This window comes from Photorhabdus namnaonensis, from assembly GCF_001684335.1.
Classification (GTDB): Bacteria; Pseudomonadota; Gammaproteobacteria; order Enterobacterales; family Enterobacteriaceae; genus Photorhabdus; species Photorhabdus namnaonensis.
The window spans coordinates 824-116,166 of the sequence record NZ_LOIC01000063.1; the positions used below are offsets into that span (position 1 = coordinate 824).

Sequence of the window (115,343 nt, forward strand, 5' to 3'; positions counted from 1 at the left end):
GCGCCAGTTGCCCGGGATAGCCAGTGTGCCTTCATTCATTTGATAAGTTGTGTTTTCCATGCTTTTTCCGTTGTTGATTGAAACAGGTTGTCATGCTCCGGTGAACTCACCTGGCGTGGTCAGATAACAACAAGATGAGCGGTTAACTGAACGCATTATCAGGTCAGGGAAGCGGCTCATAAGTTACCCGGGAAGTAAAGAACCCAAGGCAAGTTACGTCATAACTCTCTCTAAAGCGATAAAAACACCAACAGTTTGTCGCTGAGAGTCTTATTGATAACCTGTATGAACAGGCAACGTCGGGGATAGGCTATTGCGGTTTAAGCGTCTGGTTAAGATAACGCATCAGTCGTTTTATGTGTTTAATATCCAATCAGGAACATATAATAAAAACTGCCTGTTGTCCCGTTTGTTTGGGGGATGAACATTTGATGAGTTTAATAAATGTGACATAAATCCCAGATTTTTTACGCCGCTATGTTCACCAAAGATTCGATTTAAGTAAACCTCAGATTAATTAATACTCATCATATTCTTCAATGGTCACTTGCAGCGATAATATTTTCCCATTGCGCAATAAAGTGACAGGAACAACGCTGCCGGGGCGTATTTCAGCCACTTGATCCATTGTTTCAACCGCAGAAATAGCGGGTTTATTATTGACGCTAGTAACGATATCGCCCACTTTAATACCGGCTTTTTGCGCTGGTCCGTTTGCAGTCACCTGAAATACTCGTAACCCCTGAATCTGGTTAATATTGCCGTTAGAAGAGCGAATATGTGGCAGCTCTTGTGACGTTATGCCGATAAAACCTCGGATAACTCGTCCATCACGGATAAGTTTCTGCATAATCTTAGTGGCGAGCTCAGTCGGAATAGCAAACCCTAACCCTTCTGGCGTTTCACCATTTTCACTTTTATCGAATGATAATGTATTGATACCCACTAGTTCGCCAAGGGTGTTAATCAGTGCGCCGCCGGAGTTACCTTGATTAATGGAAGCATCGGTCTGGAGAAAGTTTTGACGGCGGGTAGGGCTTAATCCAACGCGACCGGTAGCGCTGATAATCCCTTGAGTAATGGTTTGCCCCAAATTATAAGGGTTACCAATGGCGAGAACGACATCTCCCACATGGGCTACTCTATTTGGATTTATCGTTATGACAGGTAGGTTTTCGGCATCAATTTTCAGGACGGCAAGATCCGTTAAGCTGTCAGAGCCTATGACCAGAGCTTCATAAAAATGACCGTCTTGCAGTGCGACAATAATTTGTCCCGCATTATTAATGACGTGTTTATTGGTAAGGATATAGCCCTTATCACTCATGATGACGCCAGAGCCAAGGGTATGGTTTTCCCGGCCTTGATGGGAAAAACTCCCCATGTTGCTGCTGTAAACATTAACCACGGCAGGCGCCGCCCTACGGACACCTTTATTAAAGCTGAATGGAACTTCGTCATTACTGTTGCTGGTTATTGCAGACATCAGCCCGCCAGGGCGCAGTGATGGAATGGTAATCAGTAAAATTACAGCTACAAGTAATCCTAAAAAAGCAGAGCGCAGCAACTTGGCAATCATGGGTATTATTCGGTGTGAGTTAATGAGTCATGGCAGGATAACATAGAAATTAACAGATACTGCATTATGCTGTATTTACTTTTAGAGCTTCGATTATCATGGTTGAGTTTTCATTAATAATAAAACGAAAAAATTTGTACTGACGGTTCGCGTGGGTATTAAACTCTTTTTTATCGTATTTTGCACAACCAGAGGGGGTTTTAACGCTGTTTTTACTGTCTTTAATTTTTCGTTTTTACGTTTTTTATTTACTTCGTAACGTTGATATTCGCTCAGATTAAATCATGTGGAGTACCGTTTTTCATATCGTTTGAAAACCAGGGGGGGCAGAAGTTTTCACTCATTCAGGTAAGATGAGATACGCTTTATCTGCATATGATAAAACAGTCGTTAAAAAGCCTTTATAGTCTGTTAGTGTCGTTTTAAAATCGGGAAAAAATAGTCAGTGTGTTATGAAAAAACAGGTAAAAATTTTAACTATTAAAGGTGAAAATAAGTGATTAAGGTTTTAAAAAAAATGGGTAAAAATTCGATGCTTTATTGACATTGGAAGAGAAAGCATTCGGAAAAACCGGCCTTGAATTGATTAACACAGTGACCGCGTTAATCCAGTAATAAGAGTAAAAATATTTAACAGGATTAACCGAATTAAGCTAATGTGCTTAAATAAGCGGTTTTGCATGGGTTGTAAGGCGTTTGCGAAAAACAGAGATAATGATTAAAGAAAATCGATAAACCTTTAGATTGACTAGGTTAGCCGTATTAAAAATGACGAAATCATCAGGCATTGAGTTTAAATATTATTAGCATCTCGGTTATCTGCTCTGGTTTTAACGTTGAAAAGTTAGATGCAGGGAAAAAAGAAAACTTAAACATCAGTTTAGTTAACATAGGGCAATTAAATGCGTATCAGGAGATGAAAAAACATGAGGTTGATAAAAACTACGCAATGAAGCTCCTCTTTTGCTTAAAAAAACAAAAAAACAAAAAAACAAAAAAACGGAATGATAATTGTTTTACCGATTCCATCTCTTTTAACATGGTTAACTTTCTCTTTTTACTTGTATTTCCCGCTTTTAGCGATCGTAAGCGCTTTTTTATCGGTAATTAATTCATCTGAGGATTAAAAAAGCAGGTATCCCATTAATGCCAGATTTTTAAAAGGGACGGCGTAAATAAAAAAGGTTTATTCCTTGCTATAATGATTTAAAAGTGAGTATACAGAGAGATTAAAGATTTATATAAGGATTTAACTCAATAGATACCTTCTTTATAAGGACAGTTAATTGCTTTTAATAAAAATCCATTAACCATTAACAGAGAGTTGAAAAGAAATCAGCAGGTAAAATAATGTTATTCGGCATGTTGATATTAAAATATTTTTTCACCATTATTTTACTAAGCAAGTTATAAACATGACGCAATAAAAAGAGGGATAAAACGGTTAATGTGGTAGGATTTAACTTCTAAACAGAGAGTTGATTATCCGAGAAAGTATAAGATAGTATCTTTAATCTCATCAGGCTATTTACTGGCATAATTTATCCGAAAAATAAAGAGTGGCAGCCTATAAAAATCTCTCAGGATTGAGAGTAAACAGCCTCAGCAAAGATAAAAAGCGGGTAAATTAACGTTGGTTAAATGTAAAATACGGTATGCCATGATGATTAAATTGAATAAAAATCAGGTATTAAAAGTGGTAAAAACAACGGTTAAAACCTGATGCCAATTAAAATCAGAGGTTAAAACAATGGCTTATATTTTTTCATAACTTAACGCGTCCTTTTTCCACAATATCCAGCCGTTCGGTTAAAAAGTTAGAGTTAGCTTTTTCTTGTTGCGAAAAGGAATTCCAACTGGGTTTAACCGGCCGCAGAATAATGATATCGCCTTCACGAATAATCTCCAATTCGTTCACTCCCTCGAAATCGAGGTCATGAGGTAAACATACAGCTCGGTTATTGCCGTTTTTAAATACGACTACGGTTCTCATATTGAGTCCTCCAGAAAAACTATTTACAAGTTCACCCGTCGTGAGGGATATCAACGACTTTGAGATACAGCGTTACGCTGTATCTCAAATGGAATTAGATCGGTTTTTACTAAAATTATTAATTTCTCAGTAACAAATAGATACTCTCTTCACCGCGAAGAATGTTCAGCGCTATGACTGGCGGTTTAGAATCAATGACTTTGCGCAGTTCATTAATATTCTGTATCCGTTCATTATTGATCCCAACAATCAGGTCATTTTTCTGTAAGCCAGATAACGCCGCCGGTGAGTTTTGAGCGACATTATCTATTTTCACACCGTAAGTTCCTTTCACCTCACCATTGCTCAGGGTTGCACCTTGCAGGGCAAGGGTTAGATTTCCGGCTTTGGTTGTTTGACCTTCACTGTTTTCCAGCGTAACAGAAACCTCCATTGGCTTACCTTTACGCAATAAGCCAATTTTAATTTCTTTGCCTGGTATCGTTGTGCCGATTTTTGCTTTCAGCTCAGCAAAGCTACTAATCTTCTTGCCATCAACGGAAACAAGAATGTCGCCGGATTTAATACCTGCTTTCGCTGCTGCGGATTTTGGTAATACTTCACTGACAAATGCCCCGCGCTGAGCATCGATATTGAATGCTTTGGCGATATCGGAATTCATTTCCATGCCTTTAATACCAAGAATACCGCGCTTGACTTCACCATGAGCGATAAGCTGCTCACTCAAGGTTTTTGCCATATTACTTGGGATTGCGAAGCCGATACCGATGTTACCGCCACCCGGGGCCAGAATAGCGGTATTGATACCAATTAATTCACCATTTAAATTAACTAGTGCGCCGCCGGAGTTGCCACGGTTAATAGAAGCATCCGTTTGGATGAAATTTTCTAACCCTTCCAGGTTCAGACCGCTACGTCCTAACGCAGAGATAATGCCGGAAGTTGCAGTTTGACCAAGGCCGAACGGATTACCAACCGCGACAGCAAAATCACCAACTCGGAGCTTATCGGAATCGGCCATCGTAATTGCAGTTAAATTCTTAGCATCTTTCAGTTGCAGCAGGGCAATATCAGTCTGAGGATCGCGGCCTAACAATCTGGCCTCATATTCACGTCCATCATTCAATTGGACGCGGATTTTATCTGCGTTCTCGATAACGTGATTGTTGGTTAATATATAACCTTTCGCGGCGTCAATGATGACGCCTGAGCCAAGCCCTTGGAATGGGCGGGTGCTTTCGCGGCCCATTGGTAGATTTGGACCAAAGAAGAATCTGAATTCTTCGGGTATACTCTGTTCCTGTTGTACCTGCGTACCGGAAACATGCACGCTGACAACGGCTGGCAGGACTTTTTCAAGCATCGGTGCAAGGCTTGGTAACGCCTGACCGGCAATAGCAGCAGGTAAAGCAGCGCTACTGATAGTCGGGACCGAAATTGTAGACAGTCCGATACTGATTGCTAACGCACTAAGGAATAAGTGTTTTCTTTTCATCTAATTTTGTTCTCTTGTATACCTAAGCCAGAAGGCCAATGAAGTTAATTCCGGCAAGCAGCCATGATTATTCTATGACTGTTAATTATTAAATAAAGTTCATCGGGCAAACAGATTTAGCATGATTCTTTACAGGTATTTACATGATTGAGAAACAAAAAGACAAAACTTGCAGCTAGATAATAGATTTTACATTTGAATTAGTGCTGTGGCACAAAACATGCCACAGCAAAAATTTTTACTGGTTTTTTTCGTTCATCGGACGAAACAGGCCGGAAGCGCCGTCGGAATAATCCTTTGGCGGCATCTTAACCGGAGCTTGATCATTATCCGCTTCTGATTCAGTCAATCGATAATTAAATGGATTGTCTTGTACTGGCATATTCGGCATCAGTTCATGAGAGCTTTTAGCCATATGCTGATATAACTGACGATAATCGCGAGCCATATTGTCGAGTAATTCTGCACTGCGGGCAAAATGACCAACTAATTCTTTACGGTACTCTTCCAGTTCTGATTTATTATTCTCCAGTTCGGTTTGTAAGGCTTTCTGCTGGCGCAGCTTAGCGTTACCAAAACGCATAACTAGCGCCCCGATAACAAAACCAACTGCCAATCCAATCAGTGCATACTCCCAAGTCATAGCTACTCCTTCATCAACATCGTTGTTCCGCAGAATGTTTCACTTAATTATCGTCACTATAACCGTTAATCTAGTTAGAGTGGAATATTGATCATGATTTACATTTGTTTGTAGACCTTATTCTGAACCTTATTGTAGACAATTGATCCGGTAATAAGGTCAATCTGAATCATAAAAACGATAAAAAATGGGCGATTATTTTAAGGATTGTTATTGTCATGCCATCATTGATTACCCCTTCATCATACTATCAAAAAGCCCTTTCCGAGGGTAAATACCAACCAGATGAGGTTCAGCGTCAAGTCGTTGCTCAATTGGATACCATTCATCATGCTCTGATTAATGCTTCTGCCGGCTGTCCCGTGAAACGCCAAAGCTTGAAAGGTCGTCTGAGTAAACTGTTAGGCAAGCCGACTTCAATGAGTTGTTCACCTGTTCAAGGGCTTTATATGTGGGGAGGTGTTGGTAGAGGGAAAACTTGGTTAATGGATATGTTTTACCAAAATTTACCCGGTGAAAGAAAATTACGTTTGCATTTCCATCGTTTTATGCTGCGAGTGCATGAAGAGTTAAAGGCATTGCAAGGGCATGAAAATCCTCTGGATATTGTGGCGGATGGTTTTAAAGCGGAAACCGATGTGCTTTGCTTTGATGAGTTTTTCGTTTCCGATATTACCGATGCCATGATTCTCGGTACATTGTTGGAGGCGCTGTTTGTCAGGGGAATTACCTTGATTGCAACGTCCAATATTCCTCCAGATGAACTCTATCGCAATGGCTTACAGCGAGCTCGTTTTTTGCCTGCTATTGAGCAGATCAAAAAATATTGTGATGTTATGAATGTGGATTCGGGTATTGACTATCGGTTGCGCACATTGACACAAGCTCATCTCTATTTTGCACCGCTGAATGAAGATAATGAACGAGAGATGGATCGAATGTTTATGCTTTTGGCCGGTAACAGCGGTGAACAAGCTTCGGTGTTGGAAATTAACCATCGGCAGATGCCGGCGATTCGTAACGCTGATGGTGTATTGGCAATTGGATTTAAAGTTTTGTGTGAAGATGCGCGTAGTCAGATGGATTATATTGTTTTAGCAAAACTTTATCACACTGTTTTGTTATATCAGGTTCCAGCGATAATGCCGGGTAATGAAAATGCCGCTCGTCGTTTTCTGGCTCTGGTTGATGAGTTTTACGAACGCCGGGTAAAGCTGATCATTAATGCGGCGGTGCCGATGGAGCAAATTTACCAAGGGGTGTTGTTGACTTTTGAATACCAGCGTTGCTTATCTCGTTTGCAAGAGATGCAAAGTGAAGAGTATCTGAAATTACCTCATTTACCTTAATTTTATGTTTACCCGTATATTTCAGATTCAAAACTGATTTTAAATATTCAAATTGGGGTCGATTTTTATTTTTGACTTCTCTATAATCTCGCGACCCCACGTTACAGCAATGTTTTTTTCCCAAAAACTTGCAATAGTGCCGGCATAGGCTATTCGAAGGGGTAGGTTTGCTGGACAAGAGTCGTGTGAACCTCAGCAAGTTTCTGAACCTTGAGTGTTCACCAACGTGTAACTTATTATTGGGTAAGCTTTAATGAAAACTTTTACAGCTAAACCAGAAACCGTAAAACGCGACTGGTATGTTGTTGACGCAAATGGCAAAACTTTGGGCCGTCTTGCAACTGAAGTGGCTCGTCGCCTGCGCGGCAAGCATAAAGCGGAATACACTCCGCATGTTGATACTGGTGATTACATCATCATCGTTAATGCAGAAAAAGTTGCAGTCACCGGCAACAAGCGTTCTGATAAAATCTACTATCACCACACCGGTCATATCGGTGGTATCAAGCAAGCGACCTTTGAAGAGATGATTGCTCGCCGTCCTGAGCGTGTAATTGAAATCGCGGTTAAAGGCATGCTGCCAAAAGGGCCACTGGGCCGTGCAATGTACCGTAAACTGAAAGTTTACGCCGGTAGCGAGCACAACCATGCGGCACAGCAACCGCAAGTTCTGGACATTTAATCGGGATTATAGGCAATGGCTGAAAATCAATACTACGGCACTGGTCGCCGCAAAAGCTCTTCCGCACGTGTCTTTATTAAGCCAGGTAGCGGTAATATCGTCATCAACAAACGCAGCCTTGAAGTTTACTTTGGCCGTGAAACAGCGCGCATGGTTGTTCGTCAGCCGCTGGAGTTGGTTGATATGTTGGGTAAACTGGATCTGTACATCACTGTTAAAGGTGGTGGTATTTCCGGTCAAGCAGGTGCAATCCGTCACGGTATCACCCGCGCACTGATGGCGTATGACGAAACTCTGCGTTCTGATCTTCGTAAAGCTGGCTTCGTTACCCGCGATGCTCGTGAAGTTGAACGTAAGAAAGTTGGTCTGCGTAAAGCACGTCGTCGTCCACAGTTCTCCAAGCGTTAATTTTTTGTCTTTATGGCAATTATTTAATGTGCAAACCCGTCTTTGTGGCGGGTTTTTTACTTAATTATCCATACACTTCCCCCAAAATGTACAAAATCTGGTAAACTAGTGCCAATTTTTGCCTCATCCATTTGTCTGCCTATTATCTGAACGATGGTAATTGTTTTGGATAGTAATTGTGTTGGATAATAATTGCGTTGAATAGCGCATTCCGTATTCACCGTTGCGGCGCAGAAACATAAAGGGTGAGAATGAATGAGTAAGAATAGTCGTGGTCGTGTGGGGCTATTCATTCCTTTTTTAGATAAACTTGGAGGTTTTCATGGCTGTCGCTGCCAACAAACGTTCGGTAATGACTCTGTTTTCAGGCCCGGCCGACATTTTTAGCCATCAAGTGCGAATTGTATTGGCGGAAAAAGGTGTCAGCGTTGAAGTTGAACAGGTTGAGGCAGGTAACCTGCCACAGGACCTCATCGATCTGAACCCTTATCAGACAGTTCCGACTTTGGTTGATCGTGAGCTGGCGCTATATGATTCCCGCATCATTATGGAATATCTGGATGAACGTTTTCCTCATCCACCATTAATGCCAGTGTATCCAGTTGCCCGTGGTTCCAGCCGTTTGATGATGCACCGCATCCAAAAAGACTGGTACTCCCTGATGCATACGATTGAAGAAGGTAATTCTCAAGAAGCCAATACTGCCCGTAAACGATTAGCAGAAGAGTTGCTAGCAGTGGCGCCAATATTTAAAGAGATGCCATTCTTTATGAGCGAAGAATTCAGTTTGGTTGATTGTTATCTTGCTCCTTTACTATGGCGTTTACCGGTATTGGGTATAGAGTTACCGAGTTCTGGCACTAAAGATTTACAAATTTACATGCAGCGTGTCTTTGAACGTGATGCATTCTTGGCTTCGTTAACCGAAGCTGAACGTGAAATGCGCTTGCAATCCAGGAGCTGATTTATGGAGCTGTCTCAAATGTCTCCCCGTCGTCCTTATTTGTTGCGTGCTCACTACGAGTGGTTGCTCGATAATAATATGACTCCGCATCTGGTTATAGACGTGACTTTACGTGGAGTTAATGTACCAATGGAATATGCCCGCGATGGGCAAATTGTGTTGAATATAGCGCCGAGAGCTGTTGGTAATCTTGAGTTAACCAATGATGAAGTACGCTTCAATGCCCGTTTTGGTGGTGTTCCCCGTCGGGTTAATGTACCGATGGCGGCGGTTATAGCGATTTATGGCCGTGAAAACGGGGCGGGAATGATGTTTGAGCCTGAAGCAGCTTATAAAGATGAATATCTTTTTAAATCCGCTTCAGATCAGGATAAAGCGGGTACCTCTGCATCTGCGACAGATAATCTGGTATTAATTACGGATACATTGCCCGATGCCGAAGATAATAGTGGAACTTCACCTGATGATGAGCCACCAAAACCGACGAGAGGGCGCCCTGCTTTACGGGTAGTGAAATAAGCGTTAAAAGAGGGGGCGGCTTGCCTCCTTATTTTTTTCAAATTTATTGACTAGAATTCTGTATTGTAGGCTTTTTCTAACTCCCAGAAACAATCTTCAGATTTATCTTTAGCTTCTCTATCTGTAATGGCGCCTAAGCTCTTTTTAACCTTATCGACAAACTCTATTTTATTCTCTCTGGTTCCCAGTTCTGGTGGGATTGTGCAGATATCAGCCAGTGATAGATTGTTTTCTTTATCTGCGTTAGCAAGGACCTCGACAGGATTATTAATTAATGCCAGGGATAATGCGTAGCGTATCTCTTTGGCAAAATCTTGGTGCGTGCTTTGCGTTAATTTAAAAGCTAGTTTTATCCAGTTGTGGTCACCAGTGGAGATTTTGTGAACGATTTCTTGTCTGACCCCCATTTCACCTAATTCTGCCGCCACAGAGTTGGTACCTCTGTTTATAATTTCTTTAGTAATATCTTCGGGTGTCAAGGGTTGTGATAAAGCAAATGCCGTTTGATTTATAAGCAGCATTGACGAAAACAAAATTAGGGATTTCATTAATTTCATTAATGTTTCCAGTGTTTGTAGTTAAGTAAATATCATAGTGTTTGATTCTATTGATTAGAATATATTATTTAAATTCAACATTAATAAAAAATAATATTCTAAAACATTATATATGACAGTAACAAACCTGAAATGTTCATTAAGTTTACTTACTTTTTTGTGTAAGGGTAATTAGATTAATATAATTTATCAAATTGATCATAAAAAAAGAGACGGGAGCTGAAAAGCTCCCTTGGTTGATTAGATGTTTAGATAATCAAGAATGCCTTGCGCGGCTTTGCGCCCCTCGGCAATTGCGGTTACAACGAGATCTGAGCCGCGAACAGCATCTCCACCAGCAAATATTTGCGGATTGCTGGTTTGAAAGGGAATGTCTGAACTCTCTGGTGCGACAATGCGTCCCTGTTTATCCAAGGTTACTTGATGATCACTTAGCCAGTTCATGGTATGTGGTTTAAAGCCAAATGCCATGATCACTGCATCGGCCTTAAGCAGGTGTTCTGAACCTGCGATAATTTCAGCTTGGCGGCGTCCATTCTCATCAGGTTGACCTAGTTGAGTCCGTACCATTTTTATGCCACAGGCTTGACCTGAATGGTTGATTTCAATACTGACCGGTTGCAGATTAAACAGAAACTCTACGCCTTCTTCCTTGGCATTTTTGACTTCACGCTGGGAGCCTGGCATGTTGATTTCGTCACGACGATAAGCACAAGTAACTGAAGCCGCTTTTTGGCGAATCGAGGTTCTGACACAATCCATTGCCGTATCACCGCCGCCAAGCACCACGACCCGCTTACCTTGCATATTGATGAAAGGTTGCGATTGTAGGGCGGGATAACCCATCAAACGCCGGGTGTTGGCAGTCAGAAATGGTAGGGCCTCATAAACACCATCAGCATCTTCATTTGCCAGTCCCCCACGCATTGACTGATAGGTTCCTACACCAAGGAATACCGCATCAAACTGTTCAGTCAGCTCAGATAAGGCAATATCTTTGCCTATTTCAGTATTGAGCCGGAATTCAATGCCCATCTCAGAGAAAATTTCACGGCGGCGTATCATGACCTCTTTTTCCAGTTTAAACGCCGGTATGCCAAAGGTAAGTAATCCACCGATTTCCGGGTGACGATCAAAAACAACAGCTTGTACGCCATTACGGGTTAATACATCAGCACAAGCTAGCCCCGCAGGGCCTGCGCCAATAATCGCAACCTGTTTGCCCGTTGGCTGAACTTGTGACATATCGGGCTTCCAGCCCATAGCAATCGCTTTGTCATTGATGTAGCGCTCAATATTACCAATCGTCACGGCGCCGAACTCATCATTCAGAGTACAAGCGCCTTCACAAAGGCGATCCTGTGGGCAAACACGACCACAAACTTCCGGCAGGCTGTTTGTTTGGTGGGATAAATCAGCCGCTTCCATAATACGTCCTTCATTGGCAAGTTTAAGCCAATTGGGAATGTAGTTATGAACGGGGCATTTCCATTCGCAATAAGGGTTACCGCAAGAAAGGCAGCGATCGGCCTGTGTCTGTGCCTGAATTGCTGAAAATGGCTCATAGATCTCCACAAATTCTATTTTGCGGATTTTCAGCGGCTTTTTAGGCGGATCGACGCGTTGTAAGTCGATAAACTGATATACATTCTGGCTCATCTTGGCTCCTTATTGCGCTTGAATTCGCAATTCTGCGGAAGAACGACTGCGATGTCCCAGCAGGGCTTTCACATCACTGGATTTTGGTTTCACAAGCGCGAATTTACTCAGCCACTGTTGCCAGTTAGCAAGAATATCTTCACCGCGCAGGGAACCGGTCAGGAGGACGTGCTCAGTGATAAGCCCTCTCAAGTGTTCTTCGTGGATAGCTAAGGTAGCTACTGCCAGTACTTCGACTAACTCTGGGTTAACCCGTTTGCGGAAATCATCATTTTCATCCAGGACATAAGCAAAGCCGCCGGTCATTCCCGCACCAAAATTTATGCCAGTACGGCCGAGAATACAGACGATACCTCCTGTCATATATTCACAGCCATTATCTCCGATGCCTTCTACAACCGTAATCGCCCCTGAATTACGAACGGCGAAGCGTTCTCCAGCTCGCCCGGCAGCAAACAGTTTGCCCCCGGTTGCGCCATAGAGACATGTGTTGCCGATGATGGTCGCTTGATGACTTTTGAAGGCGGAACCTACCGGAGGGTGTATGACGATGCGACCGCCAGCCATGCCTTTGCCGACATAATCATTGGCATCACCGATAAGTGTCAGCTCCAGACCGCCGGCATTCCAGACACCAAAACTTTGACCGGCAGTACCGTTGAAATGGATTTTTATTGGCGCTGCGGCGATCCCCTGATTACCATGTCGAGCAGCAATAAAACCGGAAAGGGAAGCGCCCACTGAACGATCAGTATTACGGATATCAAAATAGAAAGTTTTACTTTGCTGGTTCTCAATATAGCTGGAAGCTTGAGCCAGTAAATTTTTATTCAGAGTCCCATTATCGAATGGTGGATTGTTTTCGGTGCAATATAATGTTTTGCCTTGATGGGGTTCCGCGGTTGCCAGGAGCGGATTAAGATTGAGTTTGCTCTGTTTTGCTGAAATACCTTCCAGTGCTTCAAGCAGGTCAGTTCGGCCGATTAAATCAGTGAGTTTTTTGACGCCCAACGCAGCCATAATCTCTCTGGTTTCACGGGCGATAAAGCGGAAATAGTTCATTACCCGCTCAGGTAAGCCGTGGTAGTGGTCGCGACGTAATTTCTCATCCTGAGTGGCAACCCCGGTCGCACAATTATTGAGATGGCAAATACGCAGATATTTGCACCCAAGGGCAACCATCGGTCCGGTACCGAAACCGAAACTTTCAGCGCCAAGAATGGCCGCTTTAATAATATCTACGCCGGTTTTCAACCCGCCGTCGACTTGTAAGCGGATCTTATGGCGTAATCCGTTAGCAACTAGCGCTTGTTGGGTTTCCACCAGCCCCAATTCCCAAGGGCATCCGGCATACTTCACCGATGACAATGGACTGGCGCCGGTACCGCCGTCGTAACCTGCGATAGTAATTAAATCGGCATAAGCTTTGGCAACGCCAGTGGCAACAGTACCAACGCCGGGTTCTGAAACCAGTTTTACTGAGATCAGCGCATTGGGGTTGATCTGTTTTAGATCGAAAATCAACTGAGCCAAATCTTCAATAGAGTAAATATCGTGATGTGGTGGTGGAGAAATAAGTGTTACGCCGGGCACGGAATAACGCAGTTTTGCAATATACGGTGTTACCTTATCGCCCGGTAATTGCCCACCTTCTCCAGGTTTAGCACCTTGCGCGACTTTAATCTGAATCACATCAGCGTTGACCAGATAAGCTGGTGTTACGCCAAACCGACCGGAAGCAACTTGTTTGATACGGGAAACCTTTTTTGTTCCGTAACGTGCGGGATCTTCTCCACCTTCGCCGGAGTTGGAAAAACCACCTAGCGTATTCATGGCTTCGGCCAGAGCTTCGTGTGCTTCGGGGCTTAATGCTCCAATCGACATCGCTGCGGTATCAAAGCGTTTAAACAGCTCTTCGGCAGGCTCTACTTCTTCAATAGGCAGAGGTTCAGCTTTTGTTTTTATCGTCAGTAAATCACGGATAGTGGTAATTGGGCGCTGATTAACCAGACGAGAATATTTTAAGTAATCGCTATATTCGCTACTATGAACCGCAGATTGTAAAGTGCTTACAACATCGGGGTTATAAGCGTGGTATTCGCCGTTATGAACATATTTCAGCAATCCGCCCTGATCGAGTGGTTGACGCGCGAGCCATGCACGTTTGGATAAGTTTCGCAGATCCTGCTCAAAATCGCTGAAATTAGCACCGCCAATTCGACTGACGACGCCATTGAAGCAAAATTCAGTTAATTCGGAATGTAAGCCGACAGCTTCAAATAGTTTAGAACAGCGATAGGAGGCGATAGTCGAAATGCCCATTTTCGACATGATTTTATATAACCCTTTATTGATACCATTGCGGTAGTTAAGCATGACATCAGCATAGGGTTTATTAATTGTGCCATTATCGACCATTTTGGCCAGTGATTCATAAGCCAGGTAGGGATAAATCGCTGTTGCGCCAAATCCCAGTAGTACGGTGAAATGGTGTGGATCACGGGCACTCGCTGTTTCTACTATCAGGTTGGTATCACAGCGTAGGTTTTTTTCTACCAAGCGATGTTGAATAGCGCCAACAGCCATAGGTGCTGGTATGGGTAACTTCTCCGGCGTAATGTTGCGGTCAGATAACACCAACAATACGGCTCCATCTCTGGCGAGTTGTTCAGCCTGATCACACAATGCGAACAGGGCATTTTGCAGATTGGTTTCTTGTGGATTGAAAGTTAAGTCTAATCGTTCTGCGCGGTAGTGTGGACTTTGCTGCGTTATTAATTGATGAAAATCAGAGTAGAGCAGAATAGGGGATTTAAAGCTTAATCGGTGTGCCTGTCCCTCTGCTTCGCAAAATACGTTCATCTCCCGCCCAATGCAGGTGGTGAGAGACATAACATGAGCTTCGCGTAGTGGGTCGATTGGCGGATTAGTAACTTGAGCAAACTGCTGGCGGAAATAGTCATAAATAATCCGTGGGCGGCTGGAAAGGACGGCAAACGGTGTATCATCCCCCATTGAACCGGTTGCTTCCTGACCATTCTCTCCCAGGACACGGATGATTTGATCTAGCTCTTCGTTGCTGTAGGCAAATTGTTTGTGATAGACCGCTAAGGATTGATCGTTCAGATCCCGGCGACCCGCTTGATCTTCCAGCAATTCTTCAAATGGAGTCAGGCGCTTGACGTTTTTATCCATCCATTCTTTATAGGGATGGCGGCTTTTCAAGTCATTGTCTGTTTCTTCTGCATGAAGGATGCGGCCTTGGCGGGTATCAATCACGATGAGTTCACCGGGACCAACGCGCCCTTTTTCCACCACTTCGTCCGGTTGATAATCCCAGATGCCGACTTCGGAAGCACAGGTGATCAGCTTATCTTTGGTGATGACATAGCGGGCCGGGCGCAAGCCATTGCGATCCAGATTACAGGCAGCATAGCGTCCATCTGACATAACGATACCCGCCGGGCCATCCCACGGCTCCATGTGCATGGAGTTGAAATCAAAAAAAGCTCGCAGATCTTCATCCATATCAGGGTTGTTTTGCCATGCGGGAGGAACTAGCAATCGCATAGCACGGATTAAATCCATGCCGCCGTTGAGAAACAGTTCCAGCATGTTATCCAGCGAGCTGGAATCTGACCCGGTTTCGTTGACAAAAGGGGCAGCCGTTTGCAGATCGGGAATCAGCGGCGTCTTGAATTTATAGGCTCTTGCTCGTGCCCACTGGCGGTTACCGGTGATGGTGTTTATTTCACCGTTATGGGCGAGATAGCGAAAAGGTTGTGCCAGTGGCCAGCGTGGGACGGTATTGGTTGAGAAGCGCTGGTGGAATAGGCAAATTGCCGATTCCAAACGTAAATCAGCCAGATCGGGATAGAAGCGGGGCAGATCTGCCGCCATGCACAGCCCTTTATAGATAGTCACCAGATTGGACAAGCTGCAAACATAAAAATCGCTGTCGTTGATGCGTTTTTCTATTCGGCGGCGAGCGACGAACAAACGGCGTTCTAAATCACGTGCACGCCAGCCTGATGGAGCATTAACAAAAATCTGTTCGATACGGGGGAGGCTTGAAAGGGCTATTTCGCCCAGAATATCACTGTTGATGGGGACTTCACGCCAGCCAACGACTGACAGAGTTTCATTTTGTAGCTCCTGTTCGACGATTTCCCGGCAGTTTTGCGCGATCTGAGGATCTTGACTGAGAAAGAGCATACCGACGGCGTAATTGCGGGCTAAATGCCACTCTTGCTCTTGTGCGACCATCCGAAAAAAACGGTCAGGTTTTTGCAACAATAAACCACAACCATCACCGGTTTTGCCATCTGACAGGATTGCCCCACGATGTTGCATTCTTGCCAGGGCATGGATAGCGGTACGTACTACTTTGTGGCTTGGCTCCCCTTCAATATGGGCTATCAATCCAAAGCCACAGTTATCCTTTTCTTGAGATTTGTTATACAGCATAGTTGAACCTCCCGAGGTTCTGTCCGACTCTCACAGAAACTCACAGACATTTGTGAGATTAATACTTTTACTGGCGTCTGAATTGCGCCCTCAATCAACCACCACTTGTTTATTTGTAATAAACAGGTGGTGACTTAAATGATATTGTGCCACTGCATAATTATGGTTCAGATGAGAATCTGACAGATGATTTCCAGTGACTTTCCAAGTTAACTAGAAATATAAATCAGGTCAAATATAGCAGGGATAAGATAAGGATAGGTGATAACTAAGGTTAACCTTATAATTTTTAAGTAAAAAATTTAATATTGGAGTTGTGTGATATAGATCATGTTAGGATTTTAATATGATTTATATCACTAATATTAGTGTAATATCTGTTTTATATATGCTGTTAAACTTTTATTTATTAGATTTAAAGTCTAACCAATATGAACTTTAAAGAATTAATATGTATTTTTGTTTCTTTATAAGAATAAAGTTTTATATTTTTGCGGGTATTAAAGGAGTAAAAAGAATTTTATGCTTATTTTATCAATGTATTTGATTATTTATTCATGTTTGGATTGTGCGAAAAGACCGGCAAGAGTAAAAAGCCAGAATAATGTTTGGTAAGTCGTAACTAAAACTATTAAATAATACTATTGTTTTACCAGGTCAACAATTTCTGTTATTCCTTCAACGAAGTGGCTGGTCTTTTACGGTATGATCTGGAATGGTCATATTTAACGGGAGTTTTTATGAAATGAAGCTGCTCAGGGGCCTGGCCCAATATTATGTTGATTTAATGATGAAATTGGGGTTAGTGCGCTTTTCATTACTGCTTGCATCCGCATTGGTTGTTCTTGCAATGGGTGTACAGATGGTAGTCACTTTTTTGCTTCAAGGAGGAGTGCAAAGTATTGATCTAGTTCGCTCAATCTTTTTTGGCTTGTTGATTACGCCTTGGGCTGTCTATTTTCTTTCGGTTGTTGTTGAACAGCTTGAAGAGTCGCGCCAACGATTATCCAAATTAGTTGAAAAGTTGGAAGTTATGCGCCAGCGTGATCGGGAACTTAATCAGCAATTAAAAGACAACATTATTAAGCTTAATCAGGAGATCTCTGTAAGGGAAAAAGCTGAACAGGCGCATCTGATATTGTTGGATAAACTCAAAGAAGAAATGAAACACCGTGAGCAGACGCAGATTGAATTGGAACAGCAATCGGTATTGTTGAAATCTTTTCTCGATGCCTCTCCTGATTTGGTTTACTACCGTAATGAAAATAATGAGTTTTCTGGTTGTAACCGGGCGATGGAGTTGCTGACGGGGAAAAGCCAGAAACAACTTGTCGGGCTGACGCCAAACGATGTTTATGACAAAGAAGTTGCTCGTAAAGTGATGAAAACCGATGAAAAAGTGTTCCGTCATAATGTTGCTCTCACTTATGAACAGTGGTTGGTTTATCCCGATGGCCGGAAAGCCTGTTTTGAGCTTCGGAAAGTCCCTTTTTATGATCGGGTGGGAAAAAGACACGGGCTTATGGGATTTGGGCGCGATATAACGGAGCGTAAGCGCTATCAGGACGCTTTGGAGAATGCAAGTAGGGATAAGACTACTTTTATCTCAACGATTAGCCATGAGCTTCGTACTCCTTTAAATGGCATTGTTGGTTTGAGCCGTATTCTGCTGGATACTGAGTTGACGTCTGAACAAAATAACTATCTGAAAACGATTCATGTCAGTGCGATCACGCTTGGTAATATTTTCAATGACATTATTGAAATGGATAAAATTGAACGGCGTAAAGTACAGATTGATAATCAGCCAATTGATTTTACCGGTTTTATATCCGATCTAGAAAACCTCGCTGGGCTGCTGGTGCAGCCGAAAGATATTAAATTTGTAATGAGTCCAGAACTGCCGTTGCCTGCCAGAATCATGACGGATGGTACTCGCTTGCGCCAAATTCTGTGGAACTTGATTGGCAATGCGGTGAAATTTACGCAAAAAGGGGAGATTAATGTTCGGATTTGGTACGAAGAGGGGGAACGCCTGCTGTTTGAAGTCGCAGATACGGGGATTGGTATCCCATATGATGAGCAAGAGAAGATTTTTGCGATGTATTATCAAGTGAAAGGCAGTCATGGTGGTTGTCCGGCAACGGGAACGGGTATTGGATTGGCGGTATCCAAGCGTTTAGCTCAAAGTATGGGAGGGGATATTGTGGTGGAAAGTGAGCCGGGACAGGGTTCTCGATTTACACTGTCTATCATTGCGCCTGCTATGGAGGAGTGTCTTCTATCCAAGGAAGATACAGAAGATTGCCCACTTCCGGCTTTGCATATCTTATTGGTAGAAGATATTGAGCTGAATGTGATTGTTGCTCGCTCTGTACTGGAGAAATTGGGTAACAGCGTAGAAGTCGCCATGAATGGTAAAGACGCGTTAGAAATGTTTGAGCCAGAAGAGTTCGATCTGGTATTGCTGGATATCCAGTTACCCGATATGACTGGATTAGATATTGCCCGCGAATTACGTCGGCGATATGCCAAAAAAGATCTGCCCCCACTGATTGCACTGACGGCAAATGTCTTAAAAGACAAAAAAGAGTATCTGGACGCGGGTATGAATGGTGTGTTGAGCAAGCCCCTCTCTGTGAATGCGTTAACCGCCATTATTGAACAATATTGGGGGGAACAGTCTGTGCATCATATGCAGCCGGAAGAAGAGGAGTCAGGATTGGTGAAAAAAAATGAAGATTTACTTGATACAGAAATGCTTAACCAATACATCGAACTCGTTGGACCTCAGTTGATTAGCGATAGTCTGAGTGTGTTTGAAAAGATGATGCCGGGTTACTTGTCTGTTCTTGACTCGAACATGACAGCTAAAGACCAGAAAGGCATTACGGAGGAAGCGCATAAGATAAAAGGTGCCGTGGGATCGGTTGGGTTACGTCATTTACAGCAACTGGCTCAACAAATTCAATCACCTGATTTACCTGCATGGTGGGACAATGTTCAGGAATGGGTTGATGAGTTAAAGCAAGAATGGAGAAACGATACGGAAATTTTGAGAGAATGGTTGGCGGAAGCTGAAAAAAAATAACCCCAACCGAGGTTGGGGTGCGCGAATACTGCGCCAACACCAGGGAAAACTTTTTACACGCCTATTTAATAGATCTTTGGTTGCGGCGAGTAAATGGGGAATTCTCCGTACATCATACAAGTACCAACATAGCAAAGATAAGATTTTTTGTTACAAGATTCATTAAAATCTGTGATGAAGATTGGTGTTTAACCCCCTAAAGGGTTAAGCAATAATCTACTACAAATGGAGTGAGGTATGAAATCAGTTGCGGTTGTCTTAAGTGGATGTGGTGTCTTCGATGGTAGCGAAATTCATGAGTCAGTATTAACTATGCTTTCTTTAGACCGTTTAGGTGTTAAAACGAGCTTTTTTGCACCTGATGCACCACAACTTCATGTTATTAATCATATTAACGGCGAAGAAATAGGGGAAGAACGTAACATCCTACAGGAATCTGCCCGTATTTCGAGGGGAAAAATTAAGCCTTTATCACAAGCAAATGCAGATGAATTTGATGCCCTGATAATTCCTGGGGGATTTGGTGTTGCGAAGAATTTATGTGACTTTGCTGTTAAGACAGTTGATTGCGAAATAAATAAGGATTTATTAAGTTTGGTAAGGGCTATGCATAATCAATATAAACCGATGGGATTTATGTGCATTGCGCCTGTTATGTTGCCAAAATTACTTAATAAACCGGTGAAACTAACGGTCGGCAATGATCCTGAAACAGTTGCTCAAGTAGAAGCAATGGGGGGAGTCCATATAGTTTGTGAGGTAAATGATGTTGTTGTTGATTTAGAAAACAAAATTGTGACAACACCAGCCTACATGCTTGCTGAATCTATTTCTCAGGCAGAAGTGGGAATTGATAAACTTGTCAGAAAAGTATTGGAAATGACTGAGTAACTGGATGCGAAATCCTTTTCAATTTTTATGGTACTGGCTTAGAAAAATCGTAATCTCAGTTACTATCTTATGGATAGTTTCTGTTGTTGCATTTTCATTTTTGCCAGTGCCTTTTTCTATGGTTATGGTTGAGCGCCAGATTAGCGCCTGGGTATCGGTTAATTTTTCTTATGTATCTCATTCTGACTGGGTAGGGCAAGGACAAATATCGCCAAATATCGCATTGGCTGTTATTGCTGCGGAAGATCAAAAATTTCCACAGCATTGGGGATTTGACTTTGATGCTATCGAAAGTGTGCTTGCACGTAACCAAAATAATTCTGGAAGACTCAGAGGAGCTTCAACGATTTCTCAGCAAACGGCCAAAAATTTATTTTTGTGGGATGGGCGTAGCTGGTTAAGAAAAGGGTTGGAAGCCGGGATGACCTTTGTCATAGAACTGGGATGGTCAAAAAGCAGGATTCTAACTGTTTACCTTAACATAGCAGAATTTGGTGATGGAATTTTTGGTGTTGAAGAGGCATCCAGACACTATTTTCATAAATCAGCCAGTAAATTGACGGCATCAGAAGCGGCTTTACTTGCTGCTGTATTGCCTAATCCACACCGTTATAAAGTTAACGCGCCTTCGGCTTATGTTTTACAGCGTCAACAATGGATTTTGCGGCAAATGCGGTTATTAGGTGGGGTAAGTTATCTTGAGAAAAATGGGTTGATGAAAAACGATTGAGGGAAGAATCGAGAGGTTATTTGGTCTGACGTTGAATGATGAAAAGAGGTAAAACGCCGGCGCCAAAAAATGACGCGGCCTAATACCCGGATGTTTGACCGATTTATCGTGTCATCATCTTCAATCAATGTGGTTAATTCAGATAAGTGAAGGCGGTTGTTACCCGCTTAACTCCGTTAGTTTCACTGGCAATTTTCGCTGCGGCGTTACCTTCCTGTTTGGTCAGAATGCCCAATAAAAAGACTTCGCCGTTTTCCGTAACGACTTTTATGTTGGAAGACTTAACCGAGTCACTAGCCAAGATTTTTGAGCGTACTTTAGTTGTAATCCAGGTATCTTTGGACGCTGTACTTAATGCAACGGGTTTCCCCTGACGAATTTCATTGTAAACAGTGTGTGCTCCATCAACCCGCGATGCTATTTGTTTAGCTCGGTCTGAAAGGTTTGAATCTGGGCTTTGACCTGTCAGTAAAACTTTTCCTTGATAGGCGGTGGTAATAATGCGGGTTTGCTCTTTGAGCTGCTTATCTTTGTTAAGAGCATTACTGACACGGGCTTCGAGGGTACTATCATCAACCTGTTGACCAACTGTTCGGGGATCGGTTGCTGTTTTAGTCGCTACGGCGGCAGAGCCTACCACGACGGCGCCAATACACCCCTGTAACATCACAGCAGTGCAAATTGTAGCTAATAGGGAGAAAAATCGCATTATTGGCTCCTTAGTCATCCTGATGGGGAAAGAGTGTATTATCGATTAAGTCACATAAGCAGTTCACTGTTAGCATATGAACTTCTTGAATTCTGGCACTGCGATGAGATGGAATACGAATCTCTACATCTTGTGGCCCGAGTAAGCCGGCAAGCTCGCCGCCATCGTAGCCAGTAAGGGCGACAATCGTCATATCGCGGGTTACAGCGGCTTCAACGGCTTTAACAATATCACGGCTATTACCATGCGTGGAAATCGCTAATAACACATCGCCAGGCTGACCTAATGCCCGTACTTGTTTAGCATAAATTTCATCATGCTGTTTATTGCTTGAAATTGCAGTAATAACCACATTGTCTGCGTTAAGCGACAATGCAGGCAGGCTTGGACGTTCAGTCTCAAACCGGTTGATCATATTGGCGGCAAACCGTTGGGCGGTTGCGGCTGAGCCGCCATTGCCACAGCAAAGAATTTTATTACCATTCAGTAATGACTGAACCATCATCATTGCCGCTCGCGAAATAGCATCAGGTAATGCTTCTGCGGCTGCAATCTGAGTTTGAATACTTTCTGTAAAACAGACTTTAATTCTATCCAGCACCTTTATAACCTACTCAGTATCATTTTAACGAGAGAACTCATTTTGATTGAAGGCATTTTGCAACCATTCAAATTGTTGACCAGTAATAGCACAAATATCAAAGCGACAAGAAGAGGTTTCAAAACATTCGCCCCGTTGCAACAGCCATATTGCGGCCGCGTGTAATAATTTTTTACGCTTGCTATGGGTGACCGTCGCAAGTGCATCTCCATGTTGTCCCGATTTGCGGAAACGGACCTCAATAAAAACCCAAGTTTGCTTGTCTTTCATAATCAGGTCAATTTCACCACCGCGAACTTTCACATTTGCGGCGATAAAAGATAATCCTTGTTTTTGTAAAAACAACTTTGCCTGCGCTTCATGGTGGCGTCCTAGCAAATAACTTGTCGGCTTTTTTATTTTCATTCTGCTTTTTTATTTTCATTCTGAAATGCGTCATTTGAATTGAAAGGCCGCTTGGTAACAAGCGGCCAATGACTTAATCAAATAGCCGTGATTTGGCCTTGATGATATTTCATCCATGAGAGCTGTCGGAAAATGGTGCAGTTTTCCTGAACGGACAGTACCCCGGATGCACCATTGAGATGGAAATTACTTTGAAGTTGAACCTGGCTGAATTGATTTGCTAATGACCAGGCATCAATGCCCATAGCGTAAAGGCGCATCAAAGAGTAATCATTTGCAAATTTACTCGCTGCTTGCTGCATCAGCGGCAAGTTAGCACCGGCGATTAAGGGAATGTCGCTGAATTGCATTCCTTCCATCTCCAGACGGAAATCGGGACCGACGCCGGCCTGATTACTACGGGAACTTGCATAAAGGGCGGGCTTATCACGGGAACTGATCGCCATATCAATCATTGTCTTAATCAGCGTCAGTTCATCCAGAGTAGAAACAATATAAACTGCATCCACTGAGCCGCCGGTAGAGGTAGGAATGACATCGGTGTTTATCTGAGGGATTTCCAGATCACCAATGGCGATTGATGTAGGTTGATTGCTTGTGACATTGACGGCTGTTCCGGTTAGGCGGATACCCGTACCTCTATTAATTAATTGTTTCAGTTCGGCGGAAGAGCCAAAGGTTTGTTGCAGAACAGTATGCCCCCCTTGTTTTTGCCATTCCTGTGCAAAGGCGTTGGCAATGCGGTCGCCAAAAGTCCCTCTGGGGACCAAAATAAGAGGATTCTGTTTCTGTTGCTGCCAAATGTGTTCCGCAGCATTTTTCGCTTCATCTTCTGGTGATAAAGAAAAATAGCAGATATTGGACTGTGGTTGAGCATTATCTAACTCATTGAGTACTAACATATTTAATGAAGTATTTATCTGAGCGAGTTTAACCACATCGGGTTTAAGTAACGGTCCGACAACTAAACTCACGCCGTCCTGCTTAGCCTGAATGAATAAATTTTCCAATGGCTGACTGGCGGTGTCATAGATTTTAACCTGTTGTGTATTAATCGGCGCATTGGCTATGACAGGGGTTGTCTGAATAGTTGGTGTTGCTGATTCTACGGGCGCCGCTTCACTGGGGGAGATACCGGCAGAAACCACGTCATTTGACGCACTATCGTTGTCTGCTATAGATAAATTTTCCGGGTTTTCTGTTGGCAGTGATGGACTTGGTAAACCGGCCTGAGCATCAAGAAAACCTTGGCGAATGGCTTCACCGAATACTTTTGCTTGACCACTTAATGGCAGGAACAGAGCTAGATGGATATTTGTATCTTGCTGTTGGATGGCTGCCTGTTGTAACTGAGTTGGGAGTGACAATGCGGCAGGGTTTTGTGGATAACGAATTTTCCAGTCATGGATAGCCGCCTGTAGTTTGTCAGAGTCCTGTTTGTTATCCTGATAGGCGCTGAGTAAGTCCAGCCAGCCTTGCAGAACATTTTCATCAGCGTTGATGACTAACCCTCGGCGCTCTTGTGGTGAAAGACGGGTCAACATTTGCCAGGTGTCATCAATATTTTTTTGATGAGCCGCACTCTCTTTCAGAAGTGGTTCCTGAGCGATATAAGCACGGATGACATCAAGAGAAGGTTCGCCATGAGCGGCATCAATGATGGATTGATAACGGGCGATTTCTGTACTGATTTTGTCCTGAATTTGCGAAGGTTGCTGTCCCTGTTGGTCAGGTACGGTACATCCTGCGATGATCATAACTGCCAGCATGGCTGAACAGACTAAACCAGTTTTGATACGCACAAAAATTGAGGAAAGCATACTGTATCCAGCGATGTTTTTTTCAAAGATGCTCAATTTTAAATCGGCCATTCGGATGAAACAATGAATCAACCTAATCGAGCAGTGGTTACGACATCCACGCTATATGTTGTGCCAACCCCCATTGGAAACCTGGGTGATATCACTCAGCGTGCGCTTGAAGTTCTTGAGCATGTCGATCTGATTGCTGCCGAAGATACGCGACATACTGGCTTGTTGCTTCAACATTTTGCCATTAATGCGCGCATGTTCGCACTTCATGATCATAATGAACAGCAGAAAGCAGATCAATTAATTACAAAGCTCCAACAAGGGCAAAGTATTGCATTAGTCTCTGATGCAGGAACGCCTCTGATTAATGATCCTGGTTATCATGTGGTTCGCCGTTGTCGTGAAGCCGGTATTCGTGTTGTCCCACTTCCGGGGCCTTGTGCGGCGATAACCGCCTTGTCTGCTGCGGGTCTGCCATCAGATCGTTTCTGTTACGAAGGATTTTTGCCCGCAAAACGTAAAAGCCGGAGTGATACGTTGCGGGCTTTGGAACAGGAGTCGCGCACATTAATTTTTTATGAATCTACTCATCGTCTGATCGATAGTTTGGAAGATATGGTTGAAGTGTGGGGAGCTGAACGTTACGTCGTGCTGGCGCGAGAATTGACAAAAACTTGGGAATCTATTCAGGGGATGCCAGTAGGTGAACTGTTGGCGTGGGTTAAGGAAGATGAAACCCGTCGCCGTGGTGAAATGGTATTGATCGTTGAAAGCTATAAAAAACTGGATGACGATGTTTTGCCTCCAGAGGCATTAAGAACACTGTCGCTTCTTCAACAAGAATTACCGTTGAAAAAAGCGGCTGCATTGGCGGCAGAGATTCATGGTGTGAAGAAAAATGCGCTTTATCGTCATGGGTTGGGACAGAGTGAAGAATAATGGTAATTGCTGATATACCGGGCAGATAATCAGTAAATGCCTATACCCGTCATCTTTCAAGTTGCCTCTTTGTTGGCTGCACTCGCTCACCCCGGTCACATAGTTTGCTATGCTCCCGGGGATTCACTCCCTTGCCGTCGCGATGCATCTTGAAATCCATAGGGTATATACATCGTCAGGCAAACCCCTTATAATCCGCCGCGGAGTTGACTAGACAGTCGCTGCTTTACCATTAATCCTTTGGACGATGGGTAGAGGAGAGGAAAGTCCGGGCTCCACAGGGCAGGGTGCCAGATAACGTCTGGGGGGTGAAAGCCCACGACCAGTGCAACAGAGAGCAAACCGCCGATGGCCTATTTAATGTAGGATCAGGTAAGGGTGAAAGGGTGCGGTAAGAGCGCACCGCACGGCTGGTAACAGTCCGTGGCACGGTAAACTCCACCCGGAGCAAGGCCAAATAGGGGTTCATTAGGTACGGCCCGTATCGAACCCGGGTAGGCTGCTTGAGCCAGTGCGTAAGTGCTGGCCTAGATGAATGGCTGTCCACGACAGAACCCGGCTTATCGGTCAACTTCAAAAATTTAGCCCCATTAGATTAATCTGATGGGGCTTTCACTTTTCTAAGCAGCCAGATCAATTAACAGCCCTTGAAATTCAGTATCTGCTTTTAAAACCAAACGATTTTCTTCATGAATAAAAGCGCCATCTCCGCATTTAATCAAAATGTTGTCTTTGGAATTGCCTCTTATTTTTATATTTCCGTTTAGGGATTGCAGGTAGGCATGTTTTCCCTTCAATTGCAGATGATGAGATTGATTTTTAGTAAGGAAAATATGATTTACCCACACTTGCTGACGTAATTGCATACTGCCATCTTCTGCGGTTGGAGAAGCTAGCATAGCCAATGGTTGTTCTGGTAGCTCCATCCTTTGCAATGGTAAGCTTTCCTGCTGAGGAAAGGCATTCAGCCAAAGCTGCAAGCGCGTCAGTGGTTTGTTAGTACTGGCATTATATTCACTGTAGCTGATGCCTTGGCGGGTAGAAAATAGCAAACATTCTCCCTTGCGGGCTCTGATGTAGTTGCCTTCGCTGTCACGGTATTCTGCTTCACCTTGTAGAATAATATTCAATATATCCACATGTGGATAGGATTTAGGTTGGAAAGCGGCTTTGGGGGCGATGACTTCTTGATTGAGTACACGTAGTGCGCCATAACCTAAAAACTTTGGGTCAAAATAGTGACCAAATGAAAATGTATAACGAGCCTGTAGCCAACCATAGTCAGCTTTCCCACATTGTTTTGCTGTTCTATTTATAATCATGATGGCGGTTACCTTGAAAAAAACACACACTAAGAATAGTAATTATCTGGACGGCGAAATGTTAGCCAGTTAATCTGGTCGCCATATTCAAATTTCCTGATTGAGAAAAATATGAGCAAAGAACGAGCGCTTACACTGGAATCTCTCCGGGTCATGGATGCGATTGACCGGCGGGGAAGTTTTGCTGCGGCTGCTGATGAGCTTGGCCGTGTTCCTTCTGCACTTAGCTATACGATGCAAAAATTAGAAGAAGAGTTGGATGTGGTGCTGTTTGACCGTTCAGGTCACAGAACTAAATTCACCAATGTTGGTCGCATGTTGCTTGAGCGTGGACGTCAATTGCTTGAAGCTGCTGATAAATTAACTGCTGATGCAGAAGCGTTAGCGAGAGGCTGGGAAACTCACATGACAATTGTTTGTGAAGCGTTGGTTCCTGCTTCTTCATTATTCCCGTTAGTGGGTAAGCTTGCTCAAAAATCGAACACTCAGCTCTCTTTATTGACGGAGGTTTTGGCTGGTGCATGGGAGAGGTTGGAAACAGGTCGGGCGGATATTGTTATTGCACCAGATATGCATTTTCGCGCATCGGCAGAAATTAATTCGCGTCAGCTTTACAGTATTACCAATGTTTATGTCGCTAGCCCTGATCATCCTATACATCAGGAGCCTGAGCCTTTGTCCGATGTCACGAGGGTGAAGTATCGTGGTATTGCCGTGGCGGATACAGCGAGGGAGCGACCGGTATTGACGGTTCAATTGTTAGATAAACAACAGCGTTTGACAGTAAGTTCTCTGGAAGATAAACGCCGTGCTCTCTTAGCTGGATTGGGCGTTGCTACCATGCCTTATCCTATGGTGGAACAAGATATTGCAGAGGGTCGTTTGCGGGTGATTAGTTCTGAATACAGCCATGACACAAATGTCATTATGGCATGGCGACGAGACAGCATGGGGGAAGCTAAGTCTTGGTGTTTACGGGAAATCCCTAAATTGTTTGTTAGTCGGTAAGTGGAAGCGATGTGAGCAATCAAAATTAGAAGACAGGCTGAAAAAAACATGATTCGATGATTGCTTAACTTGTGTTTTCCTGCGCCCTTAATCTGATTGCCGAAAGAGCTTGGCGGTTTTGCTACCAAGCTCTTTTTTGAGCAGAGTTGTCATCACTGGTAGGTGTAAATTTTGTGATCTCTATTCGCTGAGTATTGATGGTTCTATTTTTTTGTGCCAGACAGTGATAAAAACAGGGAGACTTTCGTATTTATTAATAACACCAGAGCGGTTTTCCCCTAGGTCAGAATGGTTACCCTGATGTCAATATATTCTTATAGGGTTGTTGGCTCTATTATTGTGTATCTTTTCTTTAATCAATGGCAACAAATAGGACAGATCATAGTGCATTTTTCTTTGGCAAGAAAGATGCTACTATAACAACTACCTGACTTTCTGAAAAATTGTACTTATTAGCCTAATTCGTCTCAATTTATTATTTTTAGCCAAAATGATCTTTTGCCATATGATATTGTTTGAGAAGATCATCAGTATTATCGTATGTGACAGACCAGCTACTTAGGTTAATTGTTGTGTTATGTTCAGCACTGTCTTTGTTCTTCTTTTTATAATCTTTTATTTGTAGTCTCCAACGTATTCCTAATACCCCGATTCCATCGCCTGTGTTTTTTTCTTTATCGAAATTATCTATTAGTAAGAGGAGTTTTATTCTCCACCCAGAATCATAGTCTTGGATATTGTCATCGTTAATTGAGCTTAGGAGATTTGTTAGCGCAGATTCCATATCTGTTTTGTCCAGAGGTTCTACTAGAGTCTCAGAAGATCCCCTAGCAATTTGGATAAAGGCGCTTTTCACTGCCTCTACGTTATCATATTTATCTGTTGATTCTGGTGGGTTATCCTCATTTCCCGCAAATGTACTACAATTTTCCTCTAGCCATTTAAAATGTTCCGGTACACCAATATAAATTAGTTTCGTTTTGTATCCGAGGGCATCATCCTCTGGTGACCAGTTAGCTTTGGATGTATGTACGAAATTATCAGCGATATACTCCCCAATTCCAAATGACTGTGTACTTCCTGTAATTAGTTGTTTTCTTACGTCCTCAATATATTCTGAGAGTAAACTTTCATCCGTAAGATCACATGTTAATCCAAGAGCAGTCAATTGTGCCTTTAAGTCACTTGCGGATAGTTGGTCTGGTGTGTCTTTTCTTAATTTCACATTTATTTTTTTACCATGAATAGTCATAAATTCTCCGTTATTATTCTATACCCGTCATCTTTCAAGTTGCCTCTTTGTTGGCTGCACTCACTCACCCCGGTCACATAGTTATCTATGCTCCCGGGGATTCGCTCCCTTGCCGTCGCGATGCATCTCGAAATCCATAGGGTATATGGGGATTAAATGTTGATTTAACAATGCATTATAGGTACATTGATTAATATTAGCTCTATTTTTCTAGCTTAGAATTTTATGGTCTATAAATTAATTCAATGCCTCTTAAATTGCCAAGTCTTACGCAAATATTAACTTCTAATGCATTGAGATAAGCATTATTACTCATATCATAGAGCCCATAAACACCGTTACCCTCTGTAATACCGGGGGTTAGATATGTATCGTACCATTTCCCTTCTACTAATACATTCATAGCAGGTCCATTTCCATTTTGGTTGCTTGTAATATTTATACTACTTATAGATGTATTAGTAATTAATTTACCGTCGCAAACATCATTTAATTTCCCTGCTCCGGCAGCATAAAATGGCATTAAACAAATAATGGTATAAGCAATTGAACTATATTTCATTTGTCTTCCCTATTCGTTTATTGTATGAAGGATTCTGTGAATTATCTGGTACAGGTATTTTGGTGAAATTAAGACACGATTATTTAAATTTAAATACTAACTATTAACCTGAGTTACTATCAATATTTTTAGTGGATTTCATATTGCTTAAATGATTTTCTAATGTATGTAGTTATGTGTCAAGTTGTTTTTTTAGTTTTTTGTGTCAATTGGGAGTATTATTGATTTATCTCTTTAAACTCGGATTTTTATTTCTTTTATTCAATTGTTATGGTTTTTTTAATTTCACACTGCAATTTAAAAAGCAATCGGTTGTTAAAAAAACGATTTTATTAATATTGTTTTGCGATAAAGGTGGTTGTAATATAATAAGTGTGGCTATTGTTGAAAAGGTTTTTAATTTAATGTGATAATGTTGGTTTTTTATTATTTTATTGTCTGGAATGTAATGAGTGATAATTATGTGAGGAAAATATGTTAATCGTGAAGTTAAATAATGAAAATGTGTGAGTTTTAATTTAAATTCCTATATAAATAATTATTAGACGTTTTAATAGTAATGGTTTATTGTGAAATAATAAAGTAATTTAATTATAATAAGAGATCAAAGATTATTTTTTAAATATGATAATGACTGATTCATGCTTGAAATATATTATTTTCTATTTTTGAATATAATATCATTAATATAGAGTAATTTTTTCATTTTACTGGAGTAAATGAAATGAATTTAAATAATTATATTGTGATTAAAAAATTTAATTTGATTAAATAATCTTTAAATATATTTAAGTTAATTGTTGTTTATTTAAATTAGCGGTGTGGATGTTAATGTAATTTACACTGAAAACTCTATGCTCTTTATATTAAATTATTAATGGTTATCTTAATATGTTAATTTATCATCGAACATGGATTTAATTATTTCCTGCCGAGAAGTGAGATGATTATTTATTTTGATAAAATAACTATTTTATCAGAGTCACTGTGATTCAATCGAAGTTTAGCTTATTGATTAAAGTTAAAGTGAGCCGAAAGATCTTTGGGATCTTTCGGCTTGCTATTTACCTTTAGGCTGAATATTGGATATCTGGCTGATAAAATCCTTGAGCGAGAGTGAGATTTTGAGCGTTTCACCTTCTGCCTGGAAACTGTTATTTTTCAGATTCAGGACGAGTCACAGGCAGGATATTACCAGTTTCTCTTCATCAGGCGGTCAATACTGAATTTACCTGGGCCTGTGATAGCCAGTAACAGATAACCTCCACCTATGGTCAGGTTTTTGAGAAACATAGTCTGGTTCATGCCTTCAGCAAAATTGCTGTGGAAGAGTATCGCAGTCAACACACAGAAACCAAAGGTAAATAACGCGGTGGTGCGAGTTAAGAAACCAAATAGAACTGCCAGACCACCACCCAATTCAAGTAAGATCGTCAGTGGTAATAGAAAGCCAGGGACGCCCATAGCGTTCATATATTGCTGAGTGCCTGCGTAGGAATCACCTAATTTTCCATAACCTGCAACGATAAACAGAATCGGCATTAAAATGCGAGCCAGTAACAAGGCACTATCTTCAAATTTTTTCATTAACAACTCCTGAGACACTGAAAAATAATAATAATTTGTTTGATGATTAACTTGTACCAACTCGAAATAGCACAATTTGTTAATCATTAACGGATGGAATGTATACTAAAGAGAGACGAGCTTAGTTGTAAGCAAGGATTATTAACAATTTTATACAAAGTTTTTGAATATAAGCAACGAGAGTAATCATCAACGAAGGATATTATGAAGAATTATTACCATTTTCATTTCAATAGTCGAATGATATAGCGTGACAAATGATAGAACTTCACCGGATGGCGGAGGCTATATAAAGAGATAGCGTGGATTGCAGGTCGCAGATAGGGTTTTAATGACAAAAGCTTCTGCCAGCTTTTGTCATAAGGTTCAATGAAGTTCTTCCAGAGCTGTGTACTGTTGGAAAGTTCAAGTCGTTGTAGCTGGATATTTCTGAGTAACTGCTGTTTTCTCAGCTTTTTTTCCTGACGTTGTTTACTCATTACTGTAATCTTCCAGCATTTCTCGGTCGATCTTGAGTTGCTCGCGAGTCGCGCTAAGTAATGTTGAACTTTTCGCTTTCCTAATGGTCCATATAAGGCCAATAAGCGCCAGAACGAGTAGTGTGCCAGTGGTACTCGCTAATACGGTAAAACGCCAGTTGGGATCGATAGCCCAAAAAATCATAACAAGTAAACACATGAGGCCGAAAGCGGTGAGCAGTAATGTCAGGCTGGCTATGACTATCAGTTGTATCAAAGTGGCTTTTTCTTTTTCCAACTCTACAACAATGAGTTGTAAACGAGTTTCTACTATCTCGACAGCAACAGTGGCAATACGTTGGAGAATATCAAGGACCCCTTTACCGGGGCCTTGAGATTTGGATGAGTTACTCATATTAGCGTTTAGCTAATAATACACCTAATACGGCACCAACCACAGTACCTATACCGATGCTTGTCCACGGTTTATCATGAACGTAGAGATCGGCACGGCCCGCCATATCTTTTGTTTTCTTAACAACCATATCGCTGGCATTACCGAGTTTAAAACGAGTCTCTTTGATGACTTCCTCTACTTTGTCGCGAAGTTCTTCCAACTCAACTTTGGATTTATCACCAGAGCTTTTGATCACTTCTTCCAGTGTCTCTGCAAGTGATTTTAGTTCAATGCGTAGATCTTCAGTATTTTTCATCTGTGACATGTAGATTACTCCTCATTTAAGGTGTGTATGTTTGACTTAGTTAGTCGCTTTTCCTGATGCCGGAAAAGACTATCCTTAAATATAGCTTATATTTTGAAAGGTGAATGAAAAACATTAGAGTTATTTCACTATTCTGCTGCAAACAATACTTCTATCTACAGCAGGGAGGAATATTAGGCTTTATTGGAATTAATCACTTTTTTTGAGGGGATTGGCAGGTTTTTTTACGCCACACAACTAACAAACTGCCGCTAAAACCAATAATGAGTAAAGCAAGTGGCAGTAATATCAGGAAATTCATTACCAAGTCTTCATACTGACGGAAAATAGGGGTCTTACCAAGCGCATAACCCAAAGAAGTGAGGATAATGACCCACAGGAAGCCACTGAGCCAGTTAAAAAACTGGAAACGGCTGTTTTGTAGACCTGTCAATCCTGCAAGTGTTGGGAGAAGCGTTCTGACAAATGCGAGGAAGCGGCCGAGAAGTAAAGCAGATAGGCCGTGGCGGTGAAAAAGACTGTAAGCTCTTTGGTGGTAGTAGGCTGGAAGGTGAGAGAGCCAGCCTTGCACTATCTTGGTATTTCCTAGCCATTTCCCCTGGAGGTAACCGACCCAACAACCTAAGCTTGCTCCGGCGGTTAATATTACAATCGTCAGAGGGAAACTCATTGCTCCTTTGGCAATTAATACGCCAACCAGTATAAGCAGGCTATCTCCTGGTAAGAACGCGGCAGGAAGGAGGCCATTTTCAAGGAAGAGGATCAAGAATAGCATGATATAAATGGCCCATAATAGGGATGGATTGGCCAGAGTTTCATAATCTTGGTACCAAAGTGCATATATAAGTTCTTTTACTATTTCCATCAGGTGTTCCTAAAATGCCTTTGTTCGTTCATCCTGAAAGCATGAGGCTAAACTGATTAAATTACATCCTATTTTACGTTATTTGGCTGGTTTTAATGCCTTTTTACTCCGTTGAAAAAGGCAAATAATGCAGCCTGCGTCACTGTAACAAAATCAGGGGTGACTAAACAGAAAATTTTGGTGATCAATTGAACGTTCATTAAAATAGAATAGGAAATGGTTCTATGAGGTGGCCTGTCAGGTTTCTTAATTTAGTGTTTTTGTTGCTATTTTATTATTTTTTCAGTGATAGATTGATTCTTGTATAAATTTGATTTATTTTCCACCCTAGCAAAGGGGAGTAACTTCCTTGCCGGTTTATCGTCATTACGATGCAACAGCATCCGGTAGCCGGGCAACCCTGAACTTAATACCTTATGGTACATTTTCTGTGTTGTAAGTGAGACCTTGCCAGAAGGCGAGGGTTGCTTGCAATACATCCATCTCCACGATGTGGGGAAGAAATATAGCAGCGGCTGGCGTCTTCTGAGACTTCAGCCGTTTTTGTTTGTGAGAGAAAGAAAATGAACTCTGTGGGTAGCCCTCTTTTATGGGGAAGTTTCGCTGTCTTAATTACGATTATGTTGTTGCTGGATCTATCCTTACAGGGGCGTAAGAAAGAGCAAGCAATGTCATTTTGCCAAGCCGCTGTCTGGAGTGTAATCTGGGTAAGTTTGTCGCTCTTATTTGCATTAGGATTATGGTGGTATTGCAGAGAAACCGCAGGGGAAGCGGTTGCTAATAGTCAGACAATGGCTTTTCTTACCGGGTATTTACTTGAGAAAGCACTCGCTGTTGATAATGTGTTTGTTTGGCTGATGTTATTTAGCTATTTTGCTATTCCGGCAAATTTGCAACGTCGGGTGCTCATTTACGGTGTCTTAGGCGCAATTGTGTTGCGTACCGTGATGATCTTTGCAGGGAGTTGGTTGGTTTCTCAATTCAGTTGGATACTCTATCTGTTCGGCATCTTTCTGTTGGTTACCGGTGTTAAGATGGCGTTGGCGAAAGAGGATGACTCCCCGATAGGCGATAAACCCTTTGTCCGTTGGTTAAAAGCGCATATTCGCATCACTGATAATCTTCACGGAGAACGTTTCTTTGTGGAAGAAAAGGGTTTGTTATATGCGACTCCACTAATCCTGGTTCTGATTTTGGTTGAAATTAGTGACGTTATTTTTGCTGTAGACAGTATTCCTGCTATTTTTGCTGTGACGACAGATCCTTTTATTGTTTTGACCTCTAATCTTTTCGCTATTTTAGGATTACGTGCAATGTATTTTTTACTGGCAGGTGTGGCAGAGAAATTTACAATGCTGAAATATGGTTTATCAGTCATTCTGGTATTTATCGGTATTAAGATGCTAATAATGGATTTTTATCATATTCCTATGGGGATTTCTCTGGGAACTGTAGCGAGTATTTTGACAATAACAATGATTATTAATATTTGGGTAAATAAACGCAAAACTAAAGAGATTCAGTAATTAGATAACTATTTTTTAACAGATAACCATATCTTTCTTGAACGGGAGGATATGGTTTCTTATTGTCTTAAATTGCTGCGAAATGGTTAAACATAAAAACAAATAATTGTGTTTTGTAAATGTGTAAATTGCCGTTTTGATCACACAAATGTGAATGTATTGTTAATAAGTGCTGGCGAGGTTGTATATTTTAACTATCGCGGCTTTTCACTACTCTTGGTTTCCTTATACTGAGGAAACAAACACAAAAATATAGGCTTAACAGAACTGTTAATAAAATGGATCAGCTATGGAAAAACAAAAACGTGGCTTCGTGTATTACATTGTACAAGGGAGCCTGGTTAAACAAATTTTGGTAGGTTTAATTGCAGGGATACTGTTAGCGTGGTTGGCGCCTTCGGTTGCCAAATCAGTCAGTTTGCTTGGGACGCTGTTCGTTAGTGCCCTGAAAGCAGTAGCCCCGGTATTAGTATGGATTTTGGTTATGTCTTCTATTGCTAACCATAAAGAAGGCCAGAAAACCAATATTCGTCCAATCCTTATCCTCTATGTCTTGGGTACTTTTTTTGCTGCGCTAGTTGCCGTGGCCGGTAGCTTTATATTTCCGTTACAACTGGTGCTAGCTGTTAATGATGCTCAGATGTCGCCTCCTGAAAACATTATAGAGGTGATTAAAGGGTTACTGGTTAATGTTGTCGCTAATCCAGTAAACGCGTTACTGAACGGTAATTATATCGGTATTCTTGCTTGGGCTATTGGTCTTGGTATCGCACTGCGTCATGCGACGGATTCAACTAAATCTCTAATTCATGATATGTCTGAGGCGGTTACTCAGATTGTTCGGGTGGTCATTCGTCTTGCACCGATTGGTATTTTTGGTCTGGTGTCTTCAACCATTGCAGAAACGGGATTTGGTGCCTTACTGGGATATGTCCAATTGCTGGTTGTATTACTGGGTTGTATGTTGGTTATGGCACTTATTGTAAACCCATTGATTGTTTACTGGAAAATTCGTCGTAATCCTTATCCACTAGTATTTGCTTGCCTGCGTGAAAGTGGCGTAACTGCATTTTTCACCCGCAGTTCGGCGGCAAATATCCCGGTAAATATGGCGATGTGCCGCCGTATGAATTTGCATGAAGATACTTATTCAGTTTCTATCCCGTTGGGAGCAACCATCAATATGGAAGGCGCTGCGGTGACTATTACGGTATTGACTCTGGCTGCGGTTAATACGCTAGGTATATCGGTTGATCTGCCTACAGCATTTCTACTGAGTGTGGTTGCTGCTATTTGTGCCTGTGGTGCTTCTGGTGTGGCAGGGGGATCATTATTGTTGATCCCTTTAGCGTGTAGCATGTTTGGGATTTCCAATGAGATGGCTATGCAGGTTGTCGCAGTCGGTTTGATCATTGGTGTATTACAAGATTCCGCGGAAACGAGTCTGAACTCTTCTACCGATGTATTGTTCACTGCTGCTGTTTGTCAGGCTGAGGATGACCGTCTGTCATCGGATCAGCTAACTCAACGTAATTAATTGATTAAAGTATTTCGGTTTAAAAAAGTTAGGTAAGAAAGAGTAAAATGTCCGCGCCAGGAATGGCGCGGCTTGAGGATTTACGTTGTTTTTACGACTTGTCTGTGACAGCTATTATTTATCATCAAATTTTAAGGCCCAACCGAGTACCTTGATCGATAGCCCGTCGAGCATCCAATTCGGCAGCAACATCTGCCCCGCCAATAAGATGCACAGTTTTTCCTGCTTGCTGTAACGGTTGATACAATTCTCTCAGTGGCTCTTGTCCTGCACAAATGATGATGTTATCTACGGCAAGACAGCTCTGTTCCCCATTGCAACTAATATGTAGCCCTTGATCATCTATTTTTAAATATTGCATGTTGTTTAGCATTTTTACACCGCGCAGGTGTAGATTGGTTCTGTGTATCCAACCTGTTGTTTTACCTAGTCCTTCACCAACCTTTGTCGGCTTACGTTGCAATAAATAAATTTTCCGGGGAGAAGCTTCTGGTTTGGGGCCTTGAGGGGATAAACCACCACGATGTGTCAGATTATAGTCGATACCCCATTCTTCACTGAAAGCGGTACTATCAAGGCTAGAACTTTTTCCTGGTTGACTCAAATATTCTGCGGTATCAAAGCCGATGCCGCCTGCGCCAATGATAGCTACACGTTGACCGACATTTTTCTTATCCCTTAATACATCTAGGTAGCTCAGTACCTTTTCGTGATGGATACCCTCGATCGTGAGTTGGCGAGGCGCAATGCCGCTGGCGATAATCACCTCATCAAAATCAGAAAGCGCTTCTGTTGTTGCGGTCTGGTTCAACCGTACATCAACATGATGGATTGCCAACTGACGTTGAAAATAACGCAGTGTTTCATGAAATTCTTCTTTACCAGGGATCTGTTTGGCAATATTAAATTGTCCGCCAACCTGTCCATCACGTTCAAACAGAGTGACATGATGACCACGACTGGCAGCGGTCACGGCGAATGACAATCCGGCAGGTCCGGCACCGACAACCGCCAATTTTTTAGGCATAGTAACAGGTTCGGCGGCCATTTCTGTTTCGTGGCAGGCGCGAGGATTAACTAAACAAGAGGCTATTTCACCGACAAAAATCTGATCCAGACAGGCCTGATTACAACCAATACAAGTGTTAATTTCATCGGCCCGTCCCTGTTGGGCCTTCATAACAAATTCAGCATCGGCCAGAAAAGGTCGCGCCATAGAAACCATATCGGCACAACCTTGTGCTAGCACTTGCTCTGCAATGTTGGGATCATTAATTCTATTTGTTGTGATCAATGGGATAGAAACTTTGCCCATTAGCTTTTGCGTTACCCAACTGAATCCGGCACGGGGAACCATAGTGGCAATTGTTGGAATCCGAGCCTCATGCCAGCCGATACCGGTATTGATAATAGATGCTCCCGCTTGTTCAATAGCAACAGCGAGTTGCTCGATTTCCTGCCAATTAGATCCCTCTTCTACTAAATCCAGCATTGAAAGCCGGTAGATTAGAATAAATTCTCGTCCAGTTGCTTGGCGGACAGCTTTAACAACCTCCACGGCAAAGCGCATTCGATTTTCAAAACTTCCGCCCCATTTATCTTGGCGGTGGTTGGTACGGGTAGTCAGAAACTGGTTAATCAGATAACCTTCAGAACCCATGATTTCTACGCCATCATAACCTGATTGTTGTGCCAGTTGTGCGCAGTGAGCGAAATCAGCAATGGTTTGCTGGATGTCCTCTTCTGTCATCTCACGGGGCATGAATGGATTAATCGGTGCTTGAATAGCTGTGGGGGCGACAAGGTGTGGTTGATAGCTGTAACGGCCGGTATGTAAGATTTGCATGGCAATTTTTCCACCGGCCTGATGAACTGCATCTGTAATAATTTTGTGGTGAATAAGATCTTTTTCATCTACCAGAAATGCAGTGCCTTTTCCTATAACACCTTGTTTATTTGGTGAAATTCCGCCTGTGACAATCAATGCCACTCCTCCGGCTGCCCGTTCAGCGTAAAAGCGGGCAAGTCTCTGGGCGCGATCAGGATGTTCTTCTAGTCCAGTGTGCATTGATCCCATCAAAATGCGGTTTTTCAGTGTGGTGAACCCTAGATCTAGAGGGGCGAACAGGTGAGGATAATGGCTCATTGCAATCTCCGTCGGGTGTTTGTCAATCATAACCAGATTATTATTATGTCCTAAACCACGGGACAAAACTCCAGGTGGTCGGATGAGTAATGGTTCAAATTTAGATGGAATAAGGTTAATTGGGAAAAAAATGTTAAATGAATGTGATGAAGGTCATGAAATCAGGTTCTTTCATGGAGTTAGTTAAATGCTTAAAATCGGTTCTATAACCTGTTTTTCTCGGGTTTGACCTACAACGCGCCGAGACATAACGCGCTGTAAATCAGGAGAACACTAGACTAGTCATCAAACAGAAAGTGAAAAAACAGACGATGAAATGGCTCAAATGTTAATTCGTCATTCTGATTTTTATCTATTGATTATGCTCGGTTGAGCAGAATATTTAACATGCGGCGCAACGGTTCGGCTGCACCCCACAGTAGTTGATCGCCGACAGTGAGGACCGAATAAATCGGCTCATCGTTAAGTGACATTTTCTTATAGCGACCGACACCTACACGTAAAGAACCACTGATAGAGGCTGGGGTCAGTTTGCTTATGCTCTCTTCTTTGTTATTTGGCACGTAGCTCACCCACGGATGCGCATTTTGCACGAGTTCAACAAATTCGGTCTCGCTGACATCGCGTTTCAGCTTCATGGTGATAGCTGCGCTATGGCAGCGAATTACACCGACGCGAACACACAGACCGTTGACTTTAATAGTGCCGGGCTGGAGTCCTAGGATCTTATTGGTTTCTACTTCTCCTTTCCATTCTTCACGGCTATTGCCGTCACCGAGGTCGCTGTCAATCCAAGGAATGATGTTACCTATCAACGGCACACCGAAAGCTTGTGTTGGTAATTCTGGGCTGCTGATTAAATTGGTAACTTTTTTTACCAGAGGTAATATTGAGCCTTTATCGGCTAGATCGTCTGTGCTCAAGTATTGGCTGATGTATGAGTTTTGTGCTATCAGTTCACGTACATACTTGGCCCCCGCGCCAGAAGCGGATTGGTAGGTCATCAAGCTCATCCATTCAATTAGGCCAGCTTTCACAAGGCCAGCCAGCCCTATAAGGCTTAGCGTAATAGAACAGTTTCCGCCGACGAAAAGTTTGGTGCCTTTGCTAACTTCATAATCAATTTGGCTACGGTTGACCGGATCGAGAATGATGCAGGAGTCTTTATCCATACGTAGTGCAGAGGCAGCATCAATCCAATAGCCTTGCCAGCCACTGGCCTTGAGAGCAGGATAAATTGCCTTAGTATAATCGCCGCCTTGACAGGTAATAATTATGTCCATTTCCGTCAATGAGTTGATTGCATTGGCGTCTTTGAGTTGATAAGTAATGCCATCAATGGCGGGGCCGGAGGAGCCAGCATTCGATGTACTATAAAAGTGAGGAACAATGCCTTGAAAATCGTTTTCTTCCAGCATGCGTTGTAACAAAACAGAGCCCACCATTCCCCGCCAGCCAATTAAACCGACTTTTTTTGTCATATCTTACCTGTATTAAGTTGTAGCATTGTTAATCGTTTGTTATACATCGGCGATGAGGTAATGTCATTAAAGATTACCGCGCATTTGATAATTTGTGGATAAATTTTCTCAACAATAATATGGGCCATAATCGATTTCAGTCGCTCACTTTACCGGATAATCCGTGGCATGGCTTTTATGCTCTTACCAGAGGAGAATATAATTGATTTGGCAAGGCGATTTGTTTACCTAGTTTTAGTATTTTTTTCTGAATAATGTGAAAGCTACCTGAGATGTTAAAAGTGCGGGTTTTGCTTTAATGGGGAATTGATTTTCCATATATTAGCTTAATTCCGGTTTTGACGCCGGAATGGGGTGAACTCTTTTATTCTGACTTAATTTATAACTTAGTGGTTATTATGAAAAAACAGATGACTGTATGGGTAACTTTGGCAGGAAAGGGGGTGACTTTAGAACCTCTGACACACCAACGGTATGATGAGTTTTTACAGGCAATTGAAGAGGGTGAATTGCATAAATTGTGGTACACCCGTATTCCTTCTCCGGCTGAGTTGAGTAACGAGATTGAACGCCGTTTATTGCTACATGAAAAAGGTACTATGCTGCCTTTTGCTATTGTTGATCATCGAACAGGTAAAGCGGTTGGAATGACCACGTATATGAATATTGATTCTGGCGCCCGTCGGTTGGAAATCGGTTATACTTGGTACGCGCGCTCTGTTCAGCGGACACATATTAATACGGAAGCAAAATATCTCTTATTGAAATACGCTTTTGAGGAATTGGAATGTATCGCAGTGGAGTTTCGCACTCATTTTTTTAATCATCAGAGTCGGAAGGCGATAGAGCGACTGGGCGCAAAACTTGATGGGATTTTGCGTAGTCATGCTGTATCTAAAGATGGCAGTATCAGGGATACTTGTGTTTACAGTATTATCAGTTGTGAATGGCCTGCGGTTAAAATGCATCTTGAATGGCAGATGGTTAAACCGAGGTAAGAGTCATCGCAAAATTAGGCCGTCCTGTGAAAGGTAGCGGCCTGATATCTGATTTAATTTGAAGGTAGTAGGGAATGTTGCATGCCATTGTCCAGTTCATCTAGTAATTGATAACGGCGGCGATATTCCGCCCGCTTCTTACTGGCTATATCTTCAAGAGGTTTTCTTTCAATAGATAATGGCAGATGGAAATCTTTATTTTTTTCCTTTGTTCCACCTAATGATTCCCAGAAAGAATCGTAATCGGCGACTAATTTATCTTTCTTTTTATGCCAATAGCGTAGGCTTTTATAGATATGGGTATCGTTGCTGGCTGCCAGAATTTGTTGACATTTAAAGTGGGCAGCAAAGCGGCAAATAGATTCAATCAGTAAGCGTTTTGGAAATAATCCATAACAATCTTTCGTTGCATCGCGGATAATGTCAAGGGTTGCATCGCCTTTGGAGCCTTGTAGCCCACCGATGAACAGTGTTTTTTTACCGGCAATAGTGAGTAATGTGAAAGCACATCTCGCCAAAGTTTTATTATCTTCTGTTGCAATAAATAGAGTAAGCTCACCTTCTTTATTAAAACAGTCCATAGAATCTAAAAAAATAGTATAAGTTCCGTTCTTACCATTGATAACCGCTAATGGATATGCATTGGAACGAAATATTTTATTAACAATAGACTGATTTAGCCCAGTAAATAACAGTTGGTAATGTTCATTTATTGCGCGTAATGTCTGCCCTCTGTTGAAGTTAATGCTCAGATAGGGGCGATGTAGTTTAGAAGGTAAACAAGGTTGTTTCTTCAAAATATCCAGATAAAACGGTGTATTAACTATCTGGTTTAATAGTTTTAACGTCGATATTGGCATCAGGGCGCTGCGTAAAGCAAATTTAGTGCGATTCTGTGCAGAATACCAATGGGGACTCGGGCTGATTTTTTTTCCGACTAAATCTGTGAACAGTCGGATTCCTGAACTGGCAGGTTGATACATATATTCCATTGCTTTATCTAGTTCTAAAAATTACGGGGAGGAAAGATGAATTGTAAGTCCTGAGTATACTCCTCTGGTATTAAACAAAACTTCAACGGATGTTTATTTTTGTTTTTTTAAGATAAAAAATCAACAGTTGTTTAATGAATGTTTAGTTATTGAGGGGGTTTTTTCTTGTTTGTTTATTATTCGTTGAGTTTTCTGTGATGTTTTCTGTTGTAAAAGCACCTCTAAAAAAATGAGAGAAACGGCTATGACTTTGGTGTGATACCGAAGGTCATGAGCTGTAACAAATTTAGCAGGTGAGTATTGATGGTAAATGATTAATATTGAATATATTGTTTTTTAAATCCATTTAATTAAAATATTAATGATTATTATATTAATCTGCTTTTTCATTAATATCAAAATGGAATGGATGAGATATTTTTATTTTATGATGTGCGTCATATTTTTATGATGAATTTCTTATTCTTATAAAGTTAATTTGGCACTTGCAGAATATGGATTATGTTTTATTGTTAATTAAAGTTTGTGATTCTATGTTATTCAATACACACAAAGGCTATTAATAATGGATGAAATACTTGTTCTTGTTGATAAATATGACAATCCCATTGGTTCAGCGGGAAAAGCTGATATTCACCAGAAGGGGATATTACATCGTGCCTTTTCTATCTTTATCTTTGATAATAAAGGAAATTTACTCCTACAGAAGCGAGCGGCAACCAAATATCATTCAGCCGGACTTTGGACTAATAGCTGCTGTGGTCATCCTAGGGTTGGTGAGGCTCTGGAAGTTGCTGCGCGCCGGCGTCTTGGCGAAGAGATGGGTTTTGACTGTCCATTGAAAAAGGTTTCGTCATTTATTTATCACGCGATACTGCCTAATGATTTGATTGAGTATGAATATGATCATGTTTTTATTGGGCGTTTTGATAAAGAACCGATAATTAATCCTGATGAGGTGTCCGATTACAAATGGATTAATCCACTGAAATTGAGGGGGCTAATTAATAATGCTCCTGATGTATATACGGTGTGGTTTAAAAAAATCATTGATGGCCTTTCGTATCAAGATATTGAGGAGTGGCAAAGACTGATCTGATAGTAATGTAATTTATCGGTAATTATGACATTGAATTAATTAGATATGAATATCTCATTAAAATTTACCAATACGCCGCAAATCCTGACAAATTAAGGGTGCGACGTTTTTAAAAACCTTTAATAAGGAAAAGCTCATGAGTAGCTTTAATAATGTATTTTACACTGATGTTGAGTCTGCTCCACCTTATCACATCATTCGGGGGGAAAACATCAACGACTACGAAAACAAAGTGGTACAGGCTTATTGCGAAGATCCTGAACGTTGGCGTAAAGCGATTGGTGATACGCTGTTATTCCAGTCTGGTGTTTACGATGATCCTGCCTCAAGGCCACCTATTTCGTTGGGTGAAGCAGGTATTCGTTATTTTGATCGTCAACTGCTGTTAGCTGGTTTAGAGGCAAGGATCAAGAGGCCAGCGGTTCGGCGAATACTGGATATCGGTTGTGGCTGGGGTTATATCTTGAAATATTTGGCTGAATATTTTCCTGAATGCGCGTGCTTGGACGGAGTGAATATCAGCGATCAACAGTTGAGGTATTGTGCCAAGTTTCATGCAGAACATGGATTGGCTGAACGTATTAATCTGTACCTGTGTAATGCGCAGGATATTGATCTGTTGCCTGATCCACAGGAACTTTATGACCTGGTGATTATCCGTGGTGTTATTTCACATTTTCCTAACTCATTGTATGAGAAAGCCATGAACGCGCTGTTCAAACGTGTGCGGGTTGGTGGTCGGGTAATTATTTCTGACAACCTCTATAATGTGGAACTGGATAGCTATAAATCGGCTATTCCCGACATCATCGATCGCCTTGCCTGTCGTAATCGTAAAACACCTGCCTATTTCAGACAAGTGCTGGAGAGAAGTGGTTTCCTTATCAAGGATATGAGGGTGTTGCCGTCCAATATTGATACAGCGCATTGGTTTCTGGATATCAAGGCTAACATCGAACGGAACTTTCCTGAAGGTGTGAGTGGTACTTTGGAGGAGCTGTGTGTGATGGCTGAAAATTTTTCGATCGCGCTGGTGAAAAACTATGTGTCGGTTTATAGCGTTATCGCACAAAAACCATAGCAAGTAGCTTTGTTTTCTTAGTTGAAGAGTGGGGCTGCTAAAACCTTTGTTGCTGTTTTGTTGTCACTGACTGTTAGAAATAAATCTATGGCCCCTTTTTTACGGAGTAGCTTGATTTGATCGCGCCAGCATTGATGGCGCGATAGAAATCTCCAACTGAAAAGTTTCCAATAAATTTCGGTTTTTGGGCCTTATACACCTGTGTTTTGGGGGAAGCCAGCAAATCAATGTCATGACCTTGATGTTAGAGACGCAGGTTGTGGTCAAAGAGTTGGCTGAACTGACAGCCGCGCATACGTACCACAGTACAGGCATACCGGAGAACGCCAGCGCCATCAGGAACACGGCCTATAAACCGGATGAGCTGAAACAGAAGTATTCTCCTGTGATTGGGTAAATATCATTCCATTTATGTGAGGTTTTTTTACTCTGCACCCTAGGTTGATATTTTATGCTATAGGCATTAGACTAGTTATGTCAGTTAAGGAATATCGCGCTAGGACTGAGGCTACCAATCTCGGTAATAGCACAAAAGATGCCCGTTCCCTGTATGGGTAAAACAAAAAAGCCAACCTCACCAGTTGGTTTTTTTGTTTTTACCAAGAATGAATTAACTCGTGAAGAAATGATTAGTCTGATATGAGCAATAAATATTATCAAGGCAACGAGTGTATTATTACCCAATAATTTATCGTTGCCGAACTAAATAAAAATAACTACCGTTCTAATTTTAATGGCGCTAACACGTCAGGGATTTTTATTACCAAAAACAAGGAAATTAATAAATGCAAGCTACAGGTATTGAGTAGTTAATAAAAAAGGTGCGGGAGGATGAACGTAAACATTATGCAGATTTATTTTCATTCCGTTTAGCAAAACTGTCCGTTCATGTTTTGAAAAATAAAATGGATCATGCGGCCAGTGCAGCGCTTTTGCAAAGTGAATCTGAGAACGTCGAGCGTCAGGCCCAGGAGTGGCACTATGTCTGATGTTATCGACCAAGCTTGTCAACATGCAGAGGAAACACTGGAACGCAGAATATTAAGGCATATAAATCGCCCTGTTAGTGTTTCTGCGTTTGAATGTGAAGATTGTGGAGAATTAATTTCATCAGAGCGACGGATGAAAGTCATGGGTGTTACCCGTTGTGTTTCCTGTCAGGAAGTTTTTGAGATGGAACAGAAACATTATAGGAGTGTATGGGATGACTAGATATCATGATCTAACAACTAAAAATTTTGATTGCATTGTGTCAGATAGTCAGCTTTGCATTGATGTATCGGTATTTATGCCCGTGATTGAGGAAAACGATATTGTTATTTTGCGTGAGTATAAAGGCGTTAGGGTTAAAACCTTTATTGTCAATTCTGTCATAAGAGATGATGTTAGCTGTGATTATTCATATGGCAATATCAGATATGAACTTACATCGCTATCACCGAATTTTTTCTTTCGTGAGGGTGAATAATCATGAAAGTGAAAAACAAAACTCATCATTAAAAAATAGTTTTTTTATAGCCATTGATAACGGAAAGAAAAAATCAAAATTTAGAGTAAATGATCAAGAATATAAAACAGGTGATTTTCTTGCATTGAATAAAATTGGTGACAATGGAAATTTCATAGGAAGATTGATTTCAGGAAAAATAACAAATGTAACGGTAATTAATAAAGATTTGTATCCGCAGATAGCGGAAGAATTTGTTTTGCTTTTATTTTAATTAATTCCCGTTAATTGTTTGTCACATGAATATTGAAAGAAAAGAAGAAAATAACGGCGATGCACTGCGTTCAATGTATCGCCAGAGTATAGAATTTCAGCCAGGGTTGCCGAATGATGCAACTCTGGCTGAACGTATTATGTGGGAGGCGAACCCTAACGATTATGCATGGCGGCATCAATATCTTGAGAATGTGCCGCATTCACTGGCGATCTATCTTGCAACGCGTTACGCCAACATTTTCAATCAATCTGGTCGCCGCCGGGCTAATACGTTTTTACGTCAATTCTGCGAGAACGTATTACCACGGTTAAAATTGGTCAGTGAACAATACGAGTTCCGGCATATTGTATCTGGTGTTATGCCGTTCCCGTTTATCGAATCACTGGAACAATTGCCAACATTAGGACGTAAAGAAATAAAACAGCTTGCGCATGAGATTGCGCGGTTTATGGCTGAGAGTTATGACCAATATGTTGAACAGGCACTACAGAATGAGCAGGACGCTTGCCGTAGATTAATTCACGTCTATACCCGTTTGGCTAAATTGACACAGCAAGCGGGAACGATAGCCCCATATTGGCAGCAATTTGTAAAAGGTCGAATTAAACCCACAGAAGACCAACTATGTGCCGGATTGCTGCGCATGATGTCAGATCCATGATGTCAGATCAATGGTGGTACATCCGTTTAAAGCGGATACGTGATATTCGTGCCGAACATATTGCAATTGCTGTCGGACAGGTACAAAAAGCGGTTTCATCCTATGTTTCACGTCAGACTTTACATGAATGGACGGAGCAGAAGCGGCTAAATTGGGAGTTTCTGCAATCGTTCGATTTAGAGAATGAAGAGGGGGAGCGAGTTTCGTTAAGTGATAAGGTCTTGGGCAGCATTGCAAACCCTGCCGTTCGCCGTTGTGAACTCATGATCCGTATGCGCGGATTTGAGGACTTGGCTAACGAAATGGGCTGTGTGGGAGATTTTTATACTATTACAGCCCCTTCTAAATATCACTCTGTACATAGTGGTGGCGGTTTTGTGAAAAACTGGAACGGTGCGACCCCAAAGGATACACAAAAGTATTTGTGTAAGGTCTGGGCAAAAATCCGGGCGGCTTATTCCCGTGCGGGGATCAGCATATTCGGTTTTCGTGTGGTAGAGCCACATCATGACGGTACACCGCATTGGCATATGTTGCTATTTATGCGCCCTGAGCATGTCGATGAAATGCGCGACATTATGTGTTATTACGCCCGGTTGGAGGATTCAGAGGAATTACAGGGACAAAAGGCACTCAAGGCGCGTTTCCATGTCAAGCCTATCGATAAGGCAAAAGGTTCGGCCACAGGCTATATCGCCAAGTACATCTCCAAGAATATTGATGGTTACGCGCTGGATGGCGAAAAGGATGGGGAAACAGGCCAACTCCTTAAGGATATGTCCCGTTCGGTTTCTGCCTGGGCGAGTCGTTGGCGTATTCGTCAGTTTCAGCAGATTGGCGGTGCTCCAGTTTCTGTCTGGCGTGAACTGCGACGCTTATCTGGTGATGAACAAATTTTACCTGATGCGGATATGGATAATGTTCGATTTGCTGCGGATATTGGGAATTGGTTCGCTTATACCGAATTCCAGGGGGGCCGCTGGTTGCACGGAAAGATTTAACCGTGCGGCTGTCCTATGAAATCACCGAACAAGGCAACGCCTACGGTGAGGATGTCCAGCGTATTTCCGGTATTTACTCGCCCCGTCTGGGCGAGTCCTCTTCTTTTGTTACCCGTACTGTGAAGTGGAAGATTGTTCCTAAATCCAGCCCGGTATCTGCGGGTGAGGGTGTGGTTTTTTCTTCCTCTTGGAGTTCTGTCAATAACTGTACGGAGGCACGAAATACGGTTAGTCAAGGAAGTGATCTGTATTTAGATGAATTCTATTACGGTTGGCATCAAATGAGTGAGAAGGAAAAAATACAGCGAGTTCATGAATCGGCAAAATTACAGAGTTTGGAGATGAGTGATGTGTTGGCTCGTTCGTTACTGGAGGAGGGAAGCATGACCATAGATGGACAGCGTTATTGTTTATCTATGTTCGGTCATCTACATAAAGTTAAAAAAACGCATACTGAAACAACAAAAATGATAATGAGTAGGTTAAGTGAAAAATTGGGGGTTGATATTTCCGGGATATTCCGTGATCCAAAAGGTCATTATTTGACTATGTTGCGAAAAATTAACCAAGAGCCGATTGAGGTCACATAACTAATTATTTCTCAATGAAATTGATGCATTTGTTAATTGTATTAAATTAAACTGTATATAAATACAGTAAATGGAACGGTAAAAATATGATGTCAGATTATCTGGATAAGTTGGCCGTATTGGAACGGATTGAATTGATTGCTAAAGTTGGTAATTCAGGTATTTGCACTAGTCGAGAACGGCAAATCGCATTTGATTGGATTGCAGAACTGGCTGAGCAGGTCAGAAAAGAAATAATCTCAAATGTAAAAACTAAAAGGCCACTAAGTAGTGGCTCAGAATTACGCAGTAGGGCAAACTTTTAATAAATCCAATGCCATTTGACGCTGTTGCGGGTTGAGGTTGTTAATCACGGTCTGCAACAGTTTATCACCTGTTTTTGCGCTGGGACTTAGCGTGTGCGAAAACGTCAAATTCATAACAAATGTATAACCACATTCAACACTGGAACACGCGCAGTACAGATCAGCAATTTCACGGTGCTTCCGATTCGTCTTGCGAATAACCGCCTTAGCGCCACACTCAGGACAGATAATTTTTAATACGCGCATATTCCTCATTCCCAAAGTATCCATTTTCGGTAATTTTACCGATTTTTTGCGCATTTTGCACCCAAACTTACGCGATCTTGTTTAAAATGGATATGTAATATTTCAGGCACATCATGCGTGTTTATCGCATTTATGAACATATTTTGAACGGGGATAACTTCATCCTGACGATAGACCTCACGGGCTTTTTCCGGATCACCTAAACCGCCGATATTGGTCGGGATAATGCCAGCCAATCCCGCCGGGAATCGGTGAGCGGTCAACACATCTTGTGAACTGATACTTTTCACATTGACAAATTCATCATTGGCTGAAATATCACCCACCGGAATGAATTTAATGCCGTCAGGGTCGCCGTTGGGAATGTTGACAAACATAGTGTCGAAATTCCCGATCCCTTTACTGAGTTGTAATTTTTGGATAATTTCCTCTTCGGTTTCATCAGAGATATTCGGGTCATTGGTGTAAATGATACCGCCAGTGTGGGCGCCATTGTGGTAATAACGACGGCGGAAAATGGTGGCCTCCGAGTTGAGCAGTGCCGCATGAATACCGCCGATATAATCCGGCAATCCGTAAACTTGCTGTTGCGGATCATACTGCTTAATGAAAATCACTTCTTCCGGTGAGTAAACCAACGGTTCTCCCTCCTGTAATACCACAAAATCCCTATTCTTACGGCGGCGTAGGTATAGGGAGGGCAAGACCTCCAGTGCGACCACATCACCCCAGAAGTTACGGACTTTCAGAATGGTGACATCACCGAAAATCAGGAAATTAATCACGGCTGACTTGAATTGTTCATGGGACAGTCCGCCACCGACATAATCCGAAGCAATCATATTGTGACGGGCATAGAGTACACCGCCGTGTTGACCGTTCATGTTGGTCAGTTGTGCCAGGGCTAAACGGTCAATCGGTAGTGTGTAATGGTCATAGTCATTGTCATACCAGATATTTTGATAATCCGTCCTGGTGGTGAGTATCGGTTCAGGTTTGCCCAACGTGATTACGCTCATTTGCCGTTGACGGTCGTTTGTACGTGGGGAATGTGCGCGGGTTTTCCTTAACTTTTTCTTCATTATGCAGCCTTTGCAAATGTGTATTTAGAGGTGCGTTTCTTGTCGTAATTTAACGGCTCATTCATCAGGGCATGAGCGATTGCCCAGAAGACGTCAGCGTGTCCGGTTTCCCGCGAACGGTCAGCGACAAAGGTCATGCTGCCGCCTTTTTTCGTCGTGGTGTGTCGAATAGCCAGAAATGAGGCCAGAATTTCTTTTTGTTCCACATCCCATTCGATACGCTCCTCACTGACCACATCAATCATTTTCATGACCAGTTGGTTTTTGCTTTGCGGGTTGTAGTGGATAGCGTGGGCTTGTCGGGGGGCGAAGTCCTGCACCATTTCATAGACACCGTGACCAATCCCCGTGGTATCAATGCCGATATGGGTAAATTTGTAGCGCTTGAAGAGATCTTCAATCAGTTTCGCCTGATGTTTCCAGTTCATGCCTTGCCAGTAGAACGTTGCCAACACCCGAAAAACTTCGGGCGCCATCATGGGCGGGGCAATAATCACAAAGGTTGAAGTATCGCCAGAACGTGCCGGGTCGAAGCCGCCCCAGACTTCGCGATCTCCAAAAGGACGCGGGGCATTGGGATCATGGTCTCCCCAGAGATGGATATCCGCGCCGCATTTTTCCAGTTGATGATATTTGAAAACAGATGCGCCACTATCAACAAATACACACAGATACAACATGTTAAATGTGTCTGGGTTATAGCGGTTCCGCAGTTTTTCAATGGATGCCAGGTTGAATCCACCCTTAATGGCATCTTCCAGCGTAATGACGTAACGCCATTGACCATCCGGGCAATCACGGCCACCATCACGCAATTCATCAAATGAGGGGAATTCAACATGTTTGCGTTTTGGATCATTGCCGCGCCATTCATCACCTATCCAGAACGGGTAGGCGGGATGGGTTTTGGCGCTGGGGGTTGAAAAGTACGTGGTGCGCCATTTATCATGTGTCGCCATTGCCGACGCCACTTCATTGAGGCGTTTAAAATCAGGTACCCAAAAATATTCGTCACAATACAAATGGCCGGAATAGGATTGTGCCGTGTTTTTATTGGTTGACAAAAAACGCAGTTCGGCACCGTTGCTGAGTCGAATAGGATTGCCGGTCAGCGTCACACCGAAGAAGTGTTCGGCGATATTGACGATATACGAGCGGAAAACTTCTGCCTGTGGTTTTGAGGCTGATAAGAATATTTGAGGAGCGCCGGTTAACACGGCATTTTCGAATGCCTCAAAGGCGAAATACCAGGTTGCACCGATTTGCCGACTTTTGAGGATATTTCTGATCTGTTTTGCCAGATTATTGCGCAAATGTTTTTGATAGCCGAAAAGCGTCTTATCGACAAACTGCTGAAAATCTTCTTTAGTCAGTGTCGAAATATCATTTTTACGATAGCGTTTCTTTTTCTTGGGTTCATCCTCACTGGATGGGATATAATCACCGCCTGATTTTTCTTGCACCTTAATTTCGGCCAGCTTTTCTTGATGCTTATTTGCTTGTGCCATCAGTTTTATATGATGTGCAATCAATCGGTCGAGTTCGTCTAATTCCAGCGAGGTTTTATTGTTGCGTTCACTGAGCACGGCAATTCGGCGGTTAATGGCCTCGATAACACTTTCATGGTTGAGCATATCTGCCCAATGCCATTTTTCCGCCCAATAGTAAATGATCCGCCGATTCGGCAGATTTAATTCACGGGCAATTTCTGCCGGAGTATATCGCCGTAGGTATAAAGAACGGGCGACATTGATTAGTTCATCAGAGTATTTAGCCATAGCAATCATATTATGCAGGGCTAAATGTATCCTGGCGCTCATTCAATTTCGGCCTGAATGGGTTATGGCGTTATATCCGAACTCATCAGAATTAAACCATTCGCAGCATTTTATTGAATCCGCAATACTGTATTTGATTCAAATGGAAGGAATTAAATATGTCTCAGTTAATGACTAACTGGATATGTATTGCCACGGAGGGCGACACGGTTGATGGCCGAGTAATGGAACCTCAATGGATTTTAGAGGCTGCCGAACTCTATAACCCAGAGTTGTACACCGCCCGCATTTGGCCGGAACATGAGCGTGGGTTTGGTGCAATGGGCGAAGTGTTAGCCGTCAAAGCAGCGCGAGATGATGACGGGGTTTTACGCTTATATGCGCAACTGCGACCCAATCATCATTTGTTACAGGCCAATCGAGAGGGACAATTACTGTTTACCTCTGTTGAACTGACGCCTGATGGTAATTTTCGCGGAACCGGCAAAACATATCTGGAAGGACTGGCAGTGACTGACTCACCCGCCAGCGTGGGCACAACGCGTTTGCAATTTAAAGAAAGGAACAAACATCGTCGATTCGGTGCGTATAAGCCACTGGTGATTGATGAGATTAAACACATGGAGGGTAACGGCATGGCAAAGGCCAAAAAGGGATGGAAAAGCTTTTTTAACATTGAAGAACCCGAAGAAACTGAGCCAGCACCATCAAGTGATGATGCATTGCAGGCGCTGGCCCAAGCTGTAGCCGATTTGGAAGCGCGAATTACCGCGCTTGAGGGTAAGCAGGAATTGACCGAGCAAGAAGTTGCAGACGTTCAGGAAGATGTCGAGACAATGAAAGCGGTTGTCGATACCGAAGCATTTGCGCGTTTACGTGACAGTTTGCCCGATATTCTAAAAAAGTTTAACAAATTGGACGGTATTGCTACCCGCTTGCCATCGTGTAACCCAAAAGGCGACAAAAACGCGCCTTTTAAATTTCTGTAATTCCATGATGGAAAAAGGCAAAGGGAAGAGCTATGCAATTGAATCATCGGGCACGGACATTTTTACAGAAATATGCGGTGGGGTTAGCTGAATCTTATGGGATTGAAGACACATCACGTTACTTTGCGCTAACTGACCCAAAAGAAACCGCCTTGCGCAGCGCGTTGTTGGAATCCGTGGAATTTCTCAGCATGATCACCTGTGCGGATGTGGATCACCTTTCCGGCCAGGTTGTATCAGTCGGCAACCCAGGGTTATTCACCGGGCGCAAAAAAGATGGCCGCTTTATGCGTAAAACGGGGATTGATGGCAATAAATACAGCTTAGTTGAAACCGATTCCGGCGCCGCCTTGCCCTGGGATTTATTATCTGTCTGGGCGAACTCAGGTTCAGAAAATGAGTTTTTCCAACGTATGCAGGAATTCACACATGAATCTTTTGCACTGGACATGATCCGGGTGGGTTTTAACGGCCAGCGCGTGGCGGAGACCACCGACCCAGAAGCCAATCCGAATGGTGAAGATGTGAACAGGGGTTGGCATCAAATTGCCAAAGAATGGAATGACGGCAAGAAGGTGATTACTGCCCCGGTGAAACTGGATGAGCACGGTGATTTTACTTCACTGGATGCGATGGCGTCAGACCTGATTAACGCCTGTATTCCGCAGCAATTCAGGCATGATCCACGTTTGGTGGTACTGGTCGGTGCTGATTTAGTGGCGGCTGAACAATATCGATTATATCAGGCGGCAAATAAACCGACTGAAAAAATCGCGGCGCAAATGTTAGGGAGTTCCATTGCTGGACGTCCGGCCATTATCCCGCCATTTATGCCGGGTAAACGTATGTCAGTCACCATGCTGCCTAACTTGCAAATTCTGACACAGCGTAATACACGCCAGCGTAAGGCGGAATTTGTGGATGACCGTAAACAATTTGAAAATAAATACCTGCGCAATGAGGGCTACGCGATTGAAACACCGGAATTGTACGCTGCCTATGATGAGAATGCCGTAACGATTGGCACAGTTGCTGAACCTGCTGAAAAACTGGATACAGAATAGTGCTGTCGCCTGCTCAACTACACCGGGCCGCGGTTGAACTTCGCCAGAAACTGGCGCGGCAACAAGCGGTTGTGATTGCAGAGGGGGCGAGTATGCACCTGCAAGCCCGCGCCATTGAGCAGGATATTAAGCGGTTACGCCAGTTGGCGTTAACGGCGGAACGGGTAGAGATGAAAAAGCGGGAATTGTTGCCTAATTATCTGCCCACGGCGGAACGCTACATCACCGAGGGGGAAATTTACCGAAACCCGATTTTTGCTTACTGCGTGATCTGGTTATTTGATATTGGGGATTTTGCCAAAGGATTGGATTGGGCCGATATCGCCATTGAGCAAGGGCAGCTCACCCCCGACAATTTTCGCAGTAGCTTTCCGGCCTTTGTTGCCGACACGGTTTTACTCTGGGCACAGGTGGAAGCCGACGCCGGGAATAGTGTTGACCCCTATTTTTCAAGGACATTTCAGAATGTCACGGACAAATGGAAAGTACACGAAAAAATTAAGGCCAAATACTACAAATTTGCTGCCTTGAACCTGTTGAAAGGGGATAACACTGAAATTAAGGCGAGTGCGGTTGATAGGTGGGATGTGCTGGAGCAGGCGGATATCTGGTTATCAAAAGCGCATCAGTGCAACCCGAAATCAGGCGTAAAAACTTATCGGCAACGGATTGCCGCCCGTTTACGGGCACTGACAACAGAATGAAAAATGACTACCGCAAGCCAGAGCGGGCGCGGTGGAGGCATGGCAAGGATTGCTCATGGCCGTGGAAACCGGACTGCCCGCTTTTTTATAGATGAGAGAGGCGAGATGTTTAGTGGCAACACCCTCGATTATCGGGATGAACCGTTGACCAATGACGGTTTTTGGCCGGATTTGAATCTGCGCGAATTTCAGGTGAACCGCAATATTCCGGCTGACTTAGATAATGGCCTGTTATCTCATGCACTGCTGGCAAGTGCCGCTGAAATCAATCTTGACTTACAGCGTCTGAAAGTCCGATTGCAGGCAAAAGGCTATCAGAAAGCGGCCAATGTGCAAGGCATTGCTATCAATGGCGTTAATGCATTAGTCGGTCAGTATAAAAAGGCTGTTTATGCCAGGGCAAAAGCGGATCTGTTGGGGGAATACACGGCTATTGTCAGTCGTGCCCCTCATCCGCCGCAAGAAAGTCCTGAACTACGTCCCCGTTTATTAGCGGAAGCGGCTTTTGTTATCCGCAATATGAAGGGGTACGGGCGCACAACGGTACGCATGATATGAGCAAGTTACATCATTTAACGGCATTTTTGCGGGAAAACCTGCCAGAACGTCTCTGTAAGATAGAATTTACCAGTGAAATGGATGAAATTCGTTTTATTCCTGCGCAACGCGATTTAGGTCTGGGGCAATACCAGATGTTTATCCAGCAGTATGAGGCGGTGATTGCCTGGGGACGTTTCCCATACCGAGAGTTTGATCCGCGCTATGTCCCGTTGTTAATAGATGTGTGGCTGACTGAGCAGGGCAATGAGTTAGGGGATGCCAATCTGGAGCCGGAACGGCCCGCTATGACCGTTGAAGTGGATGAGGAAACCGCTGTAGTTGTGGTGTCGTTGTCACTGTCAGAGCCTGTTGTCATGCGTGAAGATAAAAACGGCATTGTCCCCTTTGAGGGTAAGCGCTGGATGCTGGCTGATACTGAAATCTGGTTTGCTGAAAAGGGGGTTTTGCATTGTGTGAATGAGTCAGGCGCACCCGTTGGACAAAGCCAATAATGATAACTGGGCAGTTAAACCGAAATCAGCTTAAGGCACTGCAAAACGCACTGAGTGACCTTGAACTCCCCCCGAAAAAGCGCCAGCGCCTGTTATGGCGGATTGCGAAATACGGGGTGATCCAGGCGGCAAAACGCAATGTGCGCAATCAGCAATCACCGGATGGCGGGCGATGGACTGCCAGAAAAAGCCCGTGGCGCAAGAAGATGCTCAGGAACATGCCGAAGCTCTTGCATATTCGGGAAATGCCGGAAAATAACGCCGTGCGCATTTACCTGCAAGGCGGGCATTACCGGAATGGAAAACAACAGGTTCCTGCGGGTGTTGTGGGATATGCACAGCAAAGTGGGATGCGTGTTCAGGTCAGTCGGCGGCAAGTGCAAAAGAACATTGATCGCGAGCGCATGGCAACTATTAAGCAGGCGAAAAAACTGCGGGATTTGGGTTATCAGGTTAAGAAGGGCAAACGCTGGCGGAAGCCCCCGATAAAGGAAATTACCGCTAATATAAAATTTATTCAGGCAGGGGTATTGATCCGCGAACTGAGCGGCGGGACGGTTAAACGTTCATGGACGATTGAAGTTCCTGCCCGTCAGTTCTTAGGTATCAATGATGAAGAATTCAGTCAAGCGCTGGCTCGCCAGTTGCAGGGCATTGGATACGGTGTGGGTTAAGCGCATTGATAAGGGATTAAATTATGTGGCCACATGTTCAGGTTAGCCAGGTTAATCAACTGCAAGGTGAAACCCGGGAAATTGAGCGAGTCTTGCTTTTCGTTGGGACGGGAAAAACCAACGTAGGTAAAACCATTGCGGTTAATACCCAGACGGACTTTGATTCTGTACTGGGAACGGCACAAACCGCCCTGAAACGTCACGTACTGGCCGCAATGGCAAATGCGGGGCAAAACTGGTCTGGCTATGTTCATGTGTTGCCGGAATCGGCGGATGAATTGGCGTTTGTTGAGGCGGTGACGTCGGCGCAGCGTATAGCCAGTATTGAGGGCTATGCGCTGACGGTCGGTGCAACCAAAGCCATCATTAAAGCCGCGCAAACCTTGCGAGCCAACACGATGGCTAAATTTGGTCGCTGGCAGTGGGCCATTCTGGCGGTTGATGGCACACAGGCAAAAGAGACTTGGGCGGATTATGTCACTCGCCTGGCAGAGCTACAAAAGGGTGAAGCTGTGGCATCGGTGCAACTGGTGCCGTGTCTGTGGGGCAATGAGGCGGGCGTATTGGCAGGGCGTTTATGTAACCACACTGTCACCGTGGCGGACAGTCCCGCACGGGTACAAACCGGGGCGTTGATGGAGTTGGGTTCAACCGATTTTCCAAAAGATGGCACAGGTCAGCCGATTGATCTGGCAACCTTGCAGGCACTGGAAAAACTGCGTTTCAGTGTGCCGATGTGGTATCCCGATTATGATGGCATGTATTGGTCAGAGGGTCGCACATTGGACGTAGAAGGCGGAGACTACCAGAGTATCGAAAACTTGCGGGTTGTCGATAAAGTAGCGCGTCGGGTGCGCTTGCAGGCTATCGCTAAAATTGCCGACCGTAGCTTAAACAGCACGCCGGGCAGTGTCGCAACGCATCAGGCATACTTCGCCCGTACCTTGCGTGAAATGTCGCGCAGTACTGAAATTAACGGCGTGACTTTTCCGGGGGAAGTGAAATCCCCAAAAGATGAAGACGTGGTGATTACATGGCGTAATAAAAACACGGTGGAAATTTATATCACTGTTCGCACTTACGAATGTCCGAAAGGGATCTCGGTGAGTCTGTTGCTGGATAGCAGTCTGGAGAAAACCGCATGAGCAAACGTATTTCAGGCCAGTCGGTTGATTTTAATATGGACGGGGATCTGGTTCATGCGGAAAAGGTCAATCTGTCCATTACGGACAACACCGCCGCCGCCCAAACACAGGGCGTACCGGATGGCTATATTTCCGGTGATGTGGCGGCAGAGGGGGAGATTGAACTCAGTACCAAATATCTGGAGATTGTGACCGCTAAAGCGCGCACGGTGGGTTCATGGCGGGGTATTCAGCCCGTCGATTTGATGTGGTATGCCAAGGCCGGTAACGAAGAAATCAAAGTTGAGGCTTACGGCTGCAAGCTGATTGTCAGCGACATTCTGGACGTTGATCCGAAAGGCGGCAGTGTCATGACGCATAAAGTGAAATTTGTGGTGACCAGTCCCGATTTTGTGCGCATTAATGGCATTCCCTATCTGGAAGCAGAACTGACACAAAGCCTGATAGGGTAAAGAGGGGTGTTCATGGAAGAACATGAGAAAACCTTTGTGACGCTGGTGCTATTGGGGGCACTGATTGCGTTAGGAAAGATGCTAACAGGTGATGAGCCGATCACTCTGCGGCTTTTCATTGGCCGGATTATTTTAGGGTCGGCTGTGTCAGTGATGGCGGGGGTATTACTGATTTGGTGGCCGGGCATCAGCCCGATAGCGGGACAGGGATAGGCAGCGCATTAGGGATTGCTGGCTATCAGTTAATTGAAGTTTGGCTACGCAAGCGCGGCAGCGCTTTGTTAACAGGGAAGTTGAAGAAATGACACTGAGTGAAAAACAGCAATTATTTGCGGTACTGGTCGCGCAATTGATCTTATGGGCGGACGAACACGGTTATCGCCTGACTTTAGGCGAGGCTTATCGTACACCAGAACAAGCGAAGTTAAACGCTCAGACAGGGAAAGGCATTGCCAATAGCCTGCATATTCAGCGGCTGGCGATAGATCTGAATTTATTTATCCGGGGCGAGTACCAGACAAACAGTCATGCTTATTTACCGTTAGGGGAATATTGGGAATCTCTTGGCGGAACGTGGGGCGGGCGATTTTCTCGACCGGACGGCAATCATTTCTCACTGGCGCATAATGGGGTGAAATGATGTTCAATGCCCGGATGCTGTATTTGACTTTCCTTGCATTGGCATTCTGTGCAGGCTGGCGAGTAAACCATTATTACCGTGACAGTCTGGAGTTGAATGTCACACGGGCAGCGGATGCTACAGGGGAAAAAATCAGGCAGGAACTGCAACACATTTCCAGTGTATCCGCCCGACAATTGGAAAATAAATTAGAAGGGATAGCCCATGCCGCCCCACGAGAGATTCATACTGAAATGGTTCGGCCTGTTTTTACTCATGTGTGCGTTAGCCCTGAATTTGTCAGGATGTACAACGATACAGCCGAAAGTATTGAACGAACACTATCAGGAAAACTTACTGACAAAATGTCAGGGCAGATTACCCCGGCTGACGGGAACAACCGGAAATAATCTGGCAAATGTTATAATGGATTACTCCAAATTATATGGTAATTGCGCCGCACGGCATAATCAATTAGTGGATGAAATTAATAAAAGAAAGGAATTAACCTATGAGTAAAGAAAATAAAGTCATTACTTTAATTGTCGGTGAAAATGAAATTACATTCGAGCCGAATATTGTTGCTTATAATAGCATGATTAACGATATGGCAATGGATAATAAGGTTGTCCCCATTGTTACCTATTTGCGCCGTATTGTTCAGCCTGCGTCTAAATCAATTTTAGATGAATGGTTAAAAATACCCGGTGCCGCGATGCAAATCGTTGAAAAGGTCAATGCCGAATATGCGCCCAAATTGGAAATTGAAATAAAAAACTAAATACGCGGGTTAAATCCATTGATAACAGCCTGTTTGAACAAGCGTTAATATTGCGCCGTCATTATTTACCGAATGAGAACGATAATACGGACAATTTAGCCCGTGCAATTTGGTTGGATAATCGTTATTGGGAAAATATGCGAATCGCCACCGCGAATGGTATTGCATTGGCATTAAAGGGTGAACCATGAGGCAATTAGATTTTACATTAAGCCTAATTGATAAACTGACACAACCGCTTGCCAGTGCAAAAGCGGCTGTTTCTGGGTTTGCCAAAGCATCACAAACGGCGTTTGAAAAAATTGCAATCGGCGGCGCAGGGTTAGCGGGGACATTTTGGTCAATTAAGGGGTTTCTTGATCCGGCTATTCAATGGGATGATGCGATGACAGAGGCATCACTCCAGGGGGTTGATAGTGGCGTGATGGAGAAAGTGGCGGCGGATGCCATGAAGTTCAGTTCATTGTATGGCAAGTCATCGATTGAATTTGTGCAATCAACGGCGGAAATTAGTAAGAAGATTAGCGAACTGTCACAAAATGACTTACCGCAGATAACTAACATCACCCATATCACCGCCGCCGCCCTGAAATCCAGCGCGGCAGATACAACTAAATATATGGGGCAGATGTTTTCGAATTTTTCCAGCCATGCTAAAGCCGTAGGGAATATTCAGTTTGCTGAGGAACTGGCGGGAAAAGCCATCATCATGTCGAAAACATTTGGCGCCAGTATGGAGGACATCGCGGATTTGATGGAGGGGACCCGCGCAGCAGGAACGCATTTCGGGGTAGGTATTGATGAACAATTGGCGGTATTGGGGGAATTGCACCGTTCATTGGGTACAGAGGCCAGTAGTGTTTATGAATCGTTTTTGACCGATGCCGCTGAGGGTGCGAAAAAACTTAGCATCAGCTTTGTTAATGCCTCTGGTCATATGCTAACCCTGCCGGAAATGTTGGAAAAGCTACAGACCAAATATGGCAAAAGTATTGAGGGCAACCTTAAGGCACAAAAAGAAATTGAGGAGGCGTTTGGCGATTCCGCCATTGTCGTAAAACAATTGTATGGCAATGTGGATATGCTGCGTAAGAATATTTCGGCATTAGGGGCCAATGATGGCCTGAAACGTGCTCGCGAAATGGCTGAGCGGATGGCGAACCCGTGGGCGCGGTTACACGCTATTTGGCAGAATATCCGTATTGCCGTAGGTTCAACATTGCTCCCGGTTATTTCTTCACTGGTCAATAAGCTTGCTAATGCCGGTCAATTACTGGTGCGCTGGCTGAAACTGTTTTCGAATATCGCCCGCTGGGTCGGTTATATCACTCTCAGTATTCTGAGTTTTGCCGCTGCGGGGGCTGCCGCCAATCTCGTCATGGGCGTATCTAAATTTATCTGGATTGGCCTTAAGGGGATTTGGGCGGCCTGTACGCTTGTCATGAAACTGGGAGCGGCGGCGGTGTGGCTCTATAACGCGGCTATTATTGCATGGAACACCACATTACGCGTGTTACATGGGGTATTGCGGGCTGTCAGGATTGCAGCCTTTTTAGCGGGTATTTCATTCAGCTTCATGACCTGGCCGATCTTGCTGATTATTGCTGCTATTGCGTTGCTGGCTGTTGGCATTTATCTGCTTATCAGGCATTGGGATGCCATCAAAGCGGCCCTGATGAACACAACCGCCTTTAGGATGGTGGCGGCGTATGTGAAATGGGTTGGCGGGATATTCAGTGCGGTTTGGGGCGGGATCGCCGAGGGCTGGAATAACCTGTGTAACGGGTTTAGCCGTTTTTCACTGGCGGATACCTTTGCGGGCATTGTGGAGAATATCGGCAATATTTTCGGCGGCTTATGGGATTGGCTGATGAACTCCTTTTCCGACAGCTACCATTGGATTATCGATAAATTAAATAATATTCCCGGTATCAATATTGAAACCCAAGCTATTGAGAAAACCGTCATCGAACCTGTGGGAAAAGTGAAGATCCCTGAAATGGGTATTGATGGAAATAACCCGAAAATTATTTCTCAACCCAGTGAGATATTACAGAGACTGCCTCAAAGGATTTCGCCAAGTAAATGGGTTAACCCCCCTGAAACGCAGGAGATACTCACAGGCGGGAGAAAACAGGGCATGACTAAAAATGGTCTGCTCAAGGAAATAACAACCCATTCACAGACCATCAATGATAACAGTCGCCGAATTGAAAATGTGACGTTGAATATTTCCAACGGCATGACACCGGAGCAATTAACGGAATGGGAACAAGTGGCATATGGATGAGCCGAAATATATTGATTTATTCATTAGTGAGCGCAATTTCACACTCAATTCAGGGAATGAGCCACGTTTCTGTCATAACCGTATTTCCATCGGTCAGGATTGTGTACATGCCATTCTTGAAAGTGGCTTGGCAACGAAACTTATCGCCGAACGCAGCCCAACACTACGGGCAGACATTCACACACAGATAGGCATACTGGTCGAAGACGATGAGCGGATTATTCCGGGAACCGTCATCATTAATGAAGAATCACCCATTAAGTTATGGATAACTGCTGAAACTTATGATTTTGGCCGTATTAACGTGAGTGTGAGCAGTGGAAACGAAACCGACGATTGATTATGAAAAGGTCTTACGTGATAGCGGGATGCCAACCACGGAAACCGACATCAGCATGGCATTCGCTAAAGTGGTCGATGAAGCTGGGTTGGTGACCAACACCTCGCGGATGTCCCCGTTTTGGCGGCTGATTAACACCATAGTAACGCGCCCTGTGTTATGGCTGAAAGCGGCGTTAATCAATGTCACCTTAAAAAATATGTACTTGGCGACTGCATCCGGCACATGGTTGGATATGTTTGCGTGGGGCGTCAACCTGAAACGTAAACCCGCATCCGCTGCGCAGGGTGTGCTCCGCTTCTATAAAACCGCAGGCGCATCAACGGTGACCGTGCCCGCCGGAACGGTGATCCAGACTGAACGCATTAATGGCGAAATCTATCGCGTCAGCACCACGGAAAGCGTAGTGATGGCCGACAATGTGTCCAGTGCCTTATTGCCTGTCAAAGCAGAAGCCGCAGGCGGTGCTTTCAACCTTGCCCCCGGTTATTTTCGTCTCCTGCCCGTGGCAGTGTCGGGCATTGAGCGAGTACAGAATGAAGAGGGTTGGCTATTGACGCCCGGTGCAGATGCCGAATCCGATGATGATTTGCGCGACCGTTGCCGCAACCAATATAACTGGGTGGGCAACTACCATACAGATGCAGTTTACTGCGGTATGATTGCCGCTGTGGCAGGTTTGAGCATTGATCGCATTTTTTTCCTGCATGATGCGCCTCGTGGTGCCGGAACGGCAAATGCCTATTTGTTGCTGGATTCTGGGATCATCAGCCAGCCCTTTATTGAGGCAGTGAACGATTACATCACCCATCAGGGGCATCATGGGCATGGGGATGATATGCAGTGTCTGCCGATGCCCGAAACGCACCATGAATTATTGGTCACGCTGTTTGTGGCAAATTTGGCGAACTACAGCCAGGAACAGGTAACAACATTAAAAACGGATGTTGAAAACCTGATCCGCTGCGCCTTTCGGGAAAATAGGGAATACCACGTGAAAAAAACCTGGCCGTATGCCCGATTTTCCTTTTCCAACCTGGGACAAGAAATACACCGTGAATTTGCCGAGATTGAATCACTGACCTTTTCATTGGGTGACATTCTGAGTGATTTAAGTGTGCCCAGGCTGCAATCACTGATAATTGAGGTGAGGAATGTCTGAATTCAGGGAACGACTCAGGCGGCTGGCCTTGCCGTCATGGATGGATAAGGGAGAACCCGCCAAACTGCTTTGGGCCGCGCGTGAATTCTGGTTAATGATTTATCGCTGGTTGACATGGCCGTTAGCCCAATTGGACGCAGAAACTTGTTCGGCGGAATTACTGCCGATATTGGCCTATCAGCGGGATATCCAGCGCTTTAACGGTGAACCACTGACATTATTTCGTAAACGGGTGAAATACGCGTTTATTAATACCAGAGAGGCGGGCAGTGTTGCGGGATTTATCGCTATCTTTGAACGTTTAGGTGTCGGCCATGTTGAAGTACGGGAACGACAACCGGCAATAGAGTGGGATGTGATTATTTTGCGTGTCAGTGACGGGCAAGTCGCTGAAAACCCTGATTTGCTGATGAGCATCATTCGTCAGTATGGCCGCACTTGCCGCCGCTACCGTTTTGAAGTGATGACGAATAACAAACTGTTTATGCGTGTGGGCAGTTTAGGCGTGGAATATTGCTGTTATTACGCGGCCATGTCCTCGCCGCTCCTGCGATTAAAAGTGGGTTACATGTCAGGTGAGTCCGTTTTTGATAGCGCCAGTTTAAAGGCGATTACCGCACCTAATATGACTTACGGTGCATCATTATAAGGAAATAATATGGCATCAGTAATTACAGTAGACTTTGAAAAATGGAAAGCGCAGCAGGCCGCGGCGGGAAAGCCCGTGGTTTTGGATGAGTTTGTTTTTGCTTATGTGCCGGATTTAGATCCCGCTCTTGCCATTAATCGTGATGAGAAATTACCCGCAGAAAGTCATATTGTGCATCGCCAGGCTGTGAACAAAACAGGGTTAGCTAGCGAAAATGCGGTAGCCTACAGTGTCACATTGGGAACGGAAGTCGGTCATTTTGATTTTAACTGGATTGGCCTGATAAATAAGGCTTCTGGCATTATTGGCATGATTACCCATGCCCCAACGCAGAAAAAAATTAAGACCGCGAACGGACTACAGGGAAATGTACTGACTCGCTCTTTTTTACTGGAGTTTGAAGGGGGCAGCCAAAGAGACCGCTATTACGACGACGGCGGAAACCTGGCAGATTGATTTTACCGCCCGTTTATCTGGCATCGATGAAATGCAGCGCCTGATGAATACTGACAGTTACGGTGAGGCGGCTTTTTTCGGTGATGGGTTTTCCGTGGTTCGTCGTGATGACCGGTACACGGTCAAAAAGGGGCTGGCTTATATCGGCGGGTTGCGGGGTGAGTTGGCGTTTGACCAAACACTTAACCGCCTGCGCGATACCCGAGTTTATGCGGATTTTAGCTATCAAGGTAATGTGGTCAGCCAGTGGAAAACCGTCGTTCATATCACCGCCGCCAATGATCTTAAAAACTACATCGATGCGGCAGGGTATCCGCATTATGTCTTTGCGGTTGCGGGTGTTGATGGTCACGGTGATGTGATGGATTTGCGCATTAAGGGGTCATTAAATGACCGTGATATTTCCGCCATTCATCAAGAGATTGATAGCGTGAAACGGGAATATGCGACCCAGCAGGCATTGGAAAGCGGTCTGCATGGGAAACAGCCGAAAGGGGACTATGCCACTCATGCAGCATTAACCGTTGTTAGTGAAAACGCCGATAGTCGCCTGGCTAAAAACCAGAACGGCGCAGATATTCCCAATAAAAATGAATTTGTCAAAAACATCGGCTTAGTGGAAACCGTCGAACGGGCAATGAATGCTGTACCGAATGACAGGAGAATTAACGGGAAATCTCTATCGTCTGATATCAATTTGATGGCGGGTGATGTTGGTGCCTATCACCAGACTACCTATATGACTGAGCTACCCGGCAGGCATTATTCAGGGCCATTTTCTTGTGGTCGGGAAAAGGGATGGGCCAAAGGGGTGAGTATTGGTGTAGGGGGTGACACGGGGCAAATTTGGATTGATGCCGATGCACAGTTGCACACCAGATTTCTCAATGCTAACGGTGCTGTAGAGCAAAAAATTACGGTTGGTGTCCCTATTGGCGCCACTATCGAATGGCATTCGACTGCGCCGATACCCGCCGGATATGAACCCAATGAGGGACGCGCATTCCGTGCGGCAGATTACCCTGAACTCGCCAAAATTTTTCCCGACCTGAAATTACCCGATGACAGAGGATTATTTAAGCGTGGTCTGGATAGAGGACGTGGTTTAGATTCTGGTCGTTCGCTAGGGAGTGTTCAAGGGGATGCTATCAGAAATATCACGGGATCATTAGGTAAGCCCACTATTGAAAGCGGGAGCAACGCCTCTGGTGCATTCAGCTATCAGTATAAGGCTGGCGGTCGGGCAGCCGGTGCCGGTGGTGGGGTGATTTCATGGACATTTGACGCGTCGAGAGTGGTCCCGACCGCAAATGAAAACCGACCTGTCAACAAATCAGTGATTTATATTACGAGGGTAAAGTAATGACTAAATATAGTGCAGATATTCAAATAGCCCAGTTTGATGAGGATGGGTTAGCCATTGTTAGCGGATGGGTTGCGGTTTATCGTTGTCATCCTGAAACACGGGAATATATTGGGGCCGATATGGATTTGGTGCCACGGGGATTTTCTGTTGCGGCTAATGCGTATCTGGACGCGCCAGAATTACCTGACACGCATGACGTTGCGATTTGTCGTCGTGTAGATGAAAAATCCTGGCGACATGTGCCTGACTATCGGGGTAAAACGGCGTATGCAACCGATACAGGCCAGCCGATCAATATTACCGCTATCGGCGTGTTGCCAGATAATCTCACCCTGCAATCACCCCAAACCCCCTTTGATAAGTGGGAGAATAAGCAATGGGTCACAGATAAATCAGCCCTAAAATCTCATCAAATTGAACAGGCTGAACAGCAAAAAATCGCTCTACAGCAGCAGGCCGATGCGGCAATTAAACCTTTACAGGATGCCATTGATCTGGATATCGCCACTGATGCCGAAAAATCAGCGCTCGTGGAATGGAAAAAATATCGTGTGCGGGTGAACAGAGTAGATCTTTCAACTGCCCCCGATATCAACTGGCCTGAGCAACCTGCGTGATGAATTGGCAACGGAAATTGATGCGCATCTCCCCGAATATGACGGGGATGCATTGCTCGATGTTGTCCGTTCATCCGTTGGTATACGGTATCGGGCAGAAAGCGGACAGCGGTCACTACCTGAGTCCGGCAAACGCCATCAATTATCTGGCAAATAAAATCCGGGGAACGGGAAACATGAGCGCCGTGGTACTCATGATCTGCGCGAAGACGCATAATGAATTTATCCAGCATTTAACCCAATTTTCAGCGGTGCTGCCGTTGCCTGTATTTTCTCAGGTTACCCGTATGGCAAAGACAGCGGAACGTCTGGCGAGTACTAAAATGCAATTGCCTGGGAAACCGGGCAGCGGTTTGCCTCCGTTGCAACCATTTTCAACATCAGCCAGCCGCATGGCCGTGAATGCGCAATTGATTGAGCAGGCTAAAACACAGGTTAGCGCCGGCAGCAGCATTGCGGGATTGAAATCACAATTAACAAACTTCACCACGGTAAGACAGAACGCCTTACAACAAGTTACAGTCGCTTTGAATGACGTCAGGAGCAAATCGGCCCGTGTCTGGACATTCTCAGGGAAAGGGAATGGCGCATTATTGGCCGAAAAACTGCGTCAGGATATCCCCGAACAGGACACCGTTTACACGCTGGCGACATTATTTGCCGGGGACGATATTCGCGCATTAGAAAGGATGCTACACAATGAGCCAAATTATCACACTGGCCCTTGATGGCGAGGCCATCCCATTAAAAAGTCTGACCGTAACCCCATCGGTGATGTTTCAGGACACAGACCAAAGCGGCCAGTCATCCAGTACCGCCGTAGCGGAGCAAGGCATTAAGCCCAAGGAGTTACGTGTTACGGGGATCATTCCTTTTACTGAGCAAAAAACGCTGTCACGCCTGTTTGCACTGGCGGAGGCCAAAGATAAGGGAAATCTGAAACGCTACCGTGTCGCCAACCTCACCGCGCAGGCTATCAATTTTCGTATCGGGACATTCACCCATACCATTGATGCCAGCAAAATCGACGGTAAACAGGCATGGCAGGTCACATTTACTTTGCGTGAACATTTATCCGTTGCCGAAAAACGGGACGCCCGCGTTGCCGACAAGGTACAGACTAAGAAACAGACACAGACAACGCAAAGAAGTGCTACCGCCAAGGAAGCACCGGAAAAATTGAGCTGGTTTGAAAGCAAAGTATTGAAACCGATTAATGACAAAATAGGCCCCGCTAAATAATGACACCGATTAACCGGCTCTATCTTTCCGGTGATGAAATTCACCTGGTTGACGCCAATATTATGCTGGAACTGGCATCCTGTGGCCGTGGCTTTATCACGGCGGAAACGACATCCGATTACACCGGAAAACTGGTGCGGCTGGACGTGGGTTACACGGATTTGGTATTACGCTGGTTTACGGGCTATGTGGAACGCTCACAGCCAGCCCAAAACGGTTATCAGCGTTTGTTTGTGCGTGAGCTGGTCGGCGTGTTTGACCGATTATGGCCGTGTTCATTTCAGCATCCAACACTGAGCCAGATTGTGGACTGGTTGCAGGAGCACAGCGGACTGACCTTCACATTGCCGGATGCCCCTTATACGGAGACACCCATCCCGCATTTTACCCATCATGGTACCGGCTATCAGTTGCTGGCTAATCTTGGGCAGGTTTTTTCGATTGAGGATTATCTCTGGCATCAATTGCCGGATGGTTCGGTTTATGTGGGCAGCGGGGCGCATTCGATGTTTGCGGGGAAACCGGTAGAGATCCCCAATGAATTTAGCCAGCGCCAGTCCGCAGGCAATGCGATGACCATTCCCATGATCCCATCGTTGCGCCCTGGCGTGGTGATCAACCAGTACCGGCTGAACAAAGTCAATCTGAGCAATGCAAACATGGTCATTACATGGGAAGCCGCCAACAAACTGACCGGTCAGTCGCAGACCAGAACACCAATGCAGTGTCAGATTGATGCCGCCTATCCCGAATTATCGGCAGGGCTGCATTTACCCAAATTTGCCCGCATTGAGGCACATACCGAAAGCACGGCTAGCGGTGATATTTCCGATCCATTCCGGCCACGCTATGCGGTTGATGTGCAATTATTGGCTGGTGACGGTCAGGATGCCGTTGTCCCTGTTTACCACGCGGTCCCGCTGCCTTTGCCGATGGCGGGCAGTGAATCCGGTATGTTTCAATATCCGCCAGTCGGAACGGTGGTTGAAATCGCTTTTGAGGCAGGCAGGCCGGATAAGCCCTTTATCCGGCAGACATTAAGCCAGGGCAATACCTTGCCCGATATCAAGCCAGGCGAACAATTACAGCAACAGCGGGCGGAAGTTTCGCAGAGGGTAACTCAGGAAGGGAACTGGATTCGTCAGACTGACCAGACCATTAGTGAATCGTCCATGCACCGTGAAGTCAGGGCAGACACGGAAACGCGTACCGTAGTCGCACGGGAAACCACGATACAGGCCACGGATAAAACCACGGTTTTGGGCACGTCTACGCTATTGGCGGGCGCTGTCCAGCAAATCGCAGACGGTGACTATAGTATGGCGACCTCATCAAATTTCGTTGCCAGCGTAGGGAAAGAGGCCAATATCGAGGTCGGGCAAAAGCTGATAGAGAAGATTGGTCTGCTTAAGCAGAGTATCGCCGGAGCTAGGCAAGAAATCGTCGCGCCCGTGGTTTGGGTGGGCAGCCAGCAAATCAATGTCATGACCTTGATGTTAGAGACGTTGGATGTGGTTAAAGCACTGGCGGAACAGACTGCCGCCCATACGCACCACAATACAGGTACGCCGGAGAACGCCAGCGTGATAAGGAACACGGCCTATAAATCCGATGGATTGAAACAGAAGTATTCGCCTGTGATTGGCTAGATTGATTGGCCTCTCTTCGGTAGGGTTTATTTTTACCTTTTCTATGTGGTAAACAAAAGTGTTGACATGGTAAGCATAAATGTTTACTGTGTTTGTGTGTTCAACAGAATGGAGGAGTGGTGAAGCAAAGCGAGTTTAGACGGTGGCTGGAAGCTCAAGGCGTCGAAGTTTCAAATGGGACAAACCATCTGAAACTGAGATACCAGGGGAAACGAAGCATTATGCCGAGACACCCTAGCCAAGAGATCAAAGAGCCGCTGAGGAAAGCAATCATTAAGCAATTAGGATTGTGATAAAAACCCGCCTCGCAAGGGGCGGGTTCTCGCACAGGTTCATCATTAAAAATATGCGATATCCAGTCACACTAGAGCCAGTAGAAGAGGGCGGTTATTTCGTCTCATTCCCGGATATCCCCGAAGCTTTAACCCAGGGGGATACACGGGAAGAGGCGCTAGAGATGGCACTCGATGCGCTAATAACCGCTTTTGAATTTTACTTCGAAGATAATGAAAAAATCCCGCTTCCTGGCCCCGTAGGGCAGGATTATGTTGATGTGCCCTTAAGCGTGGCCTCTAAGGTGCTTATGCTCAATGCGTTTCTTGATTCCAAGTTAACGCAAATTGAATTAGCCAACCGTATGGGGGTGAAAAAGCAGGAAGTGACCCGTATCTTTGATTTACGGCACTCAACTAAAATTGATACGGTGGGTAAGGTCGCATCGGCTATCGGACATCAGTTAACTTTGTCCATTGAATGAAAATCACCATTAATTAACAGGCTGCGTTAATACGTGGCCTTTTTTATATCCTGATAAACTGCAACCAGATGCACACAGCACTGTTATCAATCAAACCAATACGTACCAGGTTAATAATGCGCGTACTAGGTTAATAATGCGGTATCAATCAACGCTACGGGTTCGTGTTCTGATAGTTTGAAACACATTATTGATTAATTATCTCGCCCGCAAAATATGCGGGCTGTTTTACATCTTCATAGAGCTATGAATACAATTCTGATATTAAAAGAATGGGCAATAAGTGTAATAAAAAACTGATAATTCAGCGTGTTATATTAGCTTAGTGATTTAAAAGTTGTCGTTACTTTTTCGGATATAGAAATAACTTATGTGATATCAGAATTGTTTGGTAAATCATTTCGGATGATTCGTTTGATAGGCTGCTTATTTTCGTCAAAATACCGACTGGGCCATATCTCAGCAGGTGTAACACCAATTTCCTGAGCAATCAGTAATTCCCCTTTAGGCCAGGGGCGCGTTAAAGCATTTGCTAATGTTGAAGAACTTAAACCGTGCTCTCTGGATAATGATGCCAGCGTTTTATTCTTCTTACGTATCGCAGCGATAATATCGGCGGTATGCCAGTCTTTTTTCATATTCCTGCTTACCTCTTTCCTCTTTGGTGGTGGCGATTCAAACAGGGTTCGCAGTACTGGGATTCATCAACCAGCGAGACGTTAGTCTCCCCTGCCTGAACCGCCATATAAGGTGCGATAGCAGGCACACTGGTAAACAATCTTTACCAGTGTTGATGAATCTCAAGGCTGCGACCCCTTGGCCATCGGATTTTGCCGATGGCGATACTACTTTAACCGATTGTATTATCTGACTCAAGAATCAAATAAATACCTTAGTGACGGTTTGTCTCACTGCGCTTATGACGAAATAAATGAACTTATGGCGAAAACGGCACTACACCGCACCCGCCTGCACGTTTTGGATCAAAAAAATTTTTCAGTTTTAAAATCCTACAAGGCAAACAGCCAGACTGCGCCAGCATTGGCAGTGCGAGAGAAGCCGTAAACTGAAATGATTGAAAAGATTTTCAGGAAATTTCAGTTTGTAGATCCAGGAAGGATCACGGCAGAAAGGTTAACACAATGATAGTAAGGAAATATTTCTATTTTACGTAAGAAGTAAGATCACGAAGATAAGCCGAAGGAAATTTCAAAACACAGTACTAGCGCGGTCTCGTGGCTATTAGAAAATTGAAATCGACTAAGTTAAGTAAATATATTTTCATTGGCAGAAAATTTTTTTCGCGTTTGGTTCGTTCGGTCAAAAAATAATCTTCCTTGTGTATGAATAATGGCACAACAGAGACATAAAAATTTTCTCAGGGGACAAAAAGGGGACACTGGTTAAAAGACATAAAAAAACCACTCTGGCTTGAGTGGTCTATCTATCTGTTTTTACAGAGAAAATCTGGTGGCCCCTACTGGACTTGAACCAGTGACCAAGCGATTATGAGTCGCCTGCTCTGACCAACTGAGCTAAGGGGCCGTTGGATGGAAAGGATTATACGTACAGTTTTGCTCGCGGTCTAGCTTTGTAAATTCGTATGATCGTTTTATGTTCAAAATTGCGTTTTTAGTAAGTAGTGAAAACGGGGAGTGATATATGTTAGTTGTTTTTATAGCCTATTTAACGTTTTTATCCGTCACTGAATTAATTTTTCAGAAGCGATTTTGAGTCATCTGGTTATATTAATTATTCCGATGAAAAGATATTTTATACATGATTATTTGAATGATAACTATATCCCTTTCATCCCTCTTTAATCACCAAATGGAAAACGACTTTTTTATCTATCGGCTGGAGAGAGTGTTAGTTGAGTGATATCAGAGAACCTGTGATGATATTTCTGCGTAAACACCACATTGTCATAGGATTTAAAAAGTATCTCCAATATAAAAGACAAAAGCGTCTACCGAAGCAGACGCTTTTTAGTCAGAATGAATAAAATTTCCAATTATTCATCAAGGAAGCTGCGTAGAACTTCAGAACGGCTTGGGTGACGTAGTTTACGTAGTGCTTTCGCCTCGATCTGGCGGATACGTTCACGGGTAACGTCAAACTGTTTACCAACTTCTTCCAACGTATGGTCAGTATTCATATCAATACCAAAACGCATACGCAGTACTTTTGCTTCACGCGCGGTCAGACCCGCTAAAACATCGTGGGTAGCTGAACGCAGGCTCTCTGAGGTTGCAGAATCCAGCGGCAGTTCCAGCGTTGTATCTTCAATAAAATCACCTAAATGTGAATCTTCATCATCACCAATTGGCGTTTCCATTGAGATAGGTTCTTTGGCTATTTTTAGTACCTTACGGATCTTGTCTTCCGGCATCAACATTCGTTCTGCCAGCTCTTCCGGCGTTGGTTCACGTCCCATCTCCTGCAACATTTGACGGGAAATTCGATTGAGTTTGTTGATTGTCTCAATCATATGAACGGGTATACGAATGGTACGAGCCTGGTCGGCAATCGAACGTGTAATTGCCTGACGTATCCACCATGTGGCGTAAGTTGAAAACTTGTAACCACGACGATATTCAAATTTATCAACCGCTTTCATCAGGCCAATGTTGCCTTCTTGAATTAGATCCAAGAATTGCAGGCCACGGTTGGTGTATTTTTTGGCAATTGAAATAACCAAACGTAAGTTGGCTTCAACCATCTCTTTTTTCGCTCGGCGAGCTTTTGCTTCACCGATGGACATACGACGGTTGATATCTTTTACCTGTTCAATGGTTAAACCAGTTTCTTCTTCAATCTGACGAAGTTTTTGCAGGCTGCGCTGTACTTCTTCTTCCACTTCAAGTAGTTTTTCAGACCACGGTTTGTTCATTGCTTTTGCAGCAGTAAACCAAATGTCGCTGGTTTCATTACCGGAGAACAGCGTGATGAAGTTCTTCTTCGGCATTTTGCACTGCTCAACACACATTTTCATGATTTGGCGTTCTTGAAGACGAACGCGATCCATCATAGAACGCATGTTGTTGACCAAATAGTCAAACTGCTTTGGCACCAGTCGGAACTGTTTGAAAACTTCTGAAAGTTTTAAAATTTCGGCCGCAGTATTTGGATGGTTACGACCGTTATCTTTAATTTCCTGACGGGTAATATCATACTGTTGTCGCAGTTCTTGGAATTTCTGGCGCGCTAATTCTGGATCGATGCTGTTGTCATCATCACTGTCACTATCGTCATCACTGTCTTCATCATCGTCGTCTTCATCATCAAGTTCTTCCTGTGGAAGCTCAGAACCAACGTGAGTAGCAGTAGGCGCAAGCTCTTCTTCTGCGTTTGGGTCAACGAAACCGGTAATGAGATCTGACAGGCGAGCTTCACCTGCTTCCACACGGTCATATTGTTCCAGTAAATAGGTGATTGCTTCAGGGTATTCAGCAACGGAGCACTGTACCTGATTGATGCCATCTTCAATGCGTTTAGCAATGTCAATTTCACCTTCCCGGGTCAATAGCTCAACGGTACCCATTTCACGCATGTACATACGTACCGGGTCGGTGGTGCGACCGATTTCAGATTCAACACTAGACAGGACTTGCGCAGCAGCTTCCACAGCGTCTTCATCTGTGTCGTTAGCGGTTTCTGCTAGCATCAGATCATCGGCATCAGGTGCTTCTTCCATTACCTGAATGCCCATGTCATTGATCATCTGGATGATATCTTCGATCTGATCGGAATCGACGATATCTTCCGGCAGATGGTCATTGACCTCAGCATAGGTCAGATAGCCTTGCTCCTTACCACGGGTGACAAGTAGCTTTAGCTGTGACTGCGGGTTTTGCTCCATAAGACGGTATCCACACTTCAGAGTATTTGGGTTGGTGTCGGTCGGCGAAACTAATCTGCCAACAATAACTTTTAAGGGCGTTTTCGTTATATTGCCGCTGCCCACTTATAGCGGCAAAATGTAGGGTTATTTCCCTACCAAATGCGGCACTTAAGCCGTGAATTCAGTGTTTACTTTCTGGCACGGGATTCATTAATCAAGCGAACTTCTTCGCGTTCTTCCGGTGTCAGGCCTTCAGTTCTTGCCCTGGCGATAAGAATGTCTAAACGTTCTTCTAACGCTGAATCAACGAGATGATCCAATGCGTCACGAAATGTATTTTCTGCTATTTCTTCTACTTGTATATCGTTCCATGTAGCTAATTTTTCAAGTTGTTTACTAAATTTATTATTACGATATTGCTCTAGCAGTTGTCCAGTTGTCAGCCCGGGCTGAGTAAGACAAACCTCCACAAGCTCCATAAATAATGGTAAGCCTGCGATTTTGGCCTGCATAATTCCCTGTAGGGGGGGAACTAAAGCGGCTAAGTGTGGGTTTTGTACCAACAGTCCTATAAGTATACGCATAGTTGTCGGTTTTAGCTGCGGCATCTGATAATTATTCCCACTTTCCAGACGCTGCGGTAATAAACGTTCCAACTGTACTGCATCAGGAATGCCTATCATATTGCCAAGTTCTTGTCTCATATAGAGACGCAAAGTTTCCCCAGGAATCTGGTTAATCAATGGTACAGAAAGTGAACTGAGTTTTGTTTTCCCTTCAGGACTACTCAGGTCAACTTGTGGCAGTAATGATTCAAACAGAAATTCAGACAATGTATGAGATTGTTCCATTCTTTGTTCAAACGCTTTTCGGCCTTCCTTACGGACTAGTGAATCAGGATCTTCGCCATCAGGCAAAAACATAAAACGTAACTGCCTACCATCATTCAGATAAGGTAGCGCTGTTTCCAATGCTCGCCATGCCGCATCACTCCCGGCTCTGTCGCCGTCGTAACAGCAGATGACGTTATCAGTAGCGCGAAAAAGTAATTGAATATGTTCCGATGTAGTGGAAGTACCTAGTGAGGCAACAGCATAATCAATACCAAACTGCGCTAGTGCTACCACATCCATATAACCTTCAACCACTAATAACCGTGAAAGGTCACTGTGATTTTGTTGTGCTTCATAGAGGCCGTATAGCTGACGGCCTTTATGGAAAATTTCAGTCTCTGGCGAGTTGAGATATTTTGGGAGTGCATCTCCCAGAACTCGCCCGCCAAATGCAATCACGCGCCCTCTGCGGTCACGGATCGGAAACATTATTCGTTCGCGGAAGCGGTCATAAGTACGGCCATTATCATTTGCGACCAGCATTCCGGCGTCGTTTAATTGTTGATGCTCTTCTGCATTATGAGCAAACCGTTTCAAGGTGTTATCCCAACCTGCGGGAGCGAAACCAATCGAGAAACGGTGGATAATTTCTTCACTAAGCCCACGCTGAGCCAGATATTGCTGGGCTTGTTGTGCTGCGGGAGTGTTTAATACATTTTGATAGAAGCTGTTAAGCTTATCCATCAGTTGATAAAGGTTTTGTCTTTGGTGACGTTCTATCTGACTGCTACTGGAACCTGCTTCATAAGGGACTTCCAGGCCATGCATAGCAGCTAATTCTTCGATGGATTCGACAAACTCAAGTCTGTCGTAATTCATCAGAAAATCGATGGCGTTGCCGTGAGCTCCGCAACCAAAACAATGATAAAATTGTTTATCGCCATTAACAGTAAACGAGGGTGTCTTTTCGTTATGAAATGGACAGCACGCGTGGTGATTTTTACCCTGTTTTTTAAGTGGCACACGAACATCGATTAGATCGATGATATCGGTACGAGCTAATAAATCATTGATAAATGCGCGCGGAATTCGTCCAGCCATAAGCCCTTTTACGCCTGTTGATGAACGACAATAAGCCGCGCTCCCTTTCGGAAAGCACGGCCTTTATCTGCAACTACTGTTGTCTGCAAATTCAATCACTATGCGGATCAACCGCAAGGATTAGTACAGACGAGTGCGGCGTGCGTTTTCACGAGCCAGCTTTTTAGCGTGACGTTTTACAGCAGAAGCTTTGGCGCGTTTACGTTCAGTCGTTGGTTTTTCATAGAATTCACGACGGCGAACTTCTGCTAATACACCTGCTTTTTCGCAGGAACGCTTAAAGCGACGCAATGCTACGTCGAATGGCTCGTTTTCACGTACTTTAATTACCGGCATGTGCCTCTCACCTCAATAGAAATCGGTCTTGCTGGCGTGGGATGCCAGCCATCTTAAAATGGTGCGGAATTTTACTTCAATGAACACGGCTTTGTAAAGCGCCGCCGCAAATTGAAACAATAACATTACGACGGTGATCTGCAAATCAGTTCCGTAATATTGACGATAACCACACAGGAGTTTTACGTAGAGGGCTGATTATAGACTAAGCAGCAAAAATAGTCAGCATGTAAGCCGCGCAAATTATCTTATTAATGATAAACTGGCTCTCTTCTGTGGAATATAGGTAGTGTAATGCGAGTCTTAGGTATAGAAACGTCTTGCGATGAAACCGGAATCGCAATTTATGACGACCAAGCCGGTTTATTGGCAAATCAATTATACAGTCAGATTAAACTGCATGCTGATTACGGTGGTGTCGTGCCTGAATTGGCTTCACGTGACCATATCCGCAAAACAGTACCTTTGATTCAAGCTGCTTTGAAAGAAGCGGGATTAACCCGTAAAGATATTGATGCGGTGGCTTATACGGCAGGTCCTGGTCTGGTTGGTGCGTTGTTGGTAGGGGCGACGATTGGCCGTTCTTTGGCGTTTGCCTGGGATGTTCCTGCGATTCCTGTCCATCATATGGAAGGGCATCTATTAGCTCCGATGTTGGAAGATAACAGCCCTGAATTCCCGTTTGTGGCTTTGCTGGTGTCTGGTGGTCATACACAGCTCATTAGTGTAACGGGTATTGGTAAGTATGAGCTGCTTGGTGAATCAATAGATGATGCCGCCGGTGAAGCATTTGATAAAACCGCTAAGTTACTGGGATTGGATTATCCTGGGGGGCCGGTACTCTCCAGGATGGCTCAGAAAGGAGAGGCTGGGCGTTTTGTATTTCCTCGTCCGATGACAGATCGTCCTGGGCTGGATTTCAGTTTTTCAGGATTGAAAACTTTTGCTGCTAATACTATTCATAGCAACAGCGATGATGAGCAGACTAGAGCGGATATTGCCCGTGCTTTTGAAGATGCGGTGGTTGATACATTAGCGATTAAATGTAAAAGAGCGCTTGAGCAGACTGGTTTCAAGCGATTGGTAATGGCAGGTGGTGTCAGCGCCAATCGTACATTGCGCACCAAGATGGAAGAGGTCATGGCAAAATTGGGTGGTGAAGTATTTTATGCGCGTCCTGAATTCTGTACAGATAACGGTGCCATGATTGCGCTTGCCGGTATGATTCGCCTAAAAGGAGAGGTGAGTGATTCACTTGGTGTGGCAGTCAAGGCCCGCTGGCCACTGTCGGAATTATCCGCATTATAAATCTTCTTGATATAATGAAAATAAAAGACCAGTAACTCAATGAGTTGCTGGTTTTTATCTGGCTCTGTTGTTGACCTTCTTTATCTTTGCTCTTTTTCTGTTCGGTTTTTTTCTTTTTCGGTCATCTCTTTTTTCTTTTTGAACTTGTTCCAAATACGACTTTCTTGGCCGCGCCACAGACGCTGGATATTATCATGGTGACGTAGTAGCACTAGACAGCAGAGCATGGCGACGGGAAAAGTAAATTCAGGTTTAAACCACCAGACATAGAACGGCGCTATCAAGGCACTGATAATTGCCCCTAAAGAGGAATAGCCGCTTAGTAATATAGTCAACAACCAGGTACCCATCATCAAACCTGTTAGATCCCAACCGATTACCGCGATAGCGCCAAAAGCGGTTGCGACACCCTTACCGCCTTTAAATTGGAAAAAGATCGGGTAAATATGACCGAGACAAGCCGCTATTGCTGTAATTCCTAAATAGAAAGGGGGAACATAGAGTTGATAAGCCAACCAGACGGGGATCATCCCTTTCAGAACATCACACATTAGTACTATTGCCGCAGTGCTGCGGCCACCAATCCGCAGTACATTTGTCGCGCCTGGGTTGCCTGAGCCATGTTGACGAGGATCAGGTAACCCAGCCAGACGACAAATAAGTATTGCGCTGGAGATTGAACCGCAAAGATACGCGAAGATGATCATACCAAGCGCGATAGCACTCATAATGTCTCCCCAATAATAATGGTCGTTTTCTTAGCCTAGTCATGGATAATACGCATATTTAGTCGGAAGTGGTATCCGACAAATTGAAAAACAGGAAAATGACGTGATGGATATCGTATTTATTGAGGAGTTAGTCGTGATTACCACAATTGGTGTTTACGACTGGGAACAGACCATTAAACAGAAGTTAGTGTTCGATATCGAAATGGGATGGGATAATAAACGAGCATCTTCCAGTGATAATGTCGAATATTGTCTGGATTATGCCAAAGTTAGCGAAGAGATTATCAGTCATGTAGAAAATCAGAATTTTGCTCTGGTTGAAAGAGTGGCTGAAGAGGTAGCGGATCTGCTGTTAAAACGCTTTAATGCGCCGTGGGTACGGATAAAAGTCAGTAAACCGGGCGCTGTCGCGCAAGCGCGTCAAGTTGGTGTTATTATTGAAAGAAAAAAATAATCTGATCAGTAGTGAATTCGGCTGCCATATTATTGTCATTGTTCTTACATAGACTGGCACGTAGTAGTGCCAGGCTTGATAATTATGTCAATTGATTAATGACAATGGGGATAATGGTAGCTGAGTTTATTCCATGCTACTTGTTTCGGATATTTATTAATGGGCGATTTCTCTATATGACTGACCTTTCTACCTTGTTTCATGCAGCTATTCTTGGTGTTGTTGAAGGGCTAACTGAATTTCTTCCTGTTTCCTCTACCGGCCATATGATTATCGTTGGCCATATGTTGGGATTTACTGGCGATAAAGCTGAAACATTTGAAGTTATTATCCAGCTTGGATCTATCCTTGCTGTGGTAGTGGTGTTTTGGCGTCGCTTATTTGGGCTCATTGGTATCCACTTTGGTGAAGTTCCCCACGAAGGTAAAACCAATGGCAAACTAAAACTGAGTCATATTATTTTAGCAATGTTACCTGCGGTGACTCTTGGGTTGCTGTTCCATGATGTTATCAAATCGCTGTTTAACCCACAAAGCGTGATGTACGCCTTGGTTATTGGCGGTGTGTTGTTGATTACAGCAGAAATCTTGAAACCTAAAACACCGAGAGCAGAAGGGCTGGATGATATTACTTATCGTCAGGCTTTTATGATTGGTTGCTTCCAGTGCTTGGCGTTGTGGCCGGGATTTTCTCGTTCAGGCGCGACAATTTCTGGAGGAATGCTGATGGGGGTTAATCGTTATACTGCGTCGGAATTCTCGTTTATTCTGGCTGTACCAATGATGATGGGGGCAAGTGGATTAGATTTATATAAGAGCCTACACTTTTTGAGCGCTTCTGATATCCCAATGTTTGCTGTCGGTTTTATTACTGCATTTGTTGTCGCGTTAGTCGCCATTAAAACGTTTCTGGCATTGATTAAACGTATATCTTTTATCCCATTTGCTATCTACCGCTTTATTGTGGCAGCCGCTGTCTACTGGGTATTTATGTAACGAATAGTTCCCCTGATATCAATTCGAAGATTGCCTAATGTTTGATATCAGGGGATGTTTTAGGTAACAGTATTACCTTGAACAGCATTGTTTTGAACAGTATTGTCTCGTTGTTTCCATTCTGCCAATGCGCGCTGACGTTGACGTCGTAGCTCATGACCAATGTCAGCGCCCCGTAACCCACTGTCTACAATGCTTTTCACCTGAACCTGACTAGAGATTTTGAATGCCTGTCGCAGATAATCACTTTGCGGATATGGTGTATCTTCAAAACCGGTACGACCCCGTGCATCGGCTTCACTAATGATAATCAATTGCTCTATTCGCTGAGGTTTACGCCATGCGTCAATGGCATCAAACAATTTAAGTAATGTTTTTGGCCGCAATTGAGCGACTGTATGCACTAAATCATGATATTGAGCAGCCAGTTTTGCCAAATCACGGGCAGAATTAGGAACGCGCAGACGTTGACACAATTGATCGACTAACTTAACGCCTGCTGGCCCATGTCCATAATGGTGAGGCCACTGTTCTGGCGGGGTCAGCCCTTTACCAAGATCATGACATAGAGCAGCAAAACGGCTATCGACTTCATCTGTTAATTCAGTCGCTACTTTCAGCACCATTAACGTATGAATACCGGTATCAATTTCAGGGTGCCACTTCTCTGGTGCAGGAACGCCAAACAAATTATCGATTTCAGGAAACAACACCGCCAATGCGCCACAATCACGTAAAACCTGAAAAAAGACCTGAGGGGAATGGGTAACAAGGGCTTTTTCGGTCTCTTTCCAGACACGTTCTGGTGTGAGTGCTGATAGCTCGCCGTTAATTGCCATATTTGACATTAATGCCCGTGTTTCTGGGGCGATAGTAAACCCTAAGTGGGAGAAACGAGCGGCAAAACGAGCCACTCGTAATACCCTTAGTGGATCTTCAAAGAAAGAATCAGAAACATGGCGTAAGATACGATTGTTTAAATCATCAACACCATGATAAGGATCGACAAGTTCACCCGTGGGTGTTTGAGCAATCGCATTAATTGTCAGATCACGGCGCTGCAAATCGTCTTCCAGTGTGACATCCGGTGCAGCATAACAAGTAAAACCGGTATATCCCTGGCCGGATTTTCTCTCGGTGCGTGCCAGTGCATATTCTTCGTGGGTTTTGGGATGCAGGAACACCGGGAAATCTTTGCCAACTTGCTGATATCCTTGGGATAGCAATTCTTCTGGCGTTCCACCTACAACAACCCAATCCCGCTCGTTTACAGGAAAATTTAGCAAGCGGTCACGTACTGCGCCGCCAACCAGATAGACTCTCACCTAATATGTTCCTTAAATCAACTCATCCAACGGTCATTACGCTTACGGCGTGGGAGCATATGTGGTAGTAATAACCCAAAGATTAAACCAGCGCCGGCAACACCACCACCGTACATAAACCATTGCAGAATGATATTGCGTTGTTTGTCGTCAAGTTGCAGATTTGCGGCATCGAGCTTTTTTTCTGCTACCGTCAGTTTGTTTTTTAATCTCTCATTCTCTTTTTTCAGTTCTGTAAGAATGTGACTGCTGTTGGCAACCTTCAGTTGCATGTCGGCAGTGCGTTGATTCCAGTTATTGTCTATATTGGCTAACTTATCCGTCAATGTTTTCACTTCTTGTTCTAACTCCGGCAGGCGGGTACGCAAGCTGGGTTTATTACTAAGCTGGTTAACTGGTAGCCAGACAAGACGGCCTTTATCATCTTTCACTTGAGCGTAATTACTATCCCGATTGATGCTTATCAACGTGACTGCATCACCGGCATTTAGTGTACCGGCTATACGGTATTGGTTACCCGGCCCGGCGTGTGTGTAGGTAGATAACTCATCAGATACATAGCGCTTTTCTTCCGCGTGGGTAGTCAGCGAAAAGCTTAGGCTCAATAGCGCCGTAAGAAGTAAATGTAATTTTCGCATTGTGATTTCAACTGTTCTTTATCTATGGTGAGTTTAGAATTTGATAGTAAAGAGTTAAGTTTGCTAGAGCAATCGGTAAACCAAAATGACACTTTTCTAATCGATTGAATACAGGGCTTGTTGTCTGTTGAACGAAACATTTCCTATTAATTACTATCATAACTTGCAGGAAAGAGAAATTTTAATTTTCTTTTTACTCATCGTGGAAAAAAGCGAAATCAAGGTAAGATGAAGGGCAAAGATTGTCATCAATGGTGCAGATATGAGTGTAGAAATTGAATTAAAACTTATCGCCAGACCACAAGCTATTCCTGCAATTCGTCAGCAGTTACTGTTATTTCCTCATGACTATTTTTCTCCCCAAAAATTGACCAATATCTATTTCGAGACGTCGGATAACCAACTGCGCGGTCTTGATATGGGATTGCGGATCCGTGGTTTTGATGACCAGTATGAGATGACGATCAAAACAGCCGGTAAGGTGGTTGGCGGGTTGCATCAGCGACCGGAATATAATGTGTCATTGGTAAAGCCGGAACTGGCATTGACGCTGTTTCCACAGCACATCTGGCCTGACAATTGTGATGTGGAAGTGTTGCAATCCCGTTTGAATGCGTTATTCAGTACTGACTTTATGCGTGAGAAGTGGGTGGTGACTTATGGACAAAGTGAGATTGAAGTGGTGCTCGATCAGGGAGAAATTATTGCCGCCAATCGTAAGGAGCCAATTTGTGAGTTTGAACTGGAGTTAAAGCAAGGAACTATAACCGATGTATTAGCATTGGCGGTTGAGTTGGCAAAATCAAACGGCTTGCGGCAAGGAAATAAAAGTAAAGCAGCTCGTGGTTATCAGTTGGCTCAGGGAAAACCAAAGGCAGTCTTACTTTCAACTCAGATAGAAATTGATGTGCAGCAGTCATTATCTTCGGTACTTACATCAATATTAGCCCATTGGCAGGAACAAGAGGAACGTTGGTTGGCTGGTTTATTGGATGGTAGGGATGGTTTAAAGCAAGTACTGACTTTGATTCAGCAAACGATCAAATATTCTTGTGAGCCGGAACAGTTGAATAACCAATTAGTTGCTATCAACCAGAAATTATTGGATACGGAAACAGAAGCTGAAACGCTATGTTATAGCTCGTTCTATTTGCAATGTAAGTTGGCACTGACTATGTGGTCAATAAATCTATGTGGTTAATAAATCTCTCCGCTTAAATAACAGGAATTCTCTATGTTGCCACTTTCAACCCCGCTTCTTACTCAGTTACAGCGTGTGACCGAACATTTTAAACAACTGATGTTAAGTGTTGAGCCTTTTGCTGTTGATGAGCTGGCGGTATTGTCACTGAGTGATTTTGTTGCTGAAAATCTGCAATCTCATCCTGAATGGTTAGCTGAGATCCGTCAGCATCCACCTGGAGCGCAGGAGTGGCATCAATATGCTGAATGGCTGCAACAATTACTCGCATCAGTAGAGGATGAAAATAACCTTATGCGGGTTTTACGCCAGTTTCGTAACAAGATTCTGGTGAGAATAGCTTGGTCGCAGGCATTGCGTAGCATTACGACGCAGGAGACATTACAACAACTCAGTATGTTGGCTGAAACGTTGATTATTGCGGCTCGTGACTGGTTATATCAGCGTTGTTGTCAGGATTGGGGAACCCCTTGTAATGAGCAGGGCGAGCCACAACCACTGTTAATTCTTGGTATGGGAAAACTCGGCGGCGGTGAGTTGAACTTCTCTTCTGATATTGATTTGATTTTTGTCTATCCTGAAAACGGTCTTACCCAAGATGGCCGCCGTGAAATGGATAACGCTCAGTTTTTTACCCGTTTGGGGCAGCGTCTTATCAAAGTGCTCGATCAGCAAACTGTGGATGGTTTTGTGTATCGGGTGGATATGCGTTTGCGCCCGTTCGGTGATAGTGGCCCATTGGTATTCAGTTTTGTTGCGCTGGAAGATTACTATCAAGAGCAGGGACGTGATTGGGAACGTTATGCGATGGTGAAAGCACGGATTATGGGTTCGTGCAACCAAGAGTATGGTGAAGAGCTGCGCCGGATGCTGAGACCGTTTGTCTTTCGCCGTTACATTGATTTCAGTGTGATTCAATCTCTGAGAAATATGAAAGGTATGATCGAACGGGAAGTGCGTCGCCGTGGCTTGAAAGACAATATCAAACTAGGCGCTGGTGGTATCCGTGAAATTGAATTTATCGCCCAGGTGTTCCAGCTTATTCGTGGTGGGCGTGAACTGTGTTTGCAATCTCAGGCATTGCTGCCAACTCTTCAAATATTAGCTCAGTTGGGGATTTTGCAACCATTGCAGGTGAAACAACTTGCTGACGGTTATCTCTTTTTGCGGAGGCTAGAAAATCTTTTACAGTCAATTAACGATCAACAAACTCAGATTCTGCCAGAAGATGAGTTGAATCGAGCACGACTGACGTGGGGAATGGGATTTGAAAGTTGGGATGTTCTGACAATTGAATTGAACAGCAAGATGGGGGCTGTTCGGGCTATTTTTACGCAATTAATTGGCGATGACAGCGATAATAGTGAAGAGGAACCTAGTCATGTGCCATTTAAAAGTCTGTGGCTGGAAGATCTCGAAAAAGAAGAGTTAATCATACTAGCTCCGCACTTGGATGAGGCGATTGCACAACAGATATTGCATATTATTTCTGTGTTTCGTCATGATGTGGGCAAAAGAACCATTGGTCCTCGAGGGCGTGATGTGCTCGACCATTTGATGCCACGTTTGTTGACTAAGGTTTGTTTGCGACAAGATGCCAATATCGTGCTAGAACGGGTCATTCCGTTGTTGCTAAGTATTGTCAGCCGTACAACTTACCTGGAGCTGATACTTGAATCGGAAGCTGTATTAACACATGTTATCCGGTTGTGTGCGGCTTCACCGATGATTGCGACTCAGCTTGCCTGTCACCCATTGTTATTGGATGAACTGCTTGATCCACAATTCCTGTATCAACCTTTGCCATTGAATGCTTACAAAGATGAATTGCGGCAATATTTGTTGCGGATACCTGAGGATGATGAAGAGCAGCAACTAGAGGCGCTCCGCCAGTTTAAGCAAGCGCAATTATTGAGGATTGCGGCGGAGGATATCACTGGCGTGCTGCCGGTGATGAAAGTCAGTGATCATCTCACTTACTTGGCAGAAGCGATTATTGAAGCAGTTGTTCAACAGGCGTGGGGAAAAATGGCAAAACGTTATGGTGTTCCATCACATCTGAGTCAGCGGCAAGGATTGGGATTTGCTGTGATTGGTTATGGCAAATTGGGTGGTTGGGAGTTGGGTTACAGCTCTGATCTTGATTTAGTTTTCCTGCTTGATTGTCCGGTGGATGTGATGACCGATGGCGATCGAGCGATTGATGCCCGGCAATTTTATTTGCGTCTTGCCCAACGAATTATGCACTTGTTCAGCGTTCGAACCTCCTCTGGCGTGTTGTATGACGTGGATGTCCGCCTGCGTCCTTCCGGGGAATCAGGCATGTTAGTCAGTACCATCGGCGCATTTGCAGATTATCAGCAGAATCAAGCGTGGACTTGGGAACATCAGGCGTTGGTACGTGCCCGTATGGTATTTGGTGATGAAAACTTGCATCGGGATTTTGAGCGGATACGTCATCAGACGCTATGTACGCAACGAGAACCCGCTTTGTTGCGTCAGCAGGTAAGGGAAATGCGAGAAAAGATGCATAAACATTTAGGCAGTCACCATTCAGATCAATTTGATATTAAAGCGGACCCGGGGGGGATCACCGATATCGAATTTATCGCTCAATATTTGGTGCTTCGTTATGCTGCTGAAAATGAGCGTTTGGTGCGTTGGTCGGATAATGTACGGATTTTCCAATTAATGGCGGCTTATGAAATTATGGATGAAGATGAGGCAGCCGCATTAACACAGGCTTACGTTTCTATGCGTGATGAATTACATCATTTGGCGTTACAGACGCTTTCCAGTCGAGTATCAACCCATTGTTTCAGTGAGCAACAGGAACGGGTGCGTCGTAGTTGGCAACAGTGGTTAGGTGAACAATAACGGTTTGGTGTAGGGATTTTACGGTCGTATGATAATATTTGGCACCAATTTGATATCTAATATTTGGAGCAAAGGTTGAAAATGACACTCCCGGATTTTCACTGCGCAGAGGTTTTAGTCGTCGGTGATGTTATGTTAGATCGCTACTGGTATGGGCCGACTAGCCGGATTTCGCCGGAAGCGCCGGTGCCTGTAGTAAAAGTAAATACTATTGAGGAACGTCCGGGAGGCGCAGCTAACGTTGCTATGAATATTGCGGCTCTTGGGGCAAATTCACATTTAATCGGTTTGACTGGGATTGATGACGCAGCACATGCTCTGAATGAGAGACTGCGCAGTGTTAAGGTGCGCTGTGATTTTGTTTCTGTTCCGACACATCCGACAATTACCAAACTGAGGGTGCTTTCCCGTAACCAGCAGTTAATTCGCTTAGATTTTGAAGAAGGTTTCGATAACGTCGATGCGCAGCCGATGTTTGAGCGTATTAGACAGGCGTTGCCCCATATTGGAGCATTAGTTTTATCTGACTACGCCAAAGGTGCGCTGAGTCAGGTTCAGGACATGATCAAATTGGCAAACGTTGCCAAAGTCCCGGTGTTGATCGATCCGAAAGGTAATGATTTTGAGCGTTATCGTGGGGCAACTTTACTCACGCCAAATCTGTCTGAATTTGAAGCGGTGGTGGGTCACTGCAAAGATGACAATGAATTAGTTGAGAAGGGAATTCAATTGGTTCGGGATTTGGATCTCCAGGCGTTACTGATTACCCGTTCTGAACAGGGGATGAGTCTGTTGAGTGCGGATCAACCGCCATTACATTTGCCTACGCAAGCGCAGGAAGTGTTTGATGTCACTGGTGCTGGCGATACGGTTATTGGTGTGTTGGCAACGGCGATTGCGGCTGGAAAGCCACTGAATGAAGCTTGTTTCTTGGCGAATGCTGCTGCGGGGGTTGTTGTTGGCAAACTGGGTACATCGACTGTTTCGCCGATTGAACTGGAGAATGCTATCCGTGGCCGTGCTGAAACGGGTTTTGGTGTGATGACCGAAGTTCAGCTTAAACAGGCTGTCGCTGATGCTCGCCAACGTGGTGAAAGGATTGTGATGACTAATGGCTGCTTTGATATTCTGCATGCGGGTCATGTCTCTTATCTGGAGAATGCCCGTAAACTGGGTGATCGGTTAATTGTTGCTGTTAACAGTGATGCATCGACTAAACGGCTGAAAGGTGAAAGCCGTCCTGTTAATCCACTAGAGCAACGTATGATTGTGTTATCTGCTCTGGGTGCTGTGGATTGGGTTGTACCGTTTGAAGAGGATACACCACAGAGATTGATTGCGGATGTTTTGCCGGATGTATTGGTAAAAGGGGGAGATTATAAACCGAAAGAAATTGCTGGCAGTAAAGAAGTTTGGGCTGTGGGCGGAGAAGTCAAAGTGCTGAACTTTGAAGATGGTATTTCAACAACCAATATCATCAAGGTGATTAAAAATCAGTAAATAATACTTTAGTTTGTCATTGAAAACAGCTAGAAGATATTACTGTATTGAGCGCTGTAGATTATTTATTTGACTATACCCGTCATCTTTCAAGCTGCCTCTTTGTTGGCTGCACTCACTCACCCCGGTCACATAGTTCTCTATGCTCCCGGGGATTCGCTCCCTTGCCGTCGCGATGCATCTTGAAATCCATAGGGTATATATTATTTGAATGAAAGCCGGGTAAGAGATGAAATCTTCCCGGTTATTTTTTATTTAATTTGTGTTGATTGAATGATATTTAACCATAAATAAATGGATATTTGTAATATCAGGTACGAGTAATTTAATTAACGGCATAAACATTATCAAAATATTATAATAATAATTCAAATTAACGTGATTTTATTATCTGGATCGGTGGAGGATTAATCTGATGAAATGTGATGTAACAGATATTTTTTTATCTTTATGGCATAAAATGCTGGTCACATAACGCTGGCTTATTCATAATGATTTCTGATGTAAATGATTCTTTAATGAAATATGTTATCTATAACTTTTACGTTTTAAAGTTAGTAGATAAACGGATAAATTTTTTACGCAGGAATAAGTTTTTATGCAAGGTAAGTTGATTTTATCTTCAATTTGTTTAGCTTCGGCAATATTAGCAGGGTGTGCAACTGAATCTTCTAATACCGTTCAAGTACAAAAAGTTAATTCTTACAATACCGTATATCAGGGGGTTCGTAGCCCAATTGCGATAGGTAAGTTTGAAAACCGTTCCAGTTATCAAAATGGGATTTTCTCTGATGGCGTTGATCGCCTTGGTAATCAATCTAAAACGATTTTAATTTCGCACTTACAGCAGACTGGACGCTTTACGGTGCTGGAACGCACCAATATGGCGGAACTGAAAGCGGAAGCAGGTTTACAAGGTAAATCGCAGAAGTTGAAAGGTGCTGCTTATGTTATTACCGGTGATGTGACTGAATTTGGCCGCAAAGAGGTGGGTGATCATCAATTATGGGGCCTGTTAGGACGTGGTAAATCACAGGTGGCTTATTCTAAAGTCACGCTGAATGTGGTGAATGTAGAAACTTCCGAAGTGGTTTTTTCTGTAGCGGGAGCAGGAGAATATAAATTATCCAACCGTGAAATTATCGGTTTCGGTGGCACTGCCAGCTATGATTCCACGCTGAATGGTAAAGTATTGGATCTGGCTATTCGTGAAGCGGTAAACCGTCTGGTTGAAAGTATTGAAACCGGTGCATGGAAGCCATCTAATTAATAAATATAGGGATATATGTTCATGATACTAATGAAAAAAGCGGGTTTATTGCTGGCGGCTATGGCTTTGGCGGGTTGTGCCACGCAGCCAAAAACAATTTATGAATGGGATAAATACCAACCTACAATTTATCAGTATTATCAGCAGGATAAGATGGGATTTGAAGAGCAGCTACAGGCTTTGCAGCAAGTCATTGAAAAGGCTAAAGCGAAGGATAAACCTGTACCGCCAGGTCTGCATGCACAGATTGGTCTGCTTTATAGTAAAACAGGTCGTGTTTCAGAAGCGTTCCATCAGTTTGAAATAGAGAAAAAATTGTTTCCTGAGTCAGCGTCATTTATGGACTTTTTATTAAGTAAAAATAAAGGAACTATGCAATGAACCGTATTCTCGTCACGTTAAGTCTATTGGCGGCATTTGTGCTGACAGGATGTAGTAAATCTGTTCCTTATGATTACACTGCATTTAAAGAAAGCAAACCAAAATCCATTCTGGTTCTGCCGGCGGTAAACAAATCTGTGGAAGTTAAAGCAGGGCACAGCCTAATTTCTCATGTGACATATCCATTGGCGGAATCTGGCTATTATGTCTTTCCGGTTGCTGTTGTGGAAGAGACATTTCAGCAAAATGGTGTAACAGCGGCACAGGATGTGCAGAATATCAGTTACAAAAAATTGCATGATATTTTCGGTGCAGATTCAGCGCTCTATTTGGATATTGAGGAATATGGTACGCAATATCAGATTATCAACAGCGATACTCGTGTAACGGCTTCCGCGAAGTTGGTGGATTTGCGTAGTGGCAAGCAACTGTGGCATGGTCGAGCAATGGCTTCATCAACTGAAAATCAAAACAGTTCGAATAGTCTTATTGGCATGTTGGTGTCAGCCGTAGTTTCACAAATCGCTGATACCATTATGGATAGAGGTCATGAAATCGCTGGCATTACAAGTAACCGCTTACTGACAGCTGGTGGTAGTCACAGTTTGCTGTATGGTCCACGTTCTGAGCATTACGGTAAGGAAAACCAACAGCATTAATCTCTAATAATAATGAGCAGATATCACATTCTGCTCATTATCACGGTTGTTTTTATGTATAGTAATAATTATTCTTCTTTTGCCGTGTTATCAGCAGATGGGGTATTTTTATTTTCAAACTTCGCTTCCAATTCACTTAAACGCTGTTCCATCGCGGTCAATTTTTCACGGGTACGTAACAGAACCTGAGTTTGAATATCAAATTCTTCACGATTCACTAAATCAAGCTTGCCAAGTTGGGATTGCAAAATCATCCGTAATTTTTTCTCTACATCACCACCAAACTCTTTAACCCCCTTTGGTAAAGAATCTTGGATCTGACGGGCAATTTGTTCAATTTTTTTGGGATCGAGCATGATGCATCCTTTTTGTGACATAAATAATTTCTGGATAGTGTAATACCAGATAGTAAAACCACAAGCCATTGTGAGCCAGGTTTCACATTTGATTTTGTTGATTGCCGCCGGCAAATATTAGCGTTATAGTTCACTAGCTTATCTCAGGGCGGGGTGAAAGTCCCCACCGGCGGTAACATTAGGCTATCTTATGGATGGTATAGTGAAGCCCGCGAGCGCTCCGTTTGTAGTTATCTTTATGATAAAGCGGAGGTCAGCAGATCCAGTGTAACTCTGGAGCCGACGGTGATAGTCCGGATGGGAGAGAATAACGGCATCTGTCGGGCTTTGTGCTCGTCTGTTGTTCCGGCTATGGTATTCACACATGATATTAATAATATTAATGTTATGACGTGATGTTATAGCGAGAACTCCTCAAGACCGCCCTGATTCTGGTAATCCATAAATTTTAATGAGGTTTCTTTACCATGAATCAGACGCTACTTTCTGAATATGGCACATCATCAGAACGTGTTGAACACGCCATTAGCGCTTTGCGTGATGGAAGGGGGGTGATGGTGCTGGATAATGAAGATCGTGAAAATGAAGGTGATATTATCTTTGCGGCCGAAACAATGACCGTAGAGCAAATGGCACTGACTATCCGTCATGGCAGTGGCATTGTCTGCTTATGTCTGACAGAAGAGCGCCGTCAGCAATTGCAATTGCCTATGATGGTGGAAAATAACTCTAGTCAGTTCCAGACTGCATTCACCGTAACTATTGAGGCCGCTCAGGGAGTGACAACGGGGGTTTCTGCGGCTGACCGTATCACGACCATTCGTGCAGCGATTGCAGATAATGCCAAACCCAGTGATTTGAACCGTCCGGGACATGTTTTTCCACTACGCGCTCAACCTGGTGGAGTGCTGGTTCGTCAGGGGCATACTGAGGCAGCAATTGATTTAGTCAGCTTGGCTGGTTTTAAACCGGCAGGTGTATTGTGCGAATTAACCAATGATGACGGTTCAATGGCACGTACTCCTGAGGTAGTGCAATTTGCGAAACTGCATAATATGCCGGTAGTCACTATTGAAGATCTGGTAATTTATCGCCAGGCAATGGAACAGAAAGCAAGCTGAGTCGTAATTGTCTGATAAACGGACGAAATATCAGTTATAACCTACATATTCTCTAAAGTCACAGTTTACGCAAGCTGTGACTTTTCAATTTTTTTGAAAAACTCCATCACCGTTAGCCCACTGTTTTGCTTATCTGAAAGGCGTAACCTGTCCGCAAGTATTAAAATTACCTATATTTGGTGTGGGAGGTCGTTATGAATATTTCCAGAATGCCGGCACTGTTTATTGGTCATGGCAGTCCAATGAATGTACTGGGAGAAAATCGCTATACCAATGTGTGGCGTGAACTTGGTGAAAGACTGCCTGTACCCAGAGCGATTTTGGCGATTTCTGCTCATTGGTATACCAATGGAACAGCAGTAACCGCCATGAATCAACCGAGGACTATTCATGATTTTCGTGGCTTTCCACAGGAATTGTATGAAATTCAGTATCCGGCTAAGGGCTCGCCTGAATTGGCCGCTTTAGTGCAAGAGATGCTGGAACCTGTGGAAGTTTATGCCGATCATCATCAGTGGGGGTTGGATCACGGGACTTGGGGAATTCTGATTAAGATGTATCCTCAGGCCAATATTCCAGTCATTCAACTGAGTATAGATGATGCCAAGCCAGCGACGTACCACTATGAATTAGGGAAAAAGCTGGCTGTTTTACGAGATGAAGGTGTTTTAATCCTCGGGAGTGGTAATGTGGTACACAATCTTCATACCATGAAGCGGCAGGAACCTAATGCTGATCCGTATCCTTGGGCAGAATCATTTAACCATTATGTGCATGATAACCTTACCAGTTATGAGCAACCTTATCCTTTGATTCACGCACTGGATAGAGAAGATGGCCTATTATCGAACCCATCTCCTGAACACTTTTTACCGTTGCTGTATATCATGGGAACGTGGGATAGAAAAGAAACGGTTTCCATTCCTGTGGATGGCATTGAGTCTGGTTCGCTGAGTATGTTGTCTGTGCAGGTTGGTTGAATTGAACGTTCTTGTCGTTATTATCCGCATTTGGCACAAGAGGAATTCATTCAACAGCACAGAGCCGGTTTAGTGATGCTCAGGGTAATTGCCTGTGAATTGGGGCTTTCAGGTTGGGTTAAGCTGAAAGCCCAAAGTATTTACCTTTATTATAGATTTATAAGGGTGAAAAGTTTCTTCACTGGATATTTAAGGGAGGAATTTTGGGTATTTTCCTCATTCCTCCCTATTGGGAATTAATCCAAAATAATATGTGGGTAGAAGCGGGATAAATTCTGAGTTATGAGTTTACTGTCTTCCCGCAAACCAATACCGCAAGGTTGATCATTCACTAACCAGCTACCAATTAGCGTATAATTGTCCCCGAATTTTGGCAGTGTATGAAATTGCTGAACGATCATACCTTCTTTACCGTAAGGGCCATCGACACTGGCAATTTCCTTGCCATTTTCAATAATACGAATATTAGCCCCTTCCCGTGAGAACAGCGGCTTAATAACATAACTATCCATTGCCGGATAATTATCATCGGCAAAATAAGCGGGTAGTAAGTTTGGATGATTTGGAAACATCTTCCACAACATTGGTAGCAATGCTTTGTTGGAGATAATACTTTTCCAGGCGGGTTCTAACCAGCGAACACCGGCGTCTTCTAATTTGGTCGCGAAAATCTCACGGAACATCAGCTCCCAAGGGTAGAGTTTGAACAAATTACTGATCACCTGGTCTTGCAGGTCAGTAAACTGGCCTTTTTCCCCCAGACCGATATCTTCAATAAATAAGAACTCAGTTGGAACACCCGCTTCCAGCGCACAATCTTGCAAGTATTGAACAGTACCGCGATCTTCTTCCGTATCCTGACAGCAGGCCATATGCAGTAAGCCAAAGCCATGTTCATCACGCAACTGAATAAAGCGTTCGATCAATTGCTCCTGCATGTTGTTGAATTGATCGGCATGTGCTGGTAGTAACCCGGCATTCATCTGATCTTCTAACCAGATCCATTGGAAAAAAGCCGACTCATACAGTGAGGTTGGTGTATCCGCATTATTTTCCAACAGTTTTGCCGGGCTTTTACCGTCGTAAACCAAATCTAAACGGGAATAGAGTGATGGCTGGCTGGTGATCCAGGAGCTACGGACAAAATCCCAACAATGTTTTGGAATCTGAAACTTAGTCAACAATTCTTCACTATCGACGACTTTCTCCACTACTTGTAAACACATTTGGTGTAGTTCGGCGGTGGTAGCCTCGATTTCTTCAATTTGGGCAAGAGAAAACTGGTAATAAGCATCTTCACACCAGTAAGGTTCGTTATACATGGTGTGAAAATTAAAGCCATATTCTATCGCTTTTTCACGCCAGTCCGGGCGTTCAGTAATAGCAATACGTTTCATCCGTGGTTAGCCTCCTACTGAACGGGATGTGGAGCCAGAAGAGGCGCTGCTGCGTTGCATGGCTGACTGTTTTGCAACGGAGTCACCGAAGCCGCCACGGGTAATGGTTGTCGTTGTTGCTGGTTTTGGCGCCATAGCTGTTTTAGGTACGGTCATAGAACGACCACCTGCGGTTGCTGGGCCATAGCTTTTACCCGATGCATCAACGAATTGACCATTTGCCGGGCTGGTGGCGGATTTGGAGCTAAACAGAGGTTGTGATGGCGCTGAACCACCCCCCATTAAACGTCCCATCATATAACCTGCCATCAGCGGCATCCAGAAGCTGCCGCTTTGCTGTTGCTGTGCCTGTGCTTCGCCATTGGCGGCAGTACTGGAAGCAGTGGCGCCAGGGCCAGCTTGTGCTGGGGATTGAGTACATTGCGCTTCGCCAAATTCAGCAATACAGTCTTCTTTGGTGGCATATTTAGGCGCTGTTTTTTCCGCTTCTTTCAACGCATTGTTGTAAGCAGTAGTACATTGCCCACTTTGTGATGGATTGGCTTGAGAACATTCATCTGCATTCATGTAAAGAGAGACAGTTTCATCACTCTTTTCACAGGCAGATAACATGAAAACCGCACTGACAGCCATTGCCACAGGTGCAAGGCGATAGTTACGCCAAGCCTTACGGAATGTGTCGTGGTTAATATCTTTGGTCCGCTTTATTGTCATAGTCGTATACCCAGATTTTAGGTGTCTATAATTCTTTCATGAAATAGCTTTAAGGATAGGGGAAATATGAACAAAATTAAAGCATAAACCTTCAAATTGTTAGCCTGATTTTTTGTCTGACAAAGGGATTGCCGGATATTGATTATCTGGCGTGCTGTTTAATCTGGTTTTAATGTTGCAAAATATCTTTTTTTAGAAAAATAGTGCTGTAATTAATATTCTATGGTATTAGTCCGACCCATGTTAATTACGGTGAATTAAGGATGGTTGAATATGTAATACAATAATGTAAGTGAATCTACTAATTATATTGTCTATTTTATATCTCTAGCAAATAATCTTAGGAATATAATCTTAAATTAATAACTTATGTTTATTATATTATTGGTGTTGTATTTTCTATTTTAATTAAGGAATTAAGTAGCATGGATAAAATTCAATATCCAGAAAAGTGGCAGACACGTTTTGCATTCTTTGAAAAAAATGGTGCTCCCAAAACGCCTGAGCACAAAGCTGCCATGAAAGCAGAACCCTCTATGCGTCGTATATTGTTGAACATGAATTTTATTGCCTTCTTTTTTGGTTTTATTTACTTCTTTGTTTTAGGTTTATGGCGGAAAAATCTGACTTTACTTGGAATCTCTGTTGTCGTGATGATGATATTGGGGGGTATGGAAGGCGTTCTGGGGATTGAACTCCCTTTTGCTGCTATTTTGGCGGTTCAGTTTAGTTTTGCGGCAATATGGAGTACTACTGCTAATTATGCTTATTATTTGAAAGAAACCGTGAAGAGCAAGAGCTGGAATCCATTTGAAGGACTTTTCTGAGTTATATATTTTTTGTATTAAGATAAATATCGGGTTTTCTTTCGGAATAAATTGTTATTGGCTGGAAATAAAACAGCCCGCTTTTCTGGCGGGCCGTTAATTAGTGAAGGTGAAGGAGTGAATTAGTTACGGCCAGATGTTGCTGGTGCTTCTGTTTCTTGAACAATGCTATTAGCGGAGGTTGAGAGCTGTTTACCTAGCGAATTATTCAGAGCAACTAAATCCTTCTCATTTAGCGTACCAAGGGCGTGCTGAATATTCAGTTGATTAATCAGATAATCATAGCGAGCATTGGAGAGCTTTTGCTTGGCATCGTACAACTTGGTAGTGGCATTCAGTACATCAACAATGGTACGTGTACCAACTTGATAACCTGCTTCCATTGCGTCGAGAGAGCTTTGCGCTGAAACAACAAGCTGTTTATAGGCATCGATACTGCTGATGGAAGCAGATATGTTGTTAAAGGAAGAACGGACAGTCTGTACAACATTACGGTAAGCGCTCTCTAATTGTTCACTGGCGCTGACAAAACCATATTGTGCTTGTTCAACGCGGGAACTGGTTGCACCGCCGCTATAAATTGGCAGACGAAGTGTCAGGCCAACGCTGTTTTCACCGCTATAGTTGTTTGATCTGCCCGGGGCATGATTCTGGCTATTTGAAACATTGGTAGAAGCGCCTAAATCAATTGTTGGCATATGGCCGGTTTGGGCTGCTTTGATTTGTTCACGAGCTAGATCCTGACCTAAACGAGCAGATAGCAGATTTAAATTACGTTTCTCTGCCTCTTTTAGCAGAATATCCACTGCTTCTGGTTTCTGTGTTTTGAAATGATCAATGTTCAGCGAGGCTAGCTGAGGGTAATAAATACCCGTTACCTGACGCAGAGCTTCCAGTGCATTGTCCAGATCATTACGACTGGCAACTTCCTGAGCTAGCACGTCATCGTAATTAGCACGGGCGTTCTGGACATCAGTAATTGCAACCAGACCGACATTGAAACGTTGAGTCGTTTGATCCAACTGGCGGTAAATGGCCGCTTTCTGAGCTTCAATGTAGGAGAGCGTATCAATGGTGCGTAGTACTTTGAAATAAGCTGTTGCACTATCCAGGATCAGTTTTTGTTCACTGCTTTGATAGGTAACATCAGCAATACTCGCCGTTTTTTCTTCTAAGTTCAATTGGCGCCATTTAGACATATCAAAAATGGTCTGACTCAAGCCAAGCTTCGCATTCAATGTATTGCTTTCTGTGTCACGTTGATCGCGGTAACCACTGTTATAGGAATATCCGGTATTTAATTCCAACTGAGGTAATAATGGGCTACGGGATTCATTAATTTTTTCAAAAGCTTTATTACGTTCAGCCATTGATTTACGTAGTTCAGGGTTACTCTCTTTTGCTTGCTTATAAACTTGCAAAAGATCTTCAGCCTGACTCATCGAACTCAATCCCGTCAGGCTCATAGCGATAAAAATGGAGAGCAGTTTCTTCATTATAATTCCTTGATTGCAAAGCTATTTTGCTCGTTGTCTATCCCATCAAGCTATTTTATTCGCCATGCTTTGTAATAAAGAGTGAATGCTCCGGGGCTGCCCGTTGCCCGAGTTCACTGTTCATTTACAAGAACGGCCTGCACCAATTACGCCTATTGGGATAGACTCTTACGTTGCCTTGGTGAAAAACGAAATGCTACTGATTCTAGCAGAGTATGCTATCAGCCAAAGGTAGCCGTTTGTGCCATATTGCCTTAATTTAGCTTAACTTTACACCACCAAAGAATGAATTTTTTAACTCTGCTTGATTAATATCATCTTAATGACTAGCAAGTAAGGAACTATTTAGGAGAATTTTATGCATAAAAAGCCGTCAACACCAGTTATATTGGATAAGCAGGATGTGGAAATTATCACGAAAAAAAGTTTATACAATGGGTTCTTTAAACTGACAAATTACCGCTTCCGCCATCGCTTGTTTGCTGGTGGCTGGAGTGAAGAGGTTAGCCGTGAAGTTTTTGAGCGGGGCCATGCCGGTGCGTTGTTGCCTTATGATCCACGTCGGGATGAGGTTGTGTTGATAGAGCAGATACGTATTCCGGCGATAGAGACGAAAGCAACGCCGTGGTTACTGGAAATTGTCGCCGGTATGATTGAAGAGGGCGAAGAGGTGGAACAGGTGGTGCGCCGCGAAACAATGGAAGAGGCAGGAATTGAAGTTAAACGTTGCAAGCCGGTGTTGAGTTATCTCTCCAGCCCAGGAGGAACAACTGAACGTATCTCTGTGATGGTGGGGGAAGTGGATGCTACGACAGCTACTGGTATTCATGGATTATCTGGCGAACATGAAGATATTCGGGTACATGTAGTCAGTCGTGAACAAGCTTATCATTGGATGGAAGAAGGAATTATTGATAATGCCGCTTCAGTTATTGCGATACAATGGCTGGCATTACACCATGAAAAGTTAAAAAAAGAGTGGAATTCAGATAATTCCTAATTTTTAACCGAGAAAAGGGAAGTGTGTGCCAGTCAGCAGATCTCTTGCGTTAAAACGAGTTATGATGCTCGCCGATGACTTATAGGACAAGGAAACCATTTGGAAAGCCAGTTTGAACTGCCTGTGGTAGAGGGAACCACAGCCAAAATATTGCAAATAACAGATACGCATCTTTTTGCCGGCAAAGAAGATACTTTATTGGGTATCAATACTTATCGCAGTTACCAGGCGGTATTGGATGCCATCCTCAAGCAAAATGCTGATATTGATTTAATCGTAGCGACAGGTGATTTGGTACAGGATCAGTCGCTGGAAGCTTATCGACATTTTGCTGAGGGGATTGCCCGTTTACCGGCGCCTTGTGTCTGGTTGCCGGGTAATCATGATTATCAGCCCGCAATGGTGGATGCCTTAGCGGCGGCTGGCGTTTCTCCGTCGAAACAGATTTTAGTCGGTAAGCGCTGGCAACTTTTGATGCTTGATAGTCAGGTACAGGGTGTTCCCCACGGGGAGTTGTCGGAATATCAGCTTGAATGGATGAAAAAGTGCCTGGATAAGTACCCTGAACGTTACACGGTGATCCTGCTTCATCATCATCCATTACCATCAGGTTGTACCTGGTTGGATCAGCATAGTTTGCGCAATTCACATATTCTGGCCCAGTATCTGCAAGGTTACTCACGGGTTAAGGCGATGCTTTGTGGACATATCCATCAGGAGATGGATATGGATTGGAATGGCATCCGTATGATGGCGACGCCATCAACAAGTGTGCAATTCAAACCACATTGTACCAATTTTACGCTTGATACAGTTGCTCCGGGATGGCGTTATCTCGAATTGTCTGTTGCCGATAATGGCGAATTTGGTCTGACAACTCAGGTCCATCGACTGGAGAGCAATGAGTTCTGCCCTGATTTGGATTCGGATGGATATTAGGTTGTGTTTGTCTCCTTGTGCTGCTGTGTTACTCTCTGTTTATTGGATTTATCAAGCCTCACCATTTGTGGCTTGTTGCACAGGAGTGTAGTGGCCGGTGGTATTTACGCACAATTGAGGGGCACGGCCTGATGTCAACGTTACTCTATTTGCACGGTTTTAACAGCTCCCCGCAGTCTGCAAAAGCAAATGCCCTAAAAGCGTGGCTACATCAGCATCATCCTGACATTGAAATGCTGGTGCCTCAGTTACCGCCTTATCCTGAAGAAGCGGCTGAATTGCTGGAAAATTTGGTGATGGAGCGTGCCGGGGATAATTTGGGTATCGTTGGCTCTTCTCTCGGTGGTTATCTGGCGATATGGCTTTCACAATGTTTCAGCTTGCCTGCTGTCGTTGTCAATCCAGCCGTGCGTCCGTTTGAGTTACTGCGGGATTATCTTGGGGAAAATATGAATCCCTATACCAACCAACGATATACGTTGGAACCGCGCCATGTTCATGATCTCAAAATCATGCAGATTGAACCGCTGGAGTCGCCGGATCTTATCTGGTTATTGCAGCAAACCGGAGATGAGGTACTTGATTACCGCCAGGCGGTTGCTTATCTGGTATTATGTAAGCAAACTATTGAATCTGGCGGTAATCATGCCTTTATCGGGTTTGAACACTATTTCCCACAAATCATCAATTTTCTTGGGCTTTCTAATGATGGTGAGAAAAAACTTGCCAAAAATGTTTGAACGACTGGTATTATCAACAGTATACAAAACTGATTAGCCCTTTAATCAAGAAGCAACCAACAGAATTACAACATGACTCAATCTAGTTACAACGCAGATGCCATTGAAGTTCTCAGTGGTCTGGAGCCGGTTCGCCGTCGTCCGGGAATGTACACTGATACAACTCGTCCGAACCATTTGGCACAGGAAGTGATCGACAACAGCGTGGATGAAGCTTTGGCGGGGCACGCTAAACATATTGAAGTGATCCTTCATAGCGATCAGTCACTGGAGGTCATTGATGATGGCCGCGGCATGCCGGTTGATATTCATCCAGAAGAAGGGGTTTCGGCGGTTGAATTGATCCTGAGCCGTTTACATGCCGGTGGTAAATTTTCGAATAAAAACTATCAATTTTCTGGCGGCCTCCACGGTGTGGGGATCTCGGTGGTTAACGCTTTGTCCAAGCGGATTGAAGTCGCCGTTCGCCGTGACAGTCAGGTTTATCAGATTGCTTTCGAAAATGGCGATAAAGTGCAGGAGTTGGCGGTGATTGGCAGTTGTGGTAAACGCAACACCGGTACCAGTGTTCACTTTTGGCCTGATGAAAGTTTCTTTGACAGCCCACGTTTCTCAGTTTCTCGCTTGACCCATTTGTTGAAGGCGAAAGCGGTTTTATGTCCGGGAGTAGAAATTGTTTTTAAAGACAAGATCAACGATACCGAACAGAAATGGTGTTATGCCGATGGTCTGACTGATTATCTCATGGCGGCGGTGAATGGCCTGATAACATTGCCGACAGCGCCTTTTGTCGGTACTTTCAGTGGCATAACCGAAGCGGTTGACTGGGCGTTGCTTTGGCTGCCGGAAGGGGGAGAATTACTGGCTGAAAGTTATGTGAACCTTATCCCGACGATGCAGGGTGGAACACATGTAAACGGGCTGCGTCAGGGATTACTGGATGCAATGCGTGAATTTTGCGAATTTCGCAATATCATGCCACGTGGCGTGAAGCTTGCCGCCGATGATATTTGGGATCGCTGTACTTATGTTCTGTCGGTAAAAATGCAAGATCCACAATTTGCTGGTCAGACGAAAGAACGCCTCTCTTCGCGCCAATCTGCCGCCTTTGTTTCTGGTGTTGTTAAAGATGCTTTCAGTTTGTGGCTGAACCAGAACGTTCAAGAGGCAGAGCAACTGGCTGAACTGGCGATCGCCAGCGCACAACGTAGAATGCGTGCCGCGAAAAAGGTTGTGCGTAAAAAATTGACCAGCGGCCCGGCATTACCGGGAAAACTGGCTGATTGCACATCACAGGATCTCAATTTCACGGAGCTGTTTCTGGTGGAAGGCGATTCTGCGGGAGGTTCGGCAAAACAGGCCCGTGATCGTGAATATCAAGCGATCATGCCGCTGAAAGGGAAGATTCTGAATACTTGGGAAGTCTCTTCGGATGAAGTGTTGGCATCACAGGAAGTCCATGATATTTCCGTTGCGATTGGGATCGATCCGGATAGCCACGATCTCAGCCAGTTACGTTATGGCAAAATCTGTATTCTGGCGGATGCGGACTCAGACGGTTTGCATATTGCGACGCTGTTGTGCGCACTGTTTGTCCGCCATTTTCCAACATTGGTTAAAAATGGCCATGTTTATATGGCAATGCCGCCTTTATATCGTATTGATTTAGGTAAAGAAGTGTATTACGCACTGGATGAAGAGGAAAAAAGCGCGGTGCTGGATCGCCTAAGCCGCAAACGGGGTAAGCCTAACGTACAGCGTTTTAAAGGATTGGGTGAAATGAACCCCATGCAATTGCGTGAAACAACGTTAGACCCGAATACCCGCCGTCTGGTGCAATTGACTATCGATGATGAAAACTATCAGGAAACCTTCTCTGTGATGGATATGCTTCTGGCGAAGAAGCGTTCAGAAGATCGCCGTAACTGGCTGCAAGAGAAGGGTGATAGTGTAGAAATTGAAGTGTAACGCCCACAGGGATAGTCAAAGAAGATTCTGAGGAAATTAACGAATGAGTGAGATAACTCACGATGGCGTGGAGCGTCTGCCGCTCCACTCATTTACAGAAACCGCCTACCTGAACTACTCCATGTACGTCATCATGGATAGGGCGCTGCCTTTTATCGGTGATGGTTTGAAACCGGTTCAGCGCCGTATTGTTTATGCCATGTCGGAATTGGGCTTGAACAATACCGCCAAATTTAAGAAATCCGCCCGTACCGTGGGTGATGTACTGGGTAAATATCATCCACATGGTGATGGTGCTTGTTATGAAGCGATGGTGCTCATGGCGCAGCCATTTTCTTACCGTTATCCTTTAGTGGATGGGCAAGGAAACTGGGGTGCGCCGGATGATCCCAAATCTTTCGCCGCGATGCGTTATACCGAGTCTCGCCTGTCTAAGTATGCCGAGTTGCTGTTGACTGAGTTAGGCCACGGTACCGTTGACTGGGTGCCAAACTTTGACGGCACGTTGCAGGAACCGAAAATGCTGCCGGCGCGTCTGCCAAATATTTTGCTGAATGGCACTACCGGTATCGCGGTGGGGATGGCGACAGATATTCCGCCCCATAATGCTCGTGAAGTGGGGAATGCACTGGTTACGCTGCTGGATAAGCCGCAGAGTTCCCTTGATGATTTGATGGAGCACGTTAAAGGCCCTGATTATCCGACCGAAGCAGAGATCATCACTTCTCACGAAGATATCCGTAAGATTTATAAAAATGGCCGAGGTTCGGTACGGATGCGTGCTGTTTGGTCAAAAGAAGATGGCAATGTCGTGATCACTGCGTTGCCGCATCAGGTTTCTGGCGCCAAAGTGTTGGAACAGATCGCTAACCAAATGCGGGCTAAGAAGCTGCCGATGGTTGATGACTTACGTGATGAATCGGATCATGAAAATCCAACGCGTCTGGTTATTGTCCCTCGCACAAATCGGGTTGATTTGGAATTGGTGATGAATCATCTATTTGCGACCACAGATTTGGAAAAAAGTTATCGCGTCAACCTGAATATGATTGGGTTGGATAACCGTCCGACCGTGAAAGGGCTGGTTGAGATCCTCTCCGAATGGCTGATATTCCGCCGGGAAACGGTTCGTAAGCGTCTGAACCATCGTCTGGAAAAAGTCCTTAAGCGCCTGCATGTGCTGGAAGGATTACTGATCGCATTTCTCAATATTGATGAAGTGATTCACATTATCCGTAGTGAAGATGAACCCAAACCGGTATTAATGTCACGTTTTGGTTTAAGTGAGACGCAAACAGAAGCTATTCTTGAGCTGAAATTACGCCACTTAGCTAAACTGGAAGAGGTGAAAATCCGTGGCGAACAGAATGAGCTGGCAAAAGAGCGAGATAAGTTACAGGCGATTCTGGGGTCTGAGCGCAAACTGAACACGCTGTTGAAGAAAGAGATCATGGCTGATGCAGCCACTTATGGCGATGAGCGTCGTTCTCCAATGAGAGAACGTGATGAAGCCAAAGCGATGAGTGAGCATGACATTGCGCCTTCTGAGCCGGTGACTATCGTATTGTCTGAGATGGGTTGGGTTCGTAGCGCGAAAGGCCACGATATCGATCCGGCCGGGTTGAATTATAAAGCGGGTGATAGTTTCCGTGGCGCAGCCCGAGGTAAGAGTAACCAGCCGGTTGTTTTTATTGATACAACTGGTCGCAGTTACTCGCTTGATTCGCGGGATTTGCCTTCTGCCAGAGGGCAAGGGGAACCACTGACGGGGAAATTGACTTTACCTGCCGGGGCAACGGTGGAGCATGTATTGATGGCGCCTGATGAACAGAAGTTTCTGATGGCCTCTGATGCCGGTTATGGTTTTATCTGTAATTTTAGTGATTTGGTTGCTAAAAACCGAGCGGGTAAGGCACTGATTACCTTGCCGGAAAATGCTCGCGTCATGACGCCGCTGGAAATAACTAATCCGCAGGATGATATGCTGCTGGCAATTACCAGCTCAGGCCGGATGTTAATGTTCCCGGTTGCAGATTTGCCTCAGATTTCTAAAGGGAAAGGGAATAAGATAATTTCTGTTCAGTCAGCCTCAGAAAATGACCTGTTGAGTTGGTTATTGATACTATCGCCACAATCGTCTATTACACTTTACTTTGGCAAGCGTAAATTGACGCTGCGTCCTGAAGATCTTCAAAAATTCCGGGCAGAACGTGGTCGTAAGGGAACCCCTCTACCTCGTGGGTTGCAGCGTATTGAACGGGTTCAGGTTGAGACACCACCTTCTGCTACTAACGTAACTAAATAGTGGGATTAAATAAGAGGGGATTATGTTAGCAATTATTCGCGGCATTATTGTTATTCTGTTTTCGATTGTAGTGTGTGTCTCTGGTGCTATTTACTGTTTATTCAGGCCACGTCACCCTGACCATGTTATGGTGTTTGGTAATATGTTTGGTCGGTTGTCGAAAATATTTGGTGTCAAAATTATTGAACGTATTCCTGCGGAAGCCAGACATTATGGTCCGAGTATCTACATTGGCAACCACCAAAACAACTATGACATGATAACTATGTCCAATGCGGTTCAGCCTGGCACAGTGACGGTGGGTAAAAAAAGTCTGGTGCTGATCCCATTTTTTGGTCAGCTTTATTGGCTGGCAGGTAATATCCTAATTGATCGTGCTAACCGTGCTAAAGCACATGGCACGATTGCTCAGGTTGTGGAGCAGATTAAAAATCGTCGTCTTTCTATTTGGATGTTCCCGGAAGGTACCCGCAGTCGTGGCCGAGGCTTGTTGCCGTTTAAAACCGGTGCTTTTCACGCTGCGATCTTGGCGGGAGTACCGATTGTCCCGGTCTGCGTTTCTTCCATTACTAATGGCAATATTAAGTTGAATCGCTGGAATAATGGTTCAGTCATTGTTGAAATGTTGCCACCCATTGATACTTCTGGATATACCAAAGATCAGGTGCGTGAACTGGCGGAATATTGTCATCAGATAATGAAAACTAAAATAGAAGAGCTGGATGAGGAATTGGCCGCAATGGAGAAACAGGGTAAGTACTCATAACAGGTTATTCTTGACCACTCTTTGATTATAAAGTGTGGAACTAACAAAGGCGATAGCTTTTAAGCGTACTTTAATCCTCACATATTTAGTATATGTGAGGATTTTTGTTCGTTGTCCATGACCACAATTTATTATTAGTCGGAAATGACATGTACTTCGCTGATTGGGAAAGATTCGTGTAATGCATTCAGATAGTTTAATTCCCTTCATATTCGCGTTATGATGAGCGCTTGGTAAATAATGTTTTTGTTAAGCGCAATCAGAAGGATAATAAGCTTCAATAACTTCAATAATGAGTTATTCGCTGCCGGGGTGAATGATTGCAGTGTCTCAACTATTTTTGAGCCATATAAACCCGGAATTTAATTAGGTTTATCGCGGAGAAAATATGTCATTTAGTCGGCGCCAATTTATTCAGGTATCAGGCTTGGCGATGTGTATCGGCGCCGCTCCTTTATGGGTTCGGGCCAGCAAAAATCAGCAGACTGCTTTGCCGATTCCCCCTTTATTGGAATCCCGTGGTGGACAGCCGTTATTTCTGACTTTACAAAAAGCGCATTGGACTTTTGATGGACAATATAAAACCAGTGTATGGGGAATTAATGGCCAATATCTTGGTCCGACTGTACGGGTTCATAAAAACGATGATGTCAAACTGATATATAGCAATCGGCTGGCGGAGCCGGTTTCGATGACTGTCAGCGGATTACAATTACCGGGTACATTGATTGGTGGGGTTGCCCGTCAGATTTCTCCGGGGTCTGATTGGTCGCCAGTGTTGCCTATTCGTCAGCAGGCGGCAACTTGCTGGTATCATGCCAATACACCTAATCGGATGGCGCCGCATGTTTATAAGGGTTTAGCTGGCATGTGGTTGGTGGAAGATGAAACTAGCCGCCATTTGCCGTTGCCAAAACATTATGGCGTTAATGATTTCCCGATTATTCTTCAGGATAAACGGTTGGATAACTTTGGGGTTCCTGAATATCAGCCGGCCTCTGATAGCGGATTTATTGGTAATACTCTGTTAGTGAATGGCGTACAAAATCCTTTCATTGAAGTATCTCGTGGCTGGATTCGTTTACGGTTACTAAATGCATCCAATGCCCGCCGATATCAGCTACAGATCAGCGATGGTCGCCCTTTCTATATGATAGGCACTGATTTGGGGCTGTTGCCTGCGCCGATAGCCGTTCAGCAACTCTCCCTTGCGCCGGGAGAACGGCGTGAAGTATTGATTGATATGTCCAAAGAGGAGGAAGTTGTTGTTACCGCCGGTGAATCAGCCGGGATACTTGATAAGTTACGTGGGCTGTTTGAACCCTCCCCCGTGTTGATTTCCAGTACCGTTCTGACCATTAAAGCAACCGGCTTATTATCTTTGGTGACAGATGATCTCCCGTCTCGCCTGGTTGATGATGTCACGCCGGTTTCCAATGCAATTCGTAACCGGGAAATTTATCTTGATGGTAATATGCCGGGAATTAACGGTGCGTTATGGGATATGAATCGGGTAGATATTACTAGCCAACAAGGAACGTGGGAGCGTTGGATCGTAAATGCCTCTGTCCCACAACCGTTCCATATTGAAGGTGTGCAGTTTAAGGTGATTAACCACAATGGTGGGACACCTCAACCGCAAGATTATGGTTGGAAGGATACCGTTTGGGTTGATGGGCGGGTGGAATTACTGGTTTATATGAACCAGCCCTCTTATGAACACTTCCCATTCCTCTATTACAGCCAGATTCTGGAAATGGCTGATCGCGGCTCTGTCGGGCAATTAGTGACTATACCTGCCAATCAATAATGAAAATAGCTCAACGAAATTGGGGCGCGGCGTTGATGCCGAGCACGTTTTAATTGCCATCCTTAAACCACCTCCTCCTAAGGAAGTGGTGATTGTTCTGATTTGCCTACTATCACCTTATCAATTTTATCCGCTGTTTTTCAGCGCTGATCATTAGCATCCCTTTGCTCAAGAAGCTCAAGGAATTCACTGAAATCAACGAATGTTTCAGGGGTTGGCCCCAGACGTTTGCCGATATCTAGCGTGGTCATCGTGGTCAGATCTTCTTTTTCTAGTTTGAAATCGAATACATCAAAGTTCTCTTTAATTCTTGATAACGTAGTTGATTTAGGTATCACAATCATGCCGTTATCAATGTGCCAACGGATAACAATCTGTGCGGGTGTTTTGCCATACTTTTGTGCCAGATGTTGAACCAGTGGATTATCGAAAACGTCTTCTCCGCCTTGTGCCAGCGGGCTCCAGGATTCGGTAACGATATTATGTGTCGCATTCCAGGCATGAAGCTGACGTTGCTGCAACAGCGGATGCAACTCAACCTGATTAATGACGGGATGAACGCCGGTTTCATTGATTAGTCGCTGGATATGTTCAGGTTGGAAATTAGAAACGCCGATACTACGAATAAGCCCCTCTTTCTGCAATTCAATCAATTGTTGCCAGGCGTTAACATATTGATTTTGCGGTGGTGCCGGCCAGTGAATAAGGTAAAGGTCAACATAATCCAGTTGCAACTTTTCCAAACTTTCTGACAGAGCGGCCCGGACATCGTTATGCTTATCATTCCACAATTTGGTGGTGATAAAGATATCCTCACGGGGGATATCTGTTTCTTGTAACGCGTTGCCTACACCTTTCTCATTGTTGTAGATAGCGGCGGTATCAATTGCCCGATAACCGATATCTAGTGCTGCATGGATTGTTTCTGCTATCTGTTGGTCATCTGCGGCCCATGATCCAAGTCCCAATTGTGGCATGTGATTCCCATCAGCAAGTCTGATAATAGGTTGATTATCCATTACTAACTCCTATAAAAAGATAGACTTAAAATATCAGCTAAAATCATGGCGATTGATATTAAGTTGATATTAAGAGTAATTGAAGAAAGTAATACAATTGGCGTGATCCAGGCCATGATTGTGATCAACACATGGTCAAGTGCATAGATTGACCGATTTGGTGATGCATCGATACCAAGAATATCACTTAGTGGCTGAGCTTGAGTCCATATAATATTGGTACATTAAGTTAAGGATAAAAACCTTGCTGCTGCTTGTAAACCATGATGACTTTTATTTACGTTTTGCCGCCGAGATTTTCTTATGGCGCCAATACATCAGCAAGGAGGCGCTTAAACCACTTAACAACAGCACTATGGGTAAAATTATCAAAATGTTCATCACCAGATCTTGGTGATTCTTAATAAACGGTATCTGATTGAGGAGATAACCAAAACCGACCACGATGACAACCCATAATAAGCCACTTAACCAGTTAAAAACTTGAAAGCGTTTACTGTTAAGGCCGGATATACCCGCCAATGTTGGTAACAGAGTGCGGACAAAAGCCAAAAAACGGCCGATCAGTAAAGCGGCCAGACCATGTTTGAAAAACAACTTGTTAGCTCGTTGGCGATACTGAATAGGAAGTTGTGCCAGCCAATTCTTAACTCGTTTGGTATCACCAAGCCATAGCCCTTGAAGATAACCAAGCCAGCAGCCGATACTTGCCGCTGTTGTTAATATAAAAACGGTTGGGATAAAACTCATGACCCCCTTGGCAATTAATGCGCCAGAAAGGATTAACAGAGTATCACCGGGTAGAAAGGCGGCAGGTAATAAGCCATTTTCCAGAACCAGTGTCACAAATAGAATGCCATAGATAATCCAGACAACATCGGGGTTGGCAAGTTTAGAAAAGTCATGCTGCCATAATGCCTGCATGATCCCGTTTAGTACTTCCATTGCTTATCCTGTGACTGTTAATAAATAAATTTATTGCATCTGTATATATAAAGTCAGTTTACAGTAAAAGCTTAAGCATGGCTTGACTTTATCCCTGATAAGGGAAAATTAATGGCTGATACTAATGAATCAATTGGGCACATAACCATTAAACAAAAGTTAAAAAAATAGAAAAGGAGCGATTCATCGCAACCCTTTCAAAATACATTTTAAGGCTCGCTCATCAAAATCGATGTTAAATTTCATCTAGGTTAACTCTGATCCGCTTTGCTGGATTTTTGATACGCTCACGAACCACATCCAGAATATCCCCATCATTATCATTTTCAGCTGCGTTGTAAGACGCTTTTTTTAGGTCATGATTATCACCATATGCCCTTTTTGTTCTCTCATCATCTACCCAGCCAAAGATAATAATTTTACTTTCGGCGTGGAAACGGAAAAAAAGGCGATATTGTTGGAAAAATTTTGCTCTGAACCAGTGTTGTCTTTTTCCACCCAATGTGTCACCTAAACGAAAGGCTATATTAGCTGGATAATTGGGAATAATTTCAGTAACGAGTTTTATGATTGCCGCCAGGTGTTTTGTATCATTTTTTTTAAAGTAGTCATTTGGATATTTTTGCTGAAGTTGTTCTACCTTATCTATTGCTTGTTTTAGTTGTTCGATAAAGCATGGATGAGCAAAAAGAGTCCATCCGTTTATTACACACACTCGATCGTACATAGTTCTTTACTCATCGTCAGCCGATAATGGGTTGTTCAGATCTATGTTTATTCCAGCGACAAGTGATTTTGTTTGGTTAATAAGCTGTTCATCTAATTGCTGTACTTGTTCAGGATGTTTCTGAATGTCTTTTGCCAGAAAGTTCAGAAATGATTCCATGACAAGATCTTTTTCTTCTTCGCTGTTTTTACGACGAATAAGTACATCACCGGAAGATAAAATCTTATATGCGATACTGTCATGACCTGGTTTTAGCTTAAGCGCTTTACGGACAGATATTGGGATAGTTGTCTGGCTGCGACGGGTAAGCTTGGATTCTGCACTAACTTCGAACTCAACATTTGGTAAGACGTGCATATTTCTACCTCGTTATGCTGATTTGAGAATCTGTTTAACGAAATGTAATGCAAATACATTGTACTGGCAATATATCTATATTATCGCTTCATGCTGACTTCCAAGTGTTAAGTTTTTCAGTTTATTACATTGAATAACAATAAAATTAATCAACTGAAATTCGACTAAATCCTTCTGCGAGGTCATCAATCAAATCTTGAACATTCTCCAGCCCGACATGCAGGCGGAACAGGGTGCCCGTCCTTTGTGGCGTACCGTACTGGCGTATCATTTTTATCTCTTCTGGTTGATAACCCAGGATCAAAGATTCAAAACCGCCCCATGAGAATGCCATTTTAAAATGGTGAAAATTATCCAGATAATCGGTAAATTGCTGCGGGGTTAATTTCTCTTTCAACTGAAAAGAGAACAGGCCATTACTGCCGCTGAAATCACGGATGAAATTCTTGTGGCCGGGGCAAGAGGGTAGAGCCGGATGATAGACTGCGGCGACTTCTGCTCTTTGTTGCAGCCAGCGTGCGATTTCAATACCGCTTTTTTCATGCTGTTTCAGGCGAATAGCTAAAGTACGTAATCCACGACTGGCCATATAAACCGTATCGGCATCTGCCATTTGTCCCATCAAATAAGAACTCTCTCGCAGTTGTACACAACAGCGTTCATTAGCTACAGCAATACCCAACATTGCGTCTGAGTGACCAATAATATATTTGGTGCCGGATTGAATTGAAATATCGATGCCGAATTCTAGCGCTTTAAACAGCACGCCTGCCGACCAGGTATTATCGATCATGATGACAATATCTGGATTGACGCGCCGTACCGCACGGACAATCGCGGGAATATCCTGTACTTCCATCGTGATGGAGCCAGGGGATTCAAGAAACACCACTTTAGTATTGGGTTTAATCAGATCCGCAATCTCCTCGCCAATCATGGGATCGAAATAATCGGTAGTCATATTCATCCGTGACAATATCTTGTCGCAGAAGCCTTGCGTCGGGTCATAAGCCGAACCGGTTAATAGAATATGATCACCGGCGGCGGCAAAAGCGAGAATGGCATGACTAACCGCGGCAGCGCCAGAAGGGTAAAGCATACAGCCTGCGCCGCCTTCCAGTTCAGTCATTGCTGCTTGAAAAGAGAAATGAGTCTGTGTACCACGGCGGCCATAAAACAGTTCACCTTTGGCTCGGTTTTGCGTCGCCTGTCTTTTAGCGGCGACAGAATCGAAGATCACCGATGATGTTCGCTGAATGATTGGATTGACTGCGCCTTGAGTAAATTTTTGGCTTCTACCTGCATTGACCAGTGAAGTTTCCAGTTTTTTTTCTGCCATGATCCATTGCTACCTTGAACACTTCAATTTTTGAAATGGTATAAAAAAATAGAGTTAACACGTTAAAAGATTTAGACCTTTTTGTACAAAAGGATTAGAACAACTTGACGAAAATTCATTCTGATTACCTGTGAGTGGGAGCTCTTCAACTTTATTTTGTGAAGGGGTAATACTTTTTTATTAAACAATAATGATAATTACTATCAAATCACTTAAGGTTTGATATTATCAGCCTGCATTTTCATTCAATCTGGTGAAGATGAGTGAAGACTCGGTATAAATTAAGGTTAGTGAGATGACGAACAGTAATTCACGGCTAAATAACAAGGTTTATAGCAAAGGGAGTAAAGGCCAACTGATGCGAAATTTGACTGCTTCAATAATATTAGCGTTCGGGCTGACAGGTTCAGCATTGGCTGATACAGCACCTGCATCGGCAACAGACAACAATACTACGGCAAAAACCGCCCAAATTGCAGGTTCTACTCCGGCAACGACGGGTACAACCGCACCACCTGCAAATCAGATTGCACCGCAAACGGCACCTGCGACGGAGGCCGCCCAAGTGACGCCGGTTGCGACGGATGAGGTTGCACCTAACGTTCCTGCTGATGAAGCCAGCCTTTCCAGCGGCTTTGCGACTGATCTGTCTATTTGGGGCATGTATCAGAACGCCGACGTTGTTGTTAAGACCGTGATGATTGGTCTGGTGATCGCTTCTGTGATTACCTGGGCCTTATTCTTCTCAAAAGGCACAGAACTGTTGGCTGCTGGTCGTCGTTTACGTAAAGAGCGACTGGCTTTGGCGGACGTGAAGAGTCTTGATCAGGCGGCGGAAATTGCCGAAGGTTTCAACAAACTCAGTATCAGCCGCTTGTTACTGGGTGAAGCACGGGCAGAACGTCAGCTATCTTCTGAGAGCGCTGATCTGAATAGCACAAAAGAGCGCGCGGCTTTCCGTATGGAGCGTTCGGTTGCGGCGATCAGCCGTCATATGGGGCGTGGCAATGGCTATCTGGCAACCATTGGGGCGATCTCTCCTTTCGTTGGTCTGTTTGGTACGGTATGGGGCATCATGAACAGCTTTATCGGTATTGCTCACTCCCAGACAACTAACCTCGCGGTTGTGGCGCCGGGTATTGCGGAAGCCTTATTAGCGACAGCGCTTGGTCTGGTGGCTGCGATTCCTGCTGTTGTGATTTATAACATCTTCGCCCGAATGATCGCGGCTTACCGTGGTCAGGTTGGCGATATGGCGGCACAGTCGTTATTACTGCTTGGCCGTGATCTGGATTTAGCAAATAGCAAGACAAGGTGATTTATGGCAATACGTCTTAATGAAGATTTGGACGATAGCGGCGAATTGCACGAAATCAACGTCACACCATTTATTGACGTGATGTTGGTGCTATTGATTATCTTCATGGTAGCAGCGCCACTGGCAACCGTTGATATTAAAGTGGATCTACCTGCATCGTCGGCAAAACCGCAGCCGCGTCCAGAAAAACCGGTATTCTTAACGGTTAAGGCTGATCGCCAGCTTTATGTCGGTGATCAACAAGTCGATCATGACACTTTGGCAGCGGTATTGGATCAGACAACCCAATCTAATAAAGAAACAACCATTTTCTTTCAGGCGGATAAAACCGTGGATTATGAAACACTGATGAATGTGATGGACTCTTTGCGTAAATCGGGCTATTTGAAAGTGGGATTGGTGGGAATGGAAGCGGTTTCATCAGGTTAATTGCCACGGATTGCTCCACTAAATAACCGCGCTGGAGAGCGCGGTTAAGATTTAAGGTGATAATTGGTTTGTGTAATGAAGCTTAATTTGATCAGAGTGGAAAGTGATCATGCTATTCTTGATCGAAATGAAAACATCGAGATGACGTTTGCAGAATTTGTCTGATTATTAAGCTCATAAAGTGAATTATCGTTAGCCAGTTCAAGCAGCATTGGCACTGTAATTTTTAAACGCTTTGCTAATGCTTCAATATCAATACAAACATCATTAATAAGCACTTTTATTGCTCGATGAAATAATTCAGGTTTTTCATGGGGAATAAGATAATCCTCTTTTTCCTCAATAGCTTCTCCCTTACGTTTAAGCCCCAAAAAAGCCGTTTTGTATTGCGTATCGGTTAAAAGAGAAAGCTGATGTGCCCGATAAATAATTGCTGCTTTACTCACTTTCCAGGTTAACTTGAACTCGCTTAGACCTCGCCAATTGATTCTCCCGCCTATCGGGGCAGGGAAATATTTAGCCATTGCACTTCGTGGTAAAAGTAGGGCAGAGGCAAATTGGTTGGCTTGAGATTCGGTTATTCTGTCACCAGTAGATATTCCGCCGTGTAGCACAAGATGTCCAATTTCATATGCAATATCAAACCGTTGTCGGCAGGATGATTTCTTGGCTGTATTTCTGACAATGAAAGGTCTATCTAATGGAACGGATAACGCGTCAACATCATCAGATACTGAGTCAAATGAGGTGACAAATGCACCTAGCTTTTCAGCCAAGCGAGTCACATTTTCAATTGGCCCAAACTCTAATCCCCAATCAATCCGACATTTTTCTGCTGCTCGTTCAACTTCTTCCGAGGAATTTGCTTTTAATTCAGGAAATAACACTGGGGGTAAATTTAAGTTTTCTTCAAAAACAACAATTAATCGTCTATATAACTCAGCCTTTGCAAGTGCTGCTAATTTTGTTGCTACTCTGATTGCGCTGCGTTTACGGAAATGAACAATCTCCTCGTTCACAGGAGATTGTACTTGGGTTTCAAAAAACGCAGGAGTAACCTGCAATACAGTCGCTAATTCATTAGAAAGTTCATTAGTGGGCACAGCAAAGCCGGATTCCAGCCGCTGAATATATTGGCGGGTTTTATTAACCCGCTCAGCCACTTGCTCAAGAGATAGCTCGTGATACAGACGAGCTAATCGCAAATTAGAACCATTGAACACTTGTCACCTACTTGTTATTGCGCTTGTTTTCTCTGGATTTATCAGGCACCGCAGCACTGATAGGATCCAATTCGATTGTTACCGCAGATGGCGGTGTGTTGTCTGTAGAATGCAGTACAGATATTTTGCTGTTATCGTAAGTCCATTGAGACAACATTATTTCTACTGGTTAATACCGTGATACCAGTTATCTTCTGGCTGGTGGCAATCTATCGCAAAAGATGGCTTGGGACGTAGTGTGTAAAAATCATATTTGCTTTCTGTTATTTGAGCTAAACAGGACCACCAGAGCAGCTAATAATGCGCATCCACCACCGCTGAAAGCGATACCATACCAAGAAAAATGCCATGCCGCGACAGCTCCCAAAGAGGAACCTATTGCGCCACCGGCGAAATAGCAGGTCATAAATACGGTATTAAGCCGACTACGGGCATCAGGTAATAATGTATATAACCGTGTTTGATTTGCCACTAAACCCGCTCTGCTGCCAAGATCTAGCAGAATAATACCAACGAATAAAAATAGAATACTGTGGCTCGTGCCGCTAATTAGGCACAAAGCTAGTGTTACTAATAAAGCGCCTGCGGCAACAATTGCCTTTCCACCGAAGTGATCTGTCAACGAACCTATTATTGGTGAAGCTAGCATTCCTACAATGCCCGTCAAACCAAAAAGACCGGCGATATCACTCCCCCATCCGTAAGGTGGTTGGGAAAGTAATAAGGCCAGCGACCCCCACAGCGTATTAAAAGCGGCGAACAGTAAAAAACCGGATAATGCGGCCTCACGCAAAAGGGGGTGTTGTTTTATTAACTTACCGAGTGAAATAAGAAGTTGGCTGTAATTCATCGTGTGTGGTGTTTCTATTTCTGGCAACACAAACCAGATAAGAAAAAATAGACATATATCGATTAAAGCTGCCAATATAAACATTTCACGCCAGCCGAAATGCTCTCCGACCGCACCACTCAATGCCCTGGCAAGCAGTGCGCCGGCGAAAAGGCCACTCATCAGACTTCCTACCGCCCGGCCACGCTTTTCTGGTATTACCCAACCGGACACGGCGGGAATAATGATTTGTGCTGAAATAGAAGTTAGCCCCATAATCAGGCTACTTGTCAGAAGACATGTAAAATTTGGTGCTGTGGCACATAAGATAAGGCTGATTATATTGCCGATTAAGAGGCAGAAAACCAGTTTGCGACGACTTAGTGTATCTCCAAGCGGCCCAAAAAAGAGAAGCCCCGTCGCATAGCCGATCTGCGTTAGTGTCGCGATCCAGCCGGATATTGAACCATTAACGTTAAAACTTGTCCCAATTATTGGCAATAATGGTTGATTATAATAAATATTCGCTACAGCAAAACCACAAGCAGCGGATAATAAGATAAGAGAAACGGAAGAAATAGGATTTGGTTTTATTGCTGTATTTGACATGGGAACTCTCAGCATTTCAGCATTTGGCCGGAATTATGATGAAATGATTCTGGCATTATCTTGAGAGCGTGGGAATAAAGAGAGCGAACGAAATTGTTTTGCATAGAATGCAAAAATAATAGCGATACCAGATATTGTGTATTATTTGTAATATATGAAATGTATAGGTAAAAATTGCGATGAAAGATTTATTACGTACCGATATGCTAACAACATTCATTCATGTTGTCCGCTCACAGAGTTTTTCTGCCGTTGCTCGTTTGCAAGGTATGGCTGCATCCTCTATCACACGTCAGATAGACAACCTTGAACAGGTGTTAGAGACAAAACTATTCTTTCGCTCTACCCGCGGTTTATCGCTGACTGACGCAGGGGAGATTTTGTTTTCAAGGGCGCAAGGTATTATCAATGATCTTGTTGATGTTCAGGCTGAGTTAGCGGCGTTGAATGGCGAACCGCAAGGGGCATTACGTGTAGCTTGCCTGCCAACGTTTGGACGTCAACATATTATTCCGATGCTAGCAGAACTATTCACTCGATATCCTAAAATTCGGGTTGAACTTGATCAAACAGAACGTTTGACTGATCCGGTCAGGGATCGTCTCGATATAGTTATTCGTATTGGTGAGTTAAAGGACAGCACACTTTATTCCAAACGTATCGCCACACAAACTTGGATTATTTGTGCCAGCCCAGGCTATATTCAAAGGCATGGAACACCGACAACACTTACTGAACTGGGTGAGCACTATTTGCTTGATAAACATCATGACCCCGCAGGTATTTGCTGGTCACGCTATCGCAGTGTTATTAACTTCAACGATGATAACAGGATCTTTCGCAGTGATGACTTTGAAACATTGAGAATGGCCGCAGTGAGTGGATTTGGAATAGCGCTTCTGCCTAATTGGGTGGTATCAGCAGATATTCGTTCTGAAAAACTTATTCCTCTATTTGATGATCCAGATGGACGTAAAGAAGATATTTATTTACTGCGGGCGCTTGCTCACCCGCCAGCAAAATTAACCGTATTTATGTCGTTATTGCAAAAGAGGCTTGCCAAGACGATCTAATCTTGGCAGAAAGATAATTAAATCCTTTCAATGATCATTGCGATGCCTTGCCCAACACCAATGCACATGGTACATAAAGC

111 protein-coding genes, 1 tRNA gene, 1 other RNA gene, 3 pseudogenes and 1 riboswitch (1 of these 117 cut by a window edge) are annotated in these 115,343 nt (G+C 43.9%); of the genes and pseudogenes, 71 read left to right on the plus strand and 45 right to left on the minus strand.

The annotated features are described in order from the left end of the window. Window positions 1-517: 517 nt before the first annotated feature. Window positions 518-1,579 carry an outer membrane-stress sensor serine endopeptidase DegS gene (gene degS / locus Phpb_RS11055; protein ID WP_065390385.1) on the minus strand — a complete coding sequence of 354 codons (1,062 nt, stop codon included), beginning with the start codon at window positions 1,577-1,579 and terminating at the stop codon, window positions 518-520. A 787-nt stretch (window positions 1,580-2,366) separates the two neighbouring features. Between degS and Phpb_RS11060 the strand changes: the two genes are divergently transcribed. Beyond that, window positions 2,367-2,690, plus strand: a complete 324-nt coding sequence (locus Phpb_RS11060; protein WP_065390386.1) for a hypothetical protein — start codon at window positions 2,367-2,369, stop codon at window positions 2,688-2,690. Between the two features lie 654 nt (window positions 2,691-3,344). Here Phpb_RS11060 and vapB read toward each other — a convergent pair. From vapB to zapG, 3 genes are all read right to left on the minus strand, one after another. Further along, window positions 3,345-3,572 carry a type II toxin-antitoxin system VapB family antitoxin gene (vapB, locus tag Phpb_RS11065; protein WP_036780297.1) on the minus strand — a complete coding sequence of 76 codons (228 nt, stop codon included), beginning with the start codon at window positions 3,570-3,572 and terminating at the stop codon, window positions 3,345-3,347. A 118-nt stretch (window positions 3,573-3,690) separates the two neighbouring features. After that, window positions 3,691-5,067 (minus strand): serine endoprotease DegQ, encoded by a 1,377-nt coding sequence (gene degQ, locus Phpb_RS11070; protein WP_065390387.1) that lies wholly within the window; start codon window positions 5,065-5,067, stop codon window positions 3,691-3,693. A 238-nt stretch (window positions 5,068-5,305) separates the two neighbouring features. Then, a complete protein-coding gene (gene zapG, locus Phpb_RS11075) occupies window positions 5,306-5,710 on the minus strand; it encodes a Z-ring associated protein ZapG (protein ID WP_065390388.1) in 405 nt (134 codons plus the stop codon). Window positions 5,711-5,928: 218 nt separating this feature from the next. Here zapG and zapE point away from each other — a divergent pair, with 218 nt between their 5' ends. From zapE to sspB, 5 genes are all read left to right on the plus strand, one after another. Then, window positions 5,929-7,059, plus strand: a complete 1,131-nt coding sequence (gene zapE / locus Phpb_RS11080; protein ID WP_065390389.1) for a cell division protein ZapE — start codon at window positions 5,929-5,931, stop codon at window positions 7,057-7,059. A 253-nt stretch (window positions 7,060-7,312) separates the two neighbouring features. Then, window positions 7,313-7,741, plus strand: coding sequence for a 50S ribosomal protein L13 (gene rplM, locus Phpb_RS11085; RefSeq protein WP_065390390.1), 429 nt, complete (start codon window positions 7,313-7,315; stop codon window positions 7,739-7,741). A gap of 15 nt (window positions 7,742-7,756) precedes the next feature. Further along, window positions 7,757-8,149 (plus strand): 30S ribosomal protein S9, encoded by a 393-nt coding sequence (rpsI, locus tag Phpb_RS11090; protein ID WP_011148146.1) that lies wholly within the window; start codon window positions 7,757-7,759, stop codon window positions 8,147-8,149. 322 nt (window positions 8,150-8,471) lie between these two features. Continuing rightward, window positions 8,472-9,113, plus strand: coding sequence for a stringent starvation protein SspA (sspA, locus tag Phpb_RS11095; protein ID WP_036808599.1), 642 nt, complete (start codon window positions 8,472-8,474; stop codon window positions 9,111-9,113). Window positions 9,114-9,116: 3 nt separating this feature from the next. Continuing rightward, window positions 9,117-9,632, plus strand: coding sequence for a ClpXP protease specificity-enhancing factor (sspB, locus tag Phpb_RS11100; RefSeq protein WP_065390391.1), 516 nt, complete (start codon window positions 9,117-9,119; stop codon window positions 9,630-9,632). 50 nt (window positions 9,633-9,682) lie between these two features. Here sspB and Phpb_RS11105 read toward each other — a convergent pair whose 3' ends face one another. From Phpb_RS11105 to gltB, 3 genes are all read right to left on the minus strand, one after another. After that, window positions 9,683-10,189, minus strand: coding sequence for a hypothetical protein (locus tag Phpb_RS11105; protein ID WP_065390392.1), 507 nt, complete (start codon window positions 10,187-10,189; stop codon window positions 9,683-9,685). 240 nt (window positions 10,190-10,429) lie between these two features. After that, a complete protein-coding gene (locus Phpb_RS11110; RefSeq protein ID WP_065390393.1) occupies window positions 10,430-11,848 on the minus strand; it encodes a glutamate synthase small subunit in 1,419 nt (472 codons plus the stop codon). A 9-nt stretch (window positions 11,849-11,857) separates the two neighbouring features. Next, window positions 11,858-16,315: a glutamate synthase large subunit gene (gene gltB / locus Phpb_RS11115; RefSeq protein WP_065390394.1), complete on the minus strand. Its 4,458-nt coding sequence runs from the start codon at window positions 16,313-16,315 to the stop codon at window positions 11,858-11,860. 745 nt (window positions 16,316-17,060) lie between these two features. Here gltB and arcB point away from each other — a divergent pair. From arcB to mtgA, 3 genes and pseudogenes are all read left to right on the plus strand, one after another. Further along, window positions 17,061-19,452 (plus strand): annotated as a pseudogene (gene arcB, locus Phpb_RS11120) (aerobic respiration two-component sensor histidine kinase ArcB); the annotation flags it as partial. A 191-nt stretch (window positions 19,453-19,643) separates the two neighbouring features. Further along, a complete protein-coding gene (gene elbB, locus Phpb_RS11125) occupies window positions 19,644-20,297 on the plus strand; it encodes an isoprenoid biosynthesis glyoxalase ElbB (RefSeq protein ID WP_065390395.1) in 654 nt (217 codons plus the stop codon). 4 nt (window positions 20,298-20,301) lie between these two features. Next, entirely contained in the window at window positions 20,302-21,027 is a 726-nt protein-coding gene (gene mtgA / locus Phpb_RS11130; RefSeq protein ID WP_065390396.1) for a monofunctional biosynthetic peptidoglycan transglycosylase, read from the plus strand. 133 nt (window positions 21,028-21,160) lie between these two features. Here mtgA and dolP read toward each other — a convergent pair whose 3' ends face one another. From dolP to Phpb_RS11150, 4 genes are all read right to left on the minus strand, one after another. Beyond that, window positions 21,161-21,736, minus strand: a complete 576-nt coding sequence (dolP, locus tag Phpb_RS11135; protein ID WP_036808610.1) for a division/outer membrane stress-associated lipid-binding lipoprotein — start codon at window positions 21,734-21,736, stop codon at window positions 21,161-21,163. Between the two features lie 10 nt (window positions 21,737-21,746). Then, window positions 21,747-22,337, minus strand: coding sequence for a DnaA initiator-associating protein DiaA (diaA, locus tag Phpb_RS11140; protein WP_036780324.1), 591 nt, complete (start codon window positions 22,335-22,337; stop codon window positions 21,747-21,749). A gap of 24 nt (window positions 22,338-22,361) precedes the next feature. Beyond that, window positions 22,362-22,742 carry a YraN family protein gene (locus Phpb_RS11145; RefSeq protein WP_065390397.1) on the minus strand — a complete coding sequence of 127 codons (381 nt, stop codon included), beginning with the start codon at window positions 22,740-22,742 and terminating at the stop codon, window positions 22,362-22,364. A gap of 77 nt (window positions 22,743-22,819) precedes the next feature. Further along, on the minus strand, window positions 22,820-24,562 hold the full coding sequence (locus Phpb_RS11150) for a penicillin-binding protein activator (protein ID WP_065390480.1): 1,743 nt from the start codon (window positions 24,560-24,562) through the stop codon (window positions 22,820-22,822). A 63-nt stretch (window positions 24,563-24,625) separates the two neighbouring features. On the opposite strand from Phpb_RS11150, the gene rsmI reads away from it, so the two are divergent. Next, window positions 24,626-25,492 (plus strand): 16S rRNA (cytidine(1402)-2'-O)-methyltransferase, encoded by an 867-nt coding sequence (gene rsmI, locus Phpb_RS11155; RefSeq protein ID WP_065390398.1) that lies wholly within the window; start codon window positions 24,626-24,628, stop codon window positions 25,490-25,492. Between the two features lie 202 nt (window positions 25,493-25,694). Beyond that, window positions 25,695-26,071: RNase P RNA component class A (rnpB, locus tag Phpb_RS11160), an RNA gene on the plus strand. A gap of 41 nt (window positions 26,072-26,112) precedes the next feature. On the opposite strand, the gene Phpb_RS11165 is transcribed toward rnpB, so the two are convergent. After that, window positions 26,113-26,814, minus strand: coding sequence for a pirin family protein (locus Phpb_RS11165; RefSeq protein WP_065390399.1), 702 nt, complete (start codon window positions 26,812-26,814; stop codon window positions 26,113-26,115). A 111-nt stretch (window positions 26,815-26,925) separates the two neighbouring features. On the opposite strand from Phpb_RS11165, the gene Phpb_RS11170 reads away from it, so the two are divergent. Beyond that, window positions 26,926-27,822 (plus strand): LysR family transcriptional regulator, encoded by an 897-nt coding sequence (locus Phpb_RS11170; protein WP_046396982.1) that lies wholly within the window; start codon window positions 26,926-26,928, stop codon window positions 27,820-27,822. A gap of 481 nt (window positions 27,823-28,303) precedes the next feature. Here Phpb_RS11170 and Phpb_RS11175 read toward each other — a convergent pair whose 3' ends face one another. From Phpb_RS11175 to Phpb_RS11210, 7 genes are all read right to left on the minus strand, one after another. Next, entirely contained in the window at window positions 28,304-29,074 is a 771-nt protein-coding gene (locus Phpb_RS11175) for a hypothetical protein (protein ID WP_065390400.1), read from the minus strand. 223 nt (window positions 29,075-29,297) lie between these two features. Continuing rightward, window positions 29,298-29,636 carry a hypothetical protein gene (locus Phpb_RS11180; protein WP_065390401.1) on the minus strand — a complete coding sequence of 113 codons (339 nt, stop codon included), beginning with the start codon at window positions 29,634-29,636 and terminating at the stop codon, window positions 29,298-29,300. A gap of 1,191 nt (window positions 29,637-30,827) precedes the next feature. Beyond that, window positions 30,828-31,223, minus strand: coding sequence for a DoxX family protein (locus Phpb_RS11190; RefSeq protein WP_065390403.1), 396 nt, complete (start codon window positions 31,221-31,223; stop codon window positions 30,828-30,830). A 224-nt stretch (window positions 31,224-31,447) separates the two neighbouring features. Beyond that, a complete protein-coding gene (locus tag Phpb_RS11195; protein WP_065390404.1) occupies window positions 31,448-31,702 on the minus strand; it encodes a YqjK-like family protein in 255 nt (84 codons plus the stop codon). Then, window positions 31,695-32,096 (minus strand): phage holin family protein, encoded by a 402-nt coding sequence (locus Phpb_RS11200; RefSeq protein WP_046396984.1) that lies wholly within the window; start codon window positions 32,094-32,096, stop codon window positions 31,695-31,697. The genes Phpb_RS11195 and Phpb_RS11200 overlap by 8 nt, the downstream gene beginning before the upstream one ends. A gap of 1 nt (window position 32,097) precedes the next feature. Continuing rightward, complete coding sequence (locus Phpb_RS11205; RefSeq protein ID WP_065390405.1) at window positions 32,098-32,403, minus strand: ElaB/YgaM/YqjD family protein; 306 nt, start codon at window positions 32,401-32,403, stop codon at window positions 32,098-32,100. 193 nt (window positions 32,404-32,596) lie between these two features. Beyond that, complete coding sequence (locus tag Phpb_RS11210; protein ID WP_065390406.1) at window positions 32,597-33,268, minus strand: DedA family protein; 672 nt, start codon at window positions 33,266-33,268, stop codon at window positions 32,597-32,599. A gap of 563 nt (window positions 33,269-33,831) precedes the next feature. Here Phpb_RS11210 and Phpb_RS11220 point away from each other — a divergent pair. Together Phpb_RS11220 and sstT are read left to right on the plus strand one after the other, a co-directional pair. Then, on the plus strand, window positions 33,832-34,794 hold the full coding sequence (locus tag Phpb_RS11220; protein WP_065390408.1) for a TerC family protein: 963 nt from the start codon (window positions 33,832-33,834) through the stop codon (window positions 34,792-34,794). 289 nt (window positions 34,795-35,083) lie between these two features. Then, entirely contained in the window at window positions 35,084-36,331 is a 1,248-nt protein-coding gene (gene sstT, locus Phpb_RS11225) for a serine/threonine transporter SstT (protein ID WP_065390409.1), read from the plus strand. A 124-nt stretch (window positions 36,332-36,455) separates the two neighbouring features. Here sstT and Phpb_RS11230 read toward each other — a convergent pair whose 3' ends face one another. Continuing rightward, window positions 36,456-38,477, minus strand: a complete 2,022-nt coding sequence (locus Phpb_RS11230; RefSeq protein ID WP_065390410.1) for an oxidoreductase — start codon at window positions 38,475-38,477, stop codon at window positions 36,456-36,458. Between the two features lie 359 nt (window positions 38,478-38,836). Beyond that, window positions 38,837-39,958 (minus strand): aspartate-semialdehyde dehydrogenase, encoded by a 1,122-nt coding sequence (gene asd, locus Phpb_RS11235; RefSeq protein ID WP_065390411.1) that lies wholly within the window; start codon window positions 39,956-39,958, stop codon window positions 38,837-38,839. A 398-nt stretch (window positions 39,959-40,356) separates the two neighbouring features. Here asd and Phpb_RS11240 point away from each other — a divergent pair, with 398 nt between their 5' ends. Beyond that, window positions 40,357-40,956 carry a GNAT family N-acetyltransferase gene (locus Phpb_RS11240; protein ID WP_065390481.1) on the plus strand — a complete coding sequence of 200 codons (600 nt, stop codon included), beginning with the start codon at window positions 40,357-40,359 and terminating at the stop codon, window positions 40,954-40,956. Between the two features lie 53 nt (window positions 40,957-41,009). Here Phpb_RS11240 and Phpb_RS11245 read toward each other — a convergent pair whose 3' ends face one another. Beyond that, window positions 41,010-41,948, minus strand: coding sequence for a VirK/YbjX family protein (locus Phpb_RS11245; protein WP_065390412.1), 939 nt, complete (start codon window positions 41,946-41,948; stop codon window positions 41,010-41,012). Between the two features lie 565 nt (window positions 41,949-42,513). On the opposite strand from Phpb_RS11245, the gene idi reads away from it, so the two are divergent. The 8 genes and pseudogenes from idi to Phpb_RS11295 all read left to right on the plus strand — a co-directional run bounded on the left by idi (window position 42,514) and on the right by Phpb_RS11295 (window position 48,409). Further along, window positions 42,514-43,047 (plus strand): isopentenyl-diphosphate Delta-isomerase, encoded by a 534-nt coding sequence (idi, locus tag Phpb_RS11250; protein WP_065390413.1) that lies wholly within the window; start codon window positions 42,514-42,516, stop codon window positions 43,045-43,047. A gap of 136 nt (window positions 43,048-43,183) precedes the next feature. Beyond that, on the plus strand, window positions 43,184-44,128 hold the full coding sequence (locus tag Phpb_RS11255) for an SAM-dependent methyltransferase (RefSeq protein WP_065390414.1): 945 nt from the start codon (window positions 43,184-43,186) through the stop codon (window positions 44,126-44,128). A gap of 232 nt (window positions 44,129-44,360) precedes the next feature. After that, window positions 44,361-44,525, plus strand: coding sequence for a hypothetical protein (locus tag Phpb_RS26025; RefSeq protein WP_165603288.1), 165 nt, complete (start codon window positions 44,361-44,363; stop codon window positions 44,523-44,525). A 424-nt stretch (window positions 44,526-44,949) separates the two neighbouring features. Continuing rightward, window positions 44,950-45,117: a DUF2732 family protein gene (locus Phpb_RS23775; RefSeq protein WP_240492526.1), complete on the plus strand. Its 168-nt coding sequence runs from the start codon at window positions 44,950-44,952 to the stop codon at window positions 45,115-45,117. Then, a complete protein-coding gene (locus Phpb_RS11265; RefSeq protein WP_065390415.1) occupies window positions 45,110-45,340 on the plus strand; it encodes a TraR/DksA family transcriptional regulator in 231 nt (76 codons plus the stop codon). The genes Phpb_RS23775 and Phpb_RS11265 overlap by 8 nt, the downstream gene beginning before the upstream one ends. Window positions 45,341-45,531: 191 nt before the next feature. Continuing rightward, complete coding sequence (locus Phpb_RS11275; RefSeq protein ID WP_165603289.1) at window positions 45,532-45,849, plus strand: DUF3850 domain-containing protein; 318 nt, start codon at window positions 45,532-45,534, stop codon at window positions 45,847-45,849. 73 nt (window positions 45,850-45,922) lie between these two features. Further along, a pseudogene (locus tag Phpb_RS24485) lies at window positions 45,923-48,104 on the plus strand (replication endonuclease). An 86-nt stretch (window positions 48,105-48,190) separates the two neighbouring features. Next, window positions 48,191-48,409: a hypothetical protein gene (locus Phpb_RS11295; RefSeq protein ID WP_065390421.1), complete on the plus strand. Its 219-nt coding sequence runs from the start codon at window positions 48,191-48,193 to the stop codon at window positions 48,407-48,409. Here the strand turns inward: Phpb_RS11295 and Phpb_RS11300 are convergent. From Phpb_RS11300 to Phpb_RS11310, 3 genes are read right to left on the minus strand one after another with little or no spacing between them, the layout of a single operon-like run. Then, window positions 48,386-48,655, minus strand: coding sequence for an Ogr/Delta-like zinc finger protein (locus Phpb_RS11300; protein ID WP_122983180.1), 270 nt, complete (start codon window positions 48,653-48,655; stop codon window positions 48,386-48,388). The two genes, Phpb_RS11295 and Phpb_RS11300, sit on opposite strands and share 24 nt — an antisense overlap. 35 nt (window positions 48,656-48,690) lie before the next feature. Then, the gene (locus tag Phpb_RS11305; protein WP_065390423.1) at window positions 48,691-49,737 is read right to left on the minus strand and encodes a phage portal protein; all 1,047 of its coding nucleotides are present in this window, start codon (window positions 49,735-49,737) and stop codon (window positions 48,691-48,693) included. After that, window positions 49,737-51,515, minus strand: coding sequence for a terminase large subunit domain-containing protein (locus Phpb_RS11310; protein WP_065390482.1), 1,779 nt, complete (start codon window positions 51,513-51,515; stop codon window positions 49,737-49,739). The genes Phpb_RS11305 and Phpb_RS11310 overlap by 1 nt, the downstream gene beginning before the upstream one ends. A gap of 158 nt (window positions 51,516-51,673) precedes the next feature. On the opposite strand from Phpb_RS11310, the gene Phpb_RS11315 reads away from it, so the two are divergent. The 26 genes and pseudogenes from Phpb_RS11315 to Phpb_RS11430 all read left to right on the plus strand — a co-directional run bounded on the left by Phpb_RS11315 (window position 51,674) and on the right by Phpb_RS11430 (window position 69,523). Continuing rightward, window positions 51,674-52,504: a GPO family capsid scaffolding protein gene (locus Phpb_RS11315; protein WP_065390424.1), complete on the plus strand. Its 831-nt coding sequence runs from the start codon at window positions 51,674-51,676 to the stop codon at window positions 52,502-52,504. A 32-nt stretch (window positions 52,505-52,536) separates the two neighbouring features. After that, window positions 52,537-53,568 carry a phage major capsid protein, P2 family gene (locus Phpb_RS11320; RefSeq protein WP_065390425.1) on the plus strand — a complete coding sequence of 344 codons (1,032 nt, stop codon included), beginning with the start codon at window positions 52,537-52,539 and terminating at the stop codon, window positions 53,566-53,568. Next, window positions 53,568-54,272, plus strand: a complete 705-nt coding sequence (gpM, locus tag Phpb_RS11325; protein ID WP_082302564.1) for a phage terminase small subunit — start codon at window positions 53,568-53,570, stop codon at window positions 54,270-54,272. Before Phpb_RS11320 ends, gpM begins: the two co-directional genes overlap by 1 nt. Window positions 54,273-54,377: 105 nt before the next feature. Beyond that, window positions 54,378-54,830: a head completion/stabilization protein gene (locus tag Phpb_RS11330; protein WP_065390483.1), complete on the plus strand. Its 453-nt coding sequence runs from the start codon at window positions 54,378-54,380 to the stop codon at window positions 54,828-54,830. Continuing rightward, window positions 54,827-55,324 carry a phage tail protein gene (locus Phpb_RS11335; protein ID WP_065390427.1) on the plus strand — a complete coding sequence of 166 codons (498 nt, stop codon included), beginning with the start codon at window positions 54,827-54,829 and terminating at the stop codon, window positions 55,322-55,324. Before Phpb_RS11330 ends, Phpb_RS11335 begins: the two co-directional genes overlap by 4 nt. Next, on the plus strand, window positions 55,321-55,998 hold the full coding sequence (locus Phpb_RS11340; protein WP_065390428.1) for a phage virion morphogenesis family protein: 678 nt from the start codon (window positions 55,321-55,323) through the stop codon (window positions 55,996-55,998). Before Phpb_RS11335 ends, Phpb_RS11340 begins: the two co-directional genes overlap by 4 nt. A gap of 20 nt (window positions 55,999-56,018) precedes the next feature. Then, complete coding sequence (locus Phpb_RS11345; protein ID WP_205634767.1) at window positions 56,019-57,143, plus strand: DUF2586 domain-containing protein; 1,125 nt, start codon at window positions 56,019-56,021, stop codon at window positions 57,141-57,143. Then, complete coding sequence (locus Phpb_RS11350; protein ID WP_065390430.1) at window positions 57,140-57,595, plus strand: phage protein; 456 nt, start codon at window positions 57,140-57,142, stop codon at window positions 57,593-57,595. The genes Phpb_RS11345 and Phpb_RS11350 overlap by 4 nt, the downstream gene beginning before the upstream one ends. Before the next feature lie 12 nt (window positions 57,596-57,607). Continuing rightward, a pseudogene (locus Phpb_RS11355) lies at window positions 57,608-57,804 on the plus strand (phage holin family protein); the annotation flags it as partial. 92 nt (window positions 57,805-57,896) lie between these two features. Beyond that, the gene (locus Phpb_RS11360) at window positions 57,897-58,235 is read left to right on the plus strand and encodes a M15 family metallopeptidase (protein ID WP_065390431.1); all 339 of its coding nucleotides are present in this window, start codon (window positions 57,897-57,899) and stop codon (window positions 58,233-58,235) included. Further along, complete coding sequence (locus Phpb_RS11365; protein WP_082302565.1) at window positions 58,232-58,624, plus strand: hypothetical protein; 393 nt, start codon at window positions 58,232-58,234, stop codon at window positions 58,622-58,624. The genes Phpb_RS11360 and Phpb_RS11365 overlap by 4 nt, the downstream gene beginning before the upstream one ends. Beyond that, window positions 58,545-58,733, plus strand: coding sequence for a hypothetical protein (locus Phpb_RS26810; RefSeq protein ID WP_075489453.1), 189 nt, complete (start codon window positions 58,545-58,547; stop codon window positions 58,731-58,733). The genes Phpb_RS11365 and Phpb_RS26810 overlap by 80 nt, the downstream gene beginning before the upstream one ends. Then, window positions 58,726-58,995, plus strand: coding sequence for a putative phage tail assembly chaperone (locus tag Phpb_RS11370; protein WP_046975134.1), 270 nt, complete (start codon window positions 58,726-58,728; stop codon window positions 58,993-58,995). The genes Phpb_RS26810 and Phpb_RS11370 overlap by 8 nt, the downstream gene beginning before the upstream one ends. A 50-nt stretch (window positions 58,996-59,045) precedes the next feature. Beyond that, the gene (locus Phpb_RS26030; RefSeq protein WP_158537808.1) at window positions 59,046-59,186 is read left to right on the plus strand and encodes a DUF6890 family protein; all 141 of its coding nucleotides are present in this window, start codon (window positions 59,046-59,048) and stop codon (window positions 59,184-59,186) included. Continuing rightward, window positions 59,183-61,285: a phage tail tape measure protein gene (locus Phpb_RS11375; protein WP_065390433.1), complete on the plus strand. Its 2,103-nt coding sequence runs from the start codon at window positions 59,183-59,185 to the stop codon at window positions 61,283-61,285. Before Phpb_RS26030 ends, Phpb_RS11375 begins: the two co-directional genes overlap by 4 nt. Next, complete coding sequence (locus Phpb_RS11380) at window positions 61,278-61,625, plus strand: DUF2590 family protein (RefSeq protein WP_065390434.1); 348 nt, start codon at window positions 61,278-61,280, stop codon at window positions 61,623-61,625. The genes Phpb_RS11375 and Phpb_RS11380 overlap by 8 nt, the downstream gene beginning before the upstream one ends. After that, a complete protein-coding gene (locus Phpb_RS11385; protein WP_109396625.1) occupies window positions 61,603-62,787 on the plus strand; it encodes a baseplate J/gp47 family protein in 1,185 nt (394 codons plus the stop codon). Before Phpb_RS11380 ends, Phpb_RS11385 begins: the two co-directional genes overlap by 23 nt. Then, window positions 62,780-63,436, plus strand: a complete 657-nt coding sequence (locus tag Phpb_RS11390) for a phage tail protein (protein WP_065390435.1) — start codon at window positions 62,780-62,782, stop codon at window positions 63,434-63,436. Before Phpb_RS11385 ends, Phpb_RS11390 begins: the two co-directional genes overlap by 8 nt. A 9-nt stretch (window positions 63,437-63,445) precedes the next feature. Beyond that, complete coding sequence (locus Phpb_RS26815; protein ID WP_065390436.1) at window positions 63,446-63,892, plus strand: phage tail-collar fiber domain-containing protein; 447 nt, start codon at window positions 63,446-63,448, stop codon at window positions 63,890-63,892. Beyond that, window positions 63,834-65,255: a hypothetical protein gene (locus Phpb_RS11400; protein WP_240492527.1), complete on the plus strand. Its 1,422-nt coding sequence runs from the start codon at window positions 63,834-63,836 to the stop codon at window positions 65,253-65,255. The genes Phpb_RS26815 and Phpb_RS11400 overlap by 59 nt, the downstream gene beginning before the upstream one ends. Further along, window positions 65,255-65,875, plus strand: a complete 621-nt coding sequence (locus Phpb_RS11405) for a tail fiber assembly protein (RefSeq protein WP_065390438.1) — start codon at window positions 65,255-65,257, stop codon at window positions 65,873-65,875. Before Phpb_RS11400 ends, Phpb_RS11405 begins: the two co-directional genes overlap by 1 nt. Further along, window positions 65,875-66,603, plus strand: a complete 729-nt coding sequence (locus tag Phpb_RS11410; RefSeq protein WP_065390439.1) for a hypothetical protein — start codon at window positions 65,875-65,877, stop codon at window positions 66,601-66,603. Before Phpb_RS11405 ends, Phpb_RS11410 begins: the two co-directional genes overlap by 1 nt. Beyond that, the gene (locus Phpb_RS11415; protein ID WP_065390440.1) at window positions 66,575-67,117 is read left to right on the plus strand and encodes a baseplate complex protein; all 543 of its coding nucleotides are present in this window, start codon (window positions 66,575-66,577) and stop codon (window positions 67,115-67,117) included. Before Phpb_RS11410 ends, Phpb_RS11415 begins: the two co-directional genes overlap by 29 nt. Beyond that, window positions 67,117-68,766 (plus strand): type VI secretion system Vgr family protein, encoded by a 1,650-nt coding sequence (locus Phpb_RS11420; protein ID WP_065390441.1) that lies wholly within the window; start codon window positions 67,117-67,119, stop codon window positions 68,764-68,766. Before Phpb_RS11415 ends, Phpb_RS11420 begins: the two co-directional genes overlap by 1 nt. A 119-nt stretch (window positions 68,767-68,885) precedes the next feature. Further along, window positions 68,886-69,059: a type II toxin-antitoxin system HicA family toxin gene (locus Phpb_RS11425; RefSeq protein ID WP_011147672.1), complete on the plus strand. Its 174-nt coding sequence runs from the start codon at window positions 68,886-68,888 to the stop codon at window positions 69,057-69,059. A 53-nt stretch (window positions 69,060-69,112) separates the two neighbouring features. Continuing rightward, a complete protein-coding gene (locus Phpb_RS11430; protein ID WP_036808644.1) occupies window positions 69,113-69,523 on the plus strand; it encodes a type II toxin-antitoxin system HicB family antitoxin in 411 nt (136 codons plus the stop codon). Window positions 69,524-69,891: 368 nt separating this feature from the next. Here Phpb_RS11430 and Phpb_RS11435 read toward each other — a convergent pair whose 3' ends face one another. The 5 genes from Phpb_RS11435 to rpsU all read right to left on the minus strand — a co-directional run bounded on the left by Phpb_RS11435 (window position 69,892) and on the right by rpsU (window position 75,637). Then, complete coding sequence (locus Phpb_RS11435; RefSeq protein ID WP_065390442.1) at window positions 69,892-70,161, minus strand: helix-turn-helix domain-containing protein; 270 nt, start codon at window positions 70,159-70,161, stop codon at window positions 69,892-69,894. Window positions 70,162-70,991: 830 nt separating this feature from the next. After that, a tRNA-Ile gene (locus tag Phpb_RS11440) sits at window positions 70,992-71,068 on the minus strand. Window positions 71,069-71,537: 469 nt separating this feature from the next. Beyond that, complete coding sequence (gene rpoD, locus Phpb_RS11445) at window positions 71,538-73,385, minus strand: RNA polymerase sigma factor RpoD (RefSeq protein WP_065390443.1); 1,848 nt, start codon at window positions 73,383-73,385, stop codon at window positions 71,538-71,540. Window positions 73,386-73,555: 170 nt separating this feature from the next. Next, entirely contained in the window at window positions 73,556-75,301 is a 1,746-nt protein-coding gene (dnaG, locus tag Phpb_RS11450) for a DNA primase (RefSeq protein ID WP_065390444.1), read from the minus strand. A 120-nt stretch (window positions 75,302-75,421) separates the two neighbouring features. After that, the gene (gene rpsU / locus Phpb_RS11455; RefSeq protein ID WP_001144069.1) at window positions 75,422-75,637 is read right to left on the minus strand and encodes a 30S ribosomal protein S21; all 216 of its coding nucleotides are present in this window, start codon (window positions 75,635-75,637) and stop codon (window positions 75,422-75,424) included. Between the two features lie 294 nt (window positions 75,638-75,931). Here rpsU and tsaD point away from each other — a divergent pair, with 294 nt between their 5' ends. Further along, a complete protein-coding gene (gene tsaD, locus Phpb_RS11460) occupies window positions 75,932-76,945 on the plus strand; it encodes a tRNA (adenosine(37)-N6)-threonylcarbamoyltransferase complex transferase subunit TsaD (protein ID WP_065390445.1) in 1,014 nt (337 codons plus the stop codon). A gap of 80 nt (window positions 76,946-77,025) precedes the next feature. Here tsaD and plsY read toward each other — a convergent pair whose 3' ends face one another. Next, window positions 77,026-77,673, minus strand: a complete 648-nt coding sequence (plsY, locus tag Phpb_RS11465) for a glycerol-3-phosphate 1-O-acyltransferase PlsY (protein WP_065390446.1) — start codon at window positions 77,671-77,673, stop codon at window positions 77,026-77,028. Between the two features lie 106 nt (window positions 77,674-77,779). Here plsY and folB point away from each other — a divergent pair, with 106 nt between their 5' ends. Beyond that, the gene (gene folB / locus Phpb_RS11470; RefSeq protein WP_065390447.1) at window positions 77,780-78,130 is read left to right on the plus strand and encodes a bifunctional dihydroneopterin aldolase/7,8-dihydroneopterin epimerase; all 351 of its coding nucleotides are present in this window, start codon (window positions 77,780-77,782) and stop codon (window positions 78,128-78,130) included. A 176-nt stretch (window positions 78,131-78,306) separates the two neighbouring features. Continuing rightward, on the plus strand, window positions 78,307-79,125 hold the full coding sequence (bacA, locus tag Phpb_RS11475) for an undecaprenyl-diphosphate phosphatase (protein WP_046396997.1): 819 nt from the start codon (window positions 78,307-78,309) through the stop codon (window positions 79,123-79,125). A gap of 59 nt (window positions 79,126-79,184) precedes the next feature. On the opposite strand, the gene Phpb_RS11480 is transcribed toward bacA, so the two are convergent. Both Phpb_RS11480 and Phpb_RS11485 read right to left on the minus strand, forming a co-directional pair. Continuing rightward, a complete protein-coding gene (locus Phpb_RS11480) occupies window positions 79,185-80,450 on the minus strand; it encodes a multifunctional CCA addition/repair protein (RefSeq protein WP_065390448.1) in 1,266 nt (421 codons plus the stop codon). 17 nt (window positions 80,451-80,467) lie between these two features. After that, a complete protein-coding gene (locus Phpb_RS11485) occupies window positions 80,468-81,088 on the minus strand; it encodes a TIGR04211 family SH3 domain-containing protein (protein WP_065390449.1) in 621 nt (206 codons plus the stop codon). Between the two features lie 262 nt (window positions 81,089-81,350). On the opposite strand from Phpb_RS11485, the gene Phpb_RS11490 reads away from it, so the two are divergent. The 6 genes from Phpb_RS11490 to Phpb_RS11515 all read left to right on the plus strand — a co-directional run bounded on the left by Phpb_RS11490 (window position 81,351) and on the right by Phpb_RS11515 (window position 88,976). After that, window positions 81,351-82,289: a CYTH domain-containing protein gene (locus Phpb_RS11490; RefSeq protein ID WP_065390450.1), complete on the plus strand. Its 939-nt coding sequence runs from the start codon at window positions 81,351-81,353 to the stop codon at window positions 82,287-82,289. Between the two features lie 33 nt (window positions 82,290-82,322). Next, on the plus strand, window positions 82,323-85,166 hold the full coding sequence (gene glnE, locus Phpb_RS11495; protein WP_065390451.1) for a bifunctional [glutamate--ammonia ligase]-adenylyl-L-tyrosine phosphorylase/[glutamate--ammonia-ligase] adenylyltransferase: 2,844 nt from the start codon (window positions 82,323-82,325) through the stop codon (window positions 85,164-85,166). Window positions 85,167-85,241: 75 nt separating this feature from the next. After that, window positions 85,242-86,666 (plus strand): bifunctional D-glycero-beta-D-manno-heptose-7-phosphate kinase/D-glycero-beta-D-manno-heptose 1-phosphate adenylyltransferase HldE, encoded by a 1,425-nt coding sequence (gene hldE / locus Phpb_RS11500; protein ID WP_065390452.1) that lies wholly within the window; start codon window positions 85,242-85,244, stop codon window positions 86,664-86,666. 598 nt (window positions 86,667-87,264) lie between these two features. Continuing rightward, window positions 87,265-87,936 (plus strand): CsgG/HfaB family protein, encoded by a 672-nt coding sequence (locus tag Phpb_RS11505; protein ID WP_046397001.1) that lies wholly within the window; start codon window positions 87,265-87,267, stop codon window positions 87,934-87,936. Between the two features lie 21 nt (window positions 87,937-87,957). Further along, window positions 87,958-88,317 (plus strand): DUF4810 domain-containing protein, encoded by a 360-nt coding sequence (locus tag Phpb_RS11510; protein WP_065390453.1) that lies wholly within the window; start codon window positions 87,958-87,960, stop codon window positions 88,315-88,317. Continuing rightward, entirely contained in the window at window positions 88,314-88,976 is a 663-nt protein-coding gene (locus Phpb_RS11515) for a DUF799 domain-containing protein (RefSeq protein WP_036808664.1), read from the plus strand. Before Phpb_RS11510 ends, Phpb_RS11515 begins: the two co-directional genes overlap by 4 nt. Window positions 88,977-89,044: 68 nt before the next feature. Here Phpb_RS11515 and ubiK read toward each other — a convergent pair whose 3' ends face one another. Continuing rightward, the gene (gene ubiK, locus Phpb_RS11520; protein ID WP_036778321.1) at window positions 89,045-89,332 is read right to left on the minus strand and encodes a ubiquinone biosynthesis accessory factor UbiK; all 288 of its coding nucleotides are present in this window, start codon (window positions 89,330-89,332) and stop codon (window positions 89,045-89,047) included. Between the two features lie 136 nt (window positions 89,333-89,468). Next, window positions 89,469-89,645: riboswitch (FMN riboswitch) on the plus strand. A gap of 154 nt (window positions 89,646-89,799) precedes the next feature. Between ubiK and ribB the strand changes: the two genes are divergently transcribed. Together ribB and ygiD are read left to right on the plus strand one after the other, a co-directional pair. Further along, window positions 89,800-90,453: a 3,4-dihydroxy-2-butanone-4-phosphate synthase gene (gene ribB, locus Phpb_RS11525; protein ID WP_065390454.1), complete on the plus strand. Its 654-nt coding sequence runs from the start codon at window positions 89,800-89,802 to the stop codon at window positions 90,451-90,453. Between the two features lie 194 nt (window positions 90,454-90,647). Then, the gene (gene ygiD / locus Phpb_RS11530) at window positions 90,648-91,433 is read left to right on the plus strand and encodes a 4,5-DOPA-extradiol-dioxygenase (RefSeq protein ID WP_065390455.1); all 786 of its coding nucleotides are present in this window, start codon (window positions 90,648-90,650) and stop codon (window positions 91,431-91,433) included. Window positions 91,434-91,669: 236 nt separating this feature from the next. Here ygiD and Phpb_RS11535 read toward each other — a convergent pair whose 3' ends face one another. Together Phpb_RS11535 and Phpb_RS11540 are read right to left on the minus strand one after the other, a co-directional pair. Further along, entirely contained in the window at window positions 91,670-92,830 is a 1,161-nt protein-coding gene (locus Phpb_RS11535; RefSeq protein ID WP_065390456.1) for a glutathionylspermidine synthase family protein, read from the minus strand. A 6-nt stretch (window positions 92,831-92,836) separates the two neighbouring features. Then, a complete protein-coding gene (locus Phpb_RS11540; protein ID WP_065390457.1) occupies window positions 92,837-93,544 on the minus strand; it encodes a DUF1190 family protein in 708 nt (235 codons plus the stop codon). Window positions 93,545-93,969: 425 nt separating this feature from the next. On the opposite strand from Phpb_RS11540, the gene Phpb_RS11545 reads away from it, so the two are divergent. Then, a complete protein-coding gene (locus tag Phpb_RS11545; RefSeq protein ID WP_065390458.1) occupies window positions 93,970-94,371 on the plus strand; it encodes a DUF2628 domain-containing protein in 402 nt (133 codons plus the stop codon). Between the two features lie 122 nt (window positions 94,372-94,493). On the opposite strand, the gene tolC is transcribed toward Phpb_RS11545, so the two are convergent. Then, window positions 94,494-95,867: an outer membrane channel protein TolC gene (gene tolC / locus Phpb_RS11550; RefSeq protein ID WP_065390459.1), complete on the minus strand. Its 1,374-nt coding sequence runs from the start codon at window positions 95,865-95,867 to the stop codon at window positions 94,494-94,496. A gap of 358 nt (window positions 95,868-96,225) precedes the next feature. On the opposite strand from tolC, the gene nudF reads away from it, so the two are divergent. The 7 genes from nudF to ftsP all read left to right on the plus strand — a co-directional run bounded on the left by nudF (window position 96,226) and on the right by ftsP (window position 105,395). Next, window positions 96,226-96,867, plus strand: coding sequence for an ADP-ribose diphosphatase (gene nudF, locus Phpb_RS11555; RefSeq protein ID WP_036808686.1), 642 nt, complete (start codon window positions 96,226-96,228; stop codon window positions 96,865-96,867). Window positions 96,868-96,966: 99 nt separating this feature from the next. Continuing rightward, window positions 96,967-97,806: a 3',5'-cyclic-AMP phosphodiesterase gene (gene cpdA, locus Phpb_RS11560; RefSeq protein WP_065390460.1), complete on the plus strand. Its 840-nt coding sequence runs from the start codon at window positions 96,967-96,969 to the stop codon at window positions 97,804-97,806. A 131-nt stretch (window positions 97,807-97,937) separates the two neighbouring features. After that, window positions 97,938-98,546 (plus strand): esterase YqiA, encoded by a 609-nt coding sequence (yqiA, locus tag Phpb_RS11565; protein ID WP_065390461.1) that lies wholly within the window; start codon window positions 97,938-97,940, stop codon window positions 98,544-98,546. Between the two features lie 72 nt (window positions 98,547-98,618). Continuing rightward, the gene (gene parE / locus Phpb_RS11570) at window positions 98,619-100,514 is read left to right on the plus strand and encodes a DNA topoisomerase IV subunit B (RefSeq protein ID WP_065390462.1); all 1,896 of its coding nucleotides are present in this window, start codon (window positions 98,619-98,621) and stop codon (window positions 100,512-100,514) included. Window positions 100,515-100,557: 43 nt separating this feature from the next. Continuing rightward, window positions 100,558-102,819, plus strand: a complete 2,262-nt coding sequence (gene parC / locus Phpb_RS11575; protein ID WP_065390463.1) for a DNA topoisomerase IV subunit A — start codon at window positions 100,558-100,560, stop codon at window positions 102,817-102,819. A 22-nt stretch (window positions 102,820-102,841) separates the two neighbouring features. Then, complete coding sequence (locus Phpb_RS11580; RefSeq protein WP_065390464.1) at window positions 102,842-103,585, plus strand: 1-acylglycerol-3-phosphate O-acyltransferase; 744 nt, start codon at window positions 102,842-102,844, stop codon at window positions 103,583-103,585. A 388-nt stretch (window positions 103,586-103,973) separates the two neighbouring features. Further along, window positions 103,974-105,395, plus strand: coding sequence for a cell division protein FtsP (gene ftsP / locus Phpb_RS11585; protein WP_065390465.1), 1,422 nt, complete (start codon window positions 103,974-103,976; stop codon window positions 105,393-105,395). A 140-nt stretch (window positions 105,396-105,535) separates the two neighbouring features. Here the strand turns inward: ftsP and dkgA are convergent, their stop codons facing one another. The 5 genes from dkgA to metC all read right to left on the minus strand — a co-directional run bounded on the left by dkgA (window position 105,536) and on the right by metC (window position 109,782). After that, a complete protein-coding gene (gene dkgA / locus Phpb_RS11590) occupies window positions 105,536-106,414 on the minus strand; it encodes a 2,5-didehydrogluconate reductase DkgA (RefSeq protein WP_065390466.1) in 879 nt (292 codons plus the stop codon). Between the two features lie 273 nt (window positions 106,415-106,687). After that, window positions 106,688-107,359: a DedA family protein gene (locus Phpb_RS11595; RefSeq protein WP_065390467.1), complete on the minus strand. Its 672-nt coding sequence runs from the start codon at window positions 107,357-107,359 to the stop codon at window positions 106,688-106,690. Between the two features lie 235 nt (window positions 107,360-107,594). Then, entirely contained in the window at window positions 107,595-108,086 is a 492-nt protein-coding gene (locus tag Phpb_RS11600; RefSeq protein WP_065390468.1) for a type II toxin-antitoxin system YhaV family toxin, read from the minus strand. A gap of 6 nt (window positions 108,087-108,092) precedes the next feature. Continuing rightward, complete coding sequence (locus tag Phpb_RS11605; RefSeq protein ID WP_065390469.1) at window positions 108,093-108,443, minus strand: type II toxin-antitoxin system PrlF family antitoxin; 351 nt, start codon at window positions 108,441-108,443, stop codon at window positions 108,093-108,095. A gap of 145 nt (window positions 108,444-108,588) precedes the next feature. Further along, on the minus strand, window positions 108,589-109,782 hold the full coding sequence (gene metC, locus Phpb_RS11610; RefSeq protein ID WP_065390470.1) for a cystathionine beta-lyase: 1,194 nt from the start codon (window positions 109,780-109,782) through the stop codon (window positions 108,589-108,591). Window positions 109,783-110,140: 358 nt separating this feature from the next. Here metC and exbB point away from each other — a divergent pair, with 358 nt between their 5' ends. Together exbB and exbD are read left to right on the plus strand one after the other, a co-directional pair. After that, on the plus strand, window positions 110,141-111,100 hold the full coding sequence (gene exbB, locus Phpb_RS11615; protein WP_065390485.1) for a tonB-system energizer ExbB: 960 nt from the start codon (window positions 110,141-110,143) through the stop codon (window positions 111,098-111,100). A 3-nt stretch (window positions 111,101-111,103) separates the two neighbouring features. Beyond that, complete coding sequence (exbD, locus tag Phpb_RS11620) at window positions 111,104-111,529, plus strand: TonB system transport protein ExbD (protein WP_065390471.1); 426 nt, start codon at window positions 111,104-111,106, stop codon at window positions 111,527-111,529. Between the two features lie 107 nt (window positions 111,530-111,636). Here the strand turns inward: exbD and Phpb_RS11625 are convergent, their stop codons facing one another. Together Phpb_RS11625 and Phpb_RS11630 are read right to left on the minus strand one after the other, a co-directional pair. Then, window positions 111,637-112,752, minus strand: coding sequence for a helix-turn-helix domain-containing protein (locus Phpb_RS11625; RefSeq protein WP_065390472.1), 1,116 nt, complete (start codon window positions 112,750-112,752; stop codon window positions 111,637-111,639). Window positions 112,753-112,999: 247 nt separating this feature from the next. Next, the gene (locus Phpb_RS11630) at window positions 113,000-114,190 is read right to left on the minus strand and encodes an MFS transporter (protein ID WP_075489455.1); all 1,191 of its coding nucleotides are present in this window, start codon (window positions 114,188-114,190) and stop codon (window positions 113,000-113,002) included. A gap of 179 nt (window positions 114,191-114,369) precedes the next feature. Between Phpb_RS11630 and Phpb_RS11635 the strand changes: the two genes are divergently transcribed. Continuing rightward, window positions 114,370-115,263, plus strand: coding sequence for a LysR family transcriptional regulator (locus tag Phpb_RS11635; RefSeq protein WP_065390473.1), 894 nt, complete (start codon window positions 114,370-114,372; stop codon window positions 115,261-115,263). A gap of 17 nt (window positions 115,264-115,280) precedes the next feature. Here Phpb_RS11635 and pcaF read toward each other — a convergent pair whose 3' ends face one another. Continuing rightward, a protein-coding gene (gene pcaF, locus Phpb_RS11640) for a 3-oxoadipyl-CoA thiolase (RefSeq protein WP_065390474.1) crosses the window boundary here: on the minus strand, window positions 115,281-115,343 show its 3' portion. It continues 1,140 nt past the right edge of the window; the window shows 63 of its 1,203 coding nt (coding positions 1,141-1,203); its start codon lies beyond the right edge, outside the window — the gene reads right to left on this strand; it ends in the stop codon at window positions 115,281-115,283.

Bases quoted from the DNA above. Each gene is read 5' to 3' on its own strand.
- Phpb_RS11110 (WP_065390393.1), bottom strand. From the start codon at position 11,848: ATGAGCCAGAATGTATATCAGTTTATCGACTTACAACGCGTCGATCCG.
- rpsI (WP_011148146.1), top strand. From the start codon at position 7,757: ATGGCTGAAAATCAATACTACGGCACTGGTCGCCGCAAAAGCTCTTCC.
- Phpb_RS11490 (WP_065390450.1), top strand. From the start codon at position 81,351: ATGAGTGTAGAAATTGAATTAAAACTTATCGCCAGACCACAAGCTATT.
- folB (WP_065390447.1), top strand. From the start codon at position 77,780: ATGGATATCGTATTTATTGAGGAGTTAGTCGTGATTACCACAATTGGT.
- tolC (WP_065390459.1), bottom strand. From the start codon at position 95,867: ATGAAGAAACTGCTCTCCATTTTTATCGCTATGAGCCTGACGGGATTG.
- Phpb_RS11580 (WP_065390464.1), top strand. From the start codon at position 102,842: ATGTTAGCAATTATTCGCGGCATTATTGTTATTCTGTTTTCGATTGTA.
- degS (WP_065390385.1), bottom strand. From the start codon at position 1,579: ATGATTGCCAAGTTGCTGCGCTCTGCTTTTTTAGGATTACTTGTAGCT.
- Phpb_RS11545 (WP_065390458.1), top strand. From the start codon at position 93,970: ATGGATAAAATTCAATATCCAGAAAAGTGGCAGACACGTTTTGCATTC.
- gltB (WP_065390394.1), bottom strand. From the start codon at position 16,315: ATGCTGTATAACAAATCTCAAGAAAAGGATAACTGTGGCTTTGGATTG.
- Phpb_RS11255 (WP_065390414.1), top strand. From the start codon at position 43,184: ATGAGTAGCTTTAATAATGTATTTTACACTGATGTTGAGTCTGCTCCA.
- exbD (WP_065390471.1), top strand. From the start codon at position 111,104: ATGGCAATACGTCTTAATGAAGATTTGGACGATAGCGGCGAATTGCAC.
- glnE (WP_065390451.1), top strand. From the start codon at position 82,323: ATGTTGCCACTTTCAACCCCGCTTCTTACTCAGTTACAGCGTGTGACC.
- Phpb_RS11365 (WP_082302565.1), top strand. From the start codon at position 58,232: ATGATGTTCAATGCCCGGATGCTGTATTTGACTTTCCTTGCATTGGCA.
- Phpb_RS11415 (WP_065390440.1), top strand. From the start codon at position 66,575: ATGAGCCAAATTATCACACTGGCCCTTGATGGCGAGGCCATCCCATTA.
- Phpb_RS11370 (WP_046975134.1), top strand. From the start codon at position 58,726: ATGAGTAAAGAAAATAAAGTCATTACTTTAATTGTCGGTGAAAATGAA.
- Phpb_RS11210 (WP_065390406.1), bottom strand. From the start codon at position 33,268: ATGGAAATAGTAAAAGAACTTATATATGCACTTTGGTACCAAGATTAT.
- Phpb_RS11105 (WP_065390392.1), bottom strand. From the start codon at position 10,189: ATGAAATTAATGAAATCCCTAATTTTGTTTTCGTCAATGCTGCTTATA.
- sstT (WP_065390409.1), top strand. From the start codon at position 35,084: ATGGAAAAACAAAAACGTGGCTTCGTGTATTACATTGTACAAGGGAGC.
- sspA (WP_036808599.1), top strand. From the start codon at position 8,472: ATGGCTGTCGCTGCCAACAAACGTTCGGTAATGACTCTGTTTTCAGGC.
- bacA (WP_046396997.1), top strand. From the start codon at position 78,307: ATGACTGACCTTTCTACCTTGTTTCATGCAGCTATTCTTGGTGTTGTT.
- vapB (WP_036780297.1), bottom strand. From the start codon at position 3,572: ATGAGAACCGTAGTCGTATTTAAAAACGGCAATAACCGAGCTGTATGT.
- ftsP (WP_065390465.1), top strand. From the start codon at position 103,974: ATGTCATTTAGTCGGCGCCAATTTATTCAGGTATCAGGCTTGGCGATG.
- Phpb_RS11410 (WP_065390439.1), top strand. From the start codon at position 65,875: ATGAATTGGCAACGGAAATTGATGCGCATCTCCCCGAATATGACGGGG.
- Phpb_RS11175 (WP_065390400.1), bottom strand. From the start codon at position 29,074: ATGACTATTCATGGTAAAAAAATAAATGTGAAATTAAGAAAAGACACA.
- Phpb_RS11315 (WP_065390424.1), top strand. From the start codon at position 51,674: ATGTCTCAGTTAATGACTAACTGGATATGTATTGCCACGGAGGGCGAC.
- nudF (WP_036808686.1), top strand. From the start codon at position 96,226: ATGCATAAAAAGCCGTCAACACCAGTTATATTGGATAAGCAGGATGTG.
- dolP (WP_036808610.1), bottom strand. From the start codon at position 21,736: ATGCGATTTTTCTCCCTATTAGCTACAATTTGCACTGCTGTGATGTTA.
- zapG (WP_065390388.1), bottom strand. From the start codon at position 5,710: ATGACTTGGGAGTATGCACTGATTGGATTGGCAGTTGGTTTTGTTATC.
- yqiA (WP_065390461.1), top strand. From the start codon at position 97,938: ATGTCAACGTTACTCTATTTGCACGGTTTTAACAGCTCCCCGCAGTCT.
- Phpb_RS11510 (WP_065390453.1), top strand. From the start codon at position 87,958: ATGATACTAATGAAAAAAGCGGGTTTATTGCTGGCGGCTATGGCTTTG.
- Phpb_RS11375 (WP_065390433.1), top strand. From the start codon at position 59,183: ATGAGGCAATTAGATTTTACATTAAGCCTAATTGATAAACTGACACAA.
- Phpb_RS11165 (WP_065390399.1), bottom strand. From the start codon at position 26,814: ATGATTATAAATAGAACAGCAAAACAATGTGGGAAAGCTGACTATGGT.
- Phpb_RS11505 (WP_046397001.1), top strand. From the start codon at position 87,265: ATGCAAGGTAAGTTGATTTTATCTTCAATTTGTTTAGCTTCGGCAATA.
- Phpb_RS11265 (WP_065390415.1), top strand. From the start codon at position 45,110: ATGTCTGATGTTATCGACCAAGCTTGTCAACATGCAGAGGAAACACTG.
- Phpb_RS11380 (WP_065390434.1), top strand. From the start codon at position 61,278: ATGGATGAGCCGAAATATATTGATTTATTCATTAGTGAGCGCAATTTC.
- Phpb_RS11195 (WP_065390404.1), bottom strand. From the start codon at position 31,702: ATGAGTAAACAACGTCAGGAAAAAAAGCTGAGAAAACAGCAGTTACTC.
- Phpb_RS11150 (WP_065390480.1), bottom strand. From the start codon at position 24,562: ATGCTTTCCTCAATTTTTGTGCGTATCAAAACTGGTTTAGTCTGTTCA.
- Phpb_RS11435 (WP_065390442.1), bottom strand. From the start codon at position 70,161: ATGAAAAAAGACTGGCATACCGCCGATATTATCGCTGCGATACGTAAG.
- Phpb_RS11190 (WP_065390403.1), bottom strand. From the start codon at position 31,223: ATGAAAAAATTTGAAGATAGTGCCTTGTTACTGGCTCGCATTTTAATG.
- Phpb_RS11540 (WP_065390457.1), bottom strand. From the start codon at position 93,544: ATGACAATAAAGCGGACCAAAGATATTAACCACGACACATTCCGTAAG.
- Phpb_RS11635 (WP_065390473.1), top strand. From the start codon at position 114,370: ATGAAAGATTTATTACGTACCGATATGCTAACAACATTCATTCATGTT.
- ygiD (WP_065390455.1), top strand. From the start codon at position 90,648: ATGAATATTTCCAGAATGCCGGCACTGTTTATTGGTCATGGCAGTCCA.
- sspB (WP_065390391.1), top strand. From the start codon at position 9,117: ATGGAGCTGTCTCAAATGTCTCCCCGTCGTCCTTATTTGTTGCGTGCT.
- dnaG (WP_065390444.1), bottom strand. From the start codon at position 75,301: ATGGCTGGACGAATTCCGCGCGCATTTATCAATGATTTATTAGCTCGT.
- Phpb_RS11145 (WP_065390397.1), bottom strand. From the start codon at position 22,742: ATGAAAATAAAAAAGCCGACAAGTTATTTGCTAGGACGCCACCATGAA.
- idi (WP_065390413.1), top strand. From the start codon at position 42,514: ATGGATGAAATACTTGTTCTTGTTGATAAATATGACAATCCCATTGGT.
- Phpb_RS11300 (WP_122983180.1), bottom strand. From the start codon at position 48,655: ATGCGCGTATTAAAAATTATCTGTCCTGAGTGTGGCGCTAAGGCGGTT.
- rplM (WP_065390390.1), top strand. From the start codon at position 7,313: ATGAAAACTTTTACAGCTAAACCAGAAACCGTAAAACGCGACTGGTAT.
- Phpb_RS11310 (WP_065390482.1), bottom strand. From the start codon at position 51,515: ATGGCTAAATACTCTGATGAACTAATCAATGTCGCCCGTTCTTTATAC.
- Phpb_RS11220 (WP_065390408.1), top strand. From the start codon at position 33,832: ATGAACTCTGTGGGTAGCCCTCTTTTATGGGGAAGTTTCGCTGTCTTA.
- Phpb_RS11275 (WP_165603289.1), top strand. From the start codon at position 45,532: ATGGCAATATCAGATATGAACTTACATCGCTATCACCGAATTTTTTCT.
- Phpb_RS11360 (WP_065390431.1), top strand. From the start codon at position 57,897: ATGACACTGAGTGAAAAACAGCAATTATTTGCGGTACTGGTCGCGCAA.
- Phpb_RS11405 (WP_065390438.1), top strand. From the start codon at position 65,255: ATGACTAAATATAGTGCAGATATTCAAATAGCCCAGTTTGATGAGGAT.
- metC (WP_065390470.1), bottom strand. From the start codon at position 109,782: ATGGCAGAAAAAAAACTGGAAACTTCACTGGTCAATGCAGGTAGAAGC.
- mtgA (WP_065390396.1), top strand. From the start codon at position 20,302: ATGCGAAATCCTTTTCAATTTTTATGGTACTGGCTTAGAAAAATCGTA.
- rpoD (WP_065390443.1), bottom strand. From the start codon at position 73,385: ATGGAGCAAAACCCGCAGTCACAGCTAAAGCTACTTGTCACCCGTGGT.
- tsaD (WP_065390445.1), top strand. From the start codon at position 75,932: ATGCGAGTCTTAGGTATAGAAACGTCTTGCGATGAAACCGGAATCGCA.
- Phpb_RS11390 (WP_065390435.1), top strand. From the start codon at position 62,780: ATGTCTGAATTCAGGGAACGACTCAGGCGGCTGGCCTTGCCGTCATGG.
- Phpb_RS11205 (WP_065390405.1), bottom strand. From the start codon at position 32,403: ATGTCACAGATGAAAAATACTGAAGATCTACGCATTGAACTAAAATCA.
- Phpb_RS11420 (WP_065390441.1), top strand. From the start codon at position 67,117: ATGACACCGATTAACCGGCTCTATCTTTCCGGTGATGAAATTCACCTG.
- Phpb_RS11430 (WP_036808644.1), top strand. From the start codon at position 69,113: ATGCGATATCCAGTCACACTAGAGCCAGTAGAAGAGGGCGGTTATTTC.
- Phpb_RS11200 (WP_046396984.1), bottom strand. From the start codon at position 32,096: ATGAGTAACTCATCCAAATCTCAAGGCCCCGGTAAAGGGGTCCTTGAT.
- dkgA (WP_065390466.1), bottom strand. From the start codon at position 106,414: ATGGATAATCAACCTATTATCAGACTTGCTGATGGGAATCACATGCCA.
- Phpb_RS11535 (WP_065390456.1), bottom strand. From the start codon at position 92,830: ATGAAACGTATTGCTATTACTGAACGCCCGGACTGGCGTGAAAAAGCG.
- Phpb_RS11320 (WP_065390425.1), top strand. From the start codon at position 52,537: ATGCAATTGAATCATCGGGCACGGACATTTTTACAGAAATATGCGGTG.
- Phpb_RS11230 (WP_065390410.1), bottom strand. From the start codon at position 38,477: ATGAGCCATTATCCTCACCTGTTCGCCCCTCTAGATCTAGGGTTCACC.
- asd (WP_065390411.1), bottom strand. From the start codon at position 39,958: ATGACAAAAAAAGTCGGTTTAATTGGCTGGCGGGGAATGGTGGGCTCT.
- rsmI (WP_065390398.1), top strand. From the start codon at position 24,626: ATGAATCAACCTAATCGAGCAGTGGTTACGACATCCACGCTATATGTT.
- Phpb_RS26025 (WP_165603288.1), top strand. From the start codon at position 44,361: ATGACCTTGATGTTAGAGACGCAGGTTGTGGTCAAAGAGTTGGCTGAA.
- elbB (WP_065390395.1), top strand. From the start codon at position 19,644: ATGAAATCAGTTGCGGTTGTCTTAAGTGGATGTGGTGTCTTCGATGGT.
- Phpb_RS11485 (WP_065390449.1), bottom strand. From the start codon at position 81,088: ATGCGAAAATTACATTTACTTCTTACGGCGCTATTGAGCCTAAGCTTT.
- Phpb_RS11180 (WP_065390401.1), bottom strand. From the start codon at position 29,636: ATGAAATATAGTTCAATTGCTTATACCATTATTTGTTTAATGCCATTT.
- plsY (WP_065390446.1), bottom strand. From the start codon at position 77,673: ATGAGTGCTATCGCGCTTGGTATGATCATCTTCGCGTATCTTTGCGGT.
- rpsU (WP_001144069.1), bottom strand. From the start codon at position 75,637: ATGCCGGTAATTAAAGTACGTGAAAACGAGCCATTCGACGTAGCATTG.
- Phpb_RS26815 (WP_065390436.1), top strand. From the start codon at position 63,446: ATGGCATCAGTAATTACAGTAGACTTTGAAAAATGGAAAGCGCAGCAG.
- Phpb_RS11595 (WP_065390467.1), bottom strand. From the start codon at position 107,359: ATGGAAGTACTAAACGGGATCATGCAGGCATTATGGCAGCATGACTTT.
- Phpb_RS11605 (WP_065390469.1), bottom strand. From the start codon at position 108,443: ATGCACGTCTTACCAAATGTTGAGTTCGAAGTTAGTGCAGAATCCAAG.
- Phpb_RS11600 (WP_065390468.1), bottom strand. From the start codon at position 108,086: ATGTACGATCGAGTGTGTGTAATAAACGGATGGACTCTTTTTGCTCAT.
- Phpb_RS11295 (WP_065390421.1), top strand. From the start codon at position 48,191: ATGATGTCAGATTATCTGGATAAGTTGGCCGTATTGGAACGGATTGAA.
- Phpb_RS11350 (WP_065390430.1), top strand. From the start codon at position 57,140: ATGAGCAAACGTATTTCAGGCCAGTCGGTTGATTTTAATATGGACGGG.
- Phpb_RS11170 (WP_046396982.1), top strand. From the start codon at position 26,926: ATGAGCAAAGAACGAGCGCTTACACTGGAATCTCTCCGGGTCATGGAT.
- Phpb_RS11305 (WP_065390423.1), bottom strand. From the start codon at position 49,737: ATGAAGAAAAAGTTAAGGAAAACCCGCGCACATTCCCCACGTACAAAC.
- degQ (WP_065390387.1), bottom strand. From the start codon at position 5,067: ATGAAAAGAAAACACTTATTCCTTAGTGCGTTAGCAATCAGTATCGGA.
- Phpb_RS11515 (WP_036808664.1), top strand. From the start codon at position 88,314: ATGAACCGTATTCTCGTCACGTTAAGTCTATTGGCGGCATTTGTGCTG.
- Phpb_RS11630 (WP_075489455.1), bottom strand. From the start codon at position 114,190: ATGTCAAATACAGCAATAAAACCAAATCCTATTTCTTCCGTTTCTCTT.
- Phpb_RS11335 (WP_065390427.1), top strand. From the start codon at position 54,827: ATGAGCAAGTTACATCATTTAACGGCATTTTTGCGGGAAAACCTGCCA.
- parE (WP_065390462.1), top strand. From the start codon at position 98,619: ATGACTCAATCTAGTTACAACGCAGATGCCATTGAAGTTCTCAGTGGT.
- ribB (WP_065390454.1), top strand. From the start codon at position 89,800: ATGAATCAGACGCTACTTTCTGAATATGGCACATCATCAGAACGTGTT.
- ubiK (WP_036778321.1), bottom strand. From the start codon at position 89,332: ATGCTCGATCCCAAAAAAATTGAACAAATTGCCCGTCAGATCCAAGAT.
- Phpb_RS11245 (WP_065390412.1), bottom strand. From the start codon at position 41,948: ATGGAATATATGTATCAACCTGCCAGTTCAGGAATCCGACTGTTCACA.
- Phpb_RS11240 (WP_065390481.1), top strand. From the start codon at position 40,357: ATGAAAAAACAGATGACTGTATGGGTAACTTTGGCAGGAAAGGGGGTG.
- zapE (WP_065390389.1), top strand. From the start codon at position 5,929: ATGCCATCATTGATTACCCCTTCATCATACTATCAAAAAGCCCTTTCC.
- exbB (WP_065390485.1), top strand. From the start codon at position 110,141: ATGCGAAATTTGACTGCTTCAATAATATTAGCGTTCGGGCTGACAGGT.
- parC (WP_065390463.1), top strand. From the start codon at position 100,558: ATGAGTGAGATAACTCACGATGGCGTGGAGCGTCTGCCGCTCCACTCA.
- Phpb_RS11330 (WP_065390483.1), top strand. From the start codon at position 54,378: ATGTTTAGTGGCAACACCCTCGATTATCGGGATGAACCGTTGACCAAT.